This window comes from Flavobacterium sp. GNP008 (assembly GCF_056428965.1).
Genome location: NZ_JBWJVL010000003.1, coordinates 57,672 through 173,014 on the forward strand (window position 1 = coordinate 57,672; position 115,343 = coordinate 173,014).

The 115,343-nt window shown below is 34.5% G+C and carries 93 protein-coding genes and 6 tRNA genes (1 of these 99 only partly in view); 65 read left to right on the plus strand and 34 right to left on the minus strand.

Annotated elements, in window-relative coordinates:
• Positions 1-84 precede the first annotated feature (84 nt).
• The 6 genes from AC0608_RS09690 to AC0608_RS09715 form a co-directional block, all read right to left on the minus strand.
• The gene (locus tag AC0608_RS09690) at positions 85-1,341 is read right to left on the minus strand and encodes a sigma-54 interaction domain-containing protein (RefSeq protein ID WP_478288927.1); all 1,257 of its coding nucleotides are present in this window, start codon (positions 1,339-1,341) and stop codon (positions 85-87) included.
• 81 nt (positions 1,342-1,422) lie between these two features.
• Complete coding sequence (gene miaB / locus AC0608_RS09695; RefSeq protein WP_417989498.1) at positions 1,423-2,868, minus strand: tRNA (N6-isopentenyl adenosine(37)-C2)-methylthiotransferase MiaB; 1,446 nt, start codon at positions 2,866-2,868, stop codon at positions 1,423-1,425.
• Between the two features lie 142 nt (positions 2,869-3,010).
• A complete protein-coding gene (locus AC0608_RS09700; protein ID WP_478288928.1) occupies positions 3,011-3,796 on the minus strand; it encodes a hypothetical protein in 786 nt (261 codons plus the stop codon).
• Between the two features lie 24 nt (positions 3,797-3,820).
• Complete coding sequence (locus AC0608_RS09705; RefSeq protein ID WP_478288929.1) at positions 3,821-4,552, minus strand: MIP/aquaporin family protein; 732 nt, start codon at positions 4,550-4,552, stop codon at positions 3,821-3,823.
• 19 nt (positions 4,553-4,571) lie between these two features.
• On the minus strand, positions 4,572-6,068 hold the full coding sequence (gene glpK, locus AC0608_RS09710) for a glycerol kinase GlpK (protein ID WP_478288930.1): 1,497 nt from the start codon (positions 6,066-6,068) through the stop codon (positions 4,572-4,574).
• Between the two features lie 33 nt (positions 6,069-6,101).
• The gene (locus AC0608_RS09715) at positions 6,102-7,685 is read right to left on the minus strand and encodes a glycerol-3-phosphate dehydrogenase/oxidase (RefSeq protein ID WP_478288931.1); all 1,584 of its coding nucleotides are present in this window, start codon (positions 7,683-7,685) and stop codon (positions 6,102-6,104) included.
• A gap of 147 nt (positions 7,686-7,832) precedes the next feature.
• Here AC0608_RS09715 and AC0608_RS09720 point away from each other — a divergent pair, with 147 nt between their 5' ends.
• From AC0608_RS09720 to AC0608_RS09755, 8 genes are all read left to right on the plus strand, one after another.
• Positions 7,833-8,597: a DeoR/GlpR family DNA-binding transcription regulator gene (locus tag AC0608_RS09720; RefSeq protein ID WP_478288932.1), complete on the plus strand. Its 765-nt coding sequence runs from the start codon at positions 7,833-7,835 to the stop codon at positions 8,595-8,597.
• A gap of 223 nt (positions 8,598-8,820) precedes the next feature.
• Positions 8,821-11,337 (plus strand): type I DNA topoisomerase, encoded by a 2,517-nt coding sequence (gene topA, locus AC0608_RS09725; protein WP_478288933.1) that lies wholly within the window; start codon positions 8,821-8,823, stop codon positions 11,335-11,337.
• A gap of 64 nt (positions 11,338-11,401) precedes the next feature.
• Entirely contained in the window at positions 11,402-12,553 is a 1,152-nt protein-coding gene (locus AC0608_RS09730) for a formimidoylglutamase (RefSeq protein ID WP_478288934.1), read from the plus strand.
• Between the two features lie 127 nt (positions 12,554-12,680).
• Positions 12,681-14,084 (plus strand): T9SS ring complex lipoprotein PorK/GldK, encoded by a 1,404-nt coding sequence (gene porK / locus AC0608_RS09735; RefSeq protein WP_478288935.1) that lies wholly within the window; start codon positions 12,681-12,683, stop codon positions 14,082-14,084.
• A 41-nt stretch (positions 14,085-14,125) separates the two neighbouring features.
• Positions 14,126-14,773 carry a type IX secretion system motor protein PorL/GldL gene (porL, locus tag AC0608_RS09740; protein WP_417958509.1) on the plus strand — a complete coding sequence of 216 codons (648 nt, stop codon included), beginning with the start codon at positions 14,126-14,128 and terminating at the stop codon, positions 14,771-14,773.
• Positions 14,774-14,818: 45 nt separating this feature from the next.
• Positions 14,819-16,363, plus strand: a complete 1,545-nt coding sequence (porM, locus tag AC0608_RS09745; protein ID WP_478288936.1) for a type IX secretion system motor protein PorM/GldM — start codon at positions 14,819-14,821, stop codon at positions 16,361-16,363.
• Between the two features lie 49 nt (positions 16,364-16,412).
• Complete coding sequence (porN, locus tag AC0608_RS09750; protein ID WP_417959386.1) at positions 16,413-17,303, plus strand: type IX secretion system ring subunit PorN/GldN; 891 nt, start codon at positions 16,413-16,415, stop codon at positions 17,301-17,303.
• Positions 17,304-17,400: 97 nt separating this feature from the next.
• Positions 17,401-18,453: an NAD(P)/FAD-dependent oxidoreductase gene (locus tag AC0608_RS09755; protein WP_478288937.1), complete on the plus strand. Its 1,053-nt coding sequence runs from the start codon at positions 17,401-17,403 to the stop codon at positions 18,451-18,453.
• A 2-nt stretch (positions 18,454-18,455) separates the two neighbouring features.
• Here the strand turns inward: AC0608_RS09755 and AC0608_RS09760 are convergent, their stop codons facing one another.
• Positions 18,456-18,839, minus strand: a complete 384-nt coding sequence (locus tag AC0608_RS09760) for a DUF983 domain-containing protein (protein ID WP_478288938.1) — start codon at positions 18,837-18,839, stop codon at positions 18,456-18,458.
• Between the two features lie 73 nt (positions 18,840-18,912).
• On the opposite strand from AC0608_RS09760, the gene AC0608_RS09765 reads away from it, so the two are divergent.
• Positions 18,913-20,820, plus strand: a complete 1,908-nt coding sequence (locus tag AC0608_RS09765; RefSeq protein WP_417958505.1) for an ABC transporter ATP-binding protein — start codon at positions 18,913-18,915, stop codon at positions 20,818-20,820.
• 57 nt (positions 20,821-20,877) lie between these two features.
• Here AC0608_RS09765 and AC0608_RS09770 read toward each other — a convergent pair whose 3' ends face one another.
• Complete coding sequence (locus AC0608_RS09770; protein WP_478288939.1) at positions 20,878-21,846, minus strand: App1 family protein phosphatidate phosphatase; 969 nt, start codon at positions 21,844-21,846, stop codon at positions 20,878-20,880.
• Positions 21,847-21,909: 63 nt separating this feature from the next.
• Between AC0608_RS09770 and AC0608_RS09775 the strand changes: the two genes are divergently transcribed.
• Positions 21,910-22,800 (plus strand): diacylglycerol/lipid kinase family protein, encoded by an 891-nt coding sequence (locus tag AC0608_RS09775; protein WP_417989493.1) that lies wholly within the window; start codon positions 21,910-21,912, stop codon positions 22,798-22,800.
• On the opposite strand, the gene AC0608_RS09780 is transcribed toward AC0608_RS09775, so the two are convergent.
• Positions 22,793-23,941 (minus strand): 8-amino-7-oxononanoate synthase, encoded by a 1,149-nt coding sequence (locus tag AC0608_RS09780; protein ID WP_478288940.1) that lies wholly within the window; start codon positions 23,939-23,941, stop codon positions 22,793-22,795. The genes AC0608_RS09775 and AC0608_RS09780 overlap by 8 nt on opposite strands.
• Positions 23,942-24,040: 99 nt before the next feature.
• Here AC0608_RS09780 and AC0608_RS09785 point away from each other — a divergent pair, with 99 nt between their 5' ends.
• Complete coding sequence (locus tag AC0608_RS09785) at positions 24,041-24,319, plus strand: 4a-hydroxytetrahydrobiopterin dehydratase (RefSeq protein ID WP_478288941.1); 279 nt, start codon at positions 24,041-24,043, stop codon at positions 24,317-24,319.
• Between the two features lie 59 nt (positions 24,320-24,378).
• Here AC0608_RS09785 and AC0608_RS09790 read toward each other — a convergent pair whose 3' ends face one another.
• Complete coding sequence (locus tag AC0608_RS09790) at positions 24,379-24,861, minus strand: DUF1761 domain-containing protein (protein ID WP_478288942.1); 483 nt, start codon at positions 24,859-24,861, stop codon at positions 24,379-24,381.
• Between the two features lie 177 nt (positions 24,862-25,038).
• On the opposite strand from AC0608_RS09790, the gene AC0608_RS09795 reads away from it, so the two are divergent.
• Entirely contained in the window at positions 25,039-25,893 is an 855-nt protein-coding gene (locus AC0608_RS09795) for a leucine-rich repeat domain-containing protein (RefSeq protein ID WP_478288943.1), read from the plus strand.
• 358 nt (positions 25,894-26,251) lie between these two features.
• Positions 26,252-26,578, plus strand: coding sequence for a hypothetical protein (locus AC0608_RS09800; RefSeq protein ID WP_478288944.1), 327 nt, complete (start codon positions 26,252-26,254; stop codon positions 26,576-26,578).
• 224 nt (positions 26,579-26,802) lie between these two features.
• On the opposite strand, the gene AC0608_RS09805 is transcribed toward AC0608_RS09800, so the two are convergent.
• Both AC0608_RS09805 and AC0608_RS09810 read right to left on the minus strand, forming a co-directional pair.
• A tRNA-Met gene (locus AC0608_RS09805) sits at positions 26,803-26,875 on the minus strand.
• A 32-nt stretch (positions 26,876-26,907) separates the two neighbouring features.
• Positions 26,908-26,980: transfer RNA gene (locus AC0608_RS09810), tRNA-Met, on the minus strand.
• Positions 26,981-27,097: 117 nt separating this feature from the next.
• Here AC0608_RS09810 and era point away from each other — a divergent pair.
• Together era and der are read left to right on the plus strand one after the other, a co-directional pair.
• Positions 27,098-27,979 (plus strand): GTPase Era, encoded by an 882-nt coding sequence (gene era / locus AC0608_RS09815; protein ID WP_417958492.1) that lies wholly within the window; start codon positions 27,098-27,100, stop codon positions 27,977-27,979.
• Positions 27,980-28,190: 211 nt separating this feature from the next.
• Complete coding sequence (gene der / locus AC0608_RS09820; RefSeq protein ID WP_417958491.1) at positions 28,191-29,501, plus strand: ribosome biogenesis GTPase Der; 1,311 nt, start codon at positions 28,191-28,193, stop codon at positions 29,499-29,501.
• A gap of 43 nt (positions 29,502-29,544) precedes the next feature.
• Here the strand turns inward: der and AC0608_RS09825 are convergent, their stop codons facing one another.
• From AC0608_RS09825 to AC0608_RS09865, 9 genes are all read right to left on the minus strand, one after another.
• Positions 29,545-29,802: a hypothetical protein gene (locus AC0608_RS09825; protein ID WP_478288945.1), complete on the minus strand. Its 258-nt coding sequence runs from the start codon at positions 29,800-29,802 to the stop codon at positions 29,545-29,547.
• Positions 29,803-29,911: 109 nt separating this feature from the next.
• Positions 29,912-30,661 carry a DUF2490 domain-containing protein gene (locus AC0608_RS09830; protein WP_478288946.1) on the minus strand — a complete coding sequence of 250 codons (750 nt, stop codon included), beginning with the start codon at positions 30,659-30,661 and terminating at the stop codon, positions 29,912-29,914.
• Positions 30,662-30,870: 209 nt separating this feature from the next.
• Positions 30,871-33,462, minus strand: a complete 2,592-nt coding sequence (locus AC0608_RS09835) for a TonB-dependent receptor (RefSeq protein WP_478288947.1) — start codon at positions 33,460-33,462, stop codon at positions 30,871-30,873.
• Between the two features lie 245 nt (positions 33,463-33,707).
• Entirely contained in the window at positions 33,708-34,121 is a 414-nt protein-coding gene (locus AC0608_RS09840) for an RrF2 family transcriptional regulator (protein ID WP_478288948.1), read from the minus strand.
• A gap of 186 nt (positions 34,122-34,307) precedes the next feature.
• On the minus strand, positions 34,308-35,114 hold the full coding sequence (locus tag AC0608_RS09845) for a TPM domain-containing protein (RefSeq protein WP_478288949.1): 807 nt from the start codon (positions 35,112-35,114) through the stop codon (positions 34,308-34,310).
• On the minus strand, positions 35,114-35,551 hold the full coding sequence (locus AC0608_RS09850; protein ID WP_417958485.1) for a TPM domain-containing protein: 438 nt from the start codon (positions 35,549-35,551) through the stop codon (positions 35,114-35,116). Before AC0608_RS09850 ends, AC0608_RS09845 begins: the two co-directional genes overlap by 1 nt.
• A 9-nt stretch (positions 35,552-35,560) precedes the next feature.
• Complete coding sequence (locus tag AC0608_RS09855; RefSeq protein WP_417958484.1) at positions 35,561-36,148, minus strand: LemA family protein; 588 nt, start codon at positions 36,146-36,148, stop codon at positions 35,561-35,563.
• A 67-nt stretch (positions 36,149-36,215) separates the two neighbouring features.
• Positions 36,216-36,548 carry a MerR family transcriptional regulator gene (locus AC0608_RS09860; protein ID WP_417958483.1) on the minus strand — a complete coding sequence of 111 codons (333 nt, stop codon included), beginning with the start codon at positions 36,546-36,548 and terminating at the stop codon, positions 36,216-36,218.
• Complete coding sequence (locus AC0608_RS09865; RefSeq protein WP_478288950.1) at positions 36,548-37,525, minus strand: M23 family metallopeptidase; 978 nt, start codon at positions 37,523-37,525, stop codon at positions 36,548-36,550. The genes AC0608_RS09860 and AC0608_RS09865 overlap by 1 nt, the downstream gene beginning before the upstream one ends.
• Positions 37,526-37,835: 310 nt before the next feature.
• Here AC0608_RS09865 and alaS point away from each other — a divergent pair, with 310 nt between their 5' ends.
• From alaS to AC0608_RS09885, 4 genes are all read left to right on the plus strand, one after another.
• Positions 37,836-40,472, plus strand: coding sequence for an alanine--tRNA ligase (alaS, locus tag AC0608_RS09870; RefSeq protein WP_478288951.1), 2,637 nt, complete (start codon positions 37,836-37,838; stop codon positions 40,470-40,472).
• A gap of 130 nt (positions 40,473-40,602) precedes the next feature.
• On the plus strand, positions 40,603-41,454 hold the full coding sequence (locus tag AC0608_RS09875; RefSeq protein WP_478288952.1) for a hypothetical protein: 852 nt from the start codon (positions 40,603-40,605) through the stop codon (positions 41,452-41,454).
• 134 nt (positions 41,455-41,588) lie between these two features.
• Positions 41,589-42,545 (plus strand): GSCFA domain-containing protein, encoded by a 957-nt coding sequence (locus tag AC0608_RS09880; protein WP_478288953.1) that lies wholly within the window; start codon positions 41,589-41,591, stop codon positions 42,543-42,545.
• 2 nt (positions 42,546-42,547) lie between these two features.
• The gene (locus AC0608_RS09885) at positions 42,548-43,168 is read left to right on the plus strand and encodes a DUF4230 domain-containing protein (RefSeq protein ID WP_417958478.1); all 621 of its coding nucleotides are present in this window, start codon (positions 42,548-42,550) and stop codon (positions 43,166-43,168) included.
• A gap of 96 nt (positions 43,169-43,264) precedes the next feature.
• Here AC0608_RS09885 and AC0608_RS09890 read toward each other — a convergent pair whose 3' ends face one another.
• The 7 genes from AC0608_RS09890 to AC0608_RS09920 form a co-directional block, all read right to left on the minus strand.
• Positions 43,265-45,022 (minus strand): aromatic amino acid hydroxylase, encoded by a 1,758-nt coding sequence (locus tag AC0608_RS09890; RefSeq protein ID WP_478288954.1) that lies wholly within the window; start codon positions 45,020-45,022, stop codon positions 43,265-43,267.
• A gap of 18 nt (positions 45,023-45,040) precedes the next feature.
• Positions 45,041-45,211: a hypothetical protein gene (locus AC0608_RS09895; protein ID WP_478288955.1), complete on the minus strand. Its 171-nt coding sequence runs from the start codon at positions 45,209-45,211 to the stop codon at positions 45,041-45,043.
• 78 nt (positions 45,212-45,289) lie between these two features.
• On the minus strand, positions 45,290-46,423 hold the full coding sequence (locus AC0608_RS09900; RefSeq protein WP_478288956.1) for an esterase-like activity of phytase family protein: 1,134 nt from the start codon (positions 46,421-46,423) through the stop codon (positions 45,290-45,292).
• Positions 46,424-46,472: 49 nt separating this feature from the next.
• Positions 46,473-46,874 carry a group III truncated hemoglobin gene (locus tag AC0608_RS09905; protein ID WP_417958474.1) on the minus strand — a complete coding sequence of 134 codons (402 nt, stop codon included), beginning with the start codon at positions 46,872-46,874 and terminating at the stop codon, positions 46,473-46,475.
• A 60-nt stretch (positions 46,875-46,934) separates the two neighbouring features.
• The gene (locus tag AC0608_RS09910; RefSeq protein ID WP_417958473.1) at positions 46,935-47,471 is read right to left on the minus strand and encodes a DUF4136 domain-containing protein; all 537 of its coding nucleotides are present in this window, start codon (positions 47,469-47,471) and stop codon (positions 46,935-46,937) included.
• Between the two features lie 50 nt (positions 47,472-47,521).
• On the minus strand, positions 47,522-49,504 hold the full coding sequence (gene hutU / locus AC0608_RS09915) for a urocanate hydratase (protein ID WP_417958472.1): 1,983 nt from the start codon (positions 49,502-49,504) through the stop codon (positions 47,522-47,524).
• A gap of 53 nt (positions 49,505-49,557) precedes the next feature.
• A complete protein-coding gene (locus AC0608_RS09920) occupies positions 49,558-49,737 on the minus strand; it encodes a C1orf53 family protein (RefSeq protein WP_417958471.1) in 180 nt (59 codons plus the stop codon).
• Between the two features lie 123 nt (positions 49,738-49,860).
• Here AC0608_RS09920 and AC0608_RS09925 point away from each other — a divergent pair, with 123 nt between their 5' ends.
• From AC0608_RS09925 to hemL, 6 genes are all read left to right on the plus strand, one after another.
• Positions 49,861-50,208 carry a hypothetical protein gene (locus tag AC0608_RS09925; protein WP_478288957.1) on the plus strand — a complete coding sequence of 116 codons (348 nt, stop codon included), beginning with the start codon at positions 49,861-49,863 and terminating at the stop codon, positions 50,206-50,208.
• A 525-nt stretch (positions 50,209-50,733) separates the two neighbouring features.
• The gene (locus AC0608_RS09930) at positions 50,734-52,299 is read left to right on the plus strand and encodes an ice-binding family protein (RefSeq protein ID WP_478288958.1); all 1,566 of its coding nucleotides are present in this window, start codon (positions 50,734-50,736) and stop codon (positions 52,297-52,299) included.
• 441 nt (positions 52,300-52,740) lie between these two features.
• Positions 52,741-54,576 carry a T9SS type A sorting domain-containing protein gene (locus AC0608_RS09935; protein WP_478288959.1) on the plus strand — a complete coding sequence of 612 codons (1,836 nt, stop codon included), beginning with the start codon at positions 52,741-52,743 and terminating at the stop codon, positions 54,574-54,576.
• Positions 54,577-54,683: 107 nt separating this feature from the next.
• On the plus strand, positions 54,684-55,562 hold the full coding sequence (locus tag AC0608_RS09940; protein ID WP_478288960.1) for a 1-aminocyclopropane-1-carboxylate deaminase/D-cysteine desulfhydrase: 879 nt from the start codon (positions 54,684-54,686) through the stop codon (positions 55,560-55,562).
• Entirely contained in the window at positions 55,555-56,466 is a 912-nt protein-coding gene (locus tag AC0608_RS09945) for a glucosaminidase domain-containing protein (RefSeq protein ID WP_417958465.1), read from the plus strand. Before AC0608_RS09940 ends, AC0608_RS09945 begins: the two co-directional genes overlap by 8 nt.
• Positions 56,467-56,496: 30 nt before the next feature.
• On the plus strand, positions 56,497-57,783 hold the full coding sequence (hemL, locus tag AC0608_RS09950; protein ID WP_478288961.1) for a glutamate-1-semialdehyde 2,1-aminomutase: 1,287 nt from the start codon (positions 56,497-56,499) through the stop codon (positions 57,781-57,783).
• Positions 57,784-57,848: 65 nt separating this feature from the next.
• On the opposite strand, the gene AC0608_RS09955 is transcribed toward hemL, so the two are convergent.
• The gene (locus AC0608_RS09955; protein WP_478288962.1) at positions 57,849-58,313 is read right to left on the minus strand and encodes a DUF4890 domain-containing protein; all 465 of its coding nucleotides are present in this window, start codon (positions 58,311-58,313) and stop codon (positions 57,849-57,851) included.
• A 232-nt stretch (positions 58,314-58,545) separates the two neighbouring features.
• Between AC0608_RS09955 and AC0608_RS09960 the strand changes: the two genes are divergently transcribed.
• The 6 genes from AC0608_RS09960 to AC0608_RS09985 all read left to right on the plus strand — a co-directional run bounded on the left by AC0608_RS09960 (position 58,546) and on the right by AC0608_RS09985 (position 65,696).
• Positions 58,546-60,360, plus strand: a complete 1,815-nt coding sequence (locus AC0608_RS09960; protein WP_478288963.1) for a hypothetical protein — start codon at positions 58,546-58,548, stop codon at positions 60,358-60,360.
• Between the two features lie 96 nt (positions 60,361-60,456).
• The gene (locus AC0608_RS09965; protein WP_417958461.1) at positions 60,457-60,831 is read left to right on the plus strand and encodes a hypothetical protein; all 375 of its coding nucleotides are present in this window, start codon (positions 60,457-60,459) and stop codon (positions 60,829-60,831) included.
• Positions 60,832-60,964: 133 nt separating this feature from the next.
• A complete protein-coding gene (locus AC0608_RS09970; protein WP_478288964.1) occupies positions 60,965-61,747 on the plus strand; it encodes an MbnP family protein in 783 nt (260 codons plus the stop codon).
• A 60-nt stretch (positions 61,748-61,807) separates the two neighbouring features.
• Complete coding sequence (locus tag AC0608_RS09975) at positions 61,808-62,845, plus strand: cytochrome-c peroxidase (RefSeq protein ID WP_478288965.1); 1,038 nt, start codon at positions 61,808-61,810, stop codon at positions 62,843-62,845.
• 159 nt (positions 62,846-63,004) lie between these two features.
• Positions 63,005-63,964 (plus strand): transporter family protein, encoded by a 960-nt coding sequence (locus AC0608_RS09980; RefSeq protein WP_478288966.1) that lies wholly within the window; start codon positions 63,005-63,007, stop codon positions 63,962-63,964.
• Positions 63,965-64,169: 205 nt separating this feature from the next.
• Complete coding sequence (locus AC0608_RS09985; RefSeq protein ID WP_478288967.1) at positions 64,170-65,696, plus strand: DUF4394 domain-containing protein; 1,527 nt, start codon at positions 64,170-64,172, stop codon at positions 65,694-65,696.
• Positions 65,697-65,856: 160 nt separating this feature from the next.
• Here AC0608_RS09985 and lysS read toward each other — a convergent pair whose 3' ends face one another.
• Positions 65,857-67,566 (minus strand): lysine--tRNA ligase, encoded by a 1,710-nt coding sequence (gene lysS, locus AC0608_RS09990; RefSeq protein WP_478288968.1) that lies wholly within the window; start codon positions 67,564-67,566, stop codon positions 65,857-65,859.
• A gap of 206 nt (positions 67,567-67,772) precedes the next feature.
• On the opposite strand from lysS, the gene AC0608_RS09995 reads away from it, so the two are divergent.
• Positions 67,773-68,504: a hypothetical protein gene (locus tag AC0608_RS09995; protein ID WP_478288969.1), complete on the plus strand. Its 732-nt coding sequence runs from the start codon at positions 67,773-67,775 to the stop codon at positions 68,502-68,504.
• A gap of 107 nt (positions 68,505-68,611) precedes the next feature.
• Entirely contained in the window at positions 68,612-69,313 is a 702-nt protein-coding gene (lipB, locus tag AC0608_RS10000; RefSeq protein WP_478288970.1) for a lipoyl(octanoyl) transferase LipB, read from the plus strand.
• A gap of 34 nt (positions 69,314-69,347) precedes the next feature.
• Here the strand turns inward: lipB and rnhB are convergent, their stop codons facing one another.
• Entirely contained in the window at positions 69,348-70,007 is a 660-nt protein-coding gene (gene rnhB, locus AC0608_RS10005; protein WP_478288971.1) for a ribonuclease HII, read from the minus strand.
• A gap of 199 nt (positions 70,008-70,206) precedes the next feature.
• Here rnhB and AC0608_RS10010 point away from each other — a divergent pair, with 199 nt between their 5' ends.
• The 9 genes from AC0608_RS10010 to AC0608_RS10050 all read left to right on the plus strand — a co-directional run bounded on the left by AC0608_RS10010 (position 70,207) and on the right by AC0608_RS10050 (position 86,870).
• Positions 70,207-73,377: a SusC/RagA family TonB-linked outer membrane protein gene (locus AC0608_RS10010; protein ID WP_478288972.1), complete on the plus strand. Its 3,171-nt coding sequence runs from the start codon at positions 70,207-70,209 to the stop codon at positions 73,375-73,377.
• A gap of 14 nt (positions 73,378-73,391) precedes the next feature.
• On the plus strand, positions 73,392-74,855 hold the full coding sequence (locus AC0608_RS10015; protein WP_478288973.1) for a SusD/RagB family nutrient-binding outer membrane lipoprotein: 1,464 nt from the start codon (positions 73,392-73,394) through the stop codon (positions 74,853-74,855).
• 1,250 nt (positions 74,856-76,105) lie between these two features.
• Positions 76,106-79,141 carry a SusC/RagA family TonB-linked outer membrane protein gene (locus tag AC0608_RS10020; RefSeq protein WP_478288974.1) on the plus strand — a complete coding sequence of 1,012 codons (3,036 nt, stop codon included), beginning with the start codon at positions 76,106-76,108 and terminating at the stop codon, positions 79,139-79,141.
• A gap of 19 nt (positions 79,142-79,160) precedes the next feature.
• The gene (locus AC0608_RS10025) at positions 79,161-80,693 is read left to right on the plus strand and encodes a RagB/SusD family nutrient uptake outer membrane protein (RefSeq protein WP_478288975.1); all 1,533 of its coding nucleotides are present in this window, start codon (positions 79,161-79,163) and stop codon (positions 80,691-80,693) included.
• Positions 80,694-80,939: 246 nt separating this feature from the next.
• A complete protein-coding gene (locus tag AC0608_RS10030) occupies positions 80,940-82,895 on the plus strand; it encodes a putative porin (RefSeq protein WP_478288976.1) in 1,956 nt (651 codons plus the stop codon).
• 205 nt (positions 82,896-83,100) lie between these two features.
• The gene (locus AC0608_RS10035) at positions 83,101-84,462 is read left to right on the plus strand and encodes a pyridoxal-phosphate dependent enzyme (RefSeq protein ID WP_478288977.1); all 1,362 of its coding nucleotides are present in this window, start codon (positions 83,101-83,103) and stop codon (positions 84,460-84,462) included.
• Between the two features lie 230 nt (positions 84,463-84,692).
• Positions 84,693-85,175 (plus strand): 3'-5' exonuclease, encoded by a 483-nt coding sequence (locus AC0608_RS10040; protein WP_478288978.1) that lies wholly within the window; start codon positions 84,693-84,695, stop codon positions 85,173-85,175.
• A gap of 130 nt (positions 85,176-85,305) precedes the next feature.
• The gene (locus tag AC0608_RS10045) at positions 85,306-86,577 is read left to right on the plus strand and encodes a DUF2851 family protein (protein WP_478288979.1); all 1,272 of its coding nucleotides are present in this window, start codon (positions 85,306-85,308) and stop codon (positions 86,575-86,577) included.
• Between the two features lie 65 nt (positions 86,578-86,642).
• Positions 86,643-86,870 (plus strand): PspC domain-containing protein, encoded by a 228-nt coding sequence (locus tag AC0608_RS10050; RefSeq protein ID WP_417960985.1) that lies wholly within the window; start codon positions 86,643-86,645, stop codon positions 86,868-86,870.
• Between the two features lie 75 nt (positions 86,871-86,945).
• Here the strand turns inward: AC0608_RS10050 and AC0608_RS10055 are convergent, their stop codons facing one another.
• Positions 86,946-88,397 (minus strand): amino acid permease, encoded by a 1,452-nt coding sequence (locus tag AC0608_RS10055; RefSeq protein WP_417960983.1) that lies wholly within the window; start codon positions 88,395-88,397, stop codon positions 86,946-86,948.
• A gap of 430 nt (positions 88,398-88,827) precedes the next feature.
• Here AC0608_RS10055 and AC0608_RS10060 point away from each other — a divergent pair, with 430 nt between their 5' ends.
• The 20 genes from AC0608_RS10060 (at position 88,828) to AC0608_RS10155 (ending at position 107,071) form a co-directional block, all read left to right on the plus strand.
• Positions 88,828-89,613 carry a ComEA family DNA-binding protein gene (locus AC0608_RS10060; protein WP_478288980.1) on the plus strand — a complete coding sequence of 262 codons (786 nt, stop codon included), beginning with the start codon at positions 88,828-88,830 and terminating at the stop codon, positions 89,611-89,613.
• 17 nt (positions 89,614-89,630) lie between these two features.
• Positions 89,631-90,773: an acyl-CoA dehydrogenase family protein gene (locus tag AC0608_RS10065; RefSeq protein ID WP_417960978.1), complete on the plus strand. Its 1,143-nt coding sequence runs from the start codon at positions 89,631-89,633 to the stop codon at positions 90,771-90,773.
• Between the two features lie 264 nt (positions 90,774-91,037).
• Positions 91,038-91,232, plus strand: coding sequence for a 30S ribosomal protein S21 (rpsU, locus tag AC0608_RS10070; RefSeq protein WP_035670421.1), 195 nt, complete (start codon positions 91,038-91,040; stop codon positions 91,230-91,232).
• A 70-nt stretch (positions 91,233-91,302) separates the two neighbouring features.
• The gene (locus tag AC0608_RS10075; RefSeq protein WP_478288981.1) at positions 91,303-92,199 is read left to right on the plus strand and encodes a tyrosine-type recombinase/integrase; all 897 of its coding nucleotides are present in this window, start codon (positions 91,303-91,305) and stop codon (positions 92,197-92,199) included.
• A gap of 33 nt (positions 92,200-92,232) precedes the next feature.
• Positions 92,233-92,535, plus strand: coding sequence for a ribosome hibernation-promoting factor, HPF/YfiA family (gene hpf, locus AC0608_RS10080; RefSeq protein WP_091164791.1), 303 nt, complete (start codon positions 92,233-92,235; stop codon positions 92,533-92,535).
• Positions 92,536-92,626: 91 nt separating this feature from the next.
• Positions 92,627-92,700, plus strand: a tRNA-Thr gene (locus tag AC0608_RS10085).
• Positions 92,701-92,732: 32 nt separating this feature from the next.
• Positions 92,733-92,813 (plus strand) — tRNA-Tyr (locus AC0608_RS10090).
• A 70-nt stretch (positions 92,814-92,883) separates the two neighbouring features.
• Positions 92,884-92,955: transfer RNA gene (locus AC0608_RS10095), tRNA-Thr, on the plus strand.
• Between the two features lie 53 nt (positions 92,956-93,008).
• Entirely contained in the window at positions 93,009-94,196 is a 1,188-nt protein-coding gene (gene tuf / locus AC0608_RS10100; protein WP_417960974.1) for an elongation factor Tu, read from the plus strand.
• Positions 94,197-94,253: 57 nt separating this feature from the next.
• Positions 94,254-94,324: transfer RNA gene (locus tag AC0608_RS10105), tRNA-Trp, on the plus strand.
• Between the two features lie 16 nt (positions 94,325-94,340).
• Complete coding sequence (gene secE / locus AC0608_RS10110; RefSeq protein ID WP_417960972.1) at positions 94,341-94,538, plus strand: preprotein translocase subunit SecE; 198 nt, start codon at positions 94,341-94,343, stop codon at positions 94,536-94,538.
• Positions 94,539-94,548: 10 nt separating this feature from the next.
• Positions 94,549-95,100, plus strand: coding sequence for a transcription termination/antitermination protein NusG (gene nusG, locus AC0608_RS10115; protein WP_126455879.1), 552 nt, complete (start codon positions 94,549-94,551; stop codon positions 95,098-95,100).
• A gap of 68 nt (positions 95,101-95,168) precedes the next feature.
• Positions 95,169-95,606 (plus strand): 50S ribosomal protein L11, encoded by a 438-nt coding sequence (rplK, locus tag AC0608_RS10120; RefSeq protein WP_066082293.1) that lies wholly within the window; start codon positions 95,169-95,171, stop codon positions 95,604-95,606.
• Positions 95,607-95,619: 13 nt separating this feature from the next.
• Positions 95,620-96,309, plus strand: coding sequence for a 50S ribosomal protein L1 (gene rplA / locus AC0608_RS10125; protein ID WP_417960970.1), 690 nt, complete (start codon positions 95,620-95,622; stop codon positions 96,307-96,309).
• Positions 96,310-96,331: 22 nt separating this feature from the next.
• Complete coding sequence (gene rplJ / locus AC0608_RS10130; protein WP_416856949.1) at positions 96,332-96,844, plus strand: 50S ribosomal protein L10; 513 nt, start codon at positions 96,332-96,334, stop codon at positions 96,842-96,844.
• A 90-nt stretch (positions 96,845-96,934) separates the two neighbouring features.
• Positions 96,935-97,303 (plus strand): 50S ribosomal protein L7/L12, encoded by a 369-nt coding sequence (gene rplL / locus AC0608_RS10135; protein ID WP_039109063.1) that lies wholly within the window; start codon positions 96,935-96,937, stop codon positions 97,301-97,303.
• 277 nt (positions 97,304-97,580) lie between these two features.
• The gene (gene rpoB / locus AC0608_RS10140) at positions 97,581-101,393 is read left to right on the plus strand and encodes a DNA-directed RNA polymerase subunit beta (protein ID WP_131992164.1); all 3,813 of its coding nucleotides are present in this window, start codon (positions 97,581-97,583) and stop codon (positions 101,391-101,393) included.
• Positions 101,394-101,639: 246 nt separating this feature from the next.
• Complete coding sequence (gene rpoC / locus AC0608_RS10145; RefSeq protein WP_417960967.1) at positions 101,640-105,953, plus strand: DNA-directed RNA polymerase subunit beta'; 4,314 nt, start codon at positions 101,640-101,642, stop codon at positions 105,951-105,953.
• Positions 105,954-105,956: 3 nt separating this feature from the next.
• Positions 105,957-106,268 carry a DUF3467 domain-containing protein gene (locus AC0608_RS10150; RefSeq protein WP_073354716.1) on the plus strand — a complete coding sequence of 104 codons (312 nt, stop codon included), beginning with the start codon at positions 105,957-105,959 and terminating at the stop codon, positions 106,266-106,268.
• A gap of 443 nt (positions 106,269-106,711) precedes the next feature.
• Positions 106,712-107,071, plus strand: coding sequence for a hypothetical protein (locus AC0608_RS10155; protein ID WP_417960965.1), 360 nt, complete (start codon positions 106,712-106,714; stop codon positions 107,069-107,071).
• A gap of 135 nt (positions 107,072-107,206) precedes the next feature.
• On the opposite strand, the gene AC0608_RS10160 is transcribed toward AC0608_RS10155, so the two are convergent.
• Entirely contained in the window at positions 107,207-108,796 is a 1,590-nt protein-coding gene (locus AC0608_RS10160; protein ID WP_478289197.1) for a peptide chain release factor 3, read from the minus strand.
• Positions 108,797-108,984: 188 nt separating this feature from the next.
• Positions 108,985-110,427 (minus strand): alpha-amylase, encoded by a 1,443-nt coding sequence (locus AC0608_RS10165; protein WP_478288982.1) that lies wholly within the window; start codon positions 110,425-110,427, stop codon positions 108,985-108,987.
• A gap of 720 nt (positions 110,428-111,147) precedes the next feature.
• Here AC0608_RS10165 and AC0608_RS10170 point away from each other — a divergent pair.
• The 3 genes from AC0608_RS10170 to AC0608_RS10180 form a co-directional block, all read left to right on the plus strand.
• Complete coding sequence (locus AC0608_RS10170; RefSeq protein WP_478288983.1) at positions 111,148-112,578, plus strand: peptidylprolyl isomerase; 1,431 nt, start codon at positions 111,148-111,150, stop codon at positions 112,576-112,578.
• Between the two features lie 108 nt (positions 112,579-112,686).
• A complete protein-coding gene (locus tag AC0608_RS10175; protein ID WP_478288984.1) occupies positions 112,687-113,640 on the plus strand; it encodes an AAA family ATPase in 954 nt (317 codons plus the stop codon).
• A 273-nt stretch (positions 113,641-113,913) separates the two neighbouring features.
• Positions 113,914-115,343: the 5' portion of an aconitate hydratase gene (locus AC0608_RS10180; RefSeq protein WP_417960958.1), read on the plus strand. The gene runs 838 nt beyond the window's last position; the window shows 1,430 of its 2,268 coding nt (coding positions 1-1,430); the start codon lies at positions 113,914-113,916; its stop codon lies off the right edge, out of view.

Here is a 115,343-nt window from a genome sequence, read left to right on the forward strand (position 1 = left end):
ATTGCTGCGCCAATTCATTAACGCTCGGTCAAATATATTCATTTTCGTTCAGAACCATTTATGTTTTGAATCTTTGTGAAAATATTACAAATCAAATTGCTTAATTTTTCGGTATAAAGTTCGCTCTGAAATGCCCAATTCATCGGCGGCAGCTTTTCGTTTTCCCTTGTTTTTCTCTAATGATTTTTTAATCATTTCAATTTCTTTTTGTTCTAAACGTAAGGTTTCTTCTTCCTCGATAGTTTCGGTGTACAAATAATTGTCGTCATTCTCTTGATAGAGGTCTTCGTTATTTTTGGCGGCTAATAACGCTGCTGTTGGTTCTTCTTCAAAATCAATTTCACTGTCCGTTTCTTTGGAACCGTATATTTTTTTTATCAGATTCTGATTGGTCTCCTGAACTTTAGAGCTTCCATTTTGGATCAGTTCCAACGTTAATTTTTTTAAATCATTCAAATCGCTTTTCATGTCAAAAAGCACCTTGTATAATATTTCTCTTTCGGTACTAAAATCGCTTTCACTTTTTTTATCTTTAATTACCGAAGGTAAATGACTGCCTTGTACCGGCAAATAAGATTGTAAAGTGATTGCTGATATATCTCGATTTGTTTCCAAAACAGAAATTTGTTCGGCTACATTTCGCAACTGTCTTATGTTTCCACTCCAACGAAATTTTTGTAATAGTTGAACTGCATTCTCCTCCAACTTCAAAGGAGGCATTTTATATTTATGGGCGAAATCTGCGACAAATTTTCTAAATAACAAATGAATGTCATCTTTTCTATCGCGCAAAGGCGGTAAAGTAATATCTACTGTGCTTAAACGATAGTATAAATCTTCGCGAAATTTCCCTTTTTCGATAGCATCAAATAAATTGACATTCGTTGCCGCTACAATTCGTACGTCTGTTTTCTGTACTTGGGAGGACCCTACTTTTATAAATTCACCATTTTCGAGAACACGTAATAAGCGAACTTGAGTCGTCAGCGGCAGTTCACCTACTTCATCCAGAAAAATGGTTCCGCCATCAGCCACCTCAAAATACCCCTCACGAGTTCCTGTAGCTCCTGTAAAAGCGCCTTTTTCATGCCCGAAAAGTTCACTGTCTATTGTTCCTTCTGGAATGGCTCCACAGTTTACGGCTATGTATTTTCCGTGTTTTCTATGTGATAGGGAATGAATAATTCTGGGAATATTCTCTTTACCCACGCCGCTTTCTCCAGCAACCAATACTGTAATATCCGTAGGAGCAACCTGAATAGCTTTTTCAATGGCGCGATTTAGCTTTTGGTCATTTCCAATAATCTCAAAGCGTTGTTTTATAGCTTGAACTGATTCCATTTTTATCTTTTTTTAAAGTTTTAGTTGTTTAAGGGTTCAAGTTATTGAGATAATTTTAAGCCTTAAATTGTAAACTTTTTTCTAATTCATTTCACTCAAACCAACAGCTTCTCCTTTTAAAGTTCCACTTGTGCAAGACGTAATTCTTACATTCACAAAATCTCCAATTTTATAACTCTCTTTCGGGAAAACTACGGTAATACTTTGGGAATTTCTTCCAGAGAACTCTTCCGTAGATTTTTTTGAAAGTTTTTCTACCAAAACTTCTACTGTTTGCCCAATAAATTCCTCGGAGCGTAACCAAGCGTGTTTTTGCTGTAAGTCGACAATTTCTTGTAATCGTCTCGCTTTGGTTTCGTCTGTTACATCGTCTTCCATTTTTCTCCCAGCCAATGTTCCGGGGCGCTCTGAATAGCTGTACATATAACCAAAATTATATTTTACATATTCCATCAAACTCAGAGTGTCTTTGTGATCTTGTTCGGTTTCCGTCGGAAAACCACTAATCATATCTTGCGAAATAGAACTGTTTGGGATAATGCTTCTGATTTTGTCAATCAAATTCATGTATTCCTCTCGTGTATGCAAACGATTCATTTCTTTTAAAATTCTATTGCTTCCGGATTGAACGGGTAGGTGTATGTGTTTACAAATATTAGGATACTTTGCAATAACGTGCAAAATACTTTCATGCATATCTTGGGGATTTGAAGTAGAAAAACGAATCCGCATTTTAGGAAAACCAACCGCCACCATTTCAAGTAATTGGTCAAAATCTACTGCTGTTGCTTTTTGCATTTCGGTTGCATTCACAAAATCTTTCTTCAATCCGCCACCATACCAGAGAAAACTGTCTACGTTTTGTCCTAAAAGTGTTATTTCTTTAAAACCTTTGTCCCACAAATCTTGGATTTCTTTCATGATACTTTGTGGTTCGCGGCTGCGTTCGCGTCCGCGGGTAAAAGGTACCACGCAAAACGTACACATATTATCACAACCGCGCGTAATAGAAACCAGTGCGGTAATGCCATTGCTCATCAAGCGAACCGGTGAAATATCGCCATAGGTTTCATCTTTGGATAAAATCACATTGATTGCATCACGGCCTTCTTCCACTTCTTGTAAAAGGTTTGGTAAATCTTTATAGGCATCTGGACCTACAACAAGGTCCACTATTTTCTCTTCTTCCAAAAATTGACTTTTCAAACGTTCGGCCATACAGCCCAAAACTCCTACTTTCATTTTTGGATTAATACGCTTTACCGCATTGTATTTCTCCAAGCGTTTGCGAATGGTTTGCTCTGCTTTATCTCTAATGGAACAGGTGTTAACCAAAACCAAATCGGCTTCTTCCAGAATTTGCGTTGTATTGTATCCGTTACCGGACAATATAGAAGCTACGATTTCGCTATCTGAAAAATTCATTGCACAACCATAACTTTCAATAAAAAGTTTCTTTGTATTCTCGGGTTTGTTTTCTAAAACAAGACTTTCGCCCTGTTTGCTTTCTTCAATAATCTTTTCCATCCTATGTTTTCAAAGTGCAAAGATAAGGGAATTCAAATAAATATGACAAGATGTCAGATTAAGAATTAACACTATTTTGTGTTTTAATTTTGGGGTAAAAAAACGTTTTTAGCTAACAAGTCAAATACTTTTTTATTCGAAGTTAAAACAATACAACACCCAATTGAATTCGGGCAATTTTAAGGGCTGGATTCCACATTGCTACTGCAGAAACTGGGATTTTGTAATTTAAAATGCTAATATTTTTGAAAGCCTTGATTCCAGTATTTATAATATCAAAATTACTGTTTGGGTTATTAGTATATAAATGGGAGGAACCGTTTAGGGCAAATCCGGCTCCTAAATAGGCCTCTAAAGTAATTTTTTGATTTTTCAACACTGGATATCCTAATTCTAAATAGGTTGAATACCTATTTTTATAATCGAGATTGTCCAGCAATTCACGGTCATTGCCATAGAGTAGAAAATTAGCTTCGATACGCAAAGGAAATCGTTTGGGAAATTGATAGGATGTTCTTAAATCAAGAATGTGCGTTGTTGTTTTTCGATCGTAATTAAAAACGGCTGGGTTTTCAATATTAGTAGTATTGAATAGATCCCACAAGGCAATTGAAAAGCCATTTTTTTGGTATTGAACGTAGTAATTAATTTCTTTGTACTCCCCGTCAAGCCCATTTCCGCCCCAAAGGCCAACAGTAAGATTTTGTTTTTTATCCAAAGCATAATGAATGTTGCCCATGGCAGTCATGCTTCCGTTGATGACCAGTCCCCTCCATAGGTGGCTTGTTTTTAATTCTACATCAAAATCCAATCGGTTCGGTTTTGTGTCTGCTACAGCTTTCGGAATAGTATCGGAAACAGGAGTTTCTTGGGCGTATCCAGCTAGCCCTATAATAGCGATTATAGTGGAGAAAAATAATTTTTGCATGATAGTATTTTTAGAATTAGGAGGTTAGAGCATCGCCGTATATAAGACTGCGGCCAAACAGGATCCTATTATTGGGCCAACGATAGGAACCCAGGAATAGCTCCAATCGCTACTTCCTTTTATGGGTAAAATGGCGTGCATGATACGAGGACCCAAATCTCTAGCAGGATTTATGGCGTACCCAGTAGTGCCTCCCAATGACAATCCAATAGCCCAAACTAAAATAGCTACCGGTAAAGCACCAACAGTCCCAAGTCCGATTGCAGCACCAGTATCAGAACTCATGATCAGTTCTGGGCCTGCGATATAGAATATTACAAAAATCAACACAAAAGTAGCGATGATTTCACTTATTAAATTGGATGAGTAATTACGAATCGCGGGCCCTGTACAAAAACAAGCAAGTTTTCCGCCTTCGTCCTCTGTAGCTGCAAAATGATCTTTATGGGAAAGCCACACCAAAACGGCACCTAGCATAGCCCCAATCATTTGAGCCAGAATATAGGAAGCAACTTCAGCCCATGCAAATTTTCCTATGAGTGCCAGACCTAAAGTGACGATTGGATTTAAATGCGCACCACTAATCGGGCCAGCGACGGCAACGCCTACAAATACAGCAAAACCCCAAGCTGTACTAATGACAATCCATCCGGAATTATTCCCTTTGGTTCCTTTAAGAACTACATTGGCAACAACGCCATTACCTAATAAAATCATAAGCATAGTCCCTAAAATTTCTGCTATAAATGGAGTCATAATATTTAGTTTTTAGTGATTAATCTTCTATCCAGTTTCCAGCTCTGCCTATCGCTTTATCCCAGTTTTTTACTAATTCAGTGACAGTGTCTCTGGACATTTCTGGGGAGAATTCATGGTCTATCGTCCATTGTTTTTGTAATTCATCTACGCTGTCCCAATATCCAATAGCTAAACCGGCTAAATAAGCGGCGCCTAAAGCCGTTGTTTCCAATGTTTTGGGTCGAATTACTTTAAAATTAAAAAGATCCGATTGGAATTGCATCAATAAATTATTAGCAACAGCTCCGCCATCTACTCTTAATTCTGTTCCCTTTTTTTCGAAATCAGCTTCCATCGCCTTTACTAAATCATAGACTTGATAAGCTATTCCTTCAAGAGTTGCTCTCGCAATGTGTGCGTTTGTAGTACCTCGAGTGATCCCAAATATCGCACCTCGAGCGTATTGGTCCCAGTAAGGAGCTCCTAAGCCTGTCAGTGCCGGAACAAAATAGACGCCTCCGTTATCTGGAACGCTAGCGGCTAATTCTTCAATTTCATGCGCAGCATCAATCATTTTAGCACCATCTCTCAGCCATTGTACAGCCGCACCACCAACAAAAACACTGCCTTCTAAGGCATATGTTGTTTTTCCATTAATTTTCCAGGCCACAGTGGTTAATAAGTTATTTTTAGAATAAACGGGTTTATTGCCTGTATTCATAAGCATAAAACAACCAGTTCCATACGTGTTTTTTACCATTCCAGGATTGATGCATAGCTGTCCAAAAAGCGCTGCTTGTTGATCTCCTGCAACCCCAGCAATAGGAATTTTTGTTGAGAATAGAGTGGTTGAGGTTACTCCATAAACTTCACTACTTTGTTTTATTTCTGGCAATATCGATTGTGGGATATCGAATAAATTTAATAATTCCTGATCCCATTCTAAAGTATGTATGTTTAACATCATGGTGCGACTAGCATTAGAAACATCCGTCATGAACATTTTGCCTCGGGTCAGTTTCCAAATAAGCCAAGTGTCGACGGTTCCAAAACATAATTTTCCTTGTTCCGCTTTTTCACGAGCTCCTTTTACATTGTCCAAAATCCACTTTAATTTTGTGGCCGAAAAATAGGCGTCTAAAACCAGTCCTGTTTTTTCTTTAATCAGATCTCCGTGACCTTGAGCTTTCAATGCGTCGCAATATTTTGCAGTTCTTCTATCTTGCCAAACAATAGCATTATAAATTGGTTTACTGGTTTCCCTGTCCCAAACAATTGTTGTTTCTCTTTGATTGGTGATGCCAATGGCGGCTATTTCTTTTCCTGATATTCCTACTTTTGCAATAACTTCAGCAGTAACACTCATTTGAGAGGACCAAATTTCGTTTGGATCGTGTTCTACCCATCCTGGCTTTGGGAAAATTTGTTCGAAAGATTTTTGAGAAACGTTGACAATTTCTCCATCGTGGTTGAAGACAATTGCTCTGGATGAGGTCGTTCCTTGGTCAAGGGCAAGAATTAGTTTGTTTTTCATTTTTTGGTGTTTTTATATTAATAGAATTGTAGCTTATTTTATTTGAAATTCTGTCAAAAGGAAACCGTTGGCGAGAGTTCTAAATTCAGCCGTTTGGACATCAGCCCAAGTGGTATCATATCCTAGTTCTTTTGCTAATAATTGGGCAACTTTTTCAGAACAACCAATCGCTGCGCGGGCATCTAGAAATAAAAGGCGTACGCGTCTGGCCAACACATCTTCAATGGTTCTGGCCATTTCGAAACGAATAGCCCAAGCTACTTCGGCCATTGTGTACTCATAATCGGGATGTAATTTTTCTTTTAACGAAGGTTCGTCTTCCTGTAATTTTAGTATTTTTGGAATGTCGGTTCCATAAATGTATAAATGATTTTCTCGGTCTTTTATTGAGGTAGCTTTATTTCCGTGAATGGCAATATCTTCTGTCTCACAGCTTCTCTTGGGTAAATTATGGACTTTGATTGCTTTGCCAATAACATCCTCAGCAATTTTTCGATATGTAGTCCATTTTCCTCCAGTAATGGTGATTAATCCAGTATCCGAAACAATTATTTTATGGCTTCTGGAAACTTCTTTGGTACTTTGTCCTTTTTTTTCTGGGGCTGCCAAAGGTCTCAATCCTGCAAATACAGATAAAACATCCTTTCTTGTTGGTTTTTTTTCTAGAAATCGTTGGGCAGTTTCTAAAACAAAATCAATCTCTTGTTCCAAGGCAATTGGTTCTACACTTGATTTTTTAACCAAAGTGTCGGTAGTTCCTACCACAATTTTATCATGCCACGGCACTGCAAACAGTACACGTCCATCACTTGTTTTTGGAATCATTAAGGCGTGTTGACTTGGCAAGAAAGATTTGTCAAAAACCAAGTGAATTCCTTGGCTTGGAACAATATATTTCTTGTATTCTAAATCATTCATCTTCATGATCGAATTGGTAAAAACCCCGGTAGCATTAATAACTGCGGTTCCATTCAATTCATATTTACTACCCGTTTCTTTGTCTTCAAATTCTACTCCCGTAACTTGATTTTTATCGTCTTTTAATAAATTTGTCACTTTCGAATAGTTCAAAAGTGTTGCTCCTTTTTCAACGGCTGTTTGAGCAATATTGATCGCCAAACGCGAATCGTCAAACTGTCCATCTTGATACACAACTCCGCTAACCAATCCTTTTTGGGTAATGGTTGGAAGTAATTCGATTGTTTTTTTTCTGGAAACATATTTAGAAGCACCTAAACTTAATCGTCCGGCTAACATATCGTATATGGTTAGTCCTACGGTATAGAAATAGCCGCCCCACCAATTGTAATTTGGAATTACGAAGGATTGGTTTTTCACCAAGTGAGCAGCATTTTGGGCCATTAATCCTCTTTCTTTTAGTGCTTCACGTACCAAAGCAATATCTCCTTGTTCTAAATACCGTACCCCGCCATGGACTAATTTGGTGCTTCGGCTAGAGGTTCCTTTTGCAAAATCAATAGATTCTAATAATATGGTTTTGAAACCTCTGCTTGCTGCGTCTAGCGCTATTCCTAATCCGTTAGCACCACCACCAATGATGATTACATCCCAATTTTTGGTTTGCGTAAGTTGGGCTAATTGTTCTGATCTTTTCATTTTGTTGTTTTTATATCGCAATATAGTATTTCGTTTTACAAACATAACGAAATAAATCGAAACAAAATGAAACTATTCGAAATAACTAGTTTTATTTTTTATTTCTAAAAGATTATCTATCTTTATTTTGAATATTTAAACAGTAAGATGGCTATAATTAATATCAGACAGGAACTAATAATAGAGGAATTAAATAAAAAGGGGTATGTCAATGTAGTGGAACTGTGCGAAACGCACAAGGTTTCATCTGTAACTATTCGAAAGGATTTGAGTTTTTTAGAAAACAAAAATCTATTGCATCGTACCCATGGAGGCGCAAGTAAACAGCCTATTTATGCGTTCGAAAGAGATGTAAGTGATAAGGAATTGCTTCAGGTAGAACAAAAGAAGCTTATAGCAAAAGCGGCTTTGAGTTATATTAACGACAATGATTATATCATTATGGGTTCTGGGACTACGATACATAATTTGTCTAAGGTTATGACTGGCTTTCAGAAATTGACGGTGTTGACTCCTTCGCTTAAAGTTTCATTAGAGCTTTGCAAACATGCAGAAATTGACACCATTCAACTGGGTGGCGATATTAGAAAAGCATCTACTTCAGTAGTTGGCGCAATTGCAGAAGGAATTTTGAGTCAGTTTTCCTGTAATAAATTATTTCTAGGAACAGACGGACTTGATCTAGAATTTGGGTTGAGTACTTCAAATGCTATGGAAGCTCATTTGAATCAGGCGATGATTGATGTGGCTGAAAAAGTAATCGTCTTGGCAGATTCAACTAAAATGAATGTTAGAGGTTTTGGTAAAATTTGCAATCTAGAAAAAATTAATGTTTTGATTACTGACTCTGGTATTGATATCGAAACTAAAACGAAACTGGAAGAAATGGGGTTGAATGTCGTTGTTGTATAAAAAAACTTAAAATTTTTTTTAAGTTTTAATTGCAGTTGGACTTTAAAGAATAGAAAACGAAAAGTCCATATTCTTAATAAAACGGTAGTGTTTTATTCTTTTTAAAATTATTGAATTTAAATTATTCAAAACCTGCAATTCAACGAGAAAATTTACTTTTAAAATTTAAAAAACTTAAAATTTAAAAAAATCATATACTTTTGCCGACATAAACAATCGGGATATGGCAAAGAATTTAGTTATAGTGGAATCACCTGCAAAGGCAAAAACAATCGAAAAATTTCTAGGAAGTGATTTTCAGGTCGAGTCCAGTTACGGACATATTGCTGACTTACCTTCAAAAGAAATTGGTGTAGATGTAGAAAATGGTTTCAAACCTAAATATGAAGTTTCAGCTGATAAAAAAGCATTGGTTAGTAAGTTAAAAACTTTAGCCAAGAATGCCGAAATGGTTTGGTTAGCAAGTGATGAGGATCGAGAGGGTGAAGCTATTTCTTGGCACTTAGCCGAAGAATTAAAATTAGATAAAACCAAGACAAAGCGAATTGTTTTTCATGAAATTACAAAAACAGCAATTCTAAAAGCAATTGACAATCCAAGGGAAATAGACTATAATTTAGTCAATGCACAACAAGCGCGTCGTGTTTTGGATCGGTTGGTTGGTTATGAATTGTCTCCAGTTCTTTGGAGAAAAATTAAAGGTGGACTTTCAGCAGGACGTGTGCAATCCGTTTCGGTTCGTTTGATTGTAGAACGAGAACGTGAAATTCAGAATTTCAAAGCCGTTGCAACGTATTCTATTGTAGCAGAGTTTACTAACGAAGTAGGAAAAACATTCAAAGCCAAACTACCTAAAAATTTCAATACTAAAAAAGAAGCCGAAGATTTTTTAAATAAAAATATCGGCTCTACCTATAAGGTATCAGATTTAGAAACGAAGCCGACCAAAAAATCACCAACGGGCCCGTTTACAACTTCAACTTTACAACAAGAAGCGGCGAGAAAATTATATTTGCCTGTTGGAATTACGATGCAACTAGCGCAACGTTTGTACGAAGCTGGACTTATTACGTATATGAGAACGGATAGTGTGAATTTATCCAAAGACGCTATGGAAGCGGCCGAAGCCGAGATTATAAAATCGTACGGAAAGGAATTTTCTAAACCTCGAACTTTTGTTAATAAAAGCAAAGGGGCGCAAGAAGCGCATGAAGCGATTCGTCCGACAGATATGTCCCGTCATACAGTAGATATAGACAGAGATCAGGCGCGTTTGTATGATCTAATATGGAAAAGAACCTTGGCCTCACAAATGAGTGATGCTAAATTAGAACGCACAAACGTGAAAATTGAAGCAAACAATCACGGCGAAATATTCACTGCATCAGGTGAAGTTTTGCTTTTTGAGGGTTTTCTTAAAGTATACTTGGAAGGGCATGATGATGATGAGGAGGAGCAAGAAGGAATGTTGCCAGCTATGAAAGTAAATGAGAAATTACAAAATAATTTTATAACAGCAACGGAGCGGTATTCCCGAGCTGCTGCAAGGTATACTGAAGCTTCTTTGGTAAAAAAACTAGAAGAGTTAGGAATAGGACGTCCTTCAACGTATGCCCCGACAATTTCTACGATTATCAATAGAAACTATGTGGAGAAAGGGAATCTTGACGGTCAAGAACGAAATTACACACAATTGACTTTAGTGTCAGGGAAAGTAGGGGAGAAGTTACTGAAAGAAAATACAGGTTCCGATAAAGGAAAATTAGTTCCTACAGATATAGGTGCTATTGTAACAGATTTCTTAGTAAAGAATTTCGGAAATATTCTCGATTATAATTTTACTGCAAAAGTGGAGCAGGATTTTGATGAAATTGCCGAGGGTAATGTAAACTGGACCACAATGATGCAAGAATTCTACGATAAATTTCATCCTATAGTGAAAGATGTAGAAGCAAATGCAGAAAGAGAAAGCGGGGAAAGAATTTTAGGAACAGACCCAAAAACAGGAAAGCCAGTTTCGGTGCGTTTGGGGAAATTTGGACCAATGGCACAAATTGGAGCTGCAGATGATGAAGAGAAAAAATTTGCCAGTTTGATGTCAGATCAAAATATTGGAAACATCACTTTAGAGGAAACGTTAAATTTATTTTTGTTGCCCAAAAATCTTGGGGAATATAAAGGAGAAGAAGTTGAGGTTAGCAATGGTCGTTACGGTCCTTACATTCGTCATGGTGCTGCTTTTGTTTCTTTGCCCAAAGGGGAAAATCCATTAGATGTAGATTTTGAAAGAGCACAGGAATTAATTGATGAGAAGGCAATAGCCGATGCTCCGATAGCAGTGTATAAAGGAGAAGGTGTGCAAAAAGGAACGGGTCGTTTTGGTCCTTTTATCAAATGGGATGGTTTGTTTATAAACGTAAGTAAGAAATACGACTTTGATAATTTGTCACAAACGGATATTGAAGCGTTGATTGAAGATAAATTGCAAAAAAATATTGATAAGGTTTTGCATAATTGGGAAGACGAAGGGATTTTAGTCGAAAAAGCCCGTTGGGGACGTTCGGTTATTACCAAAGGAAAGATTAAAATTGAATTGAGTAAAGAAGTTGATGCCACAAAATTGACATTAGCAGAGGTTCAGGAAATGATTGCCAAGAAAACACCCGCTAAGAAAGTAGCTGCCAAGAAAGCTCCGGCTAAGAAAGCTGTTGCTAAGAAATCAGTAGTTAAAAAGAAATAATAATTAATCCAGTTTCATCTCCCTTTCTTTGGACAGGGTTGAGGAGAGGAAAAAAAGAAATAAAATGGAATTTGATTTTCTAAAACCTCTAGGTAATGAAATCCTGGATTACATTAATGGTTTGACTTCTCAGCAATTGGGCAGCAAAATTGTTCTGCATACCAAGGAACAATTTCCAGATCTAAATAAAATCAAAATTGCAGTAATTGGAGTTTTAGAGAATCGAGGTGATTCAGCTGCAATTTCAAATGTCGATTTAATACCATTACGAAAAGAGTTGTACGGCATGTTTCCCGGAAATTGGGACGCAGTAATTGCAGATTTAGGCGATATTTACGCAGGAAATTCAGTTGAGGACACCTATTTTGCTTTAAAAAAGGTTGTTGCAAGTCTTGTTAAAAAAAAGGTTGTTCCTATTGTTATTGGGGGCTCTCAGGATTTAACGTATGCACTTTATAGAGCTTATGATGATTTGGAACAAATGGTCAACTTAGTTTCTATTGATAATAAATTTGATTTTGGAAAAGAAAATGAAGAAATTTCGGCTACTTCATATCTTACTAAAATAATAATAGAAGAGCCTAATAATCTTTTTAATTATTGTAATGTAGGGTATCAGACTTATTTTAATTCGCAGGAAGAAATAGACTTAATCGAGAAATTATTTTTTGACGCCTATAGGTTAGGAGAAATTTCGAATGCTATATCTATTTCTGAGCCAGTTTTTAGAGATGCAGATGTAGTTAGTATTGACTTAAATTCAGTTAAATCGTCTGATTCGGGAAATTTTATTTCCTTTCAGCCCAATGGTTTTAATGGAAAAGAAATTTGTTCTTTATCACGATATGCGGGGATAAGTGATAAAGTAACTTCGTTTGGGATTTTCAACCATAATAATTCTAAACAGGAATCCGTAATCATTGCGCAAATAATTTGGTATTTTATTGAAGGGTTTCATTACCGTTCCAATGAGTATCCTTTTGGCAGCAAAGAAAATTATCTAAAATACATTGTTCCAATGGAAGAACAGGAACTCGTTTTTTATAAAAGTGACAAAACGGATCGGTGGTGGATTGAAATTCCATTTATTTCAAATGTTAATAATAAATTAAAAAGAAATACGTTATTACCATGTTCTTATGAGGAGTATTTATTGGCCTGCAATCAAGAATTGCCAGAAAGATGGTGGAAAGCACAAAGAAAAAACATCGTATAGAATCATTTTTTACTTATTTATTATTTTTTTATAAAAAACATTTTGTTTACTGTAAAAAAATTGTTTTTCTAAAAAATAATAAATAGGTTTACACACTTAAAAATAATGAATAGATAACCAAATTTATATGAAGAAGTTCATTGCATTTACGGCAATTTTGACCCTTTTAATTGGCTGTGGTAAATCAAGCGATAAAGGAGAATTAGTTGGAGTTGAGGGAAAAAAATGGCATCCAGAGAAACCTTTTGGAATGACTTTAGTTCCGGGCGGGGCTTTTATTATGGGTAAATCAGATGCTGACTTAGCGAACGTTGAAGATGCTCCTACAAAAACAGTTACTGTTCGTTCTTTCTATATGGATGAAACGGAAATTACCAATAGTGAATACCGTCAGTTTGTGGAATGGGTGAAAGATTCTACAATGAGAGTACGATTGGCAATTCTTGCAGATGAAAGTGGAATAACAGCCGGAACTACAAATGGTAAAGGTAAAAATGCCGGAAGTATTGGTGATTTTGCTTTTAATGATTCTGATCCTGAAAAGATGACTGCGTATGATAAGTACATGTATGATAATTATTATAGTGTTGGAACTGCTGACGATCCTTATGCAGGTAGAAAAGTCAATAAAAAAGTCAAATTAATCGAAGATACTAAGCTATATCCGGATGAATATTATGCTGAGGTTATGGATTCTATGTATTTACCAATTGAAGAATCCTATAACGGTTTAAGAACTATAGATGTCAATAAATTGAAGTTTCGTTATTCTTGGATGGATATTCAGGCAGCAGCCAAAGCGAAAGTAGGAAGAAGAAAAGATTTTATAAAAACAGAACAAGTTAATGTATATCCTGACACTACGGTTTGGATCAAGGACTTTGCCTATTCCTATAATGAACCCATGCACAATGATTATTTTTGGCACAAAGCCTATGAAGATTATCCAGTGGTAGGGGTAAAATGGACCCAAGCCAAAGCATTTTGTGCCTGGAGAACTTTATACAAAAACGCAAGTATAAAATCAAAAAAGAAAAGTCGGGATTTAATCAATTCTTTCCGATTGCCAACAGAAGCTGAATGGGAATATTCTGCCAGAGGTGGTTTAGAGTCCGCAACATATCCATGGGGTGGACCGTATACTAAAAATGATAGAGGATGTTTTCTTGCGAATTTTAAACCTAACAGGGGAGATTATGCTGCGGATGAAGCTCTTTATACTGTTGAGGCAAAATCATACGAGCCAAATGGCTACAATTTGTATAATATGGCAGGTAACGTTTCTGAATGGACTGATTCATCATATGATCCTAATGCCTATGAGTATGTTTCGTCAATGAACCCTAATGTCTTAGATGCTTCAAATAAAAGAAAAGTACTTCGGGGCGGTTCATGGAAAGATGTTGCTTATTTCCTACAAGTAAGTACCAGAGATTATGAATATGCAGATTCTGCCAGAAGTTACATAGGTTTTAGAACAGTCCAAGATTATATGGGAGTTCAGACTACCGGAATAGGAAAAAAGAAATAAAAAAAACTCCAAATCTAACTTTAATTAAAAAACAAACTATTATGGCATTATTAAGCAAAAAAGCAATGAATTTCGCATACGGTATGGGAGCTGCGGTTGTAATCATTGGTGCATTATTCAAAATTACCCATATAGAATTTGGTTTCCTTACAGGAAATTTAATGCTTACAATAGGTCTTGTTGTAGAAGCGGCTATTTTTGCTCTTTCGGCCTTCGAACCAGTTGATAATGACCTGGATTGGACTCTAGTATATCCGGAATTGGCTAACGGTCAAGCTAAAACCGTAACTAAAAAAGTGGAAACACCGTCAGACGCACAGGGATTGTTGTCTCAAAAATTAGATGTAATGTTAAAAGATGCTAAAATTGATGGTGAATTAATGGCCAGTTTAGGAAACAGTATCAAAAATTTTGAATCAGCTGCTAAGGGAATTGCACCTACAGTTGACTCTATAAATTCTACTAAAAAGTATAGTGAAGAATTGACCTTGGCTGCAGCTCAAATGGAGTCTTTGAATAGTTTATATAAAATACAATTGCAAAGTGCTTCAAGAAATGCTCAGATAAATGAAGAAGTTGCTGAAAACAACTTAAAATTAAAAGATCAAATGCAATCATTGACTTCTAATCTTTCGTCTTTAAACAACGTGTATGGTGGAATGCTTTCTGCAATGAATAATAAAGGATAATTAGTTTCGAACTATAAAAAAATAATAAACTAATTATTAGAAAATATGGCAGGAGGAAAACTAACCCCTAGACAGAAGATGATTAACCTGATGTACTTGGTTTTTATCGCAATGTTAGCATTAAATATGTCCAAAGAAGTTTTGTCAGCTTTTGGATTAATGAATGAAAAATTTGAAGGTTCAAACTCTTCCGCTGAACAGTCAAACGCACAAATGTTAGCTGGTTTAGATGCTAAAGCCGCTGAAGCCGGTGGAGAATTTACCGCGGCATCAGCAACTGCTCACAAGGTAGAAACGATAACTAAAAATTTTTACGATTATATTGGAAAAATAAAATCAGAAGTTTTAGTAGGGACAGAGGTTGACCCTGAAACGGGAAAATTACCTTACGAGGCAATGGATAAAGGAGATAATATTGATCAGTTGTGGTTTAGTCCTGCAGGGTACTCAGCTAAAGGGAAAGAAGTTATTGCAACAATCGAAAAGTATAAATTAGACATGAAATTAGCTTTAGGCAATAACAAAAAGCTTTCACCAATTTTATCTGAAGTAGACTCAAAGTTTAGTTTGGCGGATGTTAAAAATAAGGATGGTGTAGCTATTGATTATTTAGATTATCATTTTAAAGGATTTCCAGCTGTAGCCTCTTTAGCAAAATTATCTGCTTGGCAGAATGATGTTAAAAAAGCAGAAACAGATGTGTATAATACATTGTTAGGTAAAGCTGCAGTTGCAGCTGCTTCATATAGTAATTATCAGGCCATTGTGGTTCTTGATAAAAGTGCTTATTTTCAAGGCGAAGCTATAACTGGTAAAGTAGTTTTGGGTAGATATGATGAGAATACTAAGCCGACATCTTTCTCAGGTCCTGGGAAAATTGTAAATGGTCAAGCTGTAATATCTATGACTGCCGGGAGTGTTGGAGAACAGACAATTAATGGTCAATTCACTTTCTTGGAAGATGGAAAAAACATTCCTCTTAAATTTCAAGGGAAGTATGTAGTTATTTCTCGTCCAGTTTCAGCTACGATTTCGGCTGATAAAATGAACGTTGTTTATAGAGGTGTTGTCAATCCTATGACAGTATCTTTTGCAGGTGTTCCTGATGCTAATGTTAGTGCTTCTGCTCCAGGTTTATCCAAATCAGGCGGCCAAGGAAAGTATGTTATGAGCCCGCAAGGAGGAAATGAAGTGGTAATAAATGTAGTGGGTAAAATGGCTGATGGAAAGTCAGTTACTGATAGAAGAACTTTTAGAATCAAAGGGATTCCGGGCCCTACTGGAACTATTAGAGGGGAAATGGGAGTGGTAAAAGGTCCTAAATCCAATCTAGAAATAGCTACTATCGGAGCTAAATTAGTCGATTTTGATTTTGAAGTAGGTTTAAATGTTGTTGGGTTTAATTTAAAAGTTACTGGTCAGCCTACAGTGGTTGTTTCCGGAAATAGGTTAAACGCACAGTGTAAAGCGGTACTTTCAAAAGCAGGAAGAGGCGATCAGGTTACAATCTCCGAAATTAAAACAAAACTTGAAGGTGCAGGTAGTTATTTATTACCAAGAACAGCTCCGGTAATTTTTGAAATACAATAATAAGTAGGTTTTAAAAGCCTATTTCAATATATCTTATTAGGATAACATGATGAATATAAGAAACTTTTTGATCGCTATTATTTCTATTACCGGAAGCTTTGCATCTATAGCACAGTCGAATTTGCTTAATGCTAAAACTCCGGATCAAATAGGACTTAAAACTGCTGCACAACTGGATTTAGATAATGATAAGCCATTAGCTTACGGTTATGTACATGACAGAGATGTTTTAATGGGAAAGACTACTTGGGAGATTATTGACTTAAGTGAAAAAATTAATTTTGCTTTATATTTCCCAATAGATACTGCAAATATAGGTTCTGACAGGAGATCTTTATACGATGTATTGACTAAAGCTATGAGAAATGGTGAAATTACTGAAGTATACACTGATAGTTATTTTAATACTAAAAAGTCTTTGCAAGATATACAAGGTTCATTAACCCGTATTGACACAACTGATGCAGGAAGAGAACAAATTAATGCAGGCAATCAAATATCTGATGAATACATTTTAAGACAAGATTTATCTGCTCAAGATGTTTCTCAATACAAGATAAAAGGATATTGGTATTTTGACAAGCGTCAGAGTGAATTAAAATACCGTCTTTTGGGAATTTGTCCCGTAACTCCTGATGTTTATACCATGAACAGTGAGGAAAAAGATTACATTGAGTTATTCTGGATATTTTTTCCTTCAGCAAGAGAAGTTTTACATAGTGCTAAAGCGTTTAATGATAAGAATTCAGCTATGCCAGTTTCCTTCGATCAGATATTAAATTCAAGACGTTTTAATAGTGTCATTTATAAAGAAGAAAATGTATATGGAGATAGAGGTATCGACGAATACATGAAGGATAATGCTCAAAATCAGTTATTAGAATCGGAAAGGGTTAAAGATAAAATTCGTAGTTTCGAGTCAGATATGTGGAATTATTAATTTCGATTTCTATTAAATATTAATTAACTCTTACTGTAACGGTAGGAGTTTTTTGTTTTAAAATGCGTTCTTTGTATTTAGTTTTAATTTTTTTTTGATGATTGATTATTTAATTGTGGGTTCTGGTTTAGCGGGTATTTCATTTGCAGAAATTGCTTTGCAAAATGAAAAATCTATCTTGGTGTTAGATGATAATTCTCAAACTTCTTCTAAAATTGCTGGAGGTTTGTACAATCCCGTTATTCTAAAACGTTTTAGTGAAGTGTGGAAAGCTCAAGAGCAGTTGAAAATAATGAATGAATTTTATGTTGCTTTGGAAGATAAACTAAAGTGTAAAGTTGATTTTAAAATGCCCATTTTAAGGAAATTTTTTTCCGTAGAAGAACAAAATAACTGGTTTGCTGCCTCTGATAAAGTGGTATTAGCTCCTTTTTTATCCACAGATTTGATTTCTAAAAAATATTTGGGAATTGATTCGCCTTATGGATATGGTCAAGTTTTGCAAACTGGTTATGTTGATACGGCTTTGTTGTTAGACAAATACAGGGAATATCTTATGGCTAATACTCTTTTTCAAGAAGAATCTTTTGATTATAAGGTTTTGCAGATGGAGTCGAGCAGTATTCACTACAAAGGGATACAAGCAAAACATATTATTTTTGCCGAAGGCTTTGGGATGCATGCCAATCCCTATTTTAATCATTTGCCATTAGATGGAACAAAAGGGGAACTTTTTATTATAAAGGCGCCGCAATTAGATTTAGATGTAATTGTTAATACCAGTGTGTTTATTTTACCTCTGGGGGATGGTGTATTCAAAGTAGGTGCTACTTATAACTGGAAAGATAAAACAGAATTGCCAACCGAGGAAGGGAAAGTAGAATTAATAGAGAGAATTAAAGAAATTATTACTTGTGATTTTGAAATTTTAGATCATTTTGCCGGCGTTCGACCTACTGTTAAAGACAGAAGACCATTGGTAGGGACAAATCCAACTTTCAACTCCGTTCACATTCTGAATGGATTGGGCACAAGAGGTGTAATGTTGGGGCCAGCAATGGCAAAAGCATTGTTTGATCACATTGAATATCAAATTACGTTAGACAGGGAAATAGATATAAATCGATTTATTGCAAGAGGAAAGAAATAAAACTATTTAAGCTTTGTGTCTGGTTCGTATGTAACAAACATATTAATATAAATGTTTCTGGAAAAGCGCAAAATAAAAGGGAACAGTATAATTAGCGAGATAATTATTGCTATAAAAGCTACTTTAAGATTAGAGCCAAAAACTACAAAAGAAAGTATAAAAGCAGCAATTCCTACTGCGACATTTAAACCATAACTAACATACATTGCCCCATAAAAAAAAGAAGGTTCAATTTGATATCTTAAACCACAATGGCTGCAATTTTCATGCATTTTCAAGATTTTATTGAAATGTAACGGATTTTTATCCAAATACATACTCTCATTCTGACATTTAGGACAAGTTCCTGTTAAAATGCTATATAATTTGGATCCTTTTTTTAACATTTGCAAAAAATTTAATTTTCCTTTCTTTGGAGTTACAAATTTACGCATTCGAAAAGGAATAAAATAACAATACATGCTTAATATACACAATTTATCCGTTTCGTTTGGTGGTACTTATTTATTTGAAGAAGTTACCTTTCGATTGGGTGCCGGAGACCGTGTGGGTCTTGTTGGTAAGAACGGAGCGGGAAAGTCTACCATGCTTAAAATGTTAGCAAAAGATTTTGCTCCTGATTCAGGTGTTATTTCTCAGGAGAAAGATCTTCGTATGGGATTCTTGCGTCAGGACATCGATTTTGAACAAGGAAGGACAGTTCTTGAAGAAGCGTATGAAGCTTTTACTGAGATTAAAATTGTGGAGAAAAAGCTTGAAGAAATCAATCATCTGCTAGTTACTCGTACTGATTATGAAAGTGAAGAATATACTCAAATAATAGAAGATTTATCGGACTATACCCATCGTTTTGAATTATTGGGCGGTTATAATTATATAGGAGATACGGAAAAAATCCTGCTGGGTTTAGGTTTCAAAAGAGAGGTTTTTGATAATCAAACCGAAACTTTTTCTGGCGGTTGGAGAATGCGTATTGAATTAGCTAAATTACTATTGCAGGCTAATGATGTTTTATTACTAGATGAGCCTACAAATCACTTGGATATAGAGAGTATCATCTGGTTAGAAAGTTTCTTGCGTAATTATCCTGGTGTTGTTGTAATTGTATCGCATGATAAGATGTTTTTGGATAATGTGACCAACAGAACTATAGAAATTTCACTTGGAAAAGCGTATGATTTCAATAAACCGTATTCAGAATATTTAGAATTGCGTCACGAGATTCGTGAAAAGCAATTGGCAACACAAAAAAACCAAGCTAAAAAAATTGAAGAAACGGAGCGGCTAATAGAGAAATTCCGAGCGAAAGCCTCGAAAGCCTCGATGGCACAGTCTTTAATAAAAAAATTGGATAAAGTTGAACGTATTGAAGTGGATGAAGACGATAATTCTGTGATGAATATTACTTTTCCAGTTTCAAAAGAGCCGGGTAGAGTGGTAATTGAAGCTGAAAATGTTACTAAAAGCTACGGTGATAAAACGATTTTAAAAAACATCAATCTGTTAGTGGAACGAGGAAGTAAAATTGCCTTTGTTGGACAAAATGGACAAGGAAAGTCAACTTTTATCAAAGCAATAGTTGATGAATTTCAATACCAAGGCAATATTAAATTGGGCCACAATGTACAATTAGGATATTTCGCACAAAATCAGGCAGAATATTTGGACGGTGAAATCACTTTGCTTCAAACCATGGAAGATGCAGCAGCAGATACGAACCGGATGAAAGTACGCGATATGTTGGGTTCTTTCTTGTTTCGAGGAGATGATGTAGAGAAAAAGGTAAAAGTCCTTTCAGGAGGCGAAAGAAACCGTTTGGCACTGTGTAAATTATTATTGCAACCCATCAATGTTTTGTTAATGGATGAGCCTACAAATCACCTGGACATTAAATCTAAAAATGTTTTGAAAGCCGCATTGCAAAAATTTGGAGGTACGTTACTATTAGTTTCCCACGATAGAGATTTCTTGCAGGGAATGTCCAATTTAGTGTATGAATTTAAAGATCAAAAAATAAAAGAATATTTAGGGGATATTAATTATTTCTTAGAACAACGCAATTTGGAAAACATGCGTGAAGTTGAGAAAAAAGATGCTCAAAAAGCAGTAGCTCCTAAGGAAAGCAACAAAGCCTCATACGAAGATCAAAAGAAAGGGAAAGCCCTGCAAAATAAATTAAGTAAAGTAGAAAGTCAAATCAAGCAATTAGAAAGAGACATTCAACAAGATGATAAAATGCTCGCCTCTAATTATGATAAACACATTGAAGACGCAAAATTTTTCACAGCATACAACAAAAAGAAAGCAGAGTTAGATAAATTTTTACTGGATTGGGAAGCAGTTCAGCAAGAAATTGACAATGCATAAAAAAGAGTTCTATTTTGAATTTCCCCCAAAAAGCGAAATGCTATTTGGGGGTATTTTTTATACAATAATTCCAATTGATTTGGAGTGTGCAATGGCCTCAGTACTGTTTTTGAAATAACAAATTGAAACCTTGAGGGTTTCCAGATTTTTCAAAACAGAGGTCACTTTTTCCTTTTTGGATGCGCCAGTTTGCCTTATATAGACCGCTTTTACCGTAACTGGAAAAATTTTACAAATAGCTTCGTAAAGATATGGATCGTGTTGGGAATCATCCCCAAGAAGCACATATTCTAAGGTTGGGTAAAACTCTAAGATGTGTTTTATTTTATCAAATTTATGATTGTGGTTTCCTCTTCCAGTTAGAAAAAAATCGGTAAGACTCGTTTTGATGTCCTTCAAAAGTAAAACAGCTTTGGGAAGTTGATGAATTTCAGTAAATTTTGTTATAAAACGATAGAGGTTCCATTCACTACTGGAAACATAAAAAAAGGCATTAAATTCCTCTTTATTGTCTCTTCCAGCAGTACTTAAAGCTTGATAATGAGTTACAACATCCTCGTATATTTTTCTTTTGTTAACGTTTTTAAATAATAAAACGTATAATTTTTTAAAGGGATTTAAGGTGTGAGAAACTAAAAAAGTATCATCAATATCAGAGATGATTCCTAAATTTCCTTTGTGAGGTCTTATATAGCTGTCTTTAGTTGTTATGGACTCATTTTTGTAAACAATACTTACTTCATAATCAATCCAGCCATAAGTAGTGCTTTGGTCTAAAGGAACACAAAACTTAAAATAGCCATCGATTAATGTTTTGGTATGAATTTTGGAATTGTTGTGTTCTAAATATACATCTGCGTTTGCCTGTGTTTTTATTTGAAACATTTTAATAACAGAAGTAGCATTTTTCAGATTTTTTTTTTGAAAATTGTACTCGTTAACTGTTGTTGGTTTAAAAACATGTCCCATCACAATTAATTCCTGTTCATTGGCATAACCGCGGTATAATTTTAAAATTGGTTTCATATTTTTAGTACTTTTGATAGTTGCTGAAATTAATTATTTTTGATTAATAAAAGAGAATAAAATTTGAAAAATAATATAATGATGGTCGTAAATCCTATCTCTGGAGATGTTGATAAGTCAGCGCTTATTGACGCGGTGACTGTTTTTGCTGAAAATGAAAATTTGAATTTGGTGGTTTACAATACTTCGGGGTTAGTTGATATTGAGAATATAAAAGTACTGTATAATACTTATAAACCCAAACGAATTATTGTAGCGGGTGGAGATGGAACTGTGAAAATGGTTGCTGAGGCAATGGAATCTCATGATGTTATACTTGGGATTTTGCCTGCTGGATCAGCCAATGGTTTAGCTGTCGATTTGAATTTACCCACAACAATTGAAGAAAATTTACCAATTGTTTTTCGTAATTCGTTTACTGAAATTGATATGATTTCAATCAATGGGAAGAAAAGCATTCATTTAAGTGATCTGGGTGTAAACGCAGAAATGATTAAGAACTACGAAAAAAGTACTATTAGAGGGAAATGGGGGTATGCTTTACAAACGTTATCTACTTTGATTGATTTGGACGATCCATTTATTGCTACGATTACTGGTGATTTTCCCACGATAGAATGTGAAGCAAGAATGATAGTTATTGCTAATTCTCAAAAATATGGGACGGGAGTTTCCATTAATCCAAATGGTGTAATGGACGATGGAAAGTTTGAATTGGTTATTTTAAAAAATATGGATTTACTGGTACTAGGAAAAATTATTACTGGAAACATGCCACTAGATAGCAATGATGTCGAAATTATCTCTACTGACAAAGCCTTTGTCAGGACTAATATTCCGGTTAGTTTCCAAATTGATGGTGAATATTGTGGAAAAGAAATGGAGCTTGATATTCAGATTTTACACAAACAAATGAAAGTCGCAGTTCCTATCCCTGATAGTGCCGTTATTTAAACGGATTCCGTTCTTGCCAAATTGTTTCGGGTTCTAAATACTTAAATATTTTTGGCATATAAGGATTTACTATTGTATTGCTATGAGCCATGAGTCCATACATTTTTACAGGTTTAGCACCAACTGAACTTTTGATTTCCAAGGCTGTTCTGGCAAAAACAATTTCTTTAAATCCTTTATTGATCGAGTAAGCGATCATATCGTATAACATGTTTAGGTATAGCATTTTTTCACGCTGGATACCTTCGTCATATCCCAGAAAATACGTGTCCATTATTTCGCCATTTTTTATTAAAGTGTTGAAGCCAATTAGCTTTTCATCAATAAAGTATCCATAGAAAAGAAATTTATCTTTAAAAATTTCTTTGAAAACTCTAAAATGATTTTTCGGCAGAAAAAAAGTGTTAAAAGGGGCATTTTTTGCAACATGAAAATACAAGTCATAAATGGTGTCTTCTAAAGCAATGATGTCTTCGAGGTGTAATTTTCTTTTTTCAATAAGAGTTGCTTTTTTTCGAGCCCTTTTATATTGATCTCTATACTTTTTTGAAAGGGAATCAATGTAGTCTTGCTCGGACTTCCAATTTTCATTAATCGAAAAAACCATGTTCGGTTGTGTAGAAAATTGATAGTCAGTTGTAAATTCTGGAAGGACAAAATTTTTAATTTCTTCAGAATTGAAATCTTTATAAGTGGTAATGTGAATTGGTATGCCTTTAGATTTGTATGTTTTCTTTAACTCCGTAATCGCAAAATGTAACGTTTGTAAGGCTTTCTTTTTATCTGTATTTGTTAAGAAAGAATAAGCATTTTGTCCGGTCAACATGTTGTTGCCAATAACTAGAACGTGAGAACCAAAGTTTCTAAAAACAATATTTCGTATAGCCGTTTTGATGCATTTGTCACGTTCTCCAAAAGAGTGTAATTTATTCAAATCCAAAAATTGAGAAATAGAAATACCGATTAAGGTTTCATTTTCGAAAATTCCAATGAAATGACAAATCATATTGTCAGGAGAGGATTGTTCTAAAACTTCCAGATATTTTTTGGATAAAAAAATAGTTGAAATTGCCAAATCATTCCAAGTAGTTGGAAGTTCAGTAGTAGAATTATAAATTTTAAAAGAGTAAACTGGATTCAAATTGAAAGATAATATTTTTCCAAAATTAGTTAATAAAGTTAAAGTATTATTGTAAGTCTGGAAATTAACTAACTTTATATAAATAAAAAAAAACTAATTATGAAAACCTATTCCGAAGAATCTATTCATGACGTATTAAAACAGGTAAAAGAGTGGGAATTTATCGATAATGGATTAGAGAAAAAATTTAAGTTCTTAGATTTTGTACAGGCTTTAGCTTTTATGGTTCAAGTAGGTGTAAACGCGGAGAAAAGAAATCATCACCCCGAATTATTTAACGTATACAATAAAGTAAACATTCGCTTAGCCACGCATGATGCAAATGGCGTCACCGATAAGGATATTGATTTGGCCAAGGCTATTGACAAAATCCAATAAAAAATAAATTTCATCTGGCAGCTTATCCAGACGAAATTTATTTTATTCTATTTTGAAACTCATTTCCAAGCACAAATAATTCCGCCCATAATCATAAAGCATATAATCCAAAAACCACCGGTCACAAGGGTGTATTTGAAACTTCTCCTTTCATACAATGCATTGGTGCCTATAATTGGGAATGCTAAAAACAATCCAGTCATAAATCCGTGTAAAGCGCCATGCTTAAATGATCTAAACGCTAATCCATAATCTGCCATAAAAGCATTATAAGAAGGTTTTGCAATAGTGGGATCTCCACCGACCATTCCTAATGCACCAAATTGATGTATTGTTAAGATTTGAAGAATAAGACTTATAAAAAACGCATAAAGTAAGGAGGTTCCAACTAGTAAAAGCATATTACCTCCTTTTAACTTTTCTTCGGTCAATCCTGATTCTTTCATCCAAATGGTTCCAAAAACTTTAGGATGGTACCATACAAATCCTATAATAAGCGTAGATAAGGCTGCAACAAATAGTGCTAAAAAATTGATTTCCATAAAATTGATTTTGAGGTTGTTAAATCAAATTTAGCAAATTATTATTTAATAGCAAATTATTTAAATTGTAGGATATTTATATGCATAAAACATATTGTAATGTAGTTTGTCGGATTTATTTGCACATTGGATGAAATGTAAGTAGTTTTATACCTGTACAAAGAAATACTCTCACTTATGAAAAATTTATCTACCCTATTTTTAATTATTATATCATCCATTTCGATGTTTGCTAGTGTATCTCAGTCAGAGAAAGATGCTTTGATTAAATTATATGAATCTACAAATGGGAGTCAATGGAATGTAAAATGGGATTTATCATCACCAGTGTCTACTTGGTACGGAGTTGAATTACAGAATGAAAAAGTAGTTTCTATACATTTAGTCAATAATAATTTAGTGGGCGAAATTCCAGAAGAGATTGTTGGATTGTTAAGTCTTCAAGAATTAGATTTACACAAGAATCAATTATCAGGTATGATTCCATCATCTATTGGAAAACTAAAAGAAATGAAAGTGTTGAATCTTTCATTTAATAAATTATCTGGAACAATACCTTCTTCGGTTTGCGAAATGAGTAATTTGAAAAATTTGGAATTGTACATGAATACACTTACTGGAGAATTACCATTACAAATCGGAGCCTTGAAGCAATTAGAAATATTATCCTTATTTAATAATGAGATTGTAGGTCAAATTCCAACTTCGCTTTATGAAATAAAAACAATAAAGGTGTTGCTTCTTAATAGTAATAAACTTGAAGGAGAATTAAGTAGAGACGTAGAAAATATGACATCTTTAGAGAATCTTAGTTTGTTTGATAATAAAATGGACGGTCAGATTCCAATGGAATTGGAAAAATTAGACAATCTTAAAGAGATGAATATTTCTTACAATAGATTTAATGGTTTAGTATCTAAAGATTTAGCTGTATTAGATACTTTAAACATGACAATGTTAAATGCTCAAGGAGTTACCGTATTATTGGATTTAACAAGTGATAGAAATTCAGCATTAGTTTCAGAAGATTAATTAAAAAACAAATAAACAAGTACTTTAATAAATAAAATTTAGTTGGTTTTGAATATTTTATTATAATAAACTTAGTTGGTTAAAAAACCTGTATGATTTGTTCTACAGGTTTTTTTGTGTCTATTAAATTTACATCTTTGTACTATTTTATGCGTATAAAACTTAAAATTCAAGAAGCTTCAATAGGTAAGGATTTTTCTTCTCTATACTATAATTTAATAAAGAGTTGTGAGTGCTTTCTACCTGTTTTAAGCTTTTTATTTCTCTTACTTTGAGATTAGTAACTTAATTAGATTTGCTTTTAAAGTTTACATTTAAAATGGATGCTTCGACTAACCAAAAGTCAAAAGCAGAATGTTTGAATGACTCTTTTGAGAATTTAGCAGCAAATTATACACTTAACACTCGATATATCGAACCTTTTAAATTGCAGTTAAATAAGCTCTTTGATACCATGAAAACTGAGGGTAAGAGTGAAATGAAGTGTTTGATTTCAAAGGAAAAAGATTTGGAAATGAAAATAGAGAATTTGGATAAACGCTATTTTGACAACCCAAATTTCGGTGATCAAAAATACAACAAGTATGTACTGCAATTTGGGGTCGAATTTAAGGCAATTGAAGAGCAAAAGGAAATGAATGAAAAAAATTATCTAACCACCCAAATACATCGAAAAAGGGATTGAAAAAGCTCAAAACATCAGTGATTGATGGGGCAGAGGAGATGTCGAGAACAAAATAAGAATCCAAAATTTAGTGTTTCCAAAAGATTTGTCCATTAGGGCAGAAAATAGGGAATATCTAACCAAAAAAGTGAATGGTATTTTTGAGCTAATCTCAGTGTTTGTAGGAGTTGAGGGAGGTATGTAAAATGAAAAAACCCATCAAAATTTTGATGGGTTTTTCTCAGTAGCGGGAACAGGACTCGAACCTGTGACCTTCGGGTTATGAGCCCGACGAGCTGCCTACTGCTCTATCCCGCGATGTGCGTTTGTAATTTCAATAAAATTCTTAGTAGCGGGAACAGGACTCGAACCTGTGACCTTCGGGTTATGAGCCCGACGAGCTGCCTACTGCTCTATCCCGCGTTGTTTCGGGTGCAAATGTACAACGAATTTTAGTATTTCCAACGAAAATTTTAAAAAATGTTTTATTTCGTCTATTGACTTGATATGTCTACCTTTGCAAAATAAATTATAATAGAAATGTCACATAAAGCAGGTTTTGTAAACATCATAGGAAATCCAAATGTTGGGAAATCAACATTGATGAATGCCTTTGTTGGAGAAAGATTATCAATAATCACATCGAAAGCACAAACAACACGTCATAGAATTCTTGGGATTGTAAACGGGGAAGATTTTCAAATGATCTTATCCGATACACCTGGAATCATCAAACCTGCCTACGAAATGCAGGAATCAATGATGAATTTCGTTAAGTCTGCTTTTGAAGATGCTGATGTTCTGATTTATATGGTTGAAATTGGAGAACAAGAATTGAAAGACGAAGCGTTTTTTAATAAAATTATCCATGCCAAAATCCCTGTTTTATTATTGTTGAATAAAATTGACAATTCAAATCAGGCCCAACTGGAAGAACAAGTGGCTTTCTGGACTGCTAAAGTTCCTAATGCAGAAATTTTCCCAATTTCGGCCTTACAGAATTTTAATGTGCCAGAAGTTTTTGGCAGAATTATTTCCTTATTACCAGAATCTCCTGCGTATTACCCAAAAGATCAATTGACGGATAAACCGGAACGGTTTTTTGTAAATGAAACCATCCGGGAAAAAATATTGCTCAATTACAGCAAAGAAATTCCATATGCAGTAGAAATTGTTACAGAAGAGTTTTTTGAGGATGAAAACATCATTAGAATCCGTTCTTTGATTATGGTGGAGCGTGAAACCCAAAAAGGAATTATTATAGGTCATAAAGGTGCCGCTTTGAAGAAAGTAGGAATGGAATCCCGGGTTGATTTAGAGAAGTTTTTTGGAAAACAAATTCATATTGAGTTGGTGGTGAAAGTGAATAAAAACTGGAGAAGCAACGCAAATATGTTGAAGCGTTTTGGTTATAATCAATAAGTATTGATTTAGTTATTCGATTAGTCCTTTAATCGAATGAAAATAAATGCGATTTGATCCGCAAATACCCTAGCCCGGATAGGATCGACATCCTTTTTCTGGTTTTTTAATAGAAAAAGATACAGCAGATAGCGGGAAAAAGCTCCTAAAACTTTAAAGTTGAAAGCATAAACAAAAAGCATACCTTTGCAAAATATTTGAAAATAGGATTATGAATAACATTGTTGCCATTGTAGGAAGGCCAAACGTAGGGAAATCGACACTTTTTAATCGATTAATCCAAAGAAGAGAAGCGATTGTAGATTCAGTTTCGGGAGTGACCCGTGACAGAAACTATGGAAAAAGCGAATGGAACGGAAAGGAATTTTCTGTAATTGATACCGGCGGATACGTGCGCGGATCGGATGACGTTTTTGAAGGCGAAATTCGTAAACAGGTAGAACTTGCTATTGATGAGGCGGATGTTATCATTTTTGTAGTTGATGTGGAAGAAGGTATTACCCCAATGGATGATGCTGTTGCGAGATTGTTGCGTAAAGTTACGAAGCCGGTTTTACTTGCAGTAAATAAGGTGGACAATGCGATGCGTGAGAAAGATGCGATTGAGTTTTACAATCTTGGTTTAGGAGAATATTATACGTTTGCCAGTATTTCTGGAAGCGGAACTGGGGATTTATTGGATGCATTGATTGATGCTTTTCCTATTAAACCAGAGCCAACTCAGGAAGAAATTGCATTGCCACGCTTTGCAGTTGTAGGGCGTCCTAATGCTGGAAAATCAAGCTTCATCAATGCTTTAATTGGTAAAGAAAGATATATTGTTACTGATATTGCAGGAACTACCCGTGATGCTATTGATACAAAATTTGACCGTTTTGGTTTCGAATTTAACTTAGTGGATACGGCAGGAATCCGTCGTAAAGCGAAAGTGAAGGAAGATCTAGAGTTTTACTCGGTAATGCGTTCAGTTCGTGCCATTGAGCATGCTGATATTTGTATCCTGATTATTGATGCTACTCGTGGTTTTGAAGGGCAAGATCAAAGTATATTTTGGTTGGCGGAGAAAAACCGTAAGGGAGTTGTAATTTTAGTGAACAAATGGGATTTGGTCGAAAAAGAAACGATGTCAACTCGGGATTATGAAGCTAAAATCAGAGAAGAATTAATGCCATTTACAGATGTACCTATTCTTTTTGTTTCTGCTTTAACAAAACAACGTTTATTAAAGGCATTAGAAGCTACCGTAAAAGTTTTCGAGAATAGACAACAACGTATTGCGACTTCAAAATTTAATGAATTTATGTTGAAAGTAATTGAAGCATATCCGCCACCAGCGACAAAAGGGAAGTATGTGAAAATTAAATATTGCATGCAGTTGCCAACACCAACACCACAGTTTGTGTTTTTTGCCAATATGCCACAATATGTAAAAGAACCTTACAAACGGTACCTTGAAAATAAAATTAGAGAAAACTGGGACTTTTCAGGAGTGCCAATCGATATTTATATCAGAGAAAAATAAAAAAATCCCGAGAAATCGGGATTTTTTTGGTTAAAATCGCTATTTAATTAGAACCGGTTTTCTGGTTTTCTTCCTCACCCTCTAATGTTTTCATTGGATGATCACCGTACCAATCTTTAAATGTTTTTGTAGTTTTATAATCATCCTTTAATACGGTATAGACCATTAAGAGAATTAACGGTATTCCAATGCAATATAGGGTCATGATAACTGGTAAAGTAAGGTTGGCTTGGCATAAACCAGCAAATATAAAAACATAAATCGTGGTAAACCACACGAGTTTAATTGCTGAATTTTTCATAGCTGTACTCTTTTTATTAAAGGTACTTACTAAATCTTAAAAAATAGGTTAAAGTGTTCTTAATCAATGTTTAAATTAAGTTATTGTTTACTTTGTAGACTAACTGTAATTAGGTATTTTTTGTCTTTTTCTGTAACTTGATTTTATGAAAAATACTGATTCGAACAATATCTCGATTGAAATAATCTACTCCACTACTGCGTTTTTGAAAACTATTTAAGTAGCCAAGCTCAATAGCAATGTTTTTAGTAATGCCGTATTGTACCGCACCATAAACCCTATTTTGATCGAAGGTGTTATTCAAGATAGTTTTTCCGGCATTGAACATTATTTCATCGGAGAGAATAGTTTTTAAATACTGATTTTCTTTTTTCCAAAAAGTGTAGTCCGCTTGAAGTCTGTATCTGAATCTCCAAGAAAATGTAGTGCCGGGTAATAAAGATTCCTTATTAGTATTATGAATAAACCGTTCTTCTACTTGAAATCGTTGGTTGAATGTTACTCTATTAATGTTTAGTTTCCATGTTATATCTTGCTGTCCTCTATATTCGGGTATATTAAAATCATAGGAAAGTTGTGGGTTTTGTGTAGCAACTGAGAAATGCGTAAACCCAATTCCTGTTTCAAAATGTTCATTTATTTTATAGCGTCCTTGAATTCGTATTACATATAAGTTTTGCTTTACTGGTTTTAAAAAGACCCGGTTGTCAAATTCTGTGTGTAAAGCCCATTTGTTATTTAATGTCAATTGGTTATAATATCGTGTCCAAAGAATACTTTGATGATCTACATTTTTTTCGGTTTGAGCTCGAGATACACAACAGATTAAGAATAAGAAAAGGATATTGGTAATTTTCATAAATTTATTTCGCTCTTTTGCAAATTTACGTAAACGCTGTTTAATTTATTGATTATATTTATTCTTATCTCCTATGATAATTAATTTATTAAAATTTGTTTATTTGAGACGAGACCTAATTTTTAAACTTCAGTTCAAAAATTTATAAATCGTTTTGGTTATACAACCAATTGCGGTGTTTATGTATTTAAAATTTAGTAGAATTGTAACTATTGTAAGGAGTATCTCAAGGTGATACCATAGGTTCTTTGATCTCCTAAAACACCTGCATATTGTCCGGCATTACCACCTGCAGGTAATAATTGTTCAAAATAATCTTTATCTAATAAATTCCGTCCCCAGATGTAAATCGATAAGCCTTCTGAAGCACGGAAACCGATACGACCATTCAGCAAAGCATAGGAATTAACTACTAGATATTTTGAAGGAGACGCACTTGAAGAAAACGCGGAACGATAATAAGTGTCTAAAGCAAAGAAGTACTTCCCTGCAGCACCAAGTAATTTACCCGAATCAGAGATTTCACTTCCTAAAGATCCTGCCCATTTTGAGATACCCGGTAGGGCACCACCTGAAATATCCTTGGCATATATGGTATTATTATTTGCATCTTTTAAACCAGTTTCTTCCAATGGTAGCGGCGCATTCTGGAAAGAAATATATTTACCATCAGTATAAGATACTGCCCCGTTGAACGACAGATGTTTGCTGATACTAACACTCGTCTCAAGCTCAGCACCACGTACACGTACTTTTTCGGCATTAGCAAGATAACCACGGTTTAGGCTAACGTCAGGACTTTGAACCAATGTTTGAAAGTTTTTGATATCAGTATTATATACTGTGAAATTCAGTATAGTACGGTTAAAAGGGGTAGTTTTAACTCCCGCTTCAAAATGATTTACTTCTTCGGGTTTTATTTCAGCAAGGGCTAGTATCGGACCAGTAGCATCGGTAGGTATCCCACCTACGTTAACACCTACAGGTTTGTAACTTCTCGCATACGTAACAAAAGTATTGATGCGGTCAGAGGCTCTATAAGCTACTGTTAAATTCCCGGAAAAGTTGGTGTCATCTACATCTACCTTGAAAGCCTGATTAGAATATACCTTCTTTTTCAAGGCAAGTAAAGCTGGGTCATTTGTTTGAAGACCTCCGTAGGTCTCTCTGCTATAGTCCAATTTTTTTTGGTCATAATTATATCTAAGACCTGATAATAAATGAAGACCATCTGTAATTTCCCAATTTAATTGACTAAATATGGCTCCGCTGAAAGTGTTGAGTGTATTTTTGGTTTTGATTCCGTATCCATTTAGAAGTCCAGGTGTCTGCCATAATGAGTAGCCACTGGAATCGTTTGGTGTATCTTGAGAAAAGCGCCACTGAGCAGATCCAGCTTCTTCAATTTGTATAGGATCTGCCTTAAGTTGCTGCCCGATAGCAAATACACCAATTAAACCGCTTAATTTTCGGGAGAAATCTCCTGTATAACGTACTTCTTGTGACCATTGTTGGTGTTTTGATGTGGCTTGAGATAGTTTAAGTACTTGAAGACCTGTAAAATCTCTATCATTGGAGGGATCCCAATTCCAATAGCGCCAAGCTGAGGTAGAAGTAAGGGTTCCTCCTCCAATTTTAGTTTCTATATTAAGTGATATACCGCCTAAATCTTGGTTTGAACGCCATGGCGTATCCGTGTCAATCTTACGGTCAAATGGGTTCTGACTTGGAAGGCTATAGTTTAAATCAGAAATAATCTGATTGAATTGTCGGTAAGCAGCACGTTTTATTGGGGCTACGCCAGCAATAACTTGAGCATACCCATCCGGACGTTGACGCGAAAAATCAGCAGCTAATGTAATATCTGTATTGTCTGTTGGCTTATAAAGTAACTGGCCTCTTACTCCTTGATTATTCAAATCGTTTACTGATTTTCCTGTAGCAACATTTTCTATTAGGCCATCACGTTGCGTTCCTGAAAAAGACAATCGTCCAGCAATTTTTTTACTTAATGCTCCGGTTATTGAAGCTTTTGCCTGAAGGAAACCATAATTTCCAAAGCTCACCTCCACGTTTGCCCCTGAAATAAAGTTCGGCTTACGCGTGGTTATGTTAAAAGCACCTGCAGTAGTACTTTTCCCGTATAATGTGCCTTGGGGTCCACGTAATACCTCAATTCTGTCTACATCAATAAAGTCTAATGTTGTTGCTGCAGGACGTGCATAATACACTCCATCTACGTAAAAACCTACTCCTGGATCGATACCATCATTAGTTAGGCCAAAAGTAGAACCCAGTCCACGAATGTTGATAGTTGTATTTCTTGGATTTGATGAATACAGCTGAACAGAAGGTATTAATTCTTTCAAACGATTCACGTTGAATGCACCAGCTTCTTCGGCCTGCTTGCCACTCACAACAGAAATTGGAATGGGAACATTTTGTGCTTTTTCAATTCTGCGTCTTGATGTGATGACTACTTCAATAAGTTGATTCTCCTCCAAAAGAATTATTTGTAAGGCCATAGAAGGTTGCTCATAAATATTGATTTCTTTAGACTGGTACCCTGTGTTTTCTATAGTGAACGAGAAAGGAAATTTTTCGGGGGTTTCAATAGTAAATGTTCCATTTAAGGCTGTACTTGTGGTATGTTTTGTTCCTTTTAATACGATTTTTGCGCCTTGTAAAGGGATATTATTTGTATTTGTAACAACTCCTTGTATAGTACTTTGTGCTTTTGAAGCAGTGAATATTATTAATAGTACGAGCGTTATAATTGTTTTTGTATAAATATTTTTCATTATTATATAAATTATATGTATTTAGTAGAATTAAAATTAAATTTTTTTAACTATTACATACAGATAATTTTAAAACTCTTTTCTTTAATTACAAATAGTTGATTTTTTCGTACATGTCTTGTCAAAAAAGTAAATTTACTTTGGAGCGTTTTCATAAGTTTATATTTGGATTGGTAACGTAATATTAAATTAAAAACAAATATATAATTAATTCTATAAAATTAGTAGAGTTTTGAAAATATTTTTTATTTTTTGACTAATGAAGCAATAGTTATGCCTTCCATCGCTTTTAAAGTTTCTTGTCTAATGGTAATTAACCCGTGTCTTAATAGGCATTCTGATTCTTCTGCACAATCAGAACAGCGTTCGTAAAAATTCAATGAAGCACAGGGAAGTAAAGCAATAGCGCCATCAAAAAGTCTGTGTATATCGGCTAAAGTAATGTCGTTTTTAGATTTTATAAGATAATATCCGCCCAGTTTTCCTTGTTTACTGCCTACGAAATGGCCACGTTTTAAATCCAACAGAATCTGTTCCAAAAACTTTTTTGGAATAGAGGCCGCCTCGGCAATTTCAATAGTTCGAGAAACATAGGTTTCTTCTTGTTGCGCTAAATATAAGAGGGCTTTTAGCGCATATTTGGCTTTTTGTGAAAGCATTTAGTATAATTAATTTAGGTTTTGTAATACAATAATAATTAATTTGGTGTTTCAAATATTTAAAAATAAAAAAAAACAGAAAGTACTTAAAAAGGAATGGGCTTAAATGATTTAAATGGGCCTTGAAGATGAAGTTGTCTTTGTTCAACTATGTACAATCAGAATATAGAGAATCATCATTGCTTACTACCAATCTCCTCCAGATCCTCCTCCAGAGAAACCGCCACCACCAAATCCACCACCGAAACCGCCACCACCAAATCCACCTCCAGAAGAGCTTCCTCCTCCAAATCCGCCTCCTCTGCCACCAGCGAGACTGCTTAAAATGATTACATCAAGTAAACTTGGACCACCTCCGCCAGAATTCCCGGAATTTCCACCACCTTTATTTCTTGAAATGAGCACCAGTATAATTATAACAATGATTACAATTGGTAAAATAGGAAATCCTTTATCTTGTTTCGTTTGTTTCCGTACGCCTTTGTACTTGCCTTTAAAAACATCAATCAAAGCATCGGTGCCTTTGTCAAGGCCATTGTAATAACTTCCCGCTTTAAATTCGGGAATAATAATGTTTCGGCTGATTTCTCCACCAATACCCGCAGTCAATCGATCTTCCAGTCCATATCCGGGTGAGATCCATATTTTTTTTTCTGCTTTGGCCAATAAAATAAGAACGCCATTGTCCTCTTTTGCAGTTCCTCCAATTCCCCATGTTTGGGCCCATTTTGGTGTAAGAATACCAATATCTTCTCCTTTAAGAGTTTCTATGGTTACTATCACAATTTGGGTAGTAGTAGAATCAGAATACTGTATCAGTTTTTGTTCTAATTGTGCCTTTTCTGTTGCATTCAACACATTAGCATAATCGTAAACAGCAGTTTGTAAAGGTGGTTTTTCAGGAATCGTAAATTGTGCAAATGTGATTTGAGAAATTAAAAAACAAACAAACAATCTTAGAGAAATTAGGGTATTCTTTTTTTGTAATAGCATTATCCTTTTGATATTTCGTTTGATAATTCATTTGTGTCGCCTTGTTGCCAAGGGAAATATTTTTGTAATTGTTCACCTGCTCTGGCAATTCCATCAACAAGTCCTTGTTTGAAATCTCCTTTTTTGAACTCTGCCACCATAATATCTCGGGTACAATTCCAAAAATCATCTTGAACAACATCGTTAATGCCTTTGTCACCACAAATTACAAAATGCCGGTCTTCTACAGCCAAGTAAATTAAAACACCATTTTGAAGCTCGGTTTCATCCATTTTCAGTTCATGAAAAACTTCCATGGCGCGATCATACGCATCCATGGAAGTAGTTTTTTCTATATGAACTCTAATCTCGCCAGAAGTATTTTTTTCAGCCATGCGAATAGCTTCAACAATTTCTTGTTCGTCTTCTTTGGTTAAAAAATCTGCTGCTTTTGACATTTTTTTAAATTAAAATTTTACTTCGACTGGTTTATCTGCACCTTCTACTGCATTGAAATATGCTTTTTCTTTGAAACCGAATATTCCTGCAAACAAACTATTTGGGAATGTTTTGATATGGGAATTATAAGGTTTAACCGCTTCGTTAAAACGTGTTCTGGCGGTTAATATCTGGTTTTCTGTACTGGCCAATTCATCTTGTAATTTTAAAAAATTCTGATTCGCTTTCAATTCAGGATATGCTTCAACTGTCACTAATAATCTAGATAATGAACTGCTTACCCCACTTTGTGCTTTGTTGAATTCAGCTAATTGTTCTGGAGTAATATTGGCTGGATCAACTCGTACTGAAGTTGCTTTGGCACGTGCTTCAATTACAGCGGTTAAGGTGCTTTTTTCAAAATCAGCGGCTCCTTTTACAGTATTTACTAAATTTCCAATAAGATCATTTCTTCTTTGATACGCAGTTTGCACATCACCCCAAGATTGTTCTACATTTTGGTTTAAAGTCACTGCGGTATTATTAATTCCTTTAACCCAGCTGTAAATTACAATAATAACAACTGCTACGATAATCCAAGGCAAAAATCTTTTCATGTTAATTTGATTTAATGTTTAATATTTAATTGTTTGAAATATTCAATTTATTTGTAATCAGAGTGTATTACAATTCGTTTTTAATATTTGTTAATTGGGTTCGTATTGTTTCTAATTTTCTAATAATTTCAAATTTGTCCAAGGTCTTCTTTTTTCCTTCTTTCAAATGTGTTTTTGCGCCTTCCAGCGTAAAACCTCTTTCTTTGACCAAATGATAAATCAATTGTAAATTAGTAACATCTTCCGGTGTAAACATTCGGTTCCCTTTGGCATTCTTTTTTGGTTTCAGAATATCAAATTCATTATCCCAAAAACGAATCAGCGATGCATTCACGTCAAAGGCTTTAGCGACTTCGCCAATGCTGTAATATCTTTTGTCTGCGGATAATTGAATGTGCATTAGTCTAATGATTGATTTTCTTGGTTAGCCAATTGTGCGATAGCAACATATTCCACTGCTGAAATATTTCCATAATAAAAATTAAGAGGATTTACTACGCGGGAGTCTTTGTGCACTTCATAATGTAAATGCGGTCCTTCGGATCTTCCGGTATTGCCTACATATCCTATTATATCTCCCCGTTTTACACGTTTTCCTTTGCGGGTATTGTACTTATTTAAGTGTGCATACAAGGTTTCGTATCCAAATCCGTGCCGAATGACGATATGATTGCCATATCCAGAGGCGCTATTGTCAGCTTTTGTTACAACTCCATCGCCCGTGGCATAAATTGGTGTTCCTGTATTTGCTGAGAAATCCATGCCCTCATGCATTTTTCGTACCTTGGTAAAGGGATCAGTTCTATATCCAAAACCAGAGGCTAATCGTTTTAAATTTTCGTTACGAACGGGTTGAATGGCAGGAATAGCTGATAACAAATCACTTTTGGCCTCTGCTAATTTCAAAATCACATCTAACGATTTTGATTGAATCGCTAGTTCTTTTCTTAAAATGTCGATTCTTTTTGTGGTATTCATCACCAATTGTGAATTGTCATACCCTTGTAATATTTTGTACCTATTTGTTTCGGGATATCCTGCTTTTCGAATCGTATCCGCAATAGCGGATTTGTTAAAATAAACCCGGTATAAATTATTGTCCCTGTCTTCAATTGCCTCAATAACATTGTTTGCCTGATCCATCCGTTTGTTCAGGATAGCATAATTTAATCTCAAATTTTCAATTTCGCGTGCCTGAAAACGGTCTTTTGGAGTTTCAAAATACGGAGTATTTAATAAAATAATAAAACTTAAGAAACCAAACAATGCTGAAGCCAATAAAAACAATAGAATAACACCGAATTTTATTCTTTTTCGAGTTTTTATTTTTCTATAGGCTAGATTTTCGGAATCGTAATAATATTTTACTTTCGACATATTTTAAAATACCCTATTTTTGCACACTGTAAAAGATAAGACGAACAAATTTAATAAATGTTTCATTTGTTACACCCTTTTTTCAGGAATAAATATTATAATGTGCCTATTCCAGCTATTCGTTACAAGTTCTCGTCTTAATTTTTTTTTATGAGCCAGCAAGAGCTTCCTGAAGTCGCTCTGTCATCTCAAGAGAAATAAATTTCAAAACTACGAAGCTTTTCACTGATATCTGAGGCAAAACAAATTAAAAGATTTGATTCTAAGAAATCTTTAAATCGTTGAATCTTTAATTATTTAAATTAAAAAAATGACATCACAAGACGTACGCAAACAATTTCTAGATTTTTTTGCATCAAAAGGACACTTAATCGTTCCATCAGCACCTATAGTTCTAAAAGAGGATCCAACCCTGATGTTCAACAACTCAGGAATGGCTCAGTTCAAAGAATATTTTCTTGGAAACGCCACACCAAAAAGCAATAGAATTGCCGATACACAAAAATGCTTACGTGTTTCTGGAAAACATAACGATTTAGAAGATGTAGGTTTTGATACGTACCACCACACCATGTTTGAAATGCTGGGGAACTGGTCTTTTGGAGATTATTTCAAAAAAGAAGCCATCAACTGGGCTTGGGAACTTTTGACAGAGGTCTATAAAATCCCGAAAGAAAATATATACGTCTCTGTTTTCGAAGGAAATCCAGAGGAGAATGTAGCATTCGATCAAGAGGCTTGGGATATCTGGAAGGAACTGATTGACGAAGACCGAATCATTCTTGGAAACAAGAAAGACAACTTTTGGGAAATGGGCGACCAAGGACCTTGTGGGCCTTGTTCCGAAATTCATGTTGATTTACGATCAGATGAAGAAAAAGCGTTAGTTTCAGGAAAAAGTTTAGTGAACAATGACCATCCGCAAGTAGTAGAAATCTGGAATAACGTATTTATGGAGTTCAACCGTAAAGCAGATGGTTCTTTAGAGAAACTTCCTGCGCAACACGTTGATACCGGTATGGGATTTGAGCGTTTGTGTATGGCATTGCAAGGAAAAACATCTAATTATGACACGGATGTTTTTACACCACTTATTGAAAAAGTAGAACAAATAACCGGATTAAAATACACTTCAAACGAAGTTTTAAATACTAGTGAAGAACAAAACAAGACCAATATTGCTATTCGTGTAGTGGTTGATCATGTTCGTGCGGTAGCTTTTGCTATTGCTGACGGACAATTGCCATCAAACACAGGAGCAGGATATGTAATTCGTAGAATTTTGCGTCGTGCGATTCGGTATGGATTTACGTTCTTGAATACCAAAGAACCGTTTATCAACCAATTGGTTGGCGTTTTATCCGATCAAATGGGGGGATTTTTTCCGGAAATCAGATCGCAACAACAATTGGTTACCAATGTGATTCGGGAAGAAGAAGCTTCTTTCTTGAGAACATTAGACCAAGGACTACAATTACTGGAAAATGTAGTTGCCGAAACGAAAGGGACAACAGTTTCAGGTACTAAAGCATTTGAATTATATGACACTTTTGGATTCCCAATTGACTTAACCGCATTAATCCTTAGAGAAAAAGGATTAGAACTCGACGAAACTGGTTTTAATGTAGCCATGCAAGCTCAAAAAGCGCGTTCACGTGCCGCATCAGAAGTTTCTACCGAAGATTGGTCTGTGTTGATTCCTGGAAATGTAGAAACGTTTGTGGGTTACGATCAAATTGAAACTGAGGTAAAAATTACGCGCATCCGTAAAGTAGACAGTAAAAAAGATGGTGTTTTGTACCAAATCGTTTTAGATAATACACCATTCTATCCTGAAGGTGGTGGGCAAGTTGGTGAAAAGGGAACTTTGGTTTCTGCAAATGAAACCATTGAAATCATCGATACTAAAAAAGAAAATAACCTGATTTTACATTTTGCAAAAAAATTACCGGAAAATGTAAATGCTGGTTTTGTGGCCAAGGTGAATCAGGATTTGAGAAGCTTGTCTTCTAGAAATCACTCGGCTACACATTTAATGCACCAAGCGTTAAGAAGTATTTTGGGAACACACGTGGAACAAAAGGGATCTTTGGTAAATCCAAATTATTTGCGTTTTGACTTTTCGCACTTTGCTAAAATGACGGAAACTGAATTGCAACAAGTAGAGGATTTTGTAAACGCAAGAATTCAAGAGCAATTACCACTAATTGAAAGAAGAAATATTCCTTTTGCACAAGCAGTTCAAGAAGGAGCGATGGCATTATTCGGAGAAAAATATGGAGATGAGGTTCGTGCTATTAAATTTGGCGAAAGCATGGAATTATGTGGGGGAATCCACGTAAAAAACACAGCTGAAATATGGCATTTCAAAATCGTTTCAGAAGGCGCGGTTGCAGCAGGAATTCGTCGAATCGAAGCCATTACAAGTGATGCCGTGAAAGCACATTTTGCATTGTATGAAAACACATTGAATGAAGTGAAAATAGCGTTGAAAAATCCTCAGGACATTTTGAAAGCCGTTCATTCAATGCAAGAAGAAAATGCCAAATTGGCCAAACAAATTGAGACTTTGGTGAAAGATAAAGTTAAAAATTTGAAAGCGAGTCTAACAGCAGAGATACAAGAAATCAATGGCGTTAAATTCCTTGCGAAACAAGTTGATTTGAATGTGGAAGGAGCAAAAGATTTGGCATATGAATTAGGGAATTTAGGGAATAACTTATTTCTAGTTTTGGCAACAGCAGAGGAAGAAAAACCAATGTTAACGTGTTATATTTCTAAAGAATTAGTGGTGGAGAAAAACCTAAACGCAGGACAAGTAGTTCGTGAATTGGGTAAGTTTATCCAAGGTGGCGGTGGTGGACAACCATTTTTTGCGACAGCAGGAGGGAAGAATGTGGCTGGAATTCAACAAGCATTGGAAAAAGCGATTGACTTTGTTAAGTAAAATATTTCTTGAAGATTATATTCATAATTTATTTAAAACTCAAATATTGTAAAAAGATATTTGAGTTTTTTTTATACAATTAATAGTGTTAAATTGGTTTTTTATTATTTAATTTATTAAAAATTATAATATGAAAAAAATAACTTTAATCTTAAGTGTTTTGATATTATCATCATGTTCAAGCGATAATAGCGAAAGTGATATACCGGTAACGCCACCATCGGTACTCATCAAAAAAATTATTGAATTAGATAGGGATGGAAAAGAAATGAGTACGACTGATTTTATTTACAACGGGAACAAAATCGTAAGTGAAGTTATAGCAAAAAAAGATCTTTCGGTAGTTGGGAATATAGGTTTTTTGTATAATTATAAAACTGAATACACTTATACGGGTAATTTAATCACGAGTATAAAAGTAAAAAATATTAATGCTAATCACGATAAACTTGTTCTGAAAACAGATTTTTTGTACGATAATAACGAAGATTTAATTTCTTCTACCAGAGAACAATATTTTGATACGTTTAAAGGCGTGTTGAGAGTAGTATATGATAAAATAAATATGAATACTGTCAATTGCAAAATGTTCTCTAGTGATTCTAGGGATAAGATAGAAACTCAAATATGGGAAGGAAAGTTTTCTTTTGATGCAAATAAAAATCTTATTAAATCAGAGTCTTTGGATGCTAGTTTTCTTTTTGCCAGTTTTGAGTATGATTCGAAATCAAATGCTAAAAAGAATGTTTTAGGTTTAAATAAAATTATCTTTCAAGAGATTGCACCTCTTTATAATGCCTCAACCTTACGATATCATTTGCATAAGTTTAATAATGTTTCGAAATCTAATATTTCTGTCTTTTTCCCTACATTTAATCAATATACTTATAATGCTAGCGGATTTCCTAGTGAGATGAAAGCGTATTATATCTATAATGGAAAGAATATTCACGATGCAACTTTTCAATATTTTTATGAATAAATTTTTGAGTGTATAGGATTGATAAACCCTTTCAAAGTTTAAAACTCTGAAAGGGTTTTTTTATACCAATGAAAAAAGAGTTAAACCCCGTTTATTTCGCTAAAATTATTCAAATTTGTAGTAAATAAAAAACAATGCAATTCAGAACCCAAATTCCCATTTCTAAAAGTAATTATCCTTTAGATTACAATTCTAAAATTGTGTCTTTGGGTTCGTGTTTTGCGGAAAACATGGGTGAAAAATTCAATTATTTTAAATTTCAAAATACTATAAATCCTTTCGGAATAATTTTCAATCCAGTCTCTATTGAAAAACTAATTTACCGTATTGCTAATCAATTTTTTTTTACAGAGAAAGATATTTTTTTTCATAATGAACGCTGGCATTGTTATGAGGTTCATTCAGATTTTAGTGATGTTAACCAAAAAGATTTACTTAGAAAATTGAATACTGTTTTAAGAATTTCATTGATACAACTATTTCAAGCTTCGCATCTAATTGTCACTTTTGGAACTTCTTGGGTTTATCGAAATTTTGAAAGTAATGCTATTGTTGCCAATTGCCATAAAATGCCGCAAAATCAATTTAAAAAAGAAATTTTGTCAGTGGGGACAATTGAAAATTCTATTAAAAATACCATTGATTTAATCAAAAAAATAAATCCTATTTGTAATTTTATCTTCACGGTTTCACCAGTACGACATATAAAAGACGGTTTTGTGGAGAATCAGTTGAGTAAAGCACATTTGATTTCGGCTATTCACAGTATTCTGAATTCTGAACACTGCAAGCTAAACACCGAATACTTTCCTTCTTACGAAATTATAATGGATGAACTTCGGGATTACCGTTTTTATGCAGAAGATATGTTGCATCCCAATCCAGTGGCAATCGATTATATTTGGAAACGTTTCAAGGAAACAACGATTTCTGAAACTGCTTTTGATTTGATGGACGAAGTGGAAGGGATTCAAAAAAATCTTTCCCACAAGCCTTTTAACCCGAATTCTGAAAGCCATTTAAAGTTTGTGTTGAAAGTCAGAGAAAAAATCACTAAATTGGAAAATCAATATTCATTCCTGAAATTTTAATTATGCTTAGAAGAATACTTATTGGAGTAGCAGTTATCGGTGGAATCTTTTTATTATTCAAATACTGCGATTTTAAGAAAAAAGATGATGAAGAGATCCAGTACAATACGAATCTCATTCAACAACAAATTCTAAATGTTGGAAAATTAGTAGTTACTGAAGGTCATTTCTCGGAAGTGATTACCTATAAGAACCAGCAAAAATACTTATTGGATATGCTTTCATTCGAAAAAAAAGCCTTGGTTATCGTCAATGCTGATGTAACCGTTGCGTATGATTTACACAAAATGAAGTACGACATCAATGAAAAAAACAAAACCATCACAATTCTCAGTATTCCTAAAGAAGAGATAAAAATAAGCCCGGATATTCAGTTCTATAATGTTGAACAAAGTAAATTAAATCCATTTACAGGAGATGATTACAATAAAATCAACAAATCGGTAAAAGCAAATCTAGCTAAGAAAATAGAAAAATCAGCATTGAAAACGAATGCTCAGAACCGCTTGATAAGTGAATTATCTAAAATATTGATTTTGACCAATACCATGGGTTGGAAATTGCAATACGAAGGAAAGGTAATCGAAAGCGAAAAAGATTTTGGGCAAAAAATAAAATTATAATAAAATGAACCGCAGATTGCTTTGCCTGTTTACTTTGGCTCGGGTCATAGATTTTAGATAATTCTAATAATCTATAAATCTGCGGTTCATTTATTTTTAAGCTTTCTCTTTGTCAAAAATAAGATCCAAACCACCAGCAATCAAATGCGCTACTTCGGGTCTTTTTTCTTTTAATTGATTGAGATAAATCATTGTTTCTTGTAGTAGTTGCGGTTCGTTTCTCTCTTTCAAAAGCTCCGTAATTTCAACAGCTAATAGCCAGTCGTTTGGGTGATTGGTACGTAATTTATTAAAAATTGGCACTAAAGAAGTTTCTGTATCCTTGGTTTCTCTACTATTTCGAACCGCTTTGTATAAAACCTCTAAATCATCCCGTTCTGCAGTGTGTTTTGCTTTGATGGTTTTGCTTGTCGGGACATGCGAAATTAAATCAAAACTGTTTACATCAGCTGGGCCCGAAAAAGCAGAAATCACTTTTTTACCTACAGCCATATCGTAAATCCCCCATTCTGGTTGAAATAAAATAGTTTTTCCGTGAGTAACGGTACAGTTTTTTAAGCTGATTAAAATAATTTCTCCGTGCAGGTTACGTGATCCAGTGATAATTTCTCCCGTGACGGTAATATTTCCTTCAAATGCCAAGGTTACACTTTTGTTTTCAGTGATGGAATAGGCGTTTAAATCTCTAGGACTCATGTCTTCAATGGCGAGATTTATTCCTTTTAATTTTCCAATAGGACTTCCAAAACCTTCGGCATGTTTAGCCGTTCCATGGCCTACTAATTCTTTTTCACGGTATGACAATGCTGTTTTTCCCGTTGTTTGAATATAAACAGGTTTTCCTTCTTCTTCAATAACATTGGTGAAAACTCCCGAAATCTGGATTCCAGTACTCAATTCAATCGTTCCTAAAGCATTCGAATGAATTAGTTTATTAATTCCTGATAATCCTCCAGTACGCAACGCCATTTTATTAGCAAACTCTTCCAGAACCAAGCTTAAATAAGCAAAATCTGGAGTGACGTAAAGCTGTGGCTGCAGTTTCGTAATATCAAAGCTCTGGTTCGCTGCTGATAAGTCGTAAGGAATTTTCTTTACATTATCCGTCATGCACCACGCACTTTCACCTATAGATGATAAGAGTCCAGCCCCATAAAGTTTGGGATTATCAGTAGTCCCTATCAAGCCATATTCCACAGTCCACCAATGCAGGTTTCTAATTTGTGCCATTTCTGATAATTCACCCATATTATTTTGCAAATCTTCCACTGCTTTTTCGGCAGCATCAATATCGGCTTGCGGCGTATCTTCAGCTTCTTTCAAGATAGAAAGCAGTCGGATGGCTTCATACATTTGGTAATCTTTATGCGAAGAAATCGCTTTACAGCCTATTTCTCCAAAACGACGCAGGTATTCCGCATATTCAGGATTGGCAATAATAGGCGCGTGACCAGCACCTTCGTGAATAATATCCGGCGCTGGCGTGTATTCTATATGTTCGAGTTGGCGAATATCAGAAGCAATTACAAGGACATTATACGCCTGAAATTCCATAAAAGCATTCGGCGGAATAAATCCGTCCACCGCCACGGCAGCCCAACCTATTTCGGTCAAAATTCGGTTCATGCCATACATACTCGGGATGTTATCAATCTCGATTCCCGTTTTCTTCAAACCTTCTAAGTAGGAACTATGTGCGACTTTTGACAAATAATCTACGTTTTTGCGCATCACATAGCGCCAAACCGCTTGATTTATGGGCGTGTAATCACTATAATTCTGAGATTTTATGAATTGTTTTAAGTGTTTTGGCAATCGGTCTAATAACGGATTGCTTTCTATAGTTGTGTTCATATCGAAAACGTTGTAGTTTTATTGCAAAAGTACGAATTCCAAGAGCGATTTCCCGCTTTTCATTACAAGTTTTTGCAAACCCGTTAGTTTTTCTAATGTTCCCGCAGGAGCTTCCTTTGGTCGCTCTGCAGCAACAAGAAAAACCAAAACGGCTTTTGCAAAAAGCTTTTCATTGCAAACGAAGTTCACTGAACTCCATTAAAAATAAAAGTATAGTGAAGTAATCGGGGCTAGGGGATTTGGGGATTAGAAGATGTTTTTTATTGACTATTTCACCAACTCAAACACCAAAACTTGTGTTTTTTGTTTGTCAGAAAAATTATTATCCGTAACAAAAATGATGGATGGATTACCATTTGCCAATTTAGGTCCAAAAGTAAGCCCTTCGATATTATCAATAAAAATTCCTAAATCATCCATGTTTAGGATTAGTTTTTTAGAAGCTAATTCCAATTTTTGGTTTTGCAAGGAAGGGTGATTCTTAACGTTAGTGGCCTTTTTCAAGTCGCATAAAAATACTTTTACAGTGCAGGCTTGTGTTCCGGTAGAATAGGAACGTTCCACAACCAACAATTGGTTTTTATCATAATACTGAATTGCCGAAACACCATTGACAGCAAAAGTCCCTTTCGGATTAGGCTCACGAGCAATAGGCTCCAGTTTGTAGCCATATTGAGCGGTGTTCTTTTTTGTTTTGGCATTAAATTGATACAATCGGATCAAACCGCCTTTGCTGGTATTGGCTTGGTTGCCATCTTCAAAAAGCGGTTCTTCAATGTTCGCAAAGATGTTTTTATAGTTTTTGTCAAAAGTAATCCCTTCTAAAGTGCCGTTATTTCTTGGACCTTTTTCCAGTTTCTGCATTTTTAAATTTCCTGGTAATGTGATGTTACCCAGAAAATCACCTTTTAAATCCATGAAATTCAACGAAGGATTCTGTAAAACTTCCTTATCTGCAGTTAGCACTCGCGCGCCTTCACTGCACCAAACCAAAGTCTTTGTTTTTGGATTGAATCGGATGTCTTCGGGATCTGCGGAGGTTGTTGGCGTGGTGTTCCAATTGCCATACACTTTTCCAGTTTCATTTTTTAAAGTGCTGACACTTTGGAAATCGATCCTTTCTACTTTATTTTCGAGCAAACGAATTTTTGCAGTATAAAATCTAGAATCGTCAAACACCGATCTGTCATCACTTATCAAATAATACAAATCGTTTTTTGCATCATAATCGATTCCGGACAATCCGCCCACTTTTGTATTCTGAAACGTTTCATCAAAAGGAATTTCAATGGAACGGATCAGTTTTAAACTTGGAGTTGGTTTGTTTTTAGTGGTTTGTTTTAAATTGGAACAAGAAAGTAGAAAAGTGGGTATAACGACAAGAAATAATAGTTTGCGCATAAAATAGTGTGTTGCTGTTTGCAAAAAGGAACTGATTTTGGATTAAAAACTACGAATTGTTTGTTTGATTTTTTTCAAGATTGCGGAAATAGTCAATTTTATAATGGAACATTTCAGCCATATTTTTGGCACGAAGTTTCGCTTCTTCGGCTAATGGACCTGCAAATAAACTATCGGTAGTTTCCGTAAAAATTTGCATCCAGCGATCAAAATGTTCTTTGGCAACCGGTAATTGTTTGTGTGGTGGAAAAGGACTCCCGGAATAGGAATGCACTTCAAGTAAAATAGTCTGCCAAAAGCGATACATTTTTTCTAAATGTTCCGGCCAACGGTTGCCTATTTTTTCGTTGAATATGGGTCCGATAAATTCATCTTTTTGAACTTTAGAATAAAAAGTATCCACTAGTAATTTGATATCTTCGAATGTGATAATGTCGTTAAATTGTGCCATGATTGGGTATGAAAAAAGCCTACGCAAAGGTAGGCTTTTATGTTGAAATGTAATAGTAAACTATTTTGCTTTAGGCGGAAATTGTTCAAGAATTTTTGCCACAAATTCATTAATTTGTTTTTCTTTTTCAGAGCGATTTTCAGTTAAGTATCCTACACCTTCGCCTTGCCAAACTAATTCTTTTTTCTTAGCATCGATTAAATCAATATACAGTGTTCCTTCGGTTGATGACGAAACATAAGTGCTTCTTCCGCCCCATAAATATGGATTCCATCCCCATCCCCAACCATAACCCCATCCTGCGTTGTATTGGTTTACATCAATTTTTTCCCTTTCTTTGGTTAGTATATTAATTAGCAGATCGGGGTTTTCGCTTCTGGTCATTCCTTTTTTACCCAATTCTTGGTCTATGGCATTCAGGATTCTTTTTTTGTCCAATTCTGAAATTTCAACTTTATCAATTCCTTTTTTATGAAAGGCATACGTTTTGTATTGACTGAAATTTACATTATTATCATAATCTGAATATACTTTTACAGAACTGCAAGAGGCAATTATGAAAAGTAGAAATACGGGTATAAGTTTAATTGCTTTCATGATATGACTGTTTGGTTTACTTTATGTTATTTAAAGATACGCTCAAATTTTTAAAAATCCAACAAATTATCGGCTACTATATTAGGGATGGTAACTTTCAATAAAGGTTGCGTTTCCATAGCTCTTTTTATGGCAAATAATGCTCCTTCATTTCTAGCCCAACTTCTTCTAGAAATCCCATTATTAACATCCCAGAAAAGCATTGATGTTAAACGTTTTGAAGCTTCTTTTGAACCATCAAGAACCATACCAAATCCACCGTTAATCACTTCGCCCCAGCCTACGCCGCCGCCATTGTGGATGGATACCCAAGTTGCTCCTCTAAAGCTGTCTCCAATGACGTTTTGTATTGCCATATCGGCTGTAAAACGGGAACCGTCATAAATATTAGATGTTTCTCTATACGGAGAATCAGTTCCCGAAACATCGTGGTGATCGCGTCCTAAAACAATAGTTCCTATTTCTCCATTAGCAATAGCCTGATTAAATGCTTCGGCAATTTTTACCCGTCCTTCAGCGTCGGCGTAAAGAATGCGAGCTTGGGAGCCTACGACCAGTTTATTTTCCTGAGCACCTTTTATCCAATGGATATTGTCCTGTAGTTGTTGTTGAATTTCTTCAGGTGCAGTTTTAGCTATTTCCTCGAGAACTTGGCAGGCAATTACATCTGTTTTGGCTAAATCTTCCGGTTTTCCAGAAGCACAAACCCAACGGAAAGGACCAAAACCATAATCAAAACACATGGGCCCCATAATATCTTGTACATAACTTGGATACCTAAAATCGATTTGGTTTTCGGCCATTACATCAGCACCGGCGCGGGAGGCTTCCAGTAAAAAAGCATTACCGTAATCAAAGAAATAGGTTCCTCTAGCAGTATGTTTATTTATTGCAGTCGTATGACGGCGTAAAGTTTCTTGAACTTTTATTTTAAATAGATCAGGAGTATCAGCCATCATTTCATTTGCTTTTTCAAAGGAAATATCAGCAGGATAATAGCCGCCAGCCCAAGGATTATGTAGCGAAGTCTGATCAGATCCTAAATCGATATGGATATTCTCTTGGTCAAATTTTTCCCAAACATCAACTATATTACCCAGATACCCAATGGAAACGATCTCTTTATTGGCTTGCGCCAAAAAGACTCTTTTTACGAGTTCATCCACATTTTCAATCACTTCATTGATCCATCCTTGACTGTGGCGAATGTGCGTAATTTTAGGGTTTACTTCGGCACAAACGGTGATGCAACCGGCAATATTGCCTGCTTTAGGTTGTGCACCAGACATTCCGCCCAAACCCGAAGTGACGAATAAGCCGCCTTTTGGACTGCGTTTTATTTTTCTAAAACCATTCAAAACCGTAATTGTTGTTCCGTGTACAATTCCTTGCGGACCAATGTACATGTAACTTCCTGCCGTCATTTGCCCGTATTGTGAAACGCCTAATGCATTCATTTTTTCCCAATCGTCGGGTTTAGAATAATTAGGAATTACCATTCCGTTTGTAACGACAACTCTTGGAGCTTCTTTATGCGAAGGAAATAATCCCATGGGATGTCCTGAATAGATCGTCAGAGTCTGCTCATCGGTCATTTCCGATAAATATTGCATAGTCAATAGGTATTGTGCCCAGTTTTGAAAAACGGCACCATTGCCACCATAGGTAATTAATTCATGCGGATGTTGCGCTACAGCATAATCCAAATTATTTTGAATCATGAGCATAATTGCTTTTGCCTGTTCACTTTTTCCAGGATATTCCGCAATTGGTCGCGCGAACATTTTATAATCCGGGCGCAAACGATACATATAAATACGACCATAGATTTCTAATTCTTCTGAGAATTCTTTTACTAATACGGCATGATGGTGGGGTTCAAAATAACGAAGGGCATTTCGTAGCGCTAGTTTTTTTTCTTCACCAGAAAGAATTTCTTTTCGCTTTGGTGCGTGATTGATTTCTATTTCGTACGGTTTTGATTTGGGTAAGATAGACGGTATTCCTTGCTGTATTTGTTCTTTAAATGTCATATTTTGGTTGGTTCAGTTAATCGTAACTTTGGATGTTTAATACCATTAAAAAATTACTTTGTTTTAATGGTATTTGTTTTTTTATCAAATCCATAAGGACAATGGCGACAGCCACTTTTACAACAGTAGCCTCGTTTTAGATGGTGTTTTTCAGTAAAACATTTATATCCTTCGGGTGTATAATAGAAGTCTTCGCCTTCGATTAATTTATTTTCGTTACTTTGGTCAATCATATTTTAGTATTGTTCTAGAGTACAAATTAATCAATTTGCTTTAATTAATAAAATACTCAAACGATTGCGTCTTTAATTAAATCGAGCTATTTTAGTACTACAAATTTATAAATTTTATAGCGAATGTTGCTGATTGTTACTAAATATTTAATTCCAAAAGGATATCGTGGGTTAGCAGTATTTCCTTTTATTTTATTAAAATTTAAGGAAGATAAAGTCAATACCATTTTGATCAATCATGAAAAAATTCATCTTCGCCAGCAATTAGAATTTCTGATCATTCCTTTTTTTATTTGGTATTTGTTAGAATATTGTATTCGATTGATTCAGTATAAAAATGCAAATTTGGCTTACAGAAATATTAGCTTCGAAAGAGAAGCCTATGCTAATGAATCAGATTTGAACTATTTAAAAAGAAGATCTTTTTTTGGGTTTTTAAATTATTTGCATAAAAAATCACTGAAAAAATAGTGAAATACTTTTTGACCAAGACAATTAATTCTAAATAAACATATATTGAAATTAATTACAGTCGATTAGGTACTTTATCGCTGAATTTTAAACGTTGATGATTCACGTTTTGGAGCAATGTATTACTTAAAGATAACAGAATCTTAATTTTACACCATAAAAAAGCTCGTTTTGTTTGAAAAATAATGCTAGATCTTAGTTAAATAAAAAAAGGTCTCTATGAGAAATGAATAATTAAATTATTTTTATAAGAAAAAATGTATGTTTTTTATATAAAATACGTTATTTATAATGCAATAAAATTTCAATCATAAAAGTCAGTATTTGCAGTAAATAAAAGGTTAAACCAATACTTTTTTATGTATAATCAATATCAAATAGATTAGATTTAAATAGATTAGATTTATTAATGATAGTTTAGTTAGTCAAATTACATCACCTTTGTACATTGTTAAAGTTTTAAAAGTAAAATGTGTTGTTTTTCAATAAATTATAACTTAATATCAACAGAGTAATAAAAAATTTATGAAAAATAAGATTTCTTTAATATTCATTTTATTCTTACTAATTCCTAAAATAGCAACTGCACAAGTAGGGATTGGAACAATAAGTCCTGATTTATCGTCAATACTAGATGTTCAATCAACCAATAAAGGATTTTTGATGCCTCGACTGACTACGATACAAAGAGATGCGATAAGTTCTCCAGCAACTGGACTACTGATTTATAATACCACAACCTCAGTTTTTAATTTTTACAATTTGGGTTGGCAAGAATTTATTCCAGGTATAGTTTTACCAATAAACGGAGGAACGGGAATATCGAATAATAATGCATCAACCCTTGCATTGCCGGGAACATTTGCTACAACAATTAGAACGACTGCTCTAACCGATGTTACTTTACCAACTACTGGAGTTTTATACGGTACGCAAGCTGTAAGTATTACCTCAGCACAACTATTGAATTCATTGAACGATGAAACTGGAAGTGGAAAGTTAGTTTTTTCTGAATCTCCTACTTTTACTGGAATACCTATAGCAACAACTGCAGCAGTTGGGACAAACACAACACAATTAGCAACCACAGCTTTTGTATTGGCAAATACCACAAGTAATTATCAATCAGTGGATGCAACTGGAGATATAACAACTAGTTCTTCAACAGATATTGTAGTTCCAGGGATGTCAATAAGTCCGCAAGCAGGAACTTATGCAGTCAGTTTTAATGCGGAATATAGGTTAATAGCTGGTAACAAAACGGCTCAGGCGTCAACAGATATACAATCATATTATAATCAATTAAATACCATTCCTGTTACAAATTCTAGCCATTCAGCTACGTTTGGTGGTGAGACATTACCTCCAGGGGTATATGGTATAGCAGCGGCAGGTTCGGTATCAGGTGTACTTACCTTAGATGGAGGAGGAGATTCAAATGCCCTATTTATTTTTAAATTTGGAGCAGCCTTTAGTACTACAGCAAATACTACAATAATTTTGCTTAATGGGGCATCTGCCTCTAATGTTTTTTGGATTTCACAAGCAGGTGCCATAGGGCTTGCTGCAGGAACGATAATGAAGGGAACTTTACTTGCAAATAATGGAGCAGTTTCGCTTGGAGCCAATTGTTCCCTTGATGGTAGGATGCTTTCAACTGCTGGAGCCTTAGGTATTGATACTTCTACTATTGTAAAAACTGGAAATAGTTCTTATGCTAATTTGGGTGCATTGTCCTCTTTTGCTGCTTTTACTTCTTCGGGTAATGTAGGGAATACAGGCGTTTCTAATATAACGGGAGATATAGGTACCCACTCTGGTGTTATATCAGGATTTGAAAATTCAAATGTTCAAGGAGGGTTTTTCACACCTACTGTCAGCAGTGCGTATGCAAGTTTTAGTATTTATCAAAATGGTGTTTTAATTCCAAATTCTACCAGATTTAGATTAAGTACTGTTAATACTTTTGATATAGCCCTACAAGCAATAGCTACTGTATCATCAGGCCAAAGTATCGACGTACGATGGAGTGTAGACACTGGAATGGTAACATTAGACAATAGGATATTAACAATAATTAATGTTAGATAATTTCTATTTTAATTTAAGAATAGTTCTCTTTTAGTATGTAGCTTTAATAGCACATATTCAGTAAATACTTGTATTAGATGAAATCCCTACAGTTTGGTTACTTTTTAAAATAGAATTCTGGTTTTAATTAAAATTAGGAGCTGTTGGTCATACTAATTCTATTATTTGATTTCTTGAAACGGTTGTTAAGAAAAATCAAAAAATAAGAAATAACATGTTTAAATTTTTTTAAAATAGACCTTAAAAAGGTAAAATATCAATTTTGTTGCTATTTTGGACAATTAGAGTCTTTTTTGTTATAACTTTAATTTGTAAGAAGCAATGATTTTTTCGAAAACCAATAATTTCAAAATTATTTTAGGTTTCTTCTCATAAAATTATTCTATCAAAATTTAATGTTTGATAGAATTTTTCAAAAATAAATATTTAATATAAAAGCTTATGAACTTAAAATTACTCAAAAAAGTAGCGCCTATTTTTGTAGGTTTTTTGTTTCAGTGCAATCTTAATGCACAGGTGTATGTGAGTCCTAATAGTTATGTATTTGTCAATAATGAAGTTGTTTTTATTAAACAAGATTTGGAGTTAAATGCAGCTAATAGCAATTTTTATCTAAGGAGAGATGCTCAATTGTTACAGGGATCCTCTACGAGTGGTACTAATAAAGGTTTAGGAAATTTATCTGTTTTTCAGGAAGGGACAACCAATAATTTTCAATTTAATTATTGGTGTTCACCAGTGGGAGGTAATGTTGCAGCAGCTGGAAACTCACCTTTTGGAATTACCCAACTTAAAGATATAGTTGATTTAACTAACAGTAATAATCCAACTATCTTATCAAATAACAATTATAATGGTACGGCTAGTCCATTTGCAATTGCTCCGCATTGGATTAATAAATTGATAGCGACATCTAGTTATTCAAGTTGGATCCAAGTTGGATCCACTTCTAATATTAACTCTGGTGAAGGATTTACTATGAAAGGAACTTCAGGTACTAATTTAATTACAGTTAACGGAGTACAGAATAATCCGACTAGTCAGCAAAGGTATGATTTTAGAGGAAAACCAAATGACGGAACTATTAATGTTCCAGTAGCAATTGGTCAATTTACTTTAACTGGAAATCCCTATCCATCGGCAATCGATTTATCTGCTTTTTTAACGGATGCAATAAATTGTACAGGAGTTGCTTATTTTTGGGAACAAGATAAAACAGTAAATTCACATTATATAACGGATTATAAAGGAGGGTATGGTACTTTCTCTCCAGTATCTAGATCAGGAACAGGGATTTATGTGCCAGCAACATTTTATTCGTACGATGGATTAGGTAATCAAGGGTCAAGTTCAGGGACTGGAGCAGCTTATGAGAGACGTTTTTCACCAATTGGGCAAGGATTTTTGATTGATGGATTAGCAAACGGTTTTGTAGAAATGAAGAATAATTATAGGGTATTTGTTAAAGAAGGTGCAGCAAATTTTTCTCAATTTAATAAAAATACCAATCAAAGCAATTCAAAAAACGCTTCAAACAATTCATCACCAATTCAATCAGTTTCAGGATTTGATTATACTACTTTAAGTTTAGCCCCAATCCCACAAATTAGATTGAATACATTGATGAACAATCAAGGTGTTCGCCAATTGGCATTAGCATTAATTCCTGAAGCAACGGATGGTGTCGATCACGCTATGGATGCTAAGTCTACCAGCGATGATGTGCCCGCAGATGTTTATTTTATCTTAGAAGGTTCAGAGTTTGTTATTAATGCAATAAATTTTGATATTGACAAAAAAATAGCATTAGGTTTTAAAAATCTGAAACAAGCCAATTATAAGATTACAGTGAACGAAATTATAAACTTTACAGCATTAAATGCGATTTATTTACACGATAAAGTTAAAGATTTGTATTATGACATTAAAAATGATTTTCATGAAATGGAATTACCTGCTGGCGTGAATAATACACAGTTTGAAATTACGTTTAAAAACAATTCAACATTAGGAGTTGAAGATGCGACGCACAAAAATTTCATAATTTATCAAGATAATAATACTAAAAACTTAAATATAAGTAATCCTTTGCAAATGGACCTTGCAACTTGTGGTTTGTATGATATTGCTGGAAAACTAATTTTTCATAAAAAAGACTTAGGAACGAGTCCGTTAGTCACATTTTCTACAGTTGGACTTAGTGATGGAATTTATATCGTGAAGATTGCAACTAAAGATAAAATACAAATGGGACAAAAAATAATTATTAGAAAATAAAACATGTTGAATTAATAACACCAAATGCAATCTTTAGAGGTTGCATTTTTTGTTAGATATAAAAATTTTATCTTTGTAAAAAAAAATCTTTGAATCAAAAGTTAACAATGTTATTTCAGAACTCCATTTCAGTTCAAATCAAAAGGGAAGATTTGATTCATCCTTTTGTTTCCGGTAATAAATTCCGAAAATTGAAATATAATTTGCTAAAAGCTAAAGAGGAAAACCAAGATACGATAGTAACTTTTGGAGGTGCTTTTTCAAATCACATAGCAGCAGTAGCGTATGCAGGGAGAGAAAAAGGATTTAAAAGTATCGGGATAATTCGTGGGGATGAAATAGCCAGAAAAATATCTGAGAATCCAACGTTATTATTCGCTCAAAATTGTGGTATGAAATTTGAATTCATATCAAGAAATGAATACCGCCTAAAAAATGAATTATCTTTCTTAGAAAGTTTAAAACAAAAATTCGGAAATTTTTATTTAATTCCTGAAGGAGGAACTAATGATTTAGCCATCAAGGGATGTCAGGAAATCCTAACTGCAGATGATGCCGAGTTTGACTATATCTGTTGTTCAATTGGAACTGGCGGAACTATTTCAGGAATAATAAATACCGCTTTAGCCCACCAGAGGGTTTTAGGATTTCCTGCTTTAAAAGGCGATTTTCTCCAAGAGGAAATTCGTAATTTTGTCCAAAACGATAATTGGGAATTAATAACAGAGTATCATTTTGGAGGATACGCAAAAGTCAACACAAATTTAATTGACTTTATTAATCAGTTTTATTCTGAAAATAAGATTCCTTTGGATCCGATTTATACTGGAAAGATGGTTTTTGGCGTTATAGATCTAATTCATAAAAACTATTTTCCTGCTAACTCAAAAATTTTACTAATTCATACCGGAGGAATTCAGGGAATTCAAGGAATGAACATGAAATTAATTAATAAACAATTACCAACAATAAATATAAATGTTTAAAAAAATCCTACTAATTTTTACCATAATTACTTTGATAGGCTGTAACGCCGCAAAGCCAGTTATTGTAACTACCAAAAAAACGCCTTTACGATCAAAAACTGAAATAGTCAGAACAATCAAGAAAACGAATCCTACGGTCCCAAAGACAACTAAACCTATAGTTTCGAAACAAGTAAGGCCAGAACAGAAAAAAAATGAAAGTGAAATAATTGTTTCAACCTCAAAAACTATAGTTACAAATGATGTGGTTAGCCAATACATTTCTCAATATAAAGATGCTGCAATGGGAAATATGAGAAATTATGGAATTCCAGCAAGCATAATTTTAGCTCAGGGAATTCTGGAATCTGGAGCAGGAAGGGGAGATTTAGCTTTAAATGCCAACAATCATTTTGGAATAAAATGTCATGAGGGCTGGACTGGTGAAACAGTAAAACATGATGACGACTCCTCGCAAGAATGCTTCAGGAAATATGATAATCCAGCAGAATCATTTAAAGACCATGCCCTATTTCTAACGGGAAGAAGCCGGTATGCTAAACTTTTTGGGTTTTCAAAAGATGATTACAAAGCTTGGGCCAGAGGACTTCGATCAGCTGGATATGCTACAGACCCAAAATATCCCGACAAATTAATCTCCTATATTGAGCGTTATCATTTGGATGAATATGACAATCAGGTTTTAGATGTTAATTATGTTTCCAATGAAAAACGGATGGTTGAGAAATTAACGGTAGAATTGAAAAGTCCAATACATCAGGGATTGATTTCGTATGTAGTTCAAAAAGGGGATACGCTGTATTCTATTTCTAAAAAATTTGAATTAAGGATTGAAGATTTAAAACAAAGAAATAATCTTTCTGATAATTCCCTTTCTATTGGACAAAAATTGGTTGTAAAATAATTTAAAATAACGATAATTCATATATTATAAATGTTGTATAAAAGAAGCAGTCAGCTTTTTGCTGAAGCAGAAAAAGTAATCCCAGGAGGTGTAAATTCGCCAGTAAGAGCTTTTAAAGCGGTGGGTGGAACTCCAATTTTTGTCAAAAGTGCCAAAGGTGCTTATTTGTATGATGAAGATGGAAACCGTTTGATTGACTATATCAATTCTTGGGGACCAATGATTTTAGGCCATGCTTACGAACCAGTAGTGCAAGCCGTGATTGAGAAAGCTAAGTTAGGAACTTCATTTGGTATGCCTACAGAATTGGAGACGCAAATTGCCGCATTAGCCGTAGCAATGGTTCCAAATATCGATAAAATTAGATTTGTAAACTCCGGTACCGAAGCCTGTATGAGTGCTGTAAGATTGGCTCGTGGATTTACCAAAAGAGATAAAATAATAAAATTTGCCGGTTGTTATCACGGTCATTCCGATTCGTTTTTAATCCAAGCGGGAAGCGGTGCCATTACTTTTGGTTCACCAAACAGTCCAGGAGTAACAGCAGGCACAGCCAAAGATACTTTGCTTGCAAAATACAATGACTTAGAAAATGTAGCGACTTTAATTGAAGCTAATAAAAATGAAATTGCAGCCATAATCGTGGAACCAGTTGCGGGAAATATGGGTTGTATTCCGCCAAACAAAGGTTTTTTAGAGGACTTACGCCAATTGTGTACCGATAATGGAATTCTATTGATTTTTGATGAGGTGATGACTGGTTTCAGACTTGCTAGAGGCGGTGTTCAGGAGTTATTTGATGTAAAGGCTGATATTGTTTGTTTTGGGAAAGTAATAGGTGGAGGATTGCCCGTTGGAGCTTTTGCAGCTCGTGCAGAAATTATGAATTATCTGGCTCCGTTAGGCCCGGTTTACCAAGCGGGAACTTTATCAGGAAATCCATTGGCAATGGCAGCTGGATTAGCAATGTTGCAAGCACTAGATGCTGATCGTGGTATTTTTAAAAGATTAGAAGAGAAAACAGCGTATTTGGCAGCAGGAATTGATAAAGTGCTCAAAGCAAATAATGTGACGTTTACAATAAATACTATTGGATCTATGATTTCGATTCATTTTGATGCGACTCCGGTTGTAGACTTTCAAACCGCTGCAAACGGTGATAACGAAACGTTCAAAAAATTCTTTCACGGATTGTTGCAAGAGGGAATTTATATTGCGCCATCCGCTTATGAAACGTGGTTTATTACTGATGCATTAACCTATGAGGATCTTGATTTTACCATTCGAGCAGTAGATAGTGTATCCAAAACATTTTAATAAAATTTAAGCCCCTAATTTGGGGCTTTTTTATGAAATAAGATGAAATAGTTTAAGGGAACAGATTATTTTTCATCACCCATTTTTGCTAGTTTTCCGTCTTTATTGTGCATCATTCTCTTTTTCATTCCGTGGTGTCTTTTATCTTTCAGGTCATCCCATTTTTTATATTGGTCTGCTGAAAGAACCTTTTTCATTCGTTCTTTCATCGCAATTTGCTCGTCTAACATTTGGCTTTTTTTAGCATAAAGTTCGTCAGTAGTAAGTTGTTTTTTAGCGGAATCTTTAGTTGCTTTTTTCTCTGTCATTTTAGCCTCTCTTTTGGTGCTTTGTTCAGCGATAATTTTACTTATTTCTTTTCGTTGAGAAGCATTCAAATCTAATTCTAAAGTCATCTTTTTCAAGTGCAACTGATTTCTTTGCTCTGGAGTCATTTGCTCCATTTTGGCTCTCTCTGGTCTTGCTTTTCTTTCCTGTGCAAAGCTTGTCATTCCGACAACTAATAATGCAACGATAAATAATTTTTTCATTTGTCTTGTTTTAAGTTTTATAGGTATAAGACAAGGATAGGTTTTAAAAGTTTAATCGTTAACAAAAGTTTATCGTTTTATTTTTAGGATTAAATAGGAAAATAAAATTGTTTTTTTGTAGAAAAAGGTATTAAAGAAGTCCTGTTTATAGATTTTAGAGCATGATAATTATCAGTTTTTATACGGTTTTGTTTCTCGACTTTTGTGGTTTATTTATTTAAATTATTATAGCATGACAAAAAGTAATCCACTTCATACTTTTCATATTCCGGTTATGGGACTCGCTTATACAATTGATAGTCCGATACGAGTGGCTCAGTATGGAATATCGTCTGTAATTTCTATTATGGATGATGATCTTATCGAAAAAATGAATGCTTTTTACAGCAAGAAATTTAATCTTCCTTATCAGGAAATTACCCTAAAAATGCATGATTATCGCGCAAAACGCATTACTTCTTATTTGAATTTGGTAGATAAAATCGTCAAGGAAAAATTTGAAAAATTCAAAGTGGAGTTATCCGAAAGTAAATCAGCCTTGGAGAATTTCATCGCCATGCTACCCAACAAATCCGAGATTAAAACAGGTTTACAAAATTTGATGGGCGATGGTTTTGCTTTCAAAGAAAATATCAAAAATTATCTGGAGAAAAATCTTTATCCTGGCAATATAGATGTTAATATTATGACTAAACTCGATAAGGATAATTTCATCAAAGAGGAACAATTGCCAATTATTTTTAATGATGCACATGCAGCCCTTCGTGGGTTTGTCAATAGTACATTAGAATCATCTGTTGTTTTATCGGCGGGGATGAATCCAAGATTATACAGTTATTTCGAAAGTTTTACAGATTTTTTCCCTGATTCGAGCAACATGCTAAAAAAGAAAATCACGTTGAAAGTAAGTGATTTCCGTTCAGCGATGATTCAAGGAAATTTTTTAGCTAAAAAAGGACTTTGGGTCTCTGAATATCGAATCGAATCTGGACTTAATTGCGGCGGACACGCTTTTGCTACTGAAGGCTATTTGTTAGGACCAATTCTAGAAGAATTCAAAGAGAAAAAAGACCAATTAATTCAATCTGCCCATGGCTTGATGGTAAAAGCGTTAGGACAAAAAGAAAGGCATGTTCAGGAACAACCTTTAGATTTAAAAATCGCAGTTCAAGGTGGTGTAGGGACTGCTGAAGAACATGATTTTCTATTGGAAACTTATAAAGTTGATTCCGTGGGTTGGGGTTCACCGTTTTTATTGGTTCCCGAGGCCACTTCGGTAGATAAACATACCAGAGCATTATTGGCTGGAGCCAAAGAAGATGATTTGTATTTAAGTCATATTTCACCGTTGGGAATTCCTTTCAATACGTTGCGAGGAACCACGAATGAAAAATTAAAATTTAAACGAATTGTGGAAAGCAAAGCAGGCAGTTCATGTCCAAAACGATTTTTGGCGTTAAGTAAAGAATACGATATGAAAGGAATTTGTACCTCTTCTAAGAAATACCAAGACTTGAAACTGGAAGAATTATTACAACAAAAAGATATTTTAACTGCAGGGGTTTTCGAAAAAAAGAAAAACAGCATTACGGAGAAAGCTTGTCTTTGTGTGGGTTTAGCCAATGCCTCGTATCTTGAAAATGACATTAAAATAAGAGGGCAGGCTCAAGGTGTAATCATTTGTCCAGGACCCAATATGGCTTATTTTGACCAAGAAGTTTCACTGTCTAGAATGGTACAGCATATTTATGGAAATGCTTCTGTACTGACGGTGAACAATCGACCAAATTTATTTGTGAAAGAGTTAAAGATGTATTTGGATTATCTGAAAAACGAAATTACCGCCGTTACTGAAGAAATAACTTTAGGACAAATTAAAAAATGGAATTTATTTAAAAATAATTTACTACAAGGAATTGCTTATTATGAAGATTTATTTTCATCAACTCCTTTTTTCGAAAGTACTAAAAAAGATATTTTTAGTCAATTTAATTCCTATAAATTAGAATTGTATGAGATTAAAATACCCGAATTAAAATTAGCATAAAGTCTCCAGATATTTGTTTTTAAATAGAATAATTTTCACCAGATTATTCTATTTAAAAACATTTTTTTATACGCTATGATGTTGTAAATTTGCGCCGTGAAAAAAATCATATTCATAATTGTATTAATGATGCTCTTAAAACCCATTCTGCCGGTTTTAGAGTATGTCGTGAATTATGAATACATTTCAAAAGTGCTTTGTATCAATAGGGACAAACCTAAAATGCAATGTAACGGGAAATGTCATTTGATGAAAGAATTGGCCAAAGTTTCTAATGCTGAAAAGCCTCTTTCTTCGGATAAAAAAGGAACTTCTCCAATACTTGACGTACTCATTTTTGAGGAAATTAAATCTTTTGTAATTGTACCCGTTTGTTTTGGTACCAAAGAAAAAATAAACCCATGCTATTCTAATTTATACTTTCACTTGAATAGTGCTTCAATTTTTCGCCCACCCACTTTCATTTCTTAAATTTTTAGGCACGTAGTGTGCTTTTTTCTTCCGTTTTATACAACGGATGAAATTCTGTTTGCTGTTTTTTGGAAATAAATAGTCCAAAAATGGTATGTAAATCAATACCTATATTTAAAATAAAACCTAAGAAATGAAATTTCAATTAAAAAATATACTGGTTGTAGTAGTTATTGCTGCAATATTGTTTTCTTGTTCAAATGCCGATGATTCTGAAATGAGTACCGGAAACGGAAACCTCATCTTTAAATTTGACAATATTTACAAATCTGCTAATTTTGCTATGAATACAAATTATACAAACGCTAATGGTGAAGTCATTGCAGCATCAAAAGCGATGTATATTGTAAGTAATATTGTCTTGACAAAAGCGGATGGAACGACGTTTGTCTACCCAAAAAGTCAGAGTTATTTTATTATAGATGAACTGACTCCTGCAACTTTGGCGTTGACTCTTTCTAATATTCCTGCTGGAAATTACACTAAAGTAAAATACGGAATTGGAGTTGATAAAACACAGTGGGAAGCAGGAGCAACCGGCCAAGGCGATTTCTTGGCAGTAGCCCAAAGTGCTGGAATGATGTGGTCTTGGAGTGCTGGTTATAAATTCGTGGCTTTCGAAGGTTCTTTTACTTCATCTACAGTGCGAACGGCTACGCAATTTAAAGTACATACCGGACAAACCGGGACGGATTATAACTACACAGAAGTTACTTTAGATTTTCCTGAAAATGCTTTGGTGAGAACTACAATTACGCCTCAAGTTCACATTATGGCTGATTTATCTCAGCTTATTGATGGAGCCAATAAAATCAATTTTTCAGAAGCAGCAACCGTGATGGGTGGCGCTAAAGTAGCGTTAGTTACCGCTAATATTTCCTCGATGTTTACAATAGATCACGTTCATAACGACTAAATTTCAATGTGAAAGCGGTTTGAAATTAAATCTCTCACCGCTTTTTTTTTAAAATATAAAATGAACGCAAAATATATCATATTGCTTATTTTTCCGTTACTGTGGTCTTGTTCAACTGATTCCGAAGAGTATCTGAATATTCCTTTGGACTTTCAAGTCCCGGTTAATTTTCCGCCTTTGGCCTATAATTTAGCAAATAATCCACCTACCGAAAAAGGATTTGAACTCGGAAAAAAGCTTTTTTATGATGGTCGATTGGCTTCAGATGGGATTGTTTCCTGTGGATTTTGTCATATTCAGGAAGATGCTTTTACGCATCACGGACATATTTTGAGCCACGGTGTAGATGACGCCATAGGAACCCGAAACACGCCACCCATCCAGAACCTGGCCTATCAAACCACTTTTATGTATGATGGAGCAACGACACATTTAGACCTGCAACCCATTATTCCGTTTACGAGTCCCATTGAAATGAATGGCGATTTTTCTAAAGCCATTGCTATGCTGAAAAGTGATCCAGAGTACCAAAAGCTATTCAAAGTGGCTTTTTCTGATAGTCAAATCAATTCCGAGAACATGCTCAAAGCCTTGGGGCAATTTATGGTTATGATCACGTCCTCTAATTCCCGTTTTGATAAGTATCGCCGCAATGAATCGGGCGGAACGCTCACGCAGGAGGAACAACAGGGATATGCACTTTTTAATCAAAAATGTGCTTCATGTCACGCCACAGATTTGTTTACCGATAATTCTTTTAGAAATAATGGCTTGCAAGTCAATCCTACTATCGATGATATTGGTCGTTTTCGCGTCACCGAGTTACCTCAGGACAAGTACACGTTTAAAGTGCCAAGTCTTAGAAACATAGAAAAAACAGCTCCTTACATGCATGACGGACGACTATTTACATTGGAAGCTGTTTTAGAACATTATAATTCCGGAGTAGTAAATTTAGCTACTTTAGACCCAATTTTAAATAAAAATGGATCGCTTGGAATTCCTTTGACAACAACCGAAAAATCAAAAATAATTGCTTTTCTTAAAACATTAACTGACATGCAATACCTAACGGACAAACGCTTTTCCGAATATTAATTTCAGAAGCTATTTCCTGCTGTACACTACAAGTCCTCACTAAAAAAGCCGTTTTTCTAAGTCCTGAAAAAGCTTCCCTTGGTCGCTTTTTCAGGACAAGAAAAACAAGCTTTTTGCGCTCCGGGCTTTCCGTTTCCATCAGGGCTAAAAACAACAAATATGAAAAAATACGCACTATTATTGCTACTACTTTTTCAATTGGCAAACGCCACCGAAAAAGATAGTTTAAACACTGTTTATCCATTTACAAAATACCATTTCTTTCTTGAAGAAGAGGATTTTTGTGATGCTTGCGGTTGCTCAGCCAGCGGCGGAAGCATGGGATTTGCCTCAATGTTAAACTCTAATTTCGTTGGGATTCGGTATTTCAATCAACAATACAAGTCCAGGGATGGCTTGTACAGCAATTCGCCTTGGTACAAAGAAAATTTCAATACCGTTCAGGTTTGGGGCCGAATTCCGGTTAGCAAAACGGTTCAGCTTTCGGTATTACTACCGTATCATTTTCATGAAAGAGAGACCGCAACAGGCAATAAAAACATCAATGGATTTGGCGACATCACCGTTTTGGCGATGTATCGTTTGTATCAAACGCTTAAAGACAGCACCTTCTTGGTGCATACGTTGCAATTGGGAGGTGGAATAAAAGTGCCAACCGGAAAGTTCAATGAAGCGAATTCCGGAAGTATAAATCCAAGTTTTCAGGTAGGAACAGGAAGTTGGGATTATCTTTTGGCAACAGAATACGTGGTTAAAAGAAGGCAATTTGGTTTGAACTCCATGCTGAATTATACAATAAAAACAGAAAATCAAAAAAATTACCGTTTTGGGAATCAGTTGAATTATGCAGGAACTTTTTTCTATTTATACGAGATAGATAGCTTTTCTATTGTTCCACAACTAGGTTTTGCAGGGGAAGTCTATGAAAGCAATTACCAGCACAATCAAAAATTAAGAAATACAAACGGTGATATCTTTTTTGGAAAAATTGGTTTCGAAGTCGGGAAGGAAAGACTTTCTTTTGGAGCTAATGCAATGTTGCCTATCAATCAAAACCTTACCGGTGGCAATGTAGAAGCAAATTATCGATGGAGTGTTAACTTTAATTATAGTTTGTAAAATAAAAAAGAGTTTAATGAAATTTTTTAATTAGCACTATTATGTTCTCAATAGGATCTGAATCTGTTTATTTCGTGCAAGTTGAAGCAGCTTTTTGTTCTTGTAATCAGTTCCAATTTAGATAGTTATTCAAAATTTTTTTCAAAATTTTAAAACCATAATAAAGTATACTTCGTATGTAATATTATAACTAAATAAATCAACGATGAAAAATAAACAACTTAATTTAGGATTCGCTACCATTTTTGGACTTGCACTGATATCTTTTACCGCAATTTCATGCAATGATGATGATAATAATGATGTGATGATGCCTGCTGTTATAGCACCGGATGTGAATTTTACGGCATTAGCAAGTAATAATACCATTCTTACATTCAATGCACGAAATTTAGTAACTCCAACTTCAACCACTCCAATTGTTGGTTTGGCTGCATCAGAGACTATTGTCAGTATTGATTATAGACCAGCAACTGGGCAATTGTATGCATTAGGCTCCTCTAGCCGTCTTTACTTTATCAATGAAAAAAGCGGAGTGGCAACGGCACTAGGTGCAGGATCTTTCTTGCCTGTACTTGCGGGAGGTAATGCCTCGTTAGATTTTAATCCTACAGTAGATAGAATTCGTATGGTAACAGATTCAGGTCAAAATTTAAGATTACATCCAGAATTAGGAACCGTTGTGGTAACTGATGGTGTTATTAATGGTGGTGCAAATGCTAAAATTGGTGCTATAGCATATACCAATAGTGTGGCGGGAGCTTCAGCAACTATGCTGTACGATATTGATTTTGAACAAGATAAATTATATATGCAAACGCCGCCTAACGACGGAACACTTCAACTTGTTGGTGACTTAGGAGTTAACTTTCAAGGTGTAGGGGACATGGATATTTTAGCGGATAATTCTACTGCTCTTGCTGTAACAAACAATGCTAATGCATCCACATTGTATACAATTGATTTAGCTACAGGAAAAGCCGTTGATGTTGGTAAATTCACTGCTCCAGTAATAAGTTTAGCATTTAAGACTAATCCAATTGCTTATGCAACAACTACTGGAAATATGTTGGTTCGTTTTAATCCTACAAGTGGGAATAATAATTCTGTAGGATTAACTGGTTTAGCTGCAAGCGAAAGTATTGTAGGTTTAGATTTTAGACCAGCAAATGGAGCATTGTATGCGATCTCAAATCAAAGCAGATTGTTTTCTGTGAATACTGCAAGTGGAGCATTAACAGTGGTTGGATCTACATTGATACCTGGATTGTCAGGTACTGCTTTTGGTTTTGATTTTAATCCAACGGTAGACCGAATAAGATTAGTAAGTAATACAGGTCAAAACCTACGTTTACACCCAGATTTGGGAACAGTAGTCGCAGTTGACGGTAATTTAAATCCTGGAACACCATTTATAACGGGTGCTGCTTATACAAATAATATTGCTGGAGCAACTACAACAGCTTTGTTTGTAATTGACTCACAAACGGATATGCTATTGCGTCAAGACCCACCAAATAATGGGACATTAGTTTCTATTGGAAGTTTAGGGGTAAATGTTGATGCAGATAGCGGATTTGATATTGGTGGAAATAGTGCTACGGCTTTTGCTTTATTGAAAGTAAACAATGTTACTTCTGTATACAGTATTAACATGGCAACGGGTGCTGCAACTAAGGTTTCTGATATAAATATTCAAGCTACAGCAATGGCTGTTGGATTAGGATTTTAATCTTAAGTTTTATTTGAATTAGTAAGCCGGCTCTTTTATAGCCGGCTTTTTTATGTGATTACATCGTATTTAGTATCGTTTGTAATTTTTTAGTTTATTCTATAAAAAAAGGAACTCCATAACGAAGTTCCTTTTTTTATAAATATATTTTTGAATAAGCTTACTCTTTCAATCGGCACGCTTTACTGTCACCATTCACAACAACTTCAGTCAAGCCTAAAGAAGATAAATTCTTCATGGCTTTGTCCCATTTTTTACCGCTCAATTCTGATTTAATTTTTAGTAGACCAAATTCCATTTGATTCTCATTTCCTTGTAATAAGGAGACAATGAATTTCTCATCGTCTTCTAATTCAATTTTAACTTGTTTTTTTTCTGGTCGCATTTGAGGGAACAATAATACTTCTTGAATAGAAGCATTGTTAGTTAAAAACATCATCAGACGATCCATTCCAATTCCTAATCCAGATGTTGGTGGCATACCGTATTCTAATGCTCTCAGGAAATCTTCATCGATAATTCCCGTGGCTTCATCATCTCCTTTTTCAGACAATCTCATTTGCTCTTCAAAGCGCTCTCTTTGATCAATTGGGTCATTCAATTCTGAATAGGCATTAGCCACTTCTTTACCGCATACCATTAATTCAAAACGTTCTGTCAGCTCTGGGTTATCACGGTGTTGTTTGCACAGTGGTGACATTTCTTTAGGATAATCCGTGATAAATGTAGGTTGAATGTAGTTTCCTTCGCATTTAGCACCAAAGATTTCGTCAATCAATTTTCCTTTGCCCATCGTGGTATCTACATCAATTCCCATACCTCTTGCAGCGTCAAATAACTCTGTTTCATTTTTCCCCGAAATATCAAAACCGGTAAAATGTTTGATCGAATCCGTCATTGTAACTCTTGCGTAGGGCGCTTTAAAGTTCACAGTGTGCTCTCCAAAGGTCGCTTCACTAGTTCCGTTTACTGCAATGGCGCAATGTTCCAATAAGTTTTCAGTAAATTTCATCATCCAATTGTAGTCTTTGTAGGCTACATATATTTCCATGGCAGTAAATTCAGGATTGTGCGTACGGTCCATTCCTTCGTTACGGAAGTTTTTCGAAAACTCATAAACTCCTTCAAAACCACCAACAATCAATCTTTTTAAGTACAACTCATTCGCAATACGCATGTACAATGGCATGTCAAGCGAGTTGTGATGTGTGATAAAAGGACGCGCTGCAGCACCACCGGGAATTGGTTGTAAAACAGGCGTTTCAACTTCAAGATAACCTTTGTCATTAAAGAAACTACGCATCGCATTGAACAGTTTTGTTCTTTTGATAAACGTTTCTTTTACGTGATCGTTCACGGTCAAATCCACGTACCGACGACGGTATCTTTGTTCCGGATCAGCAAAAGCATCGTGTGTTTTACCATCGGCATCCGTTTTTACTACCGGAAGCGGTTTCAAGGCTTTTGCCAAAACCGTCAATCCATAAACATGAACTGAGATTTCCCCAACTTGTGTTTTGAAAACCGTTCCGCGAACTCCAATAAAATCGCCAATATCCAATAGTTTTTTGAAAACTACGTTGTACATTGTTTTCTCCTCATCAGTCGAAATATCATCTCTGGAAACATAAATTTGAATACGTCCCTCAGCATCTTTTAATTCTGCAAATGACGCCTTCCCCATGATGCGCTTCCCCATCAAACGTCCTGCTAAAACAACTTCTTTTCCTTCGTACTTCTCGAAATCGGTTAGGATTTCGCTAGAATATGCGGTTGTGATAAATTCGGCTGCTGGATAAGGCTCAATGCCTAAATTGCGTAATTCGGTAAGTGCTTCTCTACGTAATATTTCTTGTTCGGATAATGCCATTTTATGCTGTTTTTAAGAGCGCAAAGATACTGTATAAGTAGCAAAGTAGCAAAGTGCTAACCGTTTTTTGGGGCTATTTCCAGCTTTCCGTTATAATCTTTTTATTTTTAAACATAAAATAAAAAGGATTTCCACTGTTATCTGGGCTAAGGATTGTAGTTATTAATTTACATTTGGTAAAAAATAACGATTCAAAATCATAAAAATTGAAAAATAAAATTTACGCTTTGTTGCTTTTAGGACTATTCGCTACAAGTTGTCAAATCACCGAAACCATCCATTTAAATCAAGACGGAACGGGAAAAATAGAAATCGAATCGCTTCGAGACGAACACAGTTACATGCAATTAGCGGGTGAAAATTATTCAAAAGAAGAAAAATTCGAAGATACAACATACGTTTTCAAGGATTTTATAACGAAATATTCGGAAACATTTTCAAAGCTTCCAGCATCCGAAAAGGCTGTTTTTCAAAAATATGCAACCGTTAACGTTCATATCAAGAAAAGTTCTTACGAGAAAGAATTCCGAACAACAATCAGTCAAAATTTTAATACAATACAGGAAGTGGCGGATTTATACAAAACCGAAGAATATGCGGATGATATAGAAAATAATTACGCACTGGTTGCCGAAGAGCATTATTATAGTGTGAGTTATGTTTTTGATGGAAATGTTTTTAAAAGGATAGTAAAAATTACTGATGCATCTGAGCTAAAAAAACAGCAGGATAAGATTGAAGGATACAAAACGCAAGGTTCTAAATTTAAAATCACGCAGCCTTATGTTTTAAAGTATTATTTTTCCAGAAAAATAAAGACGATATCCAATTCGAATGCAAAAATCAGTGAAGATAGAAAATCATTGGAATTACAGTTTCTAATAGCAGATTGTTTGGCAAACCCTGAGAGTACTAATCTCGAAGTTGTTTTAGAGTAACTTAACTGGAAGTTTTTCTTCTCAGTAACTTCTCTTAAAAACTTTGTACCTTTGCGATTCAAAAATAAGGGAACGAAATAGGATTGCCTCGTTCCTAGCAATTACATATGAATAAAACCATCCAACTTCAAGATTTAGGAACTAAAGATTACAAGGAAACTTGGGAATACCAAGAAGAATTGTTCAAAGGAATTATTGATTTGAAAATTCGAAATCGCAGAGAAGATCTTGACTTAGAAACTCCAAATTACTTTCTTTTTGTGGAACATCCTCACGTGTATACTTTGGGAAAAAGTGGGGACTTGAGTAATTTGCTTTTATCTGAAAAACAATTGGAAGCCAAGGGAGCTACTTTCTACAAAATCAATCGGGGTGGCGATATTACCTATCACGGACCGGGACAAATTGTGGGCTATCCAATTATTGACCTTGAAAATTTCTTTACTGATATTCATAAATACTTGCGTTTTCTGGAAGAAGCCATTATTCTAACGCTGCAAGAATATGGAATTGCTTGTGGTAGAAGTGAAGGCGAAACCGGAGTTTGGTTGGGTACGGGAACTCCATTTGCAAGAAAAATTTGTGCTATGGGCGTGCGTGCTTCCCGTTGGGTAACGATGCATGGATTTGCTTTAAACGTAAATTCGGATTTAGGTTATTTCGATAATATTATTCCGTGTGGTATTCGCGGTAAAGCGGTGACTTCATTAAATGTAGAACTTGGAGTAGAAAAAGTCAATGAAAAAGAAGTGAAAGAAAAAATTCTGAAACATTTTTCCCATTTGTTTGAATGCTCGATTATTAGATAATTGAGATTGTTGGGTTTTAAAGAGGTCTAAGAATCTAAATATCCAATTTTAACTGTTCCGGTAATAAACGAAACGTCATGCGGTGGTATTTTGTAACTCCATAAATCCGAATAGCTTCCCTATGTTCTTTAGTAGGATAGCCTTTATTCTGTTTCCAATTGTACATTGGAAATTCTTCATGAATGCGATTCATATATTCATCCCGATACGTTTTTGCTAATATTGAAGCGGCTGCAATACTCATGAATTTAGCATCTCCTTTTATAATACTGGTATTTGGAATCGAATTTAGAATTTCAATTTCAGCGTCGGTAAAAATCGTTCCGCTTTGATTTTTGATTCCTCCTTTAGGGATCAAAGGGCTGTTTCCGTCTATAATAATAGATTCAGGTCTTGGATCTAATTTTAAAATACTTTCCTGCATCGCTTTTATAGAGGCATTCAGAATATTTATTTCATCAATAATCAATGGCTCAAGATGGGTTACAGCAAATGATATGGCTTGTTGCTCAATAATAGGTCTTAATTTTTCTCTAACTTTTTCAGATAGTTTTTTACTATCATTTAATAATTCGTTTTGGAAATTTACAGGTAGTATCACAGCTGCCGCAGTAACGGGTCCAGCCAGACATCCGCGTCCTGCTTCATCTGTTCCTGTTTCTAAATTTGGTGTTAAAAAAAAAGGGCTTAACATTAAATTAATTTTGACAAAAATATAAATTTTTGGATAATTATTAATACATAATGAAGACTAAATGTAGCTAATAATGAAGTAATCTAATCTTTTGAGTAAAAAAAATAAAAAATGTCAATTCAGTTATTTGTGAGATAAATTTGTTTTTTTAAGAAATTATTATGATTTTTGTTTAATATAACCAACTCAAAAAATTAATATGAGATCAAAATTTAAATGGATTTTTTCGTTGCTATTGGCTTTGTCAATGCAGTTTGTGTTTGCACAAGAAAAAACGATTAGTGGTGTAGTTTCTGATACATCTGGACCTCTTCCTGGTGTAAATGTTTTAATTAAGGGCACTAAGACAGGAGTACAAACTAATTTCGACGGTGCTTATTCTATAAAGGCAACTGCTGGACAAATTTTGGTTTTTTCATTTATTGGAATGAAAGAGGCTACTATAAAAATTACAGGCTCTTCAACAATTAACATAAGGTTAGTAGAGGCTGATAATACTTTAGAAGAAGTAGTAGTGACATCATTTGGAATAAAAAGAGATAAAAAATCTCTGGGTTATTCTACACCAAAGATTCAAGCAAAAGAACTTACTGCCGCAAAAGCTACTAACGTAACCAATCAACTTGTAGGTAAGGTTGCTGGTGTACGCGTAACCGGATCAGGAGGAGCTTTTACAGGTTCTAGTATAATAATAAGAGGGCTTACAACTTTTACTGGAAGTAACCAACCGTTGTTTGTTGTGGATGGGGTGCCTATTGATAACAGTGGTGGAGGTGCTGCATTGCAAAGAGGTGCATCGCCATCAAATCGTGGTATCGATATTAATCCTGAAGACATCGAAAGTGTAGTTGTTTTAAAAGATGCTGCTTCAACAGTTCTTTATGGATCTAGAGGTGCATCAGGTGTTATTGTAATTACTACTAAAAAAGGTAGAAAAGGAGAGAAATCATCAATTACTTTCGACTCAAGTTTTAATATAGGAAATGTGAATCGTTTACCAGATTATCAAAATGAATATGCGCAAGGTTTAAACGGTACGTTAACAACTGCTCAAATTGGTTCTGCTTTAGTGCCTAATAGATCAAATTCCGCAGGTCTTATGGTCGCGTCTTCATGGGGGCCTAAGATTATGGGTCAAACAATTACAAACTCATATGGTCAACCTGAAGTATTGCAAGCTTATAAAAATAACGTTAAAGATTTTTTTAAAACTTCTTATAACGCTCAAAATAACTTAAGTTTTACTGGGGGTTCTGAAAAGTCTAGTTTTAGACTTGCTATTGGAAATACAAAAGAAACATATGTTATTGATAATAACAATTTATCTCGAACTAATCTAACTTTTTCAGGAAATACTCAAATGTCTGAAAAGTTGAACGTAGGAGCTAATATTACTTACACCAATACAACTTCACAAAGAACTTTACAAGGAAACAACTTGTCTAACCCATTGTTTAGAGGATATTTTACTCCAAGATCGTATAATTTAAGTGGTTTGCCATTTGAAAACGCACAAGGTCAGCAGTTGTATGCTGGTGGTGAGGACAATCCTTATTGGACTATTAAAAACAATAGGTACAATGATAAAGTAAATAGAATATTGGCTAATTTTAACGCTAAATACGATTTTGCTTCATGGTTGAGTGCTGACTTTAAAATCGGTACAGATTTCTATAATTTGAATAGTGTTGGTTTTGACGAGATTGGAAACAGAGGTGCTGGTTTTGTACAAGGTTCAACTAATATTGGTGGTTTAATTGAGGGCGCTACAAACGTTCATAATTTGAACCAATATTTTACATTGAATGCCTCTAAAAAGTTCAATAGTTTCACTTTGTCTGGATCACTTGGAAATGAGTTTAATAATAACTACAGCTTTGCTTCTCAGGTTACAGGTCTAAATTTAGTGATTCCTGGATTTGCCAATTTATCTAATGCTGTGACGTATGCTCCTGCTTCCTCTATTGTAAATACAAAATTGTTTGGAGTTTTTGCAGATGTTGTTCTAGAGTATAAAAATTTCTTGTCCGTAAACGTTAAGGCTAGAAATGACTGGTCCTCTACGTTAGCTCCAGAGAACAATTCTATTTTCTATTCGGCAGTGTCAGGAAGTTTTGTATTGACAGAAGCATTTCCTGCAATTAAGTTTGGCGATAAAATCAATTTAATAAAGTTTAGAGCCAGTGCAGGTGAAGTAGGAAAAGGTGCTCCTGCTTATGCAACGAATACTTACTTTGCTCAAGCTAATGCTTCTGATGGTTTTGGTCCACAAATTGTTTTCCCTTTTAATGGGAATGCAGGTTTTTCTCTTTCTAATACAGCGGGTAATGCAGATCTTACACCAGAGTTTACTAAAGAGATTGCTTTTGGAACTGAAATGGCATTTTTTAATAATCGATTAAATATTGATGCTACCTATTACGAACGTAAAACTCGTAATGTAATTTTAAGTGTACCGGTATCAGCAGGATCAGGAGTTACAAATGTTTTGAAGAATGCAGGAAAGCTTTCTACAAAAGGGCTTGAAATTGCATTATCTGGAACACCAATCAAAACTCAAAATTTTTCATGGGATTTGGGAGCAAATTATACTCAGTATGTATCAATGGTTGATGAATTGGCTCCAGGTGTAACTAACATATTTTTAGGTGGTTTTACAACTCCTAATATTCGCTTAGTTGCAGGAGATGAATATGGTCAACTTTATGGTTCTAAATATCAACGTAATGCTGATGGGCAAATGTTAATTAGTCCTACAACCGGTTTGCCATTGCAAACTACAAGCGTAGAGAAAATTGGAAATCCAAACCCTGATTTTACAATGGGTATTACCAATACTTTTACTTATAAAAACTTTAGTTTATACGTTTTATTAGACATTCGTGAAGGAGGAGATCAGTATTCGAGAAATATAGCAGATGTACAAAGAAATGGTGTGGCCGAAGAGACAGCTGAATTCCCTAGATTTGCAGCTGATAATGTTACTGCTAGCACACCATATCTTTATAATGGTGTTTATGCCTCAGGCGCAAATGCAGGGCAGCCGAACACCATACAGGTAAATGCTCAGTCTTATTATGGTAATAGTGGGAAGTATATTGCTGCTGAAGGGTTTATATATGACACCTCTTGGTTTAGAGTTAGAGAGATGTCTTTTTCATATAAATTAGGCTCTAGTTTATTAGCGAATACCGGAATTAAACAATTTGAGGTTGGAGTATTTGGAAGAAATTTATTCTTGCATGCGCCTAATTATCCACATTTTGACCCAGAACAAAATGCTTTAGGAGTAAGTAATGCGCAAGGTTTGGAGTTTAACTCTTTACCAAATACAAGAACAATTGGATTTAATCTTAAAGTAGTACTTTAATAATAATTTTAAATATGAAAAACATAAAAAATAAAATAGTAGCTGTTCTATTCTTAGTTGCTTTCGTAGTGACTGGCTGTGAATTTGGTGATATTAATGAGGATCCAAGCAGTGTAGTAGCTGCTCCAATTAATCAGCAGTTAACTTCATTGACCGTTAATGTTGGTTTTTTAGCTGGTAGCGATTTAAACCGATATTCTTCTTTGATAATGCAGCAGTATTCAGGACAAACAGTTGGTGCAACTACCCAGACTCAATTTTTCGAACAGTTTCAGATTGTTGGTTCGGATTTAAACAATGTATGGTCTAGTATTTATGCTACTATCTTAAATGATGCAGAGAATATAATAGTTGACGCAACTGCTTCTAATAGCCCGCACTACTCAGGTGTTGCGAAAATTTTAAAGGCATATACTTATCAAATTGCTGTAGATACTTGGGGGAGTATTCCTTATTCAGATACTCAAAAGTTAGCTGCAAATGTTAAGCCTAAGTATGATACGGATGAAAGTATTTATGCTGATTTAATTACTTTATTAGATCAAGGTATAGCTGAGGTAAATGCGCCAACTTCGGCAATTTCGCCAGGTACTAATAGTACAATATATCCCGGGACATTTTCAACTACTAAAACCAACTGGATAAGATTTGCTAACACATTAAAACTAAGAATATTTTTACATTACAGTGAAAAAAATCCAGGTTTTGCTAAATCTAATATTGATGCATTAGTAAATTCTTCTGCTTCTTTTTTAGCAAGTAATTCAGATAATTTTCAGATGAATTTCGTTGATGCTGCTAATGCTAGAAACCCAATTGACCAGTTTGAAACTACAAGACTTGGTAATTTAGTGGTTAATGCAAAATTGGTTAATATGATGAATTCTAAAACAGACCCTAGAAGACAATTTTATTTTACTCAATTGCCCGCAGGTTCTGGTTTGTATGTTGGTGCTGTTGCTGGAGCTCCGGCAGGACCAGGTAACTATTCTAAATTCCACACTTATTTAAGAGGATCACTTACTGGTTCAGTGTATACTGGAGCGGCGCCTATTAGAATGTTGACCTTTGCTGAATATAATTTTATTAGAGCTGAGGCATCACTAAGGTTCAGTTCTCCTGGTAATGCTCAAACATTTTTTCAAGAAGGTATTCGGGCTTCAATGCTAAGTGCTGGTGTTGCAGTAGCGGACATTACTACTTATTTAGCAACAAATGGTGTATTAACGGGAACTGATGCTCAAAAACTTGAGCAAATAATAAACGAAAAATTTATCGCTAATTATGGTGTAGCGATAGAACCATGGTCTGATTTTCGTAGAACAGGGTATCCTGTTTTAACTTTACCGTCAAATGCAATTGTGCCATATTTTCCAAGATCACTTTTTTATCCTCAATCAGAGATTGATTTAAATCCTGAAAACGTTAAGCAAAAAGCAGGTATGAATGTGAAAGTTTTTTGGGATACCAGATCATAGAAAGTGTAGCATTTTTTTAGTTCCAAAAATACATGTAGAATTTAAAAAAAAGTAAACAACAATAATTAAAAAAGGCTGTATCAAATTAAATTTGAAACAGCCTTTTTTTTTGATAATTTTTATTTTTCTAATGTATTTTAAATACCATTCAATTCTAAAAGAGTTGATTTTGGAAAATAAGAAAAATGAGTCTTTTTAGACCACTTTTTTTAAATTTTTTCTGTGACTTTAAACTACCTTTTGATGCTATTGTTCGTTTCTGCTTTAGCATGAAACGTTGGGATTCTTTTTCCGTAAAAGTTGTTCTACTATATGATAAAGTTGTTTTCGTTGTTTTATCTTTTCTTCAAAGTTCAGGAGTCGATGGGCTTTAAGTTTTTAAGGGACTTTACCACAATTAGAATTAAAAACTAATAATAATTTGATTCAAAACTTAGGTAGGCAATAAGATTTATAATTCTTAAATAGTTTAAACTATTTTACTAATTTCCCGATTGCATTTTGTAATCAGGTTTTTTATTTTTCGTAATGAACTTTAATTTTTTTATTTACAGATTTTTAAAATTTACCATTGCATTAAAATTTGTTTCCAATTGGTTAATTAGGTTATTTGTCAAGACTCAGAATGTTTTGATTTAGATTCCTTACTCATTTACTAATCATTAAAATAGTTTGTTAATTTTAAAATTTTTAAATTATTATCTAAATAAAAGCATTGTTTTATCAGTGTATTTCATAGTATAAGTCGGTAGAAATAAATACTAATTTGACTTTAAGATTTTGTGTAAATTTTAGTTTGATCTTTGGAAAACAATAATCAGAGATTTAATGTTCTTATAATAAAGGGGATACGTAAAAAACCTTATTTGGGATTATTCCATTGGGATTAATTTAATGAAATTAAAAATAGATATTTAATGATTGTAATCACAGTTAAATTATAAAAAAAAATATTTATATCTATACAATTAGTTTTGAAGTATTATGACTCAAATAAATTTCACTTAATTTCATATTCTAAATTTGCTGTTAAAAGAATTAGTTTTTCATTTAAATTTTTTTTGGTAAAAACATTACTTTAAGCATAACTTTCTATTTATAGTTAAACATAATGTAATAATTATGTTTGCATGTTCAATTTTTTATCAGGAATGGTAAAAAAAATATAATGTGTTAAATTTCATAAATAGTTGTTTCTTTAAGAAATTATTATGATTTTTGTGAAATAACTAATTCAAAACAAATTTAATATGAGATCAAAATTCAAATGGATTTTTTCATTGCTACTGGCTATGTCAATGCAATTTGTGTTCGCACAAGAAAAAACTGTTACAGGTGTAGTATCTGATGCAACAGGATCCTTACCGGGAGCTAATGTTGTTGTTCAAGGAACTACTAGAGGAACACAAACTGATTTAGACGGAAAATATTCTATCAAAGTAAATGTGGGTGAGGTTTTAGTATTCTCTTTTATAGGTATGGACAATATATCTAAAACGGTAGGGGTATCTAATTCTATTAATGTTATTATGACTGGTGGTGCAAACACTCTGGAAGCGGTTGTTGTTCAAGGGTACAGAACGGTTACAAAGAAAACGGCCGTTACTGCTGTAGCTACAGTTAATAGTGCAACAATAGAAAATCGTCCAAATGCGAATGTTTTAAACACTATTCAAGGACAATTAGCGGGTGTTAACATTACAGCTAGTACAGGGCAACCTGGAGCTAAATCTTCGGTTGTTATTAGAGGGGCTGGTACTATAAATGGTAACACGGATCCATTGTATGTAATTGATGGTTTCCCTTCAAACAGTGATAACTTTAGATCAATTAACCCGAATGACATTGCAAGTTTAGATGTTTTGAAAGACGCAGCTGCGATTTCTCAATACGGTTCTAGAGGTTCTAATGGAGTAATTGTAATTACAACAAGAAAAGGAAGTTATAGTGAGCCAAAAACAACTTTTAGGTATTCTTCACAATTTGGTATTAATGATTTACAAACTCCAAGGTATTCTTATGCCAATTCAAAACAATTATTAAAAATTGAAAAGAATTTTGGAGCTGGTCTTGGATCTACTTTAACTGATGCTCAAATTGATGCGTACAATATCAATACAAATTGGGTAGATTATTTCTTTAACCAAGGAACGTCTACGAACCATAATTTCAGTATAGAGAATAATGGTAAAAGCATAAACTCATTTACCTCTGCCAGTTTTTTTGATCAAGAAGGGGTTTTAGAATCTACAGGACTTAAAAGATTTACCGTTAGAAATAATTTGAATGGAAAATCTGACAACGGAAAATTCAAATTCTCAGTAAATTCAGCTTTCGGACATTCAAGAAATAACGAAGCGACAAATTTAGGTGAAGGAGCAATTAATAGAAATTACATTACAGGGGCCTATTTAGGTGCGCCTTATGTTTCACCTAATCAATATCAGAATTCTTCACAATTATTTAGTTTATACCAATCGAGTGGAACGTTATTATATACGCCACTAATGTTAGTGGATAAATTGAAAACGTATCAAAACAGTACTCAAGAAACTAGAATTGATCTTGCGACCGAACTTTCTTATGAGTTTGTTGACGGGCTAACAGGTAGAGTACGTACTTCAGGACAGTTACTGCAAAATAGATTTCATCAAGCAGAGTTTCCTGGATCATTTAACGCTTTGTTATTTTTAGCTCCTGGTCAAGTTTTTGGTGGTTTTGAAGATATCAATGAGAGAAGAGAATTTTTATTCAACAACTTGTTTATGTTGGATTATAATAAAACGTTTGGTAAACATACGTTTAGCGTTGCTGCAGCTTCTGAGTACAATCACTCTAGACTGACGACTAATAATATCAGACAAAGAGGTCTGGATCCAAAACTTTTTGTGCCAAATACAGGTGCTGGTTATATAGGGGATACTTCAGCAAATGATTTCTATGTGCCTCAAATTTCAGCTTCTCAATTGAGAAATGATTTGATTTCATACTTCACCACATTTGATTATGATTTCAACAATAAGTATGGACTTGTTGCTTCTTATAGAATTGATGGAAGCAGTAGGTTTATTGAGGAAAACCAATTTAATAATTTCTGGTCTTTAGGTGGTAGATGGAATATTGACGAAGAAAATTTCATGCAATCCTTAGATTTTATTAATGTTTTGAAACTTAGAGGATCGATAGGTACTTCTGGGAACCAAAGAATTGTTGATGGTACTATTTTTGCAGGAATAAATCCTCCGGCATTTGCAGATATTTACCCTGGAACAAATAATGCTTACAATAACGGAACTGGATACGGACTTACACTAGGTTTTCCTGCTTTGAAATGGGAAACTACAAAACAATACAATGTAGGTGTTGATTTTGAATTGTTAAGAGGAAGAATTAGAGGGTCTTTTGATCATTACAATAAAAAAACGGTTGATTTATTTATTAGTGAGCCATTAGTGCCTGCTACTGGAGCAACTTCTCTTACTAAAAATTCAAATGCATTTATTATTAATAAAGGATTTGAGTTGAGTATAGGATATGATGTTGTAAGAAACAATAATTTTACGTTTACTGTTCGTGCTAACGGATCTGTTAATGATAATGAAGTTGGTGGAATTACAGCTAATAATGGATCAATTATTACAGGAAATTTTATTACTAAGAATGGTGGTAGTATTAGAGAGCCTTATGTGTATCATTATATAGGAGTAAATCCGGTGAATGGTAATTTATTATTTGAAGATATTAACGGTAATCCGACGGAAGCTCCGGTAGCAGCTGATAGAAAACCATTAGGAAAAAACAATCTTCCAAAATACCAAGGTGGATTTGGTTTTGATCTAGACTATAAAGGATTCTTTGTTTCTTCAACATTTACATTTGCTCAAGATGTTGTGCGTTATGATTTTGATTTATCAGGCTTGTATAGCCCAGGTAATATAGGTACATTTAATGTGACGGATGATTTGTTAAATGCATGGACTACAACTAATACGGCTACTAATGTTCCTTCATTAAGAGCAGGTAATCTTGGAGCCCAAAATCTCTCAGATCGATTCATAAAAGACGCTTCTTATGTAAGACTTAGAAATGCTCAAATAGGATATAGAGTGCCGAAAACTTTTTTAGCTCAAACATTTTTAACGGATGTTTCTTTCACTTTACAAGGCGAAAACTTATTTAACATTACTAAATGGCAAGGTTTTGATCCTGAAAGTTCAAGAGCCGCTGATCAATACCAATACCCAACTGCTAGACAATTTACTTTTGGGGTAGATTTGAAATTTTAATTTATAAAATCTTATGAAAATGAAAAAAATATTTATTTTATCAATATTAGCAGGGGCACTTTTTGCATCATGCAATAATGATTTATTAGAGCCGTTTACACCGGGATCGTTAACTGAAGATGTTGCGATTACTAGTTCTACAGATTTACAAAGATTAATGAATTCTACTTATGGCTTATTAACCAATAGAGAGGATATCATTTTTAGCTCTGTTTTCACAGATGAAGTTGGGATTGGATTTGCCAATGGAGGTCAGGGAATTACTGAAGACTACGTTTTCTTTTTGAATGTAAGCTCAGCATCACCCTCGAATATCTGGACTGCATCTTATTTAACTCTTTCAAGAGCAAATCGTGTAATTGTATTTGCTGATCAGTTACTGGCAACTACAACTGTTGCAAGTGAAATAGTAAATCTGAATAGACTTAAAGCAGAAGCTTTGACAGTTAGAGCGTTGTCTCATATGAAGTTGCTTTCTTACTTTTCTCCAGATCTAAAAAGCAATGATGCTTTAGCCGCGGTATTACTTACTAAAGTATTAACTTCAGCTGAATTGCCTATGCAAAGATCTACTAACGGAGTATTCTACGCTTCAATACACAGTGATTTAGATGCTGCTTTAGTATTATTTAATAATGGTTCTTCTCCTTACACGGGAGCTACTGCTAAATTGTATGCAGGTAAAAATTTAGTAAAAGCATTAAAATCTAGAGCATTTGCTTACAAAGGTGATTATACCAATGCTGAAATTTGGGCAAATGATGTTATCAATACATCAGGTCTTGTTTTGGCTGATGCTACTAATTATAATAGTATTTTCCATACGGATTCTGAACCGGCTACTGTGGAAGTTATTTTTAGGTTGAAAAGAACGTTACAACAATCTACACAAGGTACTAATCTTGGGAACGGTTATGCGTCCGTAAATCCAACCGTTGATGGTTCTCCATTTTATGAAATTGGAAGGTCTTTGTACAATGCTTTAAAAGCAAATCCATCAGACATAAGAACATCCACGATAGTTCACCCAACGTCAAAACCAGATCCTAATTATGCAACTTCTACAGATTACAGAAATACGGACAGGTTAGTTTTAGCAAAACATCCTGGTTCTGCTACAGTGGGTAACCTAAATAGTGATTTCAAGATTGTAAGATTATCTGAAATGTATTTTATCAAGGCCGAAGCAAGAGTGGCTGCAGGTGATTTAACTGGAGCGGCTTTAGCGATAAAGTCTATTTTAGATAAAAGGTATTCAACTCCACAAGCTTTGCCAGTGTTTGCTAATGCAACTGCTGCATGGAAATCTATTTTAGATCAAAGAAGGTTAGAATTCGCTTTTGAAGGATATCGTTTTATTGATTTAAAAAGAATAGGAACTTTAGCTGGTGCTGGTATAAATAGAGATCCTGCGGATTATAGTTCAAGTTCATCGAACTATCCAGCTGGGAATCCATCTAATTTACCTTTAACGAGTCCTAAATTTGCATTACCAATTCCTCAAGTTGAATTAAATGCTAATCCAAGTATTCAACAAAATCCTGGATATTAATAAGAATATTTTTTAATAGTTAAACCGGCATTATGTGCCGGTTTTTTTATGTTTATTAGTCTCTTATATTATATAAATTTAAAAGGGGAGATTAGATTGATATCACTTTAAGCCTGTAAATAAATAACTACTACTTTCGTCTTTAAAAAAATACACTTCCGTTGGATGTTTTTTTATTTATAGGTATTTATAATATACCTTTGCTTGATTAATTTTTTTCAAATTGACTAATTAGATTACTTTCAAATGAGAATATTTTTTTTGTTTTATAGTTTAGTATTGCCTTTGCTACTTTTTTCTCAAGAAAAAGAGAGTGTAAATTTGAGTCAGGATAGTAAATATAACAGGACTGATTCTATTAAAAAGAAAAAAGAAAAAATCGCAACCATTGATCTCTATAAAGTGATTACAATCGATAAGGACACCACTTATATTGACACCTCGCTTACCATTCAAAAAGAATACAGTCACAATTATTTACGAAAAGATATTTTTGGGCTTTTACCTTTTGCTAATGATGGACAAACTTATAATACTTTACAATATAGCCTAAGTGATTTTTCACCGTTTCCGGAATTCGGTTTTAAAGCAAAGCATTTTAATTTTTTAGAAGCGAATCAAATACGATATTACTCCGTTGCAACTCCCGTAACTGAATTGTATTTTAAAACTACCGTAAGAAAAGGACAATCTGTGGATGCCTTTATTACCTTAAACACGTCTAAAAATCTTAATTTTTCTATTGCATACAAAGGTTTACGTTCTGAGGGGGAGTATATTAATCAATTGTCTAGTACGGGAAATTTCAGATTTACCACTAGTTACAATACCAAAAATAAACGATATTTTGCCAAAGCACATTTCACTTTCCAAGATATTTTAAATGAAGAAAATGGTGGAATAACAACCATTGGGGATTTTGAAAGTGAAGACCCAAACTATAACAACCGTCAAAGATTTGAAGTTTATTTTAATGATGCGAAGTCATTTCTAAAAGGGAAAAGAGTTTTTTTGGATCATAATTTTAGGATCAATCCTAAAAAAGGGACTAATAATTTATACTTGACACACCAATTTAATTATGAAAATAAATTTTTTGAATACAATCAGGTCACTGTTCCGTCAATTGTGGGTAGTGAAACAGTATTTCGTTTTGGGGATTCATTCCTTAGCAGTGGTATTAATGATCAAACCCGTTACAATAAAATGTATAATAGAGTTGGAGTATTATATGAGAATACTACTTTAGGGAATTTTCAATTTTTTGTAGATGATTTCAGATCTAATTATTACTATAATCAGATACTTATTTTTGATGATCGACGCATACCAAGCGCATTCAGTCAACAAATTAACAGTGTAGGTGGGCAATATGAGTACCGACTCAATAAATGGAACGGAAAATTTTTGTATTCCAGATCGGTTACAACACAGTCTCTATCTAATTTAGATGCGAAGTTACAATATGACCTGAATGATGAAGTTCAATTGGTATTTCAATATCAAAATATAAATAAACTACCAAATAATAATTATAATTTACACCAAAGTAGTTATGTGCAATACAATTGGTCTAATGATTTCAAAAACGAAAAAATAAATACATTTAAGGCCAATGCCATCTCGCCATGGGTTGATGCTGAATTACAATTTTCAGTTTTAAAGGATCATTTATATTTTAATAATACTTCAAATTCAGCTCAAACACTTGCTCAAACGCAAATTGTTACGCCCGCACAATATGATGGTACCATAAATTATTTGTCTGTTAAAGTTAGCAGAGAGTTGAAGTTCGGAAAATTTGCTTTAGATAATACTATTTTATATCAAAAAACAGCGCAACAGGACGCGATTCTGAACGTTCCTGAAATTGTAACGCGTAATACGTTTTATTACTCTAATTATTTGTTTAGAAAAGCGCTGTTTCTGCAAACAGGCATCTCACTAAATTATTTTTCCAGCTATTATGCCAATGAGTATAATCCTATTATCGGTGAATTTTTTGTACAAAACGACAAACAAATTGGGAATCATCCAAATCTTGATTTTTTCATAAATGCAAAAATTCAACGAACGCGAATATATTTCAAAGCAGAACATTTTAACTCTTCTCTTACGGGGAATAATTTTTATGCCTCTCCCAATAACCCATCGCGTGATTTTACCATTCGATTTGGTTTAATTTGGAACTTCTTCAATTAATTTTTTCTTTATAATTACAACTTTGAAATAGATTTCTAGGGTGTTATATCGTACCAGCACCATATCTTTATCTGTTTAAATAAAGCAAGTATTGTATGCGGTTATTATGCAGAACGTAAAATGTAGATAACAAGAAATATTTATAACAAAATACTATCTTTGTAGAGATATTTACAACAAACTACAATCTTAAATTCATACTATAATGCGCTACGCAGAAAATATATTAGGGACAATAGGTAACACTCCGTTAGTTAAACTGAATAGAGTAACTTCTGAAGTGGATGCTTTAGTACTAGCCAAAGTAGAGACATTCAATCCTGGGAATTCCGTAAAAGACAGAATGGCCGTAAAAATGATTGAAGACGCTGAGGCAAATGGAAACTTGAAACCAGGCGGTACTATAATTGAAGGCACTTCAGGTAATACAGGTATGGGATTGGCATTAGTAGCTATTATAAAAGGATATAAACTGATTTGTGTGATTTCAGACAAACAGTCCAAAGAGAAGATGGATATCCTTCGAGCAGTAGGAGCTAAAGTAGTAGTTTGTCCTACTGATGTGGAGCCTACAGATCCTCGGTCTTATTATTCCGTTTCCAAACGATTAGCCGAAGAAACACCCAATTCCTGGTATGTAAATCAATACGATAATCCTTCTAATACTATAGCGCATTATGAGCAAACCGGACCTGAAATTTGGGAACAAACGGGTGGTAAAATTACTCATTTTGTTGTGGGTGTTGGTACTGGAGGCACTATTTCAGGTGTTGGAAAATACTTGAAGGAGAGGAATCCAAATATTAAAATTTGGGGAATTGATACGTATGGGTCTGTGTTTAAAAAATACCATGAAACAGGAATTTTTGACGAAAATGAAATCTATTCTTACATCACTGAGGGTATTGGAGAAGACATCTTACCAAAGAATGTCGACTTTTCTTTAATTGATGGTTTTACAAAAGTAACGGATAAAGATGCTGCAGTATATACTCGCAAAATCGCTCTTGAAGAAGGGATTTTTGTAGGTAATTCAGCTGGAGCCGCAATAAAAGGATTGTTACAGCTTAAAGAACATTTTAAACCCGAAGATGTTGTTGTGGTTCTTTTTCATGATTCGGGAAGCCGCTATGTGGGTAAAATGTTCAATGACGATTGGATGCGTGAACGTGGTTTTCTGGAAGAAGTAATTACTAAAGCCGAAGATGTCATCAAAGATCATATTGATAAACCATTAATTGTGGTGCGTACCGAAGAATTAGTTTCGCACGCTATTGAAAGAATGCGTAAATATAAGATTTCTCAAATTCCCGTTATAGACGTTACTGGATTTGTAGGATCTGTTGATGAAAGCGATTTGTTTCAAAGTTATGTTGCTGACAAAGATGTTGCTGATAAACCTATAAAAGAAGTTATGGGAAAACCATTTCCAATAGTCAAATTTGGAACTTCAATTGAAGAGGTTTCTCGATTGTTTACAAAAGAAAATGAAGCCGTTCTGATTGAATTAGAAAATGGCAATCATCATATTATTACTAAATATGATATCATTGGTTCGATAAAATAAGTCTAGTCTAAATTTATTTCCAAACTGTATTCCTGCAATGTTTTAACGCTGCAGGTTTTTTAGATTATATATTTGTTGCGTAATCTGCACGTATTCTTCATCAACAGAAACGTGAAAATTCCAGAACCAGTGAGTTTGTAGGAAGAAATGAAAAGAAAGTTGTAGAATGCTTTGAACATTTATAAATGATAGTATTTTTGCAAATTGTTAACCTTAAATTTTAAATCAAATTGACATTCACTGCTATAGATTTTGAAACTGCAATCGCTTTTCATCCCTGCGCAGTAGGGATAGTTACCGTAGAAAATGGAGTAATTGTAGATGAGTTTGTTAGTTTAATTAAGCCACCAAATAATTTGTATTCTCCTTTTACAATTCAAGTACATGGCATACACCCACGCGATACGATGAACGCCAAATCATTTGCTCAAGTTTATCCTGAAATTCAAAAGCGTCTTCAGAACAGAGTAATAGTGGCGCACAATGAAAGTTTTGATAGAAACGTTTTAGCTAAATCCATGGCGTTATATAATTTAAATTATGCTGATTTGAATATAGCTCCTAGATGGGAATGTACTGTAAAAATTTACAAAGCCAAAGGGTTAAAACCCACAAAATTGAGTGATTGTTGCCGAGAAATGAATATTGCCTTGAATCATCATGAAGCTTTGTCAGATGCTAGGGCTTGCGCCAAATTGTATTTAAGAAGATAAAGCAAACATAAACTTTACTAATTAACGGAAGTGATTTTTTATGAATTTGTGAAATCTGTATTTCATTTTTTAATTTTGATAATTTTTGTTTCTTTTTTACTACTTTAGTATTCAGTCTAATGTCTTAATTATGAAAGAAGATTTCCTCCATTACCTCTGGAAGTTCAAGAAGTTTGATGCCTTGAATTTAAAAACGTTTAACAATGAGGAAATCACAATTATAAATGTTGGACAATATCTTGAAGTGGCAGGTCCTGATTTTTTTAATGCTCAAATTACTATTGGTACTCAAAAATGGGCAGGAAATGTCGAAATTCATCTTAAATCGTCGGACTGGTATGTGCATCATCACGAACAGGATGCAGGATATGAAAATGTTATTTTACATGTGGTTTGGGAACATGATGTAGAGATTTTTAGAAAAAACAACAGTGAAATTCCAGTTTTGGAACTTAAAAATTATGTTGAAAAAAGTACTATAGAGAACTATGCATCCTTAGTAGCTCCAAAATCATGGATTTTTTGCGAAAAACAAATTAAAGAAATTGATGAATTTGTATTCAAAAACTGGCAGGAACGCTTGTTTTTTGAGCGTTTGGAAAGAAAATCAAAACCGATATTTGATTTGTTAGAACAAACCAATCAAGATTGGGAAGCGGTCTTGTTTTGCCTTTTGGCTAAAAATTTTGGTTTGAATACAAATGGTGAAATTTTTTTAAAAATTGCAAAAAAAATCCCTTTTTCGATCATCAGAAAAGAATGTTTTGAGGTCGATAATCTCGAAGCATTGCTTTTTGGGACTGCCGGTTTATTGGATTTTGAAAAGGAAGATAATTATTTCAAAGAATTGAAATTCAGGTATTTTTATTTAGCGCATAAATATCAATTGGAAAGAAGTTATATAGCGCCTGTTCAATTTTTCAAACATCGGCCTGATAATTTTCCAACGATACGACTCTCTCAATTGGCTAATTTATTCCATAATGAGCAAAATTTATTTTCTAAGATAAGTGTTCTAAATTCTTTAAAAAGCAGTTATGATTTGTTTGAAGTTACTGCTTCAGAATATTGGTTTAACCATTACCAATTTGATAAAAAAAGTCCAGAGAAAAACAAAAAACTATCTAAAGCATTTGTTGATTTAATTGTTGTAAATACTATAATTCCGCTTCAGTTTGCTTTTGCAAAAAGCCAGGGTAAAGAAATTTCGGAGGATTTAATTCGGTTATTGAATGAAGTTTCATCTGAAAAAAATGGGGTTATTGATAAATTTAATTCTTTCGGAATTTTATCAAAAAGTGCTTTTGATTCACAGACTTTATTGCAACTCAAAAATCAATATTGTGATAAAAGTAAGTGTTTAGAATGTGCCGTTGGGATGGAATTATTAAAAAATTATTAAATGTAATTAGTAAATGAATCAATCCGATAATTTTGTAATTTTGTTTCTAATTCTTAACTTACAGAATGTCAGCAGTAATTAGACTTAAATTTTTTTTTGAGAAACACGGTTTTCATGTATCTTCTCGTCTGGCGGATACCTTAGGGATGCGGGCAAGTAGTGTACGGCTTTTTTTTATATATTTATCTTTTGTTACCGCGGGATTATGGTTTGCTGTTTATTTGACACTCGCTTTTTGGATGCGGCTTAAGGATTTGGTTCGTGCAAAACGTACTTCTGTTTTTGATTTATAAAAGTCTTTAAAATAAAAAAAGGGATTATAAAGTATTTTAAGTACTTCATAATCCCTTTTTTAGTAATGATGTAAACTATTTGTCTGGATTGTTTAATTTACTGTTTTTCTTTCCATATACAAAGTAGATGATAACTCCTAAAGCCATCCAGATTACAAGTCTAGCCCAGCTTTCGTTTGGTAAGGAATACATTAAAGCTAAACAAATTAATATTCCAGCAATAGGGACATAAGGAACGAATGGTGTTTTAAATGATCTTGGCGCGTCAGGCATTCTTTTGCGCATTACTAGAACTCCAATACATACTAACACAAAGGCTAATAATGTTCCGATACTTACCATGTGACCTAAATCACTCACGGGAACAAATCCTGCAAAAAGACTAACAAATACCATAAAGAAAAGGTTTGTTTTCCAAGGGGTTCTAAATTTCGCATGAATATCACTGAAGAAAGAAGGCAGTAAGCCATCTTTGCTCATTGTGTAGAAAACACGACTCTGTCCCATTAACATGACTAACATCACTGAAGTGTAGCCCGCTAAAATAGCAACAATTAAACCAGTTTGTAAAAACGTATATCCGGTTCTGGCAAATGCAGTAGCTGCTGGTTTAGCATCTCCTGCAAATTCATTATAAGGAACAAGTCCAGTCATAACATGTGCAAACAATACATATAGGATAGTACAAATAACAAGAGATCCTAAAATACCAATAGGCATTCCTTTCTGTGGATTCTTTGCTTCTTGTGCTGCGGTAGAAACGGCATCAAAACCAATAAAAGCGAAGAAAACGGTTCCTGCTCCTGCAGCAATTCCTGACCATCCAAACTCTCCAAAAACACCTGTGTTTTCTGGAATATATGGGGTGTAGTTTGCAGTGTCTATAAAACTCCATCCTAAAACAATAAACATGATAACTACAATTACTTTTACAACAACTAAAATGTTGTTTATAGAGGCAGATTCTTTTGTTCCTCTAATTAGTAGTAGCGATAACATAGAAACAATAAAAATCGCAGGAAGGTTAATTATACCTCCTTCAATAATAGTTCCGTCGCTCAGTTTTAATGTTTCCCAGGGCGAGCATATTAAATCATGTGGCAGATGAACACCATATTTATTTAATAGTTCGAGTAGATATCTAGACCAACTTACACCTACTGTAGCGGCTCCCAGAGCATATTCAAGCACTAAATCCCAACCTATGATCCAAGCCATGAATTCTCCCATAGTGGCATAAGAATACGTATAAGCGCTCCCGGCCACAGGTATCATAGACGCAAACTCAGCATAGCAAAGTCCTGCAAATGCACATCCTACAGCGGCTAAAATAAATGAAAGTGTTACTGCTGGCCCTGCATGTTCTGCAGCAGCAATTCCTGTTAATGAAAATAATCCTGCTCCAATAATTGCTCCAACTCCTAGCGCTACTAATGAACGTGAGGACAAAGTCCTTTTTAAACCTTTTTCAGATTCTGATGCCTCATTTAGCAGTACTGACAGTGGTTTAGTTTTCCAAATTGACATGGGTTATATAGTTTTGTTTGTTATTAAGCTCCAAATGTATAGTTTTTTATAAAAAATAAAAATAAAAATTTAAGTTTACTGATAAAATAAACGTTGTTTTACAATTTTTTTTCTCAGATAGGGCAAGATTTTAAGTTTATTGAATTTTGAAATTAGATGGTGTTTGAAGAATTCATTTAGATTGATTCTATTTTGTAGGTATGAAAGAAAGTATATCATAAATTAATTATAATTTTAACCTTGAATAAGTCAACTTTTATTTTTAGGTATTACACGGAAATTAGATGTTTAAAATTTACTTATATTAAAGTATAGCTGTAGAATGACTTTTAAAATTATTAGATCTTACTTTAACTTTTCACGTGAGCAACGCACGGGTATCTTTATTTTGTTTTTTATAATCTTGATTTCGCAGTCTGCCTATTTTTTTATGGATTTTAACATTCCAATAAAAGAATATTCTGAAAAACAAAAATGGCTTTCGCTACAATCAGAAATGGATTCCATGAAAACGGATTCTAAAAAAGAAAAGACAAAGATTTTTCTTTTCAATCCGAATTTTATAACAGACTATAAAGGATACAGACTGGGGATGTCAGTTCAGGAAATTGATCGTTTATTGGCTTTTAGAAAAGAAAATAAGTACGTTAACTCGGCTAAGGAATTTCAAGCTGTTACTAAAGTTTCGGATTCTCTACTAAGTGTTATAGCGCCTTATTTTAAGTTTCCGGATTGGATAAGGAGCCAGAAACTGAATAAAAAATTTGAGCAATATAATAAATACCCCAATCAGGCTTTTATTAAAAAAGAAAAAATAGTCCTAATTGATATTAATCAAGCAACAAAAGAAGATTTAATAAAAATTTATGGAATTGGGGAGGCTATTTCCTTGCGAATTCTAAAACAAAAAGAAAAACTAGGAGTTTTTGTTTCGATGGATCAAATGCAAGAGGTTTGGGGGTTGTCGCCTGAAGCGATCGTTAATTTGAATGCTCATTTTAAAATAGCAGTATTACCGGAATTTAAAAAAATAGATATCAATAATATTTCTTTGAAAGAGCTTTCGCAATTTTATTATTTTAGATACGCGTTAGCTAAGGAGATAGTGACATACAGAAGTATGAAAGGGAATATTAACAGTATTGAGGATTTAACAAAAATTAAAGGATTTCCTGTTGATAAAGCAAAAATAATTGACTTATATTTGGACTTTTAAAATAAAATAGTATCACAATGAATTTTGACTACAACGAAACGCAATCTATGATTGCACAATCTATAAGAGAATTTGCTGAAAAAGAGATTCGCCCAAACATTATGGAATGGGATGAAGCGCAAACATTTCCAGTACCATTGTTTAAAAAATTAGGTGAAATGGGCTTCATGGGTGTTTTAGTGCCAGAAGAACTTGGAGGTTCTGGATTAGGATATCATGAATACATCACGATTGTTGAGGAAATATCTAAAGTAGATCCATCGATTGGGTTGTCTGTTGCGGCACATAATTCCTTATGTACCAATCATATTTTGACTTTTGGGAATGAAGAACAAAAGAAAAAATGGATTCCAAAATTGGCCACAGCGGAGCATATTGGAGCTTGGGGCTTGACAGAGCATAATACCGGTTCTGATGCTGGCGGAATGAATACTACTGCTAAAAAAGATGGTGATTTTTGGATCGTAAATGGAGCTAAAAATTTCATCACGCATGCTATTTCTGGGGATGTAGCCGTTGTGATTGTTCGTACTGGTGAAAAGGGAGATTCGAAAGGGATGACTGCTTTTGTTTTTGAAAAAGGAATGCCTGGTTTTACTTCAGGAAAAAAAGAAAATAAATTAGGAATGCGTGCCAGTGAAACAGCAGAATTAATTTTTGATAATTGCCGAATTCCAGATTCGAACAGATTAGGGGAAGTAGGGCAAGGTTTTATTCAAGCCATGAAAATCCTTGACGGTGGTAGAATTTCTATTGGAGCATTGTCATTAGGTATTTCTAAAGGGGCCTACGAAGCGGCATTAAAATATTCGAAAGAAAGACATCAGTTTGGTCAACCCATTTCTGAATTTCAAGGAATTTCGTTTAAGCTAGCGGATATGGCTACTGAGATTGAAGCTTCAGAATTGTTATTGCACAAAGCAGCTTTCTTAAAGGAGCAACACAGGCCTGTTACTACATTGGGTGCTATGGCTAAAATGTATGCTTCGGAAGTGTGTGTTAAAGTGGCTAATGAAGCCGTTCAAATACATGGGGGGTATGGTTATATCAAAGATTATCCTGTAGAGAAATTCTATAGAGATTCTAAACTATGTACTATTGGTGAAGGAACTACTGAAATTCAAAAAATAGTAATTTCAAGAAATTTATTAAAAGGATAGTTTTTAGAATTGTGGATATAGAAAGAAGAGTTAACATGCATTAAAATTGCATATTGACTCTTTTTTTTTGCGTGAAGGATGGAAGAGGAAAGCCCGCAATGCAATGAGGACTTATAACGGACAGCCTGACGGCGGGTGAAGAGGTGTTTTGCATAGGACAAAAGTCATGTTCGCCGGCACGCCCAAAAATAATCCATAATTCATGATTCATAATTCAAAATAATGTTTACTTTTGCACACTTAAAGAAAGGGGGTGTCTATATTATGTTAATTATACCAATTAAAGACGGAGAAAATATCGATAGAGCGTTAAAACGCTACAAAAGAAAATTTGATAAAACAGGAACTGTTCGTCAATTAAGAGCACGTACTGCTTTTATTAAGCCTTCAGTAACCAATAGAATCAAAATTCAAAAAGCGGCTTATATCCAAAATATGAGAGATAACTTAGAGAGTTAGTCAATATGTATTAAAATAAAATACCGTTAGTCATTAAAAGTTTTATAACTTTGATGCTAACGGTTTTTTTATGTCTACAACTATAAATGCATTTCGTAATTATCTCGAATTCGAAAAAAAATATTCTCCACATACTATAACAGCTTATTGTAAGGATATTGCCTCTTTTGAATCGTTCAATAAAATTCAATTTGATCAAGCAAGTATTGAGCAGGTTGATTACAGCCAAATTAGAAGCTGGATTGTGTATCTCGTAGACGAGGCAATCTCTAATGTGACAGTAAATAGAAAAATAGCTTCCTTAAAAGCATTTTATAAATTTCTATTAAAAATCAAGCAAATAAAGAGCAGTCCCTTGTCGAAGCATAAGGCACTTAAGGTTCCTAAAACACTGCAGATTCCTTTTTCTGAAAAAGAGATGGTGGATGTTTTGGTTTCAATGCAAAGTGCGATTGGATTTGAAGAGATCAGAAATAAGCTAATCATAGATTTGCTTTATACTACTGGAGTGCGAAGAACTGAATTGGTGCATTTAAAAATCATTAATATTGATTTGTCTTCTGGTACAGTTAAAGTGTTAGGAAAACGCAATAAAGAGCGAATTCTTCCCGTTTTGCCAATAGTAATGGATCAGTTTTCCTTGTACTTAGATGTAAGGTCTTCCTTGGTAGCGATTGTTGATAATGATTATTTCTTTCTCACAAAAAAAGGGTTAAAATTAAATGATTCTTTTGTGTATCGTTTAATAAATTCATACTTTAGTACTGTGTCCGAAAAAGTAAAAAAAAGCCCTCACATACTAAGACATACTTTTGCAACCCATTTATTAAACAGTGGTGCGGATTTAAATTCAGTAAAAGAATTATTGGGGCATTCAAGTTTGGCATCTACACAGATATACACACACAGCAGTTTGTCAGAACTAAAAGGTGTTCATAAAGATGCGCATCCTCGTGGTCGAAAGTAATTTAAAAATGTTTAACAATTAAAAAAGATGATTATGAAGGTAAGTGTTCATGCAGTTAACTTTACTGTTGACAAAAAGCTAGTAGATTTTGTTCAAGAGCGATTGGACAAGTTGGAAAAGTATTATGATAAAGTAGTATCGGCAGATGTTTTTTTGAAGGTTGAAAAGACAAGTGATAAAGAGAATAAAATTGCAGAGGTGAAAATTAATGTACCTGGGGATGATTTTTTGGTTAAAAAACAATGTAAAACTTTTGAAGAGGCGGTAGAGCTATCTGCAGAATCTTTACAAAGAATGTTGGTAAAAAGGAAAGAAAAAATAAGTTCACACATTTAATATGATTTTTTTTTAAAAAATGTTTTGATTGAGAGATAAAATTTCTACATTTGCAGTCCGTTAGAAATAGCGGACTTTTTTTATTGATAATGCCAGTGTAGCTCAGTTGGCTAGAGCAGCTGATTTGTAATCAGCAGGTCGTGGGTTCGAGTCCCTCCACCGGCTCTTTTATTTGAAATATTGATAATTATGGTTTAGGGGAGATACTCAAGCGGCCAACGAGGGCAGACTGTAAATCTGCTGTGTAAACTTCGCAGGTTCGAATCCTGCTCTCCCCACAAAAAAAGTATTAGATTTCAGGATGCTGATTTTAAATCTAGAATCGTAAATCTACAATCAGAATTCTCTGCCGACTTAGCTCAGAGGTAGAGTGCTTCCTTGGTAAGGAAGAGGTCACGGGTTCAATTCCCGTAGTTGGCTCAAGTAAGTAGGAAATAGAAATTAATATATAACAAGATTAAAAATTAAGTAAAATGGCAAAGGAAAATTTTAACCGTAACAAGCCCCACTTAAACATTGGAACAATTGGGCACGTGGATCACGGAAAAACTACATTAACTGCGGCAATTACAAAAGTATTGTCTGATGCAGGTTACTGTCAAGCAAAATCATTTGATCAAATTGATAATGCTCCAGAAGAAAAAGAAAGAGGTATTACAATTAATACATCTCACGTAGAGTATGAAACTGCTAATCGTCATTACGCTCACGTTGACTGTCCAGGTCACGCGGATTACGTAAAGAACATGGTTACGGGAGCTGCTCAAATGGATGGTGCTATTCTTGTTGTAGCTGCTACCGATGGGCCAATGCCACAAACACGTGAGCATATCCTTTTAGGTCGCCAAGTAGGTATTCCTAGAATGGTTGTATTCATGAATAAAGTGGATATGGTTGATGATGAGGAATTACTTGAATTAGTTGAGATGGAAATCAGAGACTTATTATCATTCTATGAATATGATGGAGATAATGGTCCTGTTGTTCAAGGTTCTGCTTTAGGTGGATTGAATAATGATCCAGCTTGGGTACCAAAAATTCTTGAACTAATGGAAGCTGTAGATTCTTGGATCGAAGAGCCTGTAAGAGATGTTGCAAAACCTTTCTTGATGCCTGTTGAAGATGTATTCTCAATCACTGGTCGTGGAACTGTAGCTACAGGTCGTATCGAAACAGGTGTTGCTAATACTGGAGATCCAGTTGAAATCATTGGTATGGGTGCTGAAAAATTGACTTCTACTATTACAGGAGTTGAGATGTTCCGTAAAATCCTTGATAGAGGAGAAGCTGGAGATAACGTAGGTATTCTTTTAAGAGGTATTCAAAAAGAAGACATCAAAAGAGGAATGGTTATTTGTAAGCCAGGTTCAGTTAAGCCACATGCTACTTTCAAAGCAGAGGTTTATATCTTGAAAAAAGAAGAAGGTGGTCGTCATACACCATTCCATAATAATTACCGTCCACAGTTTTACGTACGTACAACGGATGTAACAGGTATCATTACTTTGCCAACAGGTGTAGAGATGGTTATGCCTGGGGATAACTTAACAATCGATGTTGTATTGCTTAGTGCAATTGCATTGAGTGTTGGTTTACGTTTTGCTATCCGTGAAGGTGGTAGAACAGTTGGTGCTGGTCAGGTAACTGAGATAGTAGCATAATCCTATAAATAAATTAGAAAGCCAGTAACGGTTTTAACTGTTACTGGCTTTTAACAAACGGGCGTAGTTCAAGGGTAGAATAGCGGTCTCCAAAACCGTTGATGGGGGTTCGAATCCCTCCGCCCGTGCAAAAAATAAATCATAATGACAAAAGTTGTTAATTACATATCAGAAGCATTTGAAGAATTAAAGTCAAATGTAACTTGGCCAGCTTGGCCTGAGGTGCAACGCCTAACGATTGTTGTTGCTGTTTTTTCAGTGCTATTCGCCTTGGCAACTTGGGGAGTTGATGAGATTTTCGCAAAAGCTTTAGCTGGATTTTTTAACTGGATAAAAGGGTAATTTTTTTCTTATGGCAGATAATAATATTAAGAAATGGTATGTCGTTAGAGCAGTAAGCGGACAAGAGAACAAAGTGAAAGCATACATTGAAACTGAAATCGCAAGATTAGGTATGGGTGATTATGTTTCGCAAGTTTTAGTTCCTACTGAAAAAGTGGTTACTGTGAAAGAAGGAAAAAAAATAATCAAAGACAAAGTTTATTTTCCTGGTTATGTTATGATTGAAGCAAATCTTATTGGTGAAATACCTCATATTATTAAGTCTATAACAAGTGTTATCGGTTTTTTGGGAGAGATAAAAGGTGGAGAGCCTGTTCCTTTAAGAATTTCGGAAGTAAACAGAATGTTAGGTAAGGTCGATGAGTTGGCTGTAAATACCGATACTCGTTCAATTCCTTTCAACATTGGTGAAACGATCAAGGTTGTTGATGGACCTTTTAATGGGTTTAACGGTACTGTTGAAAAAATTAATGAAGAAAAGCGTAAACTTGAAGTGATGGTTAAAATTTTCGGAAGAAAAACACCATTAGAATTAAGTTTCATGCAAGTAGAAAAAGTATAATTTTTTGTTACATCTATAATATCCATTGCAATCGCTTCCAATGATTGTAATGTTAAATTTTTTAAAAAATGGCTAAAGAAATTAGTAAGGTAGTAAAACTACAAGTTAAGGGAGGTGCTGCGAACCCGTCGCCACCGGTTGGACCTGCTTTAGGAGCTGCTGGGGTAAACATCATGGAATTCTGTAAGCAATTTAATGCTAGAACTCAAGATAAACCCGGCAAAATATGCCCAGTACAAATTACTGTGTATAAAGACAAATCGTTTGATTTTGTTGTAAAAACTCCTCCAGCAGCAGTTCAGTTAATGGAAGCTGCAAAGCTAAAATCTGGTTCTGGTGAGCCTAATCGTAAAAAAGTAGCTAGTGTTACTTGGGAACAAATTAGAGCTATTGCTGAAGACAAGATGCCAGACTTAAATGCATTCACTATGGAGTCTGCAATGAGTATGGTTGCTGGAACAGCTAGATCTATGGGTATAACTGTATCAGGAGACGCTCCTTTTTAATTAAGAGAAAGACATGGCAAAATTGACAAAAAAGCAAAAAGAGGCTGCTTCAAAAATTGAAAAGAACAAATTATACTCTTTAAAAGATGCTGCGGCATTGATAAAAGTAATTGCTTCTGCAAAATTTGATGAGTCTGTTGATATCGCGGTACGTTTGGGTGTAGATCCAAGAAAAGCGAATCAAATGGTTAGAGGTGTGGTAACATTACCTCATGGAACTGGTAAAGATGTTAAAGTACTAGCATTAGTTACTCCGGACAAAGAAGCAGAGGCTTTGGCAGCAGGAGCAGACTATGTAGGTCTTGACGATTATTTACAAAAGATAAAAGATGGTTGGACAGATGTTGATGTAATTATCACAATGCCTTCTGTTATGGGTAAATTAGGTCCATTAGGTCGTATTTTAGGACCTAGAGGTTTAATGCCTAATCCTAAAACAGGTACTGTAACTATGGATGTTGCAAAAGCTGTTCAAGAGGTAAAAGCTGGTAAAATTGACTTTAAAGTTGATAAAACTGGTATAGTGCATGCAGGAATTGGTAAAGTTTCTTTTGGAACGGAACAAATTGTTGACAATGCTCACGAAATTATTCAAACATTAATCAAACTTAAACCAACTGCGGCTAAAGGAACTTACATTAAAAGTATTTACCTAACTAGCACTATGAGTCCTGCAATTGCTTTGGACCCTAAAGCAGTATAATTGGTAGTTAAAAATTTTTAGTATGACTAGAGAAGAAAAATCAATCGCGATTGAAGTTTTAACTGCACAGTTAGCTGGTACAAACATTGTTTATGTATCTGATATTTCTGGAATGAATGCAGAGGCAACTTCAAACTTGAGAAGAGCTTGTTTTAAAGCAGGTATAAAATTAGAAGTTGTTAAAAATACCTTGCTTGCAAAAGCAATGGAAGCTTCGGCTAATGATTATGGAGAATTACCTTCAGTTTTGACTGGTAATAGCGCTATATTCATTTCTGAAATAGCAAACGCTCCTGGTAAGATAATCAAGGATTTCAGAAAAAAATCAGCTAAACCTGTATTAAAGGGAGCTTATATTAATGCTGAAGTTTATATTGGAGACGATCAATTAGATGCATTAGCAACTATCAAATCTAAAGAAGAGCTTATTGGCGAACTTATTGGATTATTGCAGTCACCAGCACAAAGAGTTATATCTGCTCTTCAGAACCAATTTGCAAAAAGCGAAGAAGTTACAGAAGAAGTAGAAGCATAATAAAACTGACTTTACAGTCCTAGTTTTATTTTAAAACGCGCACAATAAATAAATTATATTTTTACAAATCATTTTAAAACGATAGAAAAAATGGCAGATTTGAAACAATTCGCAGAACAATTAGTTAACCTAACGGTAAAAGAAGTTAACGAATTAGCAACAATATTAAAAGATGAGTACGGAATCGAACCAGCTGCTGCAGCTGTAGTAGTTTCAGGTGGTGGTGAAGCTGCGGCTGAAGACGTTCAAACAGAATTTACAGTTGTATTAAAAGCAGCAGGTGCTTCTAAATTAGCAGTTGTAAAATTAGTTAAAGAACTTACAGGTTTAGGTTTGAAAGAAGCTAAAGATGTAGTTGATAGCGCACCAAGTAATGTTAAAGAAGGTGTTTCTAAAGAAGAGGCTGAAGGGCTTAAAAAATCTTTAGAAGAAGCTGGAGCTGAGGTTGAACTTAAATAGTTAAACTTGCTTTAAAGAATAAGGTTTAGGTCTTGGGTTTAGTCACCCAATGACCTAAACCATTTTTCGTATAACGAAAGTCTACCATGTGTAATTACACAATAGTCTTTTAAAACAAATTCATTTTACCCATTACGAGGAAAAAAAATTAACAGATAATAAAAAAGTAGTTATCTTAAATTGGTTTTTAAAGATGTAATGGTTGTAAAGAGAAAAGTATAAATGAATCAATATTTATACAAAAAAATTACTTTTTTAATCAAAATTTTGTCCATTGATGATAACAAATCAGACTGAAAGATTGAATTTTGCCTCTACAAAAAATATTCCTGATTATCCGGATTTTCTAGATGTTCAGGTTAAATCGTTTAAAGATTTTTTTCAATTAGAAACTAAATCTGACGAAAGAGGCGACGAAGGGCTTTACAATACCTTCATGGAAAATTTCCCAATTACTGATACAAGAAATAACTTTGTATTGGAATTTCTTGATTATTTTGTAGATCCACCACGTTACACAATTCAAGAATGTATAGAAAGAGGTCTTACCTATAGTGTGCCTTTAAAAGCAAGGTTAAAACTATATTGTACTGATCCAGAACATGAAGATTTTGAAACTATTGTTCAAGATGTTTATCTTGGTACAATTCCTTATATGACACCAAGCGGTACCTTTGTTATTAACGGTGCTGAGCGTGTAGTTGTTTCGCAATTGCATAGATCTCCAGGTGTTTTCTTTGGTCAATCGTTCCATGCAAATGGTACAAAATTGTATTCTGCCAGAGTAATTCCTTTTAAAGGTTCTTGGATAGAATTTTCTACAGATATTAATAGCGTAATGTATGCGTATATCGATAGAAAGAAAAAATTACCAGTTACTACTCTTTTTAGAGCAATTGGTTTTGAAAGAGATAAAGATATTCTAGAAATTTTTGATCTTGCTGAAGAAATTAAGGTTTCTAAGACAGGTCTTAAAAAATATATCGGTAGAAAGTTAGCTGCTCGTGTGTTGAATACATGGCATGAAGATTTTGTGGATGAAGATACTGGTGAAGTAGTTTCTATCGAACGTAACGAAATAATCCTTGATAGAGATACGATTATCGACAAAGATAATGTGGAAGAAATCATTGATTCTAACGTTAAATCTATTTTGTTGCACAAAGAAGATGCTAATCAAGGTGATTATGCGATCATTCACAACACGCTACAAAAAGATCCAACAAATTCTGAAAAAGAGGCTGTTGAACACATCTACAGACAACTGCGTAACGCTGAACCGCCTGATGAAGAAACGGCTCGTGGGATCATTGATAAATTATTTTTCTCTGATCAACGCTACAACTTAGGGGAAGTAGGTCGTTATAGAATTAATAAAAAATTAGGGTTGGATACTCCAATGGAAAAGCAAGTCTTGACCAAAGAAGATATCATAACTATCGTTAAATATTTGATCGAATTGATCAACTCTAAAGCAGAGATTGATGATATTGATCACTTATCAAACCGTCGTGTAAGAACAGTTGGAGAACAATTGTCTCAACAATTCGGTGTTGGTTTAGCGCGTATGGCGAGAACTATACGTGAGAGAATGAACGTTAGAGATAACGAGGTGTTTACACCAATAGATTTGATCAATGCTAAAACATTATCCTCTGTTATCAACTCTTTCTTTGGAACAAACCAGTTGTCTCAGTTTATGGATCAAACGAATCCACTTGCCGAGATTACGCACAAAAGAAGATTATCTGCACTAGGACCAGGTGGACTTTCGAGAGAAAGAGCCGGTTTTGAGGTACGTGACGTTCACTATACGCATTACGGACGTTTATGTCCAATTGAAACTCCAGAGGGACCAAACATTGGTTTGATTTCATCTCTTGGTGTTTATGCTAAAGTAAACGGAATGGGTTTCATAGAAACACCGTACCGTAAAGTAACTAACGGAACTGTAGATTTAGTGTCTACTCCGGTTTACTTAAGCGCAGAAGAAGAAGAAGGAATGATGATTGCTCAGGCAAATATTCAAATGGATGCTACTGGAAAAATTACTGCCGAAGACGTAATTGCACGTCAAGAAGGTGATTTCCCGGTAATTGAACCAACACGTGTAGATTATACAGATGTTGCTCCAAACCAGATTGCTTCTATCTCGGCTTCTTTGATTCCTTTCTTAGAACATGATGATGCGAATAGAGCCCTGATGGGATCTAACATGATGCGTCAGGCCGTACCATTGATTCGTCCTGAAGCGCCAATTGTTGGAACTGGTTTAGAGCGTCAAGTTGCTTCTGACTCTAGAGTTTTAATTAACGCTGAAGGAGATGGAGTTATTGAATATGTAGATGCAAATATTATCACTATCAAATACGATCGTTCTGAGGAAGAAAGAATGGTAAGTTTTGAGCCTGATGAAAAAACATACAATCTAATTAAATTTAGAAAAACCAATCAAGGTACAAGTATCAACCTTAAACCTATCGTAAGAAAGGGAGACAGAGTGGTTCCTGGACAAGTATTATCAGAAGGATATGCAACTCAAAATGGTGAATTAGCTTTAGGTAGAAACCTAAAAGTTGCCTTTATGCCATGGAAAGGATACAACTTCGAGGATGCGATTGTAATTTCTGAAAAAGTAGTTCGTGACGATATTTTTACCTCTATTCACGTGGATGATTATTCATTAGAAGTTAGAGATACTAAATTAGGTAACGAAGAATTAACGAACGACATACCGAACGTTTCTGAAGAAGCTACTAAAGATTTAGATGAAAATGGAATGATTAGAATTGGAGCCGAGGTTAAACCTGGTGACATTCTTATCGGAAAAATTACTCCAAAAGGGGAATCAGATCCTACACCTGAAGAGAAATTGCTTCGTGCAATCTTCGGGGACAAAGCAGGTGATGTAAAAGATGCTTCATTGAAAGCGTCTCCTTCTTTACATGGTGTTGTTTTAGACAAAAAATTGTTTGCAAGAGCAGTAAAAGATAAACGTAAACGTACGCAGGATAAAGATGCTTTAGGAGCACTTGAAATGGAGTTTGAAGTTAAATTTGTGGAATTAAAAGACAAATTAGTAGAGAAACTTTTCTTGATCGTAAACGGAAAAACATCTCAAGGTGTAATGAATGATTTGGGTGAAGAAGTTTTACCAAAAGGTAAAAAATACACTCAAAAAATGCTTTATGCAGTTGAAGATTTTGCTCACTTAAGTAAAGGTCAATGGGTTGCTGATGATGCAACTAATAAAATGGTTAATGATTTAATTCATAACTATAAAATTAAATTGAACGATTTACAAGGGGCTTTACGTAGAGAGAAATTCACTATTACTGTTGGAGATGAATTACCAGCAGGAATCTTGAAATTAGCGAAAGTATATATTGCCAAAAAACGTAAACTGAAAGTTGGGGATAAAATGGCGGGACGTCACGGTAACAAAGGTATCGTTGCTCGTATCGTTCGTCATGAAGATATGCCTTTCCTTGAAGACGGAACGCCAGTTGATATCGTGTTGAACCCACTTGGTGTACCTTCACGTATGAACATCGGTCAAATTTATGAAACGGTATTAGGTTGGGCAGGACAAAACTTGGGTAGAAAATTTGCTACACCAATTTTTGACGGAGCGACTCTTGATCAAATCAATGAATTGACTGACGAAGCTGGAATACCACGTTTTGGACATACACATTTATATGATGGTGGTACAGGAGAGCGTTTCCATCAAGCGGCAACAGTTGGAGTTATCTACATGTTGAAACTTGGACACATGGTTGACGATAAAATGCACGCACGTTCTATAGGTCCATACTCGTTGATTACACAACAACCACTTGGAGGTAAAGCTCAATTTGGAGGGCAACGTTTTGGAGAGATGGAGGTTTGGGCACTTGAAGCGTATGGAGCATCAAGTACACTTAGAGAAATCTTGACTGTGAAGTCTGATGATGTTATCGGTAGAGCTAAAACTTACGAAGCAATCGTTAAGGGGGAATCTATGCCAGAACCAGGATTACCGGAATCATTCAATGTATTAATGCATGAATTGAAAGGTCTTGGACTTGACATTCGTTTAGAAGAATAAATAATAATTTGTCACAGGTAGAGCCGTTCATTGTAACGTCTCTACTTTGGCATTTATATAAGTTTTTAGGATTTATACCCGTAACCCGTTCCGATTTTTTATTTAGACCCAATAGGTTTTATAAATAGCACTTCAAAAATTGTATTTGAAGTTTAGAGAAGTAATTCGAGGTAATAGTTTAATGATTAAAGAAAATCATAAATCTACAATCAATTTTTAATTGCAAATAAATCAATAGTAAAAACTATGATGAATAATAGAAATAATAACAATAAAGATAAAAACCCTGTAAAAAGGTTTAATAAAATCTCCATAGGACTTGCTTCTCCTGAATCGATCTTGAAAGAATCAAGAGGTGAAGTATTGAAGCCAGAAACAATCAACTACAGAACGCACAAACCCGAGCGTGATGGACTTTTCTGTGAACGTATTTTCGGACCTGTAAAGGATTTTGAATGTGCTTGTGGTAAATATAAAAGAATACGTTACAAAGGGATCATCTGTGACCGTTGTGGTGTAGAAGTAACGGAGAAAAAAGTACGTAGAGACAGAGTGGGTCACATCAATCTTGTTGTGCCAATTGCTCATATCTGGTATTTCCGTTCGCTTCCAAACAAAATTGGTTATATCCTTGGTCTTCCATCTAAGAAATTAGATATGATTATTTACTATGAGAGATACGTAGTAATCCAAGCAGGTATTGCTAAAAATGCAGAAGGTGAATCTTTGCAAAGGCTGGACTTTTTGACAGAAGAAGAATATTTGAATATTTTAGATACACTTCCTGCTGACAATCAGTATCTTGATGATTTTGATCCTAATAAATTTGTTGCCAAAATGGGAGCAGAGTGTATTATGGATTTATTGGCAAGAATAGATCTTGACGCATTGTCTTACCAATTGAGACACAATGCTAACAATGAAACGTCTAAACAACGTAAAACTGAAGCGTTAAAAAGATTACAAGTTGTGGAATCTTTCCGTGAGTCTAACTTGAACCGTGAGAATCGTCCGGAATGGATGATTATGAAAGTGGTACCCGTTATCCCACCAGAATTACGTCCGCTTGTGCCACTTGATGGAGGTCGTTTTGCAACTTCAGATTTAAATGATTTATACCGTCGTGTAATTATACGTAACAACCGTTTGAAAAGATTAATGGAGATTAAAGCTCCAGAAGTGATCTTAAGAAACGAAAAACGTATGTTGCAGGAATCTGTAGATTCACTTTTCGATAATACTCGTAAAGCTTCTGCAGTAAAAACAGAATCAAACAGACCATTAAAATCATTATCTGATTCTCTTAAAGGTAAACAAGGACGTTTCCGTCAAAATTTACTTGGAAAACGTGTGGATTATTCTGCTCGTTCGGTAATTGTTGTTGGACCAGAATTGAAACTATCTGAATGTGGTATCCCAAAAGATATGGCAGCAGAATTATACAAACCTTTCGTTATCCGTAAATTGATAGAAAGAGGAATTGTAAAAACTGTAAAATCAGCTAAGAAAATAATAGATAAGAAAGAGCCTGTAGTTTGGGATATCCTTGAAAATGTAATTAAAGGCCACCCAATATTACTGAATCGTGCTCCTACTTTGCACAGATTAGGTATCCAAGCATTCCAACCAAAATTAATTGAAGGAAAAGCAATCCAATTGCACCCTTTAGTTTGTACGGCTTTTAATGCGGATTTTGATGGGGATCAAATGGCAGTTCACTTACCATTAGGACCTGAAGCTATTTTGGAAGCACAACTATTAATGTTGGGTTCTCACAATATTTTGAATCCTGCAAATGGTGCTCCAATCACGGTACCTTCTCAGGATATGGTTTTGGGTCTTTATTATATGACCAAAGAACGTTTATCTACTCCTGAGCTTAAAATTTTAGGAGAAGGAATCACTTTTTATTCTGCTGAAGAAGTAAATATTGCTTTGAATGAAGGCAGATTAGAATTGAATGCTCGTGTGAAAATTAGAGCAAAACATTTTAATGAAGCAGGTGACTTGGTGTTCCAAATCATACAAACTACTGCAGGTCGTGTATTATTTAATGAAGTAGTACCGGAAGCAGCTGGATATATCAATGATGTATTGACTAAGAAAAACCTTAGAGATATTATCGGACACGTTTTAAGCGCTACCGATGTACCTACCACTGCGGCTTTCTTGGATAACATGAAAGATATGGGTTACAAATTTGCCTTCAAAGGTGGTTTGTCATTCTCTCTAGGTGATATTAGAATTCCAGATCAGAAACCTAAATTAATTGCGGATGCCAGAGAACAAGTTCAAGGTATTTCTGCTAATTATAACATGGGTCTTATCACTAATAACGAACGTTACAACCAAGTTATTGATGTATGGACATCAGCAAATGCCCAACTTACAGAGTTAGCAATGAAAAACATTAGAGAAGACCAGCAAGGTTTCAACTCGGTGTATATGATGCTTGATTCTGGAGCAAGGGGTTCCAAAGAACAAATTCGTCAGTTGACCGGTATGCGTGGTTTGATGGCTAAGCCAAAAAAATCTACTGCTGGTGGTGGTGAAATTATTGAAAACCCGATTCTTTCTAACTTTAAAGAAGGGCTGTCTATCCTTGAGTACTTTATCTCTACTCACGGTGCGCGTAAAGGTCTTGCGGATACGGCTTTGAAAACGGCCGATGCAGGATATTTAACAAGAAGATTGCATGATGTATCTCAAGATGTTATTGTGAACATTGATGATTGTGGTACACTTAGAGGTGTTGAAGTATCAGCATTGAAGAAAAATGAGGAAATAGTTGAGACTTTAGGAGAAAGAATTTTAGGGCGTGTTGCATTGCAAGATGTAATAAATCCTTTGACAAATGATGTACTAGTACGTTCAGGTGAGCAAATCACAGAGGCATTGATGAAACAAATTGAAGCTTCTCCAATTGAGAAAGTAGAAGTTCGTTCACCTCTTGTTTGTGAAGCATTGAAAGGAATTTGTGCTAAATGTTACGGTAGAAATTTAGCTACTGGAAAAATGACTCAACGAGGAGAAGCTGTTGGTGTAATTGCAGCCCAATCTATTGGAGAGCCCGGAACACAATTAACATTACGTACATTCCACGTTGGTGGGGTTGCGGGTGGTATATCTGAAGAGTCTAGTATTGTTACCAAATTTAACGGTAAACTAGAAATTGAAGATTTAAAAACGGTTAAGGGAGAAGATAGTGAAGGTAATGCAGTTGATATTGTAGTATCTCGTTCTACTGAATTGAAATTAATCGATGAAAGAACAGGTATTTTATTAAGTACCAATAATATCCCTTACGGTTCCAGTATCTTTGTTAAAGACGGTCAGTCTGTTGCTAAAGGTGATGTGATTTGTAAATGGGATCCCTATAATGGAGTTATCGTTTCTGAATTTACCGGTAAAATTGCTTACGAAGAGTTAGAGCAAGGTCAATCATTCATGGTTGAAATTGATGAGCAAACTGGTTTCCAAGAAAAAGTAATTTCTGAATCTAGAGCTAAAAAATTAATTCCTACTTTATTGGTTTACGGTAAAGACAATGAATTGATTCGTTCGTATAACTTACCAGTTGGAGCCCACTTGATGGTTGAAAACGGGGAGAAAATTAAAGCAGGTAAGGTATTGGTAAAAATTCCTCGTCGTTCTTCTAAATCAGGAGATATTACAGGAGGTTTACCAAGAATTACAGAGTTGTTAGAAGCTCGTAATCCTTCAAACCCAGCTGTTGTTTCTGAAATCGATGGTGTTGTTTCTTTTGGAAAAATCAAAAGAGGAAACCGTGAGATTGTTATCGAATCTAAATTTGGGGACATTAGAAAATACTTGGTTAAATTATCAAGCCAAATTCTTGTTCAAGAAAATGACTTTGTAAGAGCAGGGGTGCCATTATCTGATGGTGCAATTACTCCGGATGATATTTTAAGAATTCAAGGACCAGCAGCTGTTCAACAGTATTTGGTAAATGAAATTCAAGAAGTATACCGTTTGCAAGGGGTGAAAATCAACGACAAACACTTTGAAGTAGTAATACGTCAAATGATGCGTAAAGTAAGAGTTCAAGATCCAGGTGATACTTTATTCCTAGAAGATCAATTGATTCATACGAAAGATTTTATCGTTCAAAATGATAAATTATATGGTATGAAAGTAGTGGAAGATGCAGGAGATTCTAGTGCTTTAAAAGAAGGACAAATTATTACGCCTCGTGAATTGCGTGATGAAAATTCTCTTTTGAAACGCACAGATAAAAATCTTGTTGTGGCTCGTGATGTTGTTACTGCAACTGCAACACCAGTTTTACAAGGTATTACAAGAGCATCGCTTCAAACGAAATCGTTTATATCAGCTGCTTCTTTCCAAGAAACGACTAAAGTATTGAATGAAGCTGCTGTTGCAGGTAAAATCGATTACTTAGAAGGATTGAAAGAAAATGTAATTGTTGGACATAGAATCCCTGCCGGAACGGGTATGAGAGAATATGACCATACAATTGTAGGATCAAAAGAAGATTACAATGATATGATGGCTAACAAAGAGGAATATATTTATTAAGATATGAGTAATTCTAATCAACAACAAGAGCAAATTAATATAGAGTTAGACGAAAAAATTGCAGAAGGAATTTATTCTAATTTGGCAATTATTAATCATTCCTCGTCAGAGTTTGTTTTAGATTTTGTAAGTATCATGCCAGGTATACCTAAAGCTAAGGTAAAATCAAGAATAGTCTTGACGCCACAGCATGCTAAAAGATTGTTGAAAGCAATTGGAGAAAATATTCATCGTTTTGAAGTCGCTCATGGCGAAATAAAAGATACTGAACAAGCGCCAATTCCGCTTAATTTTGGTCCTGCGGGACAAGCATAATATTTTTAAAGGCTCCAGAAATGGAGCCTTTTTTATTTATAGAAGAATATAAAGAATGGATATTAACACTTCTATTATTCTTGTTTATATTCTAAAAGTAATTTTTTTATAATTTTTCTATATTGTATAACTCAAATTGAGACTTTAAATTGATTACAATTTTGGGTGTTTACAAATAGTTATAGTATTTAAATCGAGTATCACTTTCTACTTCTGCTCGACTACTTTTTTTTCCCCTAATAAGCCTTTTGTTATTTGCTATCAATAGGTTTTCAGCAATTCAACATTAACATAGCGTTAAGTCTACGGGGTAAACAACAAATTTGCGCTTTAAACGATTATAATGGTCATTCATCGGAAATGTTTTTTGTTCGATTTTAATTGATATACTTTCGTTCTCGGAATAGAAGAACAAGTTCTATTTATCATAAAAACAAATTAGTATGAAATATTTTTCTTTTAAAGCAAATAAAAAAAACGTGATAAACGGTTTAATTTTGTTTGTTTTTATTTTAGTATCTAATACTGCTGTTTTTGCTCAAACTACAAAAACTGTAGTTGAAGTAAATACAATTGATGGTACTACTATTACTAAACAAGAAAACGTTTCAGCCGTTTCATCTTCTAATACTATGAATTTTGTATTGTGGTTTATGGGTTCTAAACAAGATCCAAACAGTACAATAGCAACAGAAGGGACTACTACTAAAAAACAAGTTATTACTTCAGGTACAGCTCCAAATCGTTTGTTAATCAAAGCTTTTTTGAAAAAAGCAGTGAATTTGGAAAGTATGATTGCTTAGGTTTAAATGGATTTTCATAATTATACAAAAAAACGCTAATTTAAAAAATTAGCGTTTTTTTGTATAATTATTTTTCTAGTTTTAATTTTTTGTATGGTCAGTTGTCCATCAGGAATAATTATCTAATCCAAACGGTTATTCGAATTCTGAAGTGAAGAATAGTTTGACATTTGGATATTTATTTTGTGTCATTTGAATGGTAAAATCCGAATCCGCTAGGAATACTAATTGTCCGTATTTATCATGTGCCAGGAATTTCTGTTTTATTCTTCTAAACTCTTTGAATTCATCGCTTTTTAAATCGTTGGGTTTTACCCAACATGCTTTGTGTACCGGGAAATTTTCATACGTACATTTTGCACCGTATTCATGTTCTAAACGATATTGGATAACTTCGTATTGAAGAGCTCCAACAGTTCCGATAATTTTTCGGTTATTCATTTCAAGAGTGAATAACTGTGCAACACCTTCATCCATCAACTGATCAATTCCTTTGTCTAATTGTTTGGCTTTCATCGGATCAGCATTGTTGATGTACCTGAAATGTTCCGGAGAGAAGCTCGGGATTCCTTTAAAACTCATGATTTCTCCTTCGGTTAAAGTATCACCAATTTTGAAATTTCCGGTATCGTGTAAACCTACAATATCACCAGGATAAGAAATGTCTACAATTTCTTTCTTTTCAGCAAAGAAAGCATTTGGACTAGAAAATTTTAAATTCTTTTTTTGACGTACGTGGTAATACGGTTTGTTTCTTTCAAAAGTTCCTGATACAATTTTTATAAAAGCCAAACGGTCTCTGTGTTTTGGATCCATATTAGCGTGGATTTTAAAAACAAATCCCGTCATTTTTTCTTCTTTTGGATCTACTAATCGCGTTTCCGAATCTTTTGGTCTGGGTGATGGCGCAATTTGAACAAAACAATCCAATAGTTCTCTAACTCCAAAATTATTCAACGCCGAACCAAAAAATACAGGTTGTAATTTCCCGTCTAAATAATCCTGTCGATCAAATTTTGGATATACTTCATCTATTAATTCTAATTCTTCCCGCAATCGATCAGCAGGTTTTTGACCGATGATTTTCTCTAATTCAGGATTTTGGACATCAGAAAATGCAATGGTCTCTTCAATATTTTTGCGATTGTCACCACTAAATATGTTGATATTTTGTTCCCATAAATTATAAATCCCTTGAAAGTCATACCCCATTCCTATTGGAAAACTTAGCGGAGTAACTGTTAAACCCAGTTTTTGTTCCACTTCATCCATCAAGTCAAAAGCATCTTTTCCTTCTCGGTCTAATTTATTGATGAATACAATTATTGGAATTTTACGCATTCTACAAACGGCTACTAACTTTTCCGTTTGTTCCTCAACACCTTTGGCAACGTCAACCACAACAATAACGCTATCCACAGCAGTTAAGGTTCTAAACGTATCCTCAGCAAAATCCTTGTGTCCAGGAGTATCAAGAATGTTAATTTTTTTGTCTTTATAATTGAATGCTAAAACGGATGTAGAAACCGAAATTCCTCTCTGGCGTTCAATTTCCATAAAGTCACTGGTAGCCCCTTTTTTAATTTTATTATTCTTTACAGCACCTGCTTCTTGAATTGCACCACCAAAGAGGAGGAGTTTCTCAGTAAGTGTTGTTTTTCCGGCATCAGGATGTGATATAATTCCGAAAGTTCTTCTGCGTTGTATTTCTTCTAAAAAGCCCATATTTATATAAATAGCTTGCAAAAGTACTATTTATAAATGCCAATTAAAAAAATACTATACGCTAAATGGATTTGGTGTGTTTTGAAGTCGTAATTCTGACAAATTTCGAATCGATATTAGAATTGTCTGTGAGGCTTTTAGATGAAAAGAAAGGCTGCCTTTTCAGGCAGCCTTTGAAATATTGTTTACTACATGTTTATCGACCAAACGGAATAGCCATTTGGAGGGCATTGAATTTTTACCCATTTGTCTGCTTGTGTTGTTGGTAACCAAGTCGAGTTTCCGGTAAAATCTTTAATTTGAGCATTGACCCAGTTGGTTTGAATCCATCTTTCTTGCCAGGTTGATGAGTTGTTAAGGTAAACTACCAGTCCGGGGTTTCCGTTGTATCCGTTTCTTCGGGCAATATATTCATCAGTATCGGTATATAGGATTGAGGTGGTCCCGGTCCCTTTATTATTATGAATCCAAATAAGGTTATCCATCTTTGTTTTATTCAACCATTCTTCATAGTCTCTGTAAAATATAGTTGGATATCCCTCGTGAGTCAAAATATAAGCGTAGGCTAACTCTTTCTTCCAAATTTCATCGGTGTCATGGTTAGAGACAAAAGTAACCGCTTTGTACGGGTTTCTTTTCCACATCATGTCATCATTCAATATGTTTAGATTGTTTCCGTCAAAAGCATCATTCATTTTGTAATAACAGGCAAAATCAAACACCGAACTGTTCGCATTATTTGCCCACCATTCTAATGTGTTTACATTAGCGTCCCAATACTCACCAACTGAGAAACCACCTACATTAGCATTCCAATCTTTCACTACCCAAGGACCAAATCCCTTAACGTAATCAAATCTCCAGCCATCGAATTTCATTGTGTTCTTATAGTATTTCCCCACACCATCTGTTCTTTTCCAAAGCCAGTCTTGTACATTTGGCACCACATGGGCTAAGTCAGGAAAACCACCGAAAGCTCCTTCATCATTATTACCGTACGAATTTTTATAAAAATCAGCACTAGTTCTGGGGAATTTACCAGAAGCAACACCAGTGAAATTAGTATACGTTTGTGTTCCCGTAAAAGGGTTGCTTTCTAACTGTCCGCCACTATTGTGATTGAGTACCATATCAGCATATACCTGCATATTTTCAATGTGTACTTTAGTAATTAGACTTTCAAGTTCCGTACGGGAACCAAATCTTGTTTCTATTGTTCCATTTTGATTGTAATTTCCAAAGTCAAAATAGTCGGTAGGATCGTAACCCATAGAAAAGGCTCCGTTTTGTGCTTTTGAAACTGGAGGGAGCCAGATGGAACCAATACCAGCATTAGACCAAGCAGTTATCTTGGTGTTTACAGTATTCCACCACGTTCCGCCCGCTGGCACATCCCAGTAAAAAGCTTGCATCATGACACCACCTCCGGGATTTGCCACGTATTTACTTGTTGTAGTATTTGAATGCTTGCCTGTGCTGAATGGATGGCCATCATGATGGGTTACATTAATAACTTTAAATTGCGCAGCAGCTTCTGTTGAATTGGTAATTAAATCATCATTTGAATTGCACGAGCAAAAGCCAACGAGTAATAGTGAGACTAAATGGATTTTGAAATTTTGTTTTTTCATAAAAAATAATTTAGGTTAGATAATAGATTGGGTTTAAGCAGTACTAAATAAAATAGATATAGAGTAAGATTTTGAGAAATATATTTATTATAATCAAAATAAATGAATCAAATAGGTGTTATAAATTTAATTTTTTAGTTGTTTTTTTAGTAAAAATATATTTTTTTAGCTAATTTATATAATTTCTTACGTAAAGATCACGAGAAATTTTTTAATTTATAACGATAACGTTGTAGTGTTCACAACTTTTTTAGTAGAGCATTAAAAACGAGTACCTTAATATTTATTATTTGCATTTTATTGTTCCTGATTTTTAAGGGAGTGCGTCATTTTTTGGCATTTAAAAGCAACAGCATATTTTACTAAAAATCGATATATTTAATAACATAATGAGTTTCTGTAATCGCGATTCAATAAATCACAAGCAATATTTAATTATTTACGTTTTATATTTCGTCTCGTTATGGTTTTCAATGCTTATCGGATCAATGAATAAACGGTCATATAATTTTTTGTTAATACTAGTTGCGAAACTTGTTTAATGTAATTGAATTGTTATTTTTGTTTGTTTTAAATTTAAAGAAAGGTTGTCACTTGTATTGTAAAATTGACTTCACTTCTTGATTCTTAAAGTGTATATTTGCCCAAATTATTTAGATTCATCATTCTATAAATGGATCTAAAATAAAGATTTGTCACAAAAAAATATAAATTATAATAATGCCAACAAATAAAATTCAAATGAAATCTATTAATAATAGAATTGTATTTACTTTTTTTCTTTTGCTATTCACAAGTGTTTTCACAAATGCGCAAGAAATTATTAAGGATTCAGTGATTGCTCCAATTATTAAAATTCAAACTACTGGAAAACAAAAAATTGATGGTGTTATTGCTACCGTAGGAGACTATATTATATTAGATTCGGATATCGATAAATCATATCTTGAAATTTCTACTCAAGGGGGTTCAGTAAAAGACATCACCAGATGCCAGATGTTAGGCAAATTATTAGAAGACAAGTTATATGCACATCAGGCAATTCAAGATAGTATTGTAGTAACAGATGCTGAAATAAAAGGAATGATGGAAGATCGATTGAACTATATGATAGAGCAAATTGGATCTTTAGAAAAAGTAATTCAGTACTATAAAAAAGATTCTGAAGAAGAATTTAGAACTTATTTCTCTGATATTTTAAAAGAAGGGAAGTTAAGTACTGAAATGAGAAATAAAATTATTGCAGATGTAGAAATTACTCCTGAAGAAGTACGTAATTACTTTAAAACAATCCCCAAAGCGGATCTTCCGTATTTTGGTGTGGAGTTAGAAGTCGCACAAATTGTTGTCACTCCCAAAGTTTCTGCGGCTGATAAACAAAAAGTGATTGATAAATTAAATGGTTTCAAGAAAGAAATAGAAGAAGGTTCCAGTTTTTCCACTAAAGCTGTTTTGTATTCTCAGGATCCCGGATCTAGAGCTAATGGAGGTTTTTATAAAATGAATCGAAAAACACCATTTGTAAAAGAATTTAAGGACGTTGCTTTTAGTTTAACGGAAGGTGAAATTTCAGCTCCTTTTGAAACGGACTTTGGTTTTCATATCATTTATGTGGAAAAAATAAAAGGCCAAGAAGTCGAGTTACGTCATATATTGTTATCACCAACTGTAACGGATGAGGCGCTTAATGAAGCCAAAGAAAAAATCACTTTAATCAGAAAGAGAATCGAAGACAAAGAGATTACGTTTGCGGAAGCAGCCAGAACAATCTCTGATGAAAAAGAAACCCGAGCGAATGGGGGTGCCTTAATCAATCCAAAAACACAAGATACTCGTTTTGAATTGACTAAAATGGATCCGGCTTTTTACAGTCAAGTTTCTAATTTGAAAGAGAATGAAATCTCGGCTCCAATACTAGATCAAGGCGAAGAGGGTAAGAAGAAATTTAAATTGATAACAGTTACCAATAGAATTGATGAACATGCAGCAGATTACGCAAATGATTATATCAAAATTAAAGATTTAGCTTTGAAAGACAAACAAATCACTGCAATTGGAAAATGGTTTAACGAAAAAATAAAAGAAACGTATATTAAAATTATTGGGGAATATAGAGATTGTGACTTTACAAACAACTGGTTAAAAAAGTAAATTTTTATTTTCGTAAGGTTTAATGAATATTTTTTAGATAAATAAATAAAAGAGTTAGTTTTATGATGTCATAATGCTAACTCTTTTTAATTTCAAAATACTTTATAAATGTCAGACGTAGCAGCAATAAATAACTTAGTTCAAAAAAGAAACGAGCTAAAAAAGGAAATCGCAAAAATTATTGTAGGTCAAGATGCTGTAGTAGATCAAATTTTACTTTGTATTTTTTCTGGTGGGCATGCTTTATTGGTTGGAGTGCCAGGATTAGCCAAGACATTGATGGTAAATACGTTGGCTCAGGCATTAGGGCTTGATTTTAAAAGGATTCAATTTACCCCTGATTTGATGCCTTCTGATATTCTTGGGAGTGAAATATTAGATGAAAACAGACAGTTTAAATTTATTAAAGGTCCTATTTTTTCAAATATTATTTTGGCGGATGAGATCAACCGTACGCCACCAAAAACTCAGGCTGCTTTGCTGGAAGCCATGCAGGAACGCTCAGTGACTATTGCTGGCGAAAATTATAAGTTAAATTTACCTTATTTTGTTTTAGCAACTCAAAATCCCATAGAACAGGAAGGCACCTATCCATTACCGGAAGCCCAACTGGATCGTTTTATGTTTGCCATAAAACTGGAATATCCTTCTTTCTTAGAAGAAGTTCAAGTGGTAAAACGCACCACCTCCGATATCATAAGTACTATAAATCCATTATTTACAGCACAAGAAATAATAGATTTTCAACACTTAATCCGAAGAATCCCTGTAGCGGATAATGTAATTGAATACGCCGTGACTTTAGTAAGTAAAACCAGACCTGACAATCCGTTATCAAATGATTTTGTGAAAAATTATTTGGATTGGGGAGCAGGGCCAAGAGCCTCTCAAAATTTAATTTTGGCAGCCAAAGCCAATGCGGCCTTCAATGGAAAATTTTCTCCTGATATTGAAGATGTAAAGGCTGTTTGTATAGGTGTTTTGCGTCATAGAATTATTAAAAATTACAAAGCAGATGCCGAGGGGATCACCGAAGAAATGATAATTTCGAAATTAATTTAATGCAAAATAGTAATTTAGAAAGGTTCTTTCTTTAAATAGGCACGCTTTACGGCTGTGTTTTAAAGGTGCAATTCCGACTTTGTCAAAAAAAACATTTTATATTGCTAAATATAATGTTTTAAGTTAAAAATATATGATTATTCTAATTTAATTCAATGTAATCGGTTTTTTTATAATAATAATTTTTAAAAAAGCTACTTCCGTTAAATTTTTTTAATTCTCATCTTTAATTCTTAAATTTGCACTACAATTAACAAACAATTCCTATATATTATGGCATTTGATATTGAAATGATTAAAAAAGTGTACGACAACATGACTACTCGTGTTGATAAAGCACGTGAGATAGTTGGTCGCCCACTTACTTTAACAGAGAAAATTTTATACAATCACCTTTGGGAAGGCACACCCTCTGTAGCTTTTACACGAGGTGCTGATTATGTGGATTTTGCACCAGACAGAGTAGCTTGTCAAGATGCAACAGCTCAAATGGCATTGTTACAATTTATGCATGCAGGAAAATCTAAAGTAGCGGTTCCTACAACGGTGCATTGTGATCACTTAATTCAAGCTAAAGTTGATGCAGTAACTGATTTGGCCAGAGCAAAAACACAAAGCAATGAAGTATTTGAATTTCTTTCTTCGGTGTCGAATAAATACGGGATTGGTTTTTGGAAACCAGGCGCTGGAATTATTCACCAAGTAGTTCTTGAAAACTATGCATTCCCAGGAGGAATGATGATTGGTACTGATTCTCATACTGTAAATGCAGGTGGTTTAGGAATGGTAGCAATAGGTGTTGGTGGTGCTGATGCAGTTGATGTTATGTCGGGAATGGCTTGGGAATTAAAATTCCCGAAATTAATTGGAGTAAAATTAACTGGAAAATTATCCGGTTGGACAGCTCCAAAAGACGTTATCCTTAAAGTAGCTGGTATCCTTACTGTAAAAGGTGGAACAGGCGCTATCGTTGAATATTTTGGTGAAGGTGCTACATCTATGTCTTGTACTGGAAAAGGAACTATCTGTAATATGGGTGCCGAAATCGGTGCAACTACTTCTACCTTTGGATATGACGCTTCAATGGGGCGTTATTTGCGTTCTACAAATAGAGCTGATGTCGCTGATGCAGCAGATAAAATTGCACCTTACTTAACAGGTGATGCTGAAGTATATGCAAATCCAGAATTGTATTTTGATCAAGTGATCGAAATTAACTTAGACGAATTAGAGCCACATTTAAATGGTCCGTACACTCCGGATTTAGCTACGCCAATTTCTAAAATGAAAGAGGAAGCGCTTAAAAATAACTGGCCTTTGAAAATTGAAGTAGGTTTGATTGGTTCTTGTACGAACTCTTCTTACGAGGATATTGCTCGTGCCGCTTCATTAGCCAAACAAGTGACTGATAAAAACTTAAAAATTAAATCTCAATTTACTATTACTCCAGGTTCTGAAGTAGTGCGTTATACAATAGAGCGTGACGGATTTATCGATATTTTCGATAAAATGGGCGCTACTGTTTTTGCCAATGCATGCGGACCATGTATCGGAATGTGGGACAGAGAAGGAGCTGAAAAAGAAGAACGCAATACAATCGTTCATTCTTTCAACCGTAACTTTTCTAAACGTGCCGATGGAAATCCAAACACTTTGGCTTTCGTGGGTTCACCGGAATTAGTAACAGCATTAGCTATTGCTGG

Coding starts and splice junctions, on each gene's coding strand:
- AC0608_RS10020 (WP_478288974.1), top strand. CDS start 76,106: ATGAGATCAAAATTCAAATGGATTTTTTCATTGCTACTGGCTATGTCA.
- AC0608_RS09905 (WP_417958474.1), bottom strand. CDS start 46,874: ATGGCACAATTTAACGACATTATCACATTCGAAGATATCAAATTACTA.
- AC0608_RS09865 (WP_478288950.1), bottom strand. CDS start 37,525: ATGTCGAAAGTAAAATATTATTACGATTCCGAAAATCTAGCCTATAGA.
- AC0608_RS09730 (WP_478288934.1), top strand. CDS start 11,402: ATGGAATTTGATTTTCTAAAACCTCTAGGTAATGAAATCCTGGATTAC.
- AC0608_RS09845 (WP_478288949.1), bottom strand. CDS start 35,114: ATGCTATTACAAAAAAAGAATACCCTAATTTCTCTAAGATTGTTTGTT.
- rplJ (WP_416856949.1), top strand. CDS start 96,332: ATGACTAGAGAAGAAAAATCAATCGCGATTGAAGTTTTAACTGCACAG.
- rplK (WP_066082293.1), top strand. CDS start 95,169: ATGGCTAAAGAAATTAGTAAGGTAGTAAAACTACAAGTTAAGGGAGGT.
- AC0608_RS09875 (WP_478288952.1), top strand. CDS start 40,603: ATGAAAAAAATAACTTTAATCTTAAGTGTTTTGATATTATCATCATGT.
- hpf (WP_091164791.1), top strand. CDS start 92,233: ATGAAGGTAAGTGTTCATGCAGTTAACTTTACTGTTGACAAAAAGCTA.
- AC0608_RS09700 (WP_478288928.1), bottom strand. CDS start 3,796: ATGCAAAAATTATTTTTCTCCACTATAATCGCTATTATAGGGCTAGCT.
- AC0608_RS10050 (WP_417960985.1), top strand. CDS start 86,643: ATGTCAGCAGTAATTAGACTTAAATTTTTTTTTGAGAAACACGGTTTT.
- tuf (WP_417960974.1), top strand. CDS start 93,009: ATGGCAAAGGAAAATTTTAACCGTAACAAGCCCCACTTAAACATTGGA.
- AC0608_RS09955 (WP_478288962.1), bottom strand. CDS start 58,313: ATGAAAAAATTATTTATCGTTGCATTATTAGTTGTCGGAATGACAAGC.
- AC0608_RS10055 (WP_417960983.1), bottom strand. CDS start 88,397: ATGTCAATTTGGAAAACTAAACCACTGTCAGTACTGCTAAATGAGGCA.
- AC0608_RS09975 (WP_478288965.1), top strand. CDS start 61,808: ATGAACGCAAAATATATCATATTGCTTATTTTTCCGTTACTGTGGTCT.
- AC0608_RS09765 (WP_417958505.1), top strand. CDS start 18,913: ATGCTTAATATACACAATTTATCCGTTTCGTTTGGTGGTACTTATTTA.
- nusG (WP_126455879.1), top strand. CDS start 94,549: ATGGCAGATAATAATATTAAGAAATGGTATGTCGTTAGAGCAGTAAGC.
- AC0608_RS09835 (WP_478288947.1), bottom strand. CDS start 33,462: ATGAAAAATATTTATACAAAAACAATTATAACGCTCGTACTATTAATA.
- AC0608_RS09970 (WP_478288964.1), top strand. CDS start 60,965: ATGAAATTTCAATTAAAAAATATACTGGTTGTAGTAGTTATTGCTGCA.
- AC0608_RS10010 (WP_478288972.1), top strand. CDS start 70,207: ATGAGATCAAAATTTAAATGGATTTTTTCGTTGCTATTGGCTTTGTCA.
- AC0608_RS09885 (WP_417958478.1), top strand. CDS start 42,548: ATGCTTAGAAGAATACTTATTGGAGTAGCAGTTATCGGTGGAATCTTT.
- AC0608_RS10160 (WP_478289197.1), bottom strand. CDS start 108,796: ATGGGCTTTTTAGAAGAAATACAACGCAGAAGAACTTTCGGAATTATA.
- rpsU (WP_035670421.1), top strand. CDS start 91,038: ATGTTAATTATACCAATTAAAGACGGAGAAAATATCGATAGAGCGTTA.
- AC0608_RS09840 (WP_478288948.1), bottom strand. CDS start 34,121: ATGCTTTCACAAAAAGCCAAATATGCGCTAAAAGCCCTCTTATATTTA.
- porL (WP_417958509.1), top strand. CDS start 14,126: ATGGCATTATTAAGCAAAAAAGCAATGAATTTCGCATACGGTATGGGA.
- rpoC (WP_417960967.1), top strand. CDS start 101,640: ATGATGAATAATAGAAATAATAACAATAAAGATAAAAACCCTGTAAAA.
- hemL (WP_478288961.1), top strand. CDS start 56,497: ATGTTGTATAAAAGAAGCAGTCAGCTTTTTGCTGAAGCAGAAAAAGTA.
- AC0608_RS09925 (WP_478288957.1), top strand. CDS start 49,861: ATGTTGCTGATTGTTACTAAATATTTAATTCCAAAAGGATATCGTGGG.
- secE (WP_417960972.1), top strand. CDS start 94,341: ATGACAAAAGTTGTTAATTACATATCAGAAGCATTTGAAGAATTAAAG.
- porN (WP_417959386.1), top strand. CDS start 16,413: ATGAATATAAGAAACTTTTTGATCGCTATTATTTCTATTACCGGAAGC.
- AC0608_RS10065 (WP_417960978.1), top strand. CDS start 89,631: ATGAATTTTGACTACAACGAAACGCAATCTATGATTGCACAATCTATA.
- AC0608_RS09880 (WP_478288953.1), top strand. CDS start 41,589: ATGCAATTCAGAACCCAAATTCCCATTTCTAAAAGTAATTATCCTTTA.
- hutU (WP_417958472.1), bottom strand. CDS start 49,504: ATGACATTTAAAGAACAAATACAGCAAGGAATACCGTCTATCTTACCC.
- rplL (WP_039109063.1), top strand. CDS start 96,935: ATGGCAGATTTGAAACAATTCGCAGAACAATTAGTTAACCTAACGGTA.
- AC0608_RS10045 (WP_478288979.1), top strand. CDS start 85,306: ATGAAAGAAGATTTCCTCCATTACCTCTGGAAGTTCAAGAAGTTTGAT.
- alaS (WP_478288951.1), top strand. CDS start 37,836: ATGACATCACAAGACGTACGCAAACAATTTCTAGATTTTTTTGCATCA.
- AC0608_RS10015 (WP_478288973.1), top strand. CDS start 73,392: ATGAAAAACATAAAAAATAAAATAGTAGCTGTTCTATTCTTAGTTGCT.
- rnhB (WP_478288971.1), bottom strand. CDS start 70,007: ATGTTAAGCCCTTTTTTTTTAACACCAAATTTAGAAACAGGAACAGAT.
- AC0608_RS09855 (WP_417958484.1), bottom strand. CDS start 36,148: ATGAAAAGATTTTTGCCTTGGATTATCGTAGCAGTTGTTATTATTGTA.
- AC0608_RS09795 (WP_478288943.1), top strand. CDS start 25,039: ATGAAAAATTTATCTACCCTATTTTTAATTATTATATCATCCATTTCG.
- AC0608_RS10035 (WP_478288977.1), top strand. CDS start 83,101: ATGCGCTACGCAGAAAATATATTAGGGACAATAGGTAACACTCCGTTA.
- AC0608_RS09690 (WP_478288927.1), bottom strand. CDS start 1,341: ATGGAATCAGTTCAAGCTATAAAACAACGCTTTGAGATTATTGGAAAT.
- AC0608_RS09830 (WP_478288946.1), bottom strand. CDS start 30,661: ATGAAAATTACCAATATCCTTTTCTTATTCTTAATCTGTTGTGTATCT.
- AC0608_RS09715 (WP_478288931.1), bottom strand. CDS start 7,685: ATGAAAAGATCAGAACAATTAGCCCAACTTACGCAAACCAAAAATTGG.
- der (WP_417958491.1), top strand. CDS start 28,191: ATGAATAACATTGTTGCCATTGTAGGAAGGCCAAACGTAGGGAAATCG.
- AC0608_RS10170 (WP_478288983.1), top strand. CDS start 111,148: ATGCCAACAAATAAAATTCAAATGAAATCTATTAATAATAGAATTGTA.
- AC0608_RS10030 (WP_478288976.1), top strand. CDS start 80,940: ATGAGAATATTTTTTTTGTTTTATAGTTTAGTATTGCCTTTGCTACTT.
- era (WP_417958492.1), top strand. CDS start 27,098: ATGTCACATAAAGCAGGTTTTGTAAACATCATAGGAAATCCAAATGTT.
- AC0608_RS09980 (WP_478288966.1), top strand. CDS start 63,005: ATGAAAAAATACGCACTATTATTGCTACTACTTTTTCAATTGGCAAAC.
- AC0608_RS09850 (WP_417958485.1), bottom strand. CDS start 35,551: ATGTCAAAAGCAGCAGATTTTTTAACCAAAGAAGACGAACAAGAAATT.
- AC0608_RS10150 (WP_073354716.1), top strand. CDS start 105,957: ATGAGTAATTCTAATCAACAACAAGAGCAAATTAATATAGAGTTAGAC.
- AC0608_RS09910 (WP_417958473.1), bottom strand. CDS start 47,471: ATGAAAGCAATTAAACTTATACCCGTATTTCTACTTTTCATAATTGCC.
- AC0608_RS10075 (WP_478288981.1), top strand. CDS start 91,303: ATGTCTACAACTATAAATGCATTTCGTAATTATCTCGAATTCGAAAAA.
- AC0608_RS10175 (WP_478288984.1), top strand. CDS start 112,687: ATGTCAGACGTAGCAGCAATAAATAACTTAGTTCAAAAAAGAAACGAG.
- AC0608_RS09930 (WP_478288958.1), top strand. CDS start 50,734: ATGAAAAATAAGATTTCTTTAATATTCATTTTATTCTTACTAATTCCT.
- porM (WP_478288936.1), top strand. CDS start 14,819: ATGGCAGGAGGAAAACTAACCCCTAGACAGAAGATGATTAACCTGATG.
- AC0608_RS09760 (WP_478288938.1), bottom strand. CDS start 18,839: ATGTTAAAAAAAGGATCCAAATTATATAGCATTTTAACAGGAACTTGT.
- AC0608_RS09720 (WP_478288932.1), top strand. CDS start 7,833: ATGGCTATAATTAATATCAGACAGGAACTAATAATAGAGGAATTAAAT.
- AC0608_RS09900 (WP_478288956.1), bottom strand. CDS start 46,423: ATGCGCAAACTATTATTTCTTGTCGTTATACCCACTTTTCTACTTTCT.
- topA (WP_478288933.1), top strand. CDS start 8,821: ATGGCAAAGAATTTAGTTATAGTGGAATCACCTGCAAAGGCAAAAACA.
- rplA (WP_417960970.1), top strand. CDS start 95,620: ATGGCAAAATTGACAAAAAAGCAAAAAGAGGCTGCTTCAAAAATTGAA.
- AC0608_RS09960 (WP_478288963.1), top strand. CDS start 58,546: ATGACAAAAAGTAATCCACTTCATACTTTTCATATTCCGGTTATGGGA.
- AC0608_RS09705 (WP_478288929.1), bottom strand. CDS start 4,552: ATGACTCCATTTATAGCAGAAATTTTAGGGACTATGCTTATGATTTTA.
- AC0608_RS10025 (WP_478288975.1), top strand. CDS start 79,161: ATGAAAAAAATATTTATTTTATCAATATTAGCAGGGGCACTTTTTGCA.
- AC0608_RS09920 (WP_417958471.1), bottom strand. CDS start 49,737: ATGATTGACCAAAGTAACGAAAATAAATTAATCGAAGGCGAAGACTTC.
- rpoB (WP_131992164.1), top strand. CDS start 97,581: ATGATAACAAATCAGACTGAAAGATTGAATTTTGCCTCTACAAAAAAT.
- AC0608_RS09940 (WP_478288960.1), top strand. CDS start 54,684: ATGTTATTTCAGAACTCCATTTCAGTTCAAATCAAAAGGGAAGATTTG.
- AC0608_RS09770 (WP_478288939.1), bottom strand. CDS start 21,846: ATGAAACCAATTTTAAAATTATACCGCGGTTATGCCAATGAACAGGAA.
- miaB (WP_417989498.1), bottom strand. CDS start 2,868: ATGGAAAAGATTATTGAAGAAAGCAAACAGGGCGAAAGTCTTGTTTTA.
- AC0608_RS10155 (WP_417960965.1), top strand. CDS start 106,712: ATGAAATATTTTTCTTTTAAAGCAAATAAAAAAAACGTGATAAACGGT.
- AC0608_RS09890 (WP_478288954.1), bottom strand. CDS start 45,022: ATGAACACAACTATAGAAAGCAATCCGTTATTAGACCGATTGCCAAAA.
- AC0608_RS10165 (WP_478288982.1), bottom strand. CDS start 110,427: ATGAAAAAACAAAATTTCAAAATCCATTTAGTCTCACTATTACTCGTT.
- AC0608_RS09755 (WP_478288937.1), top strand. CDS start 17,401: ATGATTGATTATTTAATTGTGGGTTCTGGTTTAGCGGGTATTTCATTT.
- AC0608_RS09785 (WP_478288941.1), top strand. CDS start 24,041: ATGAAAACCTATTCCGAAGAATCTATTCATGACGTATTAAAACAGGTA.
- lipB (WP_478288970.1), top strand. CDS start 68,612: ATGAATAAAACCATCCAACTTCAAGATTTAGGAACTAAAGATTACAAG.
- AC0608_RS09860 (WP_417958483.1), bottom strand. CDS start 36,548: ATGCACATTCAATTATCCGCAGACAAAAGATATTACAGCATTGGCGAA.
- AC0608_RS09945 (WP_417958465.1), top strand. CDS start 55,555: ATGTTTAAAAAAATCCTACTAATTTTTACCATAATTACTTTGATAGGC.
- AC0608_RS09985 (WP_478288967.1), top strand. CDS start 64,170: ATGAAAAATAAACAACTTAATTTAGGATTCGCTACCATTTTTGGACTT.
- AC0608_RS09825 (WP_478288945.1), bottom strand. CDS start 29,802: ATGAAAAATTCAGCAATTAAACTCGTGTGGTTTACCACGATTTATGTT.
- AC0608_RS09935 (WP_478288959.1), top strand. CDS start 52,741: ATGAACTTAAAATTACTCAAAAAAGTAGCGCCTATTTTTGTAGGTTTT.
- AC0608_RS10060 (WP_478288980.1), top strand. CDS start 88,828: ATGGATTTTAACATTCCAATAAAAGAATATTCTGAAAAACAAAAATGG.
- AC0608_RS09790 (WP_478288942.1), bottom strand. CDS start 24,861: ATGGAAATCAATTTTTTAGCACTATTTGTTGCAGCCTTATCTACGCTT.
- glpK (WP_478288930.1), bottom strand. CDS start 6,068: ATGAAAAACAAACTAATTCTTGCCCTTGACCAAGGAACGACCTCATCC.
- lysS (WP_478288968.1), bottom strand. CDS start 67,566: ATGGCATTATCCGAACAAGAAATATTACGTAGAGAAGCACTTACCGAA.
- porK (WP_478288935.1), top strand. CDS start 12,681: ATGAAGAAGTTCATTGCATTTACGGCAATTTTGACCCTTTTAATTGGC.